The organism is Ruminococcus sp. AF31-8BH, from assembly GCF_003460605.1.
Lineage (GTDB): Bacteria > Bacillota > Clostridia > Lachnospirales > Lachnospiraceae > Blautia_A > Blautia_A acetigignens.
The window spans coordinates 1-115343 of sequence record NZ_QTVN01000001.1; the positions used below are offsets into that span (position 1 = coordinate 1).

Sequence of the window (115343 nt, forward strand, 5' to 3'; positions counted from 1 at the left end):
CCACTGCCGCAAGGAGAAGTCAAGCACTTTTTACAAATAATTACATATTTTTTTGTGCAGGTTATAGATATGGCAGGCGCGTCACCACGCCTGCCATATCTTCTTTTCTTTATTCTAATTCTTTATGCTGGTGCAAATACTTTTCCCTGGTCGCAAGCCCGCCACGAATATGCCGCTCCGACTTATTCACATCCAACACCTCCCGTGCCTGCCTGGCAAGCGCTGGATTCAGGCTCACAAGCCTGCTTGTTACGTCTTTATGTTTGGTTGTCACTAATTAGAACGGTTTCATCTAAGCCTAAATCACCGAAGATTCGTAAGTAAATATCTACGTTACCATCCTTGTCTACTTCAATTTTCTGGATAATCCGTTTAAGCTGTGCATTGGTCATCTGGTGAACATCGGAAATATCTTCAATCTCTTTAAACGTGCGATTCAAGATTGTTTCCAGTTGTTCACCTTTTGTCAGGTGATAAGCAACCATTTTCAACTCATTCTCCAGACGCTCGATTTCCTGTTTTGTGCCGCCGATTTTTTCATTCAGTTCCTCACGTGTAATGAGGTCATCGGTGTACATATCCATGTATTTCTGACGCATTTTTTGAAGCTTGTGAAGCTGTGCGTTCAATTCCTTTTCGTAATTCAGGTTCTCATCCTTGGCTTTGTAAACCCTCTGGAATTCGCCTGTTACGTGACGAATTACATTTTTCTTTGCTTTCAGCAGCTCGGAAAAGTATTCGGACAGAACTTCAATCAACTCTTCCTCGTCCACTGTCTGAGCATTCGGGCAGCTATCCGCCCCACGTCCATTATGACCGGAACATACCCAGCGAATATAAGTATTCTTATAAGTACGAACAGTTCGTCGAAATGACCAGCCACATTCCTTACATTTAATCAGAGTAGAAAACAAATACTTATTGCTCTGCCGTTCCTTTGTTAATTTAAAAGTCTTGCTTCTGCACTCCAAAATCTCCTGTGCCTTTTCATACATTTCCGGCTCAATAATCCGCAGTTCCGGACGTTCTGTTACCATCCACTCCGTTTCATCTTTTTCCGTTCTCTGTCCGGTCAGGAAGTCAGTTACTTCCTGCTTTCCATTGATAATTTTTCCGGTATAAAGTTCATTCGTTAAAATCCGGCACGTCGCATTCTGGCTCCACTGACAATTACGCTTTGTTCGGATGCCTTTCGCATTCAGCATGTTTGCAATCTTGGCGGCACCATATCCTTCTTCGATATACCATTTATAAATCTGCCTGATAACAGCTGCTTCTTCCTCGTTGATTGCCAAATTAAAGTAATCTCCAATGGTTTTATCATATCCGTACACAATATTCGGAACTCGTCCTTTTTCAGCATTCATTTTCTTGCCGAATTTCACACGCTTTGAAGTATTGGCACTTTCTTCCTGCGCCAATGCACCGAAGATTGTCAGAACAAATTCACTGTTTCCCATGCTGGTCATGTTGGCCGTCAAAAACTGTGTCTCGATTCCTAATGCTTTCAGTTTGCGGACATTCTGCAGAAGGTCTACAGTATTTCTGGCAAAGCGAGAGATGTCCTTTACTACTACCATATCAAATAGTCCATGTTCAGCATCAGCCATCATGCGTAAAAATTCTTTTCGATTTTTTATTTTCGTGCCTGAAATACCCTCATCTGCATATAATCTAACTAAGTTGTCACCAGTACGCTGGGTGTACTCAGAGAAAAATTGCTTTTGAGCTTCCAGACTGTTGAGCTGATCAGCTTTATCAGTGGAGACACGACAATAAGCAGCTATATTCATATCTAATACCTTTCTGTTATATTTAAGTCGTTCTGTTACAACTTTATTGTACCATCTAAAATATAATTGTAAATAGCAAAATAAGGAATACCCTTTCTTCAGAATATTCCTTATATGCATTACTCTTCGATAAAAAAATTTTCTAACAATAGCATAATGGATTGTTCATCAACATTACCTGGTTCTTTTAAATTTTTTTTCTTTTTATTCAATAACAAATATGTATCTGTAAAAACATCTTGTATCGTCCCAAGGCATTTATCTTTTGCTAATTTAACCATCAACTCAAGAATTACACGATCCACATAGATATGCAAATGTTTTCCTAACATTTGTATTCGTTTATGGCTTTCCCCTGCATGAACAATAGCATTTCTAAGCCTATATAAGCGATAAAGATGCCATTCAATTCTTTGACAATACTTTTCGGAAAGATGCCATAATTTTTCGCGATTTTCTCTTTGCTCATATAAGTTATATATTTTATAACGTATATTGGGATAATACTTAAGCTCATTCGCAAAATAATCTTCTCGATATTTCTCATATTTTTCAAGAAATATAAAGCCTGCGATTTTACAAATCTCTTTATCGAATTCTGTTATATCTTTAAGCAACAAACTTACTTTTCGATTACCTAAATTATTTTTCAAATCGTCAAGTATATTAGAAAATATGCATTCGAAATAGTCATTTTGTAGAATGGAAACTATATTATCAGTAACGCTTTCAATTTTGGATTTTGAACTATCTGTAACACTTGCAACCTCCAACGCTGACCACAAATTAAGAAATGCATCATTTAAGTCTTGTTGATTTAATGCCGCATTATGCAAATCAACAATCTTATTAAGCTGAGAATAAGTTTCCTTTCCTTTTTCTTGGCATCCCAAAACAATTGTATCTATTTCAGTTTTAAAATTTTCTCGTGGCTCAGGCTTGATACTTTTATACCCAAACGCTTTTACGGGAAGAATTATTCCCTCTTGGGTATCTTGTCGAATTACCAATCCGTTTTTACCTATTACACTGATATTATCATTCAAAAAAACTTCTAAATATCTCAAAAAAATTTCTAATGCAGAATACGCTCGTTTCATTGCTGAATAATTATCATATGCCTTTGTTTCCATAACCCCTATAAAGGACTTTTGCTTTCTTTTAATCTGTTTAAAGCAACCATCATCTTCAAACGAAATATGCAATCTTTCATTTAACAACTTTTGATATGGCTTTAATTTTTCATAAAAAACAAAGTACACTTTGTATTTACCAATTTCAAAATCAAACCTATTCAAAAAAATCTGTGCTTTTTTTTCTGGATCATTTATACTTTCCTCAAATATATTTCTCAGGAATCTATATATATATTCCGATGAATATCCATGCCATAGCAAAAAAGCAAGCCAAGCACGAAGTCCTTTTTCAATTTCTGTTTTACGGTTTGATTCCGACAAATTTTCTTTCAAGTATTTACAACATATTTCATAGTACTTTTTCTTTGGTATCTTATTGAATATATAATGTACCGCTGTTCTTTGATCTTTATCTAAAAATTTTGCCATCTCTTCAATAACTTCATATTTATACAACTCTCGAACAATAACGTCTGTCATTAAACTCGACTTAATCTCTTTTGCAATTATATCTAATTGATATTGCTTAATACTCCCTTTCACCACATCTTTTTCAGTATCAACATATTCTTCTAATAATGTTTGTGTATTATGAACAGGCGCTTTAACAATATCATCTGAATAATGAAACAACATTTCTTGTAGTCTTTGAACAAAAAATAAATATCCATCCTTAGTAGATGTCCAATCTTGTGTAATATATTTCATTTTTCATCCCCCTCGCATTTTTGTAAATCAATCATTTTTTATCAAGTACCACTTTGCATACCTATTAGTTCCTGTTGTAACAACAATTCCATCCTTTTTCATTGCCTGTAACAAATTAGAAACCTTCTTCGATTTCTGTTCATCGCTAAGTACTTCTGGCAATGCTTTTTCCAGTACTTCCATTAAATCTCTTTTGCTGGCTTCTCCCATTGACTGAAGTGCTTTTATAATTAACTGCTTGCAAATATCATCATCTAACCCTTTATTTCGAACATAAGCAGCTTTCTGTCCGACAATATCTGCCACCTTGAAAGATACAAAAACATTAGGATAACGTCCTTCCACAAGACCTTTTTTCTTCAAATCCTTAAAGCTTTCTTTAGAAACTACTTCCTGTTTCTGAACTTTATCCAACAAAAATACAGTTCTCATATCTAAATCTTCATTGGAATATAAAAGCTGAGTATAATTCTTATCCAATATCTTTCCGTACACAGTCACTGTAACTCTATTAATTGTGTTCAAATCATATGTCGGCAATGGGAAGCATTTATCACGCTGTATCTGATACATCATTGGTATTCCCATTGAATTTGTATCAATCATATACAGATTTACCATTGCGTTACACAAAAACACATTTCGATAATACGGTGGTTTATATCCCGGTTCCAGTGCTTGTTCAATAGTTTCTGGTATAAAAGCCCCCTCATTGATAAATACCAGTCTGTCCTCAAATTCCTCTACGTTGATTTTTCCACGCAAGCGATAGTCCTGATGAGCAATACAGTTATTAATAATCTCTTTGATCAGCTCTGGTTCATATTGATCTACTTCATCCGGAAACAAAGTCTGCTGTCCGGCAATATAACGATACTTTACATTTCTGATCCTGGAATATACCTTATCCACTGCCATTAACATCGGTATATCAAAATGTTCATAAGCTTTTACCGAATTATCTGCATTATAAAGTGTCCAGGTAATTCTAGGAATAAAGCCATCAAAGAAATATTTAGCCTCACTTTTTCCTAATAACAATAATGCCGTTCTGGTGATTTTTCCTTTTATTGTAATACCAGCTTTATTTAAAACCTCAATATCAGACAGTTTCTTTAAAACTTCCTGTGCTTTTTTTCGATCACTCTGACGTTTTGAGAAAAGTTCTCTTGCTCTTTTAATCGCTTCTTCATCCAAGTCTTCTATCGTTGCATCTTCTACAATTTCTTTTGACCAATCCATTCCTATTTGACTTCTAAGTAGATCTACTTTATTCATCGGAAGCGGTGATATAGATTCATGTTCTCTGGCATACGCTGCCCCTTGCCATGTTGTCGGAATCCCCCTAATAGCTGGAGGAATTTGAAATGCTATCACTCGACATTTTTCCATTGTCAGTTCGTATATCTCCAGAAATGTCAATCGTTCATTGGTTCCATTTACGATTTCCTTTTTCAAACTTTGCAGACTTCCCTGTTTCCGAAATTCCGTTCCTACATATCGTTTATCATCCGAAATTCCGAAAATCAGCCACGCCTCCTGTAATCCCCGAAGATTTGCTTCATTGCTAAGTGCAGAAAAATATTTACCAATGTCATTAAACGAATAATTTGTGCGTGCTTCTTTAAATTCTACAACTTCATTTTCAAAAGATTCTATCATGCGAACAATCTTTTCTTTTAATTGGCTATCCGTATATATCATATTCTTCCGCCTTTCAAAATTTTCTATGACTAAATTCTATGACTAATCTATGACTTTCTAGAACTAATTTTAACTGATTTTCAGACAGAACACAAGCAATAGCAAAAAAATAAAAGGCATCCCACGCGCTACGCAGGACACCCTCCATCATGTTTTGGTTCATTGGGAAGCTCATCCGCTGCTTCTTGTATTGCCTGTTCCACCTTACTTGCATTTGCTTCAATCAATATCTTTAACAGATAGTCGGCGGTTACTTCCGCAGTGTTTGGATTATGGAATCGATAATTAAGTTTTCTCTTTTTCATAGCGGAATTTCCACCTCCTCCCGTATGTCTTTGTCCATAACTATGAAAATGTTTTTTGAAATAGTCCTGCCAAATGCCATTCCTGTTCAACTTAAATAGATGCCGGTCAAAGGGGCATCCCTGTTGTAAACCACCGCTGTAAACAAACTCCAAAAAATCTAATTCTTTTTGTTTTTTCAGTTTTCTTTCCTCAATACCAAATTACTCTTATATATCTGTTTACTGTTTACAAATTCTACAAGTCAAAGCAATATCCATAGAAAAAAGTGTAAACAACACGCCAACTACCGTAAACCTGACTGGCATTTTACTGGAAAGGTAACTCCACCTGCCGGGCTTCCTTCTCAGTAATCGGATGCCAGTCATTTTCATTTTTTAAGTCTTTTGCGTCTCGTTTACAGTTTTCGTTTACACATACCCACGAACGCTGTGTACCGTAATCCTTGAATCTTGTCATCGTCCCCTGTTTCCAACCCACAATGCTTGTATTCATGATTTCACAGATGCGGTCTGTCTCCGCCTTCTTCGGCTTTACATAAGGATTGTCCAGTGCCTCTTTAAAAAGCATCAATGAACAGACTTTTCTGTCTTCATGTTCATCCAGCCATGCCTGTATCATTCCGGCTTCCGTATCATCCGCCATGAACTCCTGCCGCAGTTTATCAAGCTGTGTTTCTGTTTCCTTTGAAAACGCCAGTTTAAAATTTCCATTACGGTACAACATCATTGCTTCCGCCCACACCTGATCAATATACTGTCTGGATTCCTTCTCATTTTCGAGGATATGAACCTCCATCTCTGCCCGGTTCGTCTGAACCGGAACGAATCTTCGATTTCCGGTACGGTCAAACGGCAGGAATCGCTTAATATTGGATGTTCCTCCAAATACACATTGCCTCGGACGATCAAGAGCATATACTGCATAAGAATCCCGATAAGTCTCTTTCTGCCTGCTCAGAAAGCTCTTTGTTTCCTCAATACTCTTAGAGCGTGCCGTTGCGACCATTTCAGACATTTCAATCATCCAATGACCACGAAGCTGACAATAAACTTTTTCCGAATCCAGTTTGCCGATGTCATCAGTGAACCAGTCATCCTTTACTGCCATGAAACGAAAAAATGTAGATTTTCCCACGCCCTGACCCCCGACCAGACAGAGCATATATTCAAACTTAATTCCGGGGCGGAACGCACGGGCAATAGCTCCCAGCAAAAACATTTTCATACTTTCATAGGTCAACTCATCCACAGGTGCACCAAGAAAATGATGCAGCACATAGCGGATACGTTCCTGCCCATCCCATTGCAGACTGTTCAAATAATCCCGGACAGGGTGATATTTGTTCCGATCTGCCTGATGGACAATACTTTTCTGCACAATCTTATCCATCGTCAGACCGTAAGTCTCTTCCAAATAAAGCATAATATAGTTCAAATCCATATCTGTGAATGCCGGGCTTATCCGTTCCCACCACACGGGTTTTACAATGTCTGTCTGCTCAGTCAAAATATTGTGCCGGAATACATCTTTTAACAGAGGATCATGTTCTAAAATTAGCTTACAGTTATGCCGATTGTTTTTCACAGCACCCTTCTGTGTCATTTCCAGTTGTTCTCTGATTTCCTCTACTGTCAACTCCGTTTCCATTATATCCATTACTTCGCACAATTCCTGTCGTGTCTGTGGTGATAAAGTCTGAAATTCTCTGTTCAATCGCTGTCACCTCCTTCCCATGAGCCACCACTACGGCAACTCGTTCTTCTAATGTGCCTGATAATAATGTATCCAACAGGTACTCTGTTTCTGATATTTTTTCCAATGCCTCCATAAACAGCGGATGCCAGACATCTTCCACCTGTTTCGGAGCACACTCTTCTTTCCACTGTTTCAACAAATGCAGGTAATCTGCCAGTGCACGGAAATATCTATTTTCTGCCTGCAGATACCTCTGTTCCTGTGTTAGCTGTCGTTTGATTTGTTTTCTCTGTGGCGGGCTGTGCCCCATGTTCTCATAATGTATAGAAAAATCTCTTGCCAATTTCTCTGCCGCCTCTTTTGGTTTTAAATTGTACAAGTGTGCCGTAAAATCAATCACATCCCCATCTGCCTGACATCCGAAACAATGAAAACGCCTGTCCACTTTCATGCTTGGATTCTTGTCACGGTGAAATGGACAGACCGCCATTCCATTCTTGTTTACCCGTATTCCATAGCTTTCTGCAGCCTGCCGGGTAGTCACAGACTGTTTAACTGCTTCAAATATATTCATCCTTTTCCTCTTTTCTTTACATCACAACTCCATATCGTTCCTTCCCAATTTAGTTCTTCCTTCGTGTTCCCATCGCTCTCGGTTCTCCTGTTCCGCAGTAATTTTTGCTTTTGCCAGCCTATCCAGAATGGAACTTCTGGCTTTTTTCTTAATCTGTTCGGTATTCACCTTTTTGACTTCCGGTTTTATCAGCGTGGTCTGGATTGTTTTAACTGCTGTCTGCATAGCTTTTGTAATTTTGGTAATTACTCCGTCCAATCGACTTACAGCATAAGTTCTTTCTTTTTGGGAAGCCTTGCGCTCAGGGGAAAGCACCCACGCCTTTGACTGTTCTACCAGACGAATGTCTTCTTTATGGGTTTCCACTCTGACCTCATCCGTCACAACCTCCACAGCTTTGTCGTAAGCAATATCTGAAACTTCATCGATCAAAGCTTCTACTTCTTCAATTTTCAAAGTAAGTGTATCCAGTATTTCTGTCTGGTTTTTCATCTGTTCCTTTTGCTTAAACAGGATATAATCCTGCTTTTCAAGATAATCTCGCCCTCCATAAGACGGTTCTTCTTCCAGATGCAACCCGTATTTTCGAGTTATATCAAAAAGCATTGTCCGGCAAATAGCATCAAAAGTCTGCTTTCGATTATTATTGCGGCCTTTAGGTTTATCCGGTTTTGGAAGTGCAATCCCTAATTCTTCCAGTGCTTTTTCCTGCTGGGGACAGATTTCCCCGTACTTATTCTCACAATCAAAAACATGACGTTCATGAATGTGCGGCGTTCCTTCGTCCAAATGCAGTGCCCAGTCCAGAATATGGACATGAGAACCGAACCGATTTGTGAACTGCTTTGTAAAGTCCTGTACGACCGCAAGTAATATTTCATAGGAAACAGATTCTTCTACTGTTCCTATTTGAAAAATAGTTTCCTCTGGACAGGTTTTATTGTTCTTTAGTAAATCTTCCACAGATCGGTTACGCTCTGTATGACGGGTTCTTGCATTTCTTTCATTCTGCGCTTCTATATATTTTCCATAATGTTCCTGATAAAAAGTACATTCAATTTTCTCAAAACTGATATCCTGAGAATCTTCTTCCCTGTTCTGCATTGTGGTATAGCCACGGTAACAGTCCCAGTAAATATTTTCTCTGACTCTTCCAGCATCAATATGTTCACTGTTTTCCAAGTCGAAACGGCGATCATTATGCCTGGGATTATAAGTGCCATTTTTCCCGGAGCGTCCATTGTGTCTTGTTGCTTTCAATAATTTTCTTGCCCTCCTTTTTCACGTTTTTCCAAATTAAATAAGGCAGCGAAGCTGCAAACCTGCGTGAATTTGCGTCAGGTAATACCCAGTATGAGTAGACGCACGCATCAACTCACTGGGCAATGGCTGCCGCCCTTAACCTGCACAAAAGACTTCGCTCTCCGCTCTGCTCCAGATTTAGTTACTATTCTCCGGCACCCTTCCATTCCCCTTTGCCATCCATTCGAAAAAAGCAATTTTACTAACCTTAATTAATCTGCCGCTTCGAAATGCCGGAAAACCGGGTGTATGAACCAGTTCATAAGCCGTTACTCTGGAAATCCCCATAATCCGCTGAATATCAGCCACATCCAGTACAAGAGGCAGTTCATCATAATTGTTTAATCTCTTATTTTCACTCATGTTGTTCCTCCATTTTTGATCTCATTTTTTTAGCTTCTCATTGCCGTTTTCTCTTTCCTGTTTCCTGAGTCATACTGCTGTCAAGGCATACAACACGTCATCCATTCGGATGCGCTCACTTCTTTTATCGAAGGTCATGGCGGTTTATCTCAGGTTAGACGGTCATAAAGTTGTCAAAGTACACTGCATAGTACGAAATTACCATTCAATCGTATCTTATCAATCTCATCTTGACTTTTCAATACTTTCGCGATACCATAAATGTAACTAATATTATATTTTTTAAAATTACCATACAAAACAGGAGCAAATAGAAATGGCTTATCAATTTATAAGGCAAGAACCTTGCTACGACCACATCCTCTTCGTTCTGGCATTGGATAGAGACAAAATGAAGGAGCGAATTTTAATCGGAACGGAACAGCAAATCCGTTTTCGACTGGACGGAAATAAAGATAACGATGTCATATATGATATAACACGTCCTCTAGGACGTTTTCTGATAGATTTTGAATATGATAAAGAAAAGAACTGGAATATATATGGACTTGCTCCCCTACGTGATGCATTGCACACTAACCGTTGGAAACAGCCTGCACTGGAACAGACTGCTGGTGATTTTCTGGCAAAAAAATATCTCACCGGTGATCCGGTGAGAATGTATGCTACATTCCGTATTTGGAATGAATATCTTGTTACAAGGGAATATCGTGACCGTAATACTGCCTGTGATCGTTTTATAGAAAAAATCCAAATTTTGACTCAGGCATTCCAAACAGAAAATGTCATGAATTTTAATTCTGATACCGGAAAACCAGAACGTTTTCATACTGGCAGTCTTTATTTCCGCAACACTCCTGCTGAAATCACTCGACTTGAACTTTGGTTTCCGGATAATAGGCGCAGAACAGAATGCGTAGCTGCCTATAGCTCTTTTTATCCGCTTATCACTTATTACTTGAATCGACTGAATGACTGGGGCCTTTGTTTCCGTCAGTGCAAAGTCTGTGGAAAATATTTTCTGGCAAAAAGCCAGCGTTATGAACTGTGCAGTGATAAGTGCCGTAAAGCACAGGCACTTCAAAACAAAAGGGAGTTTGATGAACGAGCCAGAGAAAATAACTATGATCTGCTTTATAAAAATGAATGCCAGAATTGGCGTAATAAAATCAATAAGTCCCAAAAAACTGCTAATTTTCCGATTGAACGCCTGGAAGAAATGAAAAATGCGTTTGACCTTTTTAAGAAAGAAGCTCTGCAGCGTAAGAAAGCTGTAAAGGCAGGAGCAACCAGTCCGACAGAATTCACAGACTGGTTGTATCAGCAGAGCAATATTATCTTAAAACTCAGCAAAATCTGAATCCATCCCTGTAAAGGAAAGGCAGCGAATTTACTCGCTGCCTGCCTTCTCATTGAACTTGTATCCTACACCCCAGACGGTTTGAATATATACCGGGTTACCCGGATCATCTTCTATTTTCTCACGAATATGACTGATATGGCTCATTACTATATTGTAATCGCCAAAATAGGATTCTTTCCAGACTATATCATAAATCTGTTCTTTACTAAATACTCTTCCTGGATTTTGTGCTAATAACTGCAGGATTTCAAACTCGGTGTAAGTTAATTCTATTTTTCTATTATCACGAACGACTTCTCTCCGTTTCAAATCAATCGCTATACCCTTATGCCATATTTTCGATTGAAATTGTATTTCCTGAAAAAGAAATTTCTCTCTGCCGGAATCTAACACAGAAATAACAGAATTTACCAAATCTTCCTCAGCTCCCTCGAATGATACCAGCAATATTTTTCCCACCTAATCGTCCTCGTTTCATTTAATACTAACTTAATGTTTCGCCTCTGAAGTATATCCATCAAATGTTTCCGCTTCCGGATTAAATTCAGTAAATAATTCCTGCATTCTATTTTTGCTTACTTTTTGAAAGCTGCTGATCTTTCCACTTTTGTCTCTCGTTACTTCAATGTACATAGTTCCGTTGCTGTTAGAAAAGATTCCCCTTCCCTCATCATATAAATCTGCTATAATCTTACCATTATAAACCCAGTTTCCTTGAGCATCACAAGATACTCCATAATCAGCATACTCCTGTGGAACAGCAATATTAAGACCTTTTCCCTCTTCACTGCTATATTCGCCCATGTCATCAGCCGCTATGTTCTCACTTCCTCCTTCTTCAAAAACAGATCCTTTCATTTCATCTGCAGTTACAGCTTCTCCGCCGGAACTTTCAACCAATACTGCCGGTTCTGACCAAAAATCATCTGATAACGGTTCTGCCTTTACGTCTGTGATGGTGCCATAGTTTTCCCTTTGCACTTCAACTCGAAGCGTACCTCCACGTTTGGAACTTATTGTATAAGTACCCGGCTTAAACTCATCCCGGAAATATCCAATGGTCTTTCCATCATACATCAGAAATCCTGTTTCTTTCTGGTAAGTTATTCCCGCTTTTGCATATTCAGAAAGCTGTTCTTCGCTGAATACATTTTCATTACTGTCTTTATTTTCGGTGACCGTTTCTGCTTCCTGCTTCGCATATTCTATATTTTCCGGAGAATATGCCATTGTAATTCCCACTGCATCATCAGATGATTTCGACAACTTCATCCCATCTTTTATTTTTTGAAGATTATCCTCATAAAGTGCAATCGTCTCATCTACCTTTTCCTGTGTCCATACAAACCATCCGTCGCCGCCTGTATAAGCTTTTTCACCAATCATAGACTGCAGAACTTCTTTTTCCTCGTCCAGCCATTTCGCATACTCTTCTGCTGTCCACCATTCCACATCCGAACTTGAAAGTGATTCATCTTCCCGGATATTCACTTCGTTTAAAGCAACTGTTGTTTCACCGTTTTCTTGCGCTGTCTCTGTCTTTTTCTCCAAGGATGATGCGGAAGTTGCAAATCCACCTGTCACGCAAATTACCAATACTGCACTTATAATTACTGCAAACTTAGATGTCTTCTTTATCTTCATAATTGCTCTTATCCTCTCTTCAATCGCATTTTTACTGAAACTGTTACATAATGGTGTCAGTCCGCTCTTTTTTTCTTCCATAGATATTAAAGCAGTTGCATATACCGACTTTATATCCATTCCAAATCTACGGACTACGGTTTCGTCACAGGATAATTCCAAATCTCTGTTAAAAAGAATATACATTACCCACACAAGAGGATTAAACCAATGAATGCATACTGCAGCAATCATTATCAGCTTTGTAAGCATATCAAGCCGTCTGATATGCACATATTCATGTTCCAACACATAACGAAGCTGATAAATATTTTTCCATTCTGTATTTTTCGGCATTAAAATAACTGGGCGAATCACACCATAAGAAAGTGGTGCAGCTATGGTTTCTGTCTGCCGGATGGATAGACTCCTTTTTAGTGGATGTTTTTCCTTCCATGCTTCCAAAATATCATTTTCAACAGGCAGCGAAAATCGAAATTCCCGATAACATTTTATATAGGAAACCGCAAAAAATCCAAAACAAAGTAACAGACCTGCCAGCCATATTACACTCAAAATCGAAATGGATTCTGTTCTCTGTACCATAGCCTCTGATAATCCATTTGCTATCTCAGGCATATTCCCATGAATGGGTAAAAATGTTGTCGTTTGCGCCGTTCTCACTGGGTTTATATCAGAATAAATACTCTGCAACAGAGAATAAATACTTGTGACTGATTTTATGGAAAATGGAACTAATAACCGTATTAATGCAATCCACCATAAAATCAAAAATGTTTTCTTCGGTAATCTGTTGATAAGCACAGCCCTTAATACCACAATAAGTAAAATAATAACCGTTCCCAGAAAACTCATTTGCAGCAGGCTCATATACATCACCTCATTCCAATTCACTGACGATCTGCTTCAGGTTCTTAATCTGCTCCATAGAAAGTTTTTTTCTGCCAAGAAGTGCCGCAAACAACTTGTCAACAGATCCATCATATATCTTATCAATAAGTTCATCTGTTTCCAGATCCTGTACCTGTTCTTTTGCTATAAGCGCATGGCACATAAATCCCGGTTCCGTTCGTTCAATCGCGCCTTTATTGATACACCGCTTAATCAATGTATACGTTGTGTTTTTATTCCAGCCGACTTCTCTGTTTAAAGTATCTGCAACATATTTCGCTGGCACGTCACCATCCTTCCACAGAACATCCATTACCTTTAATTCCGAATCAAAAAGTTTGATATTTTCCTCTGTCACTTGTTTCGCCTCCTATAAGACTACAGTAGTCTGTTCTTGTTTTCAGACTACCACAGTCTTATAACATTGTCAATCATTTTCTGTCGCTAGGAAAAGAAAAACAGCCAGCCTTTCGGCTGACTGCTCCATACTAAATATAAACCATTTCGTTCAGTACAATTTCTTCTGCTCTGTTTCTAATATTATTACACCGTTGTACCCAAAGCATAGCATCTTTCCGCTTCAATTCCTCCGTCACTCCCTCAGCCGCTTTCATCTGATCAACAATACACGTAAACCGTTCCTCCGCTTGTTCGTCCAAATCCTCCAGATAGCTCCAAAGTTTTCCGGTCAGCAGTAAACTGGAATATCTACCGTAGCACTGCTTTTTCAGATACTCCCTGTGCATTCGTCCCCACTTACCGATAGATCGCTTTTCCTCCGGCAGCTTCAAGTCTGGGATATAATAATCCCCGACAAGTACATAATCAATGCCATTCTCCGTAATTCTTGTTTTCAAATCCTTCATGGTTCGTTCCTCCTTGGTTTTTCTTATTCTATTACCCAAACGAACCGTTCTATATTGTTACTTCCATATGTACCGTGCTCTTACTAACCCCAAACTTTTTCGCTGTTTGTCTCACTGTTGCCTTCGTCTCAATAATATAGTTCCCAATTTCCACTGCCCGTTCTTCAATATATTCTTTCAAAAGAAACGCCTCCGAAGACGTTGTTTTTACAGTGTATGCAGAGGTGTTTCTATAATATGAAAGCAAATGAGCTGCGTTAACGTAATTTAGTGAATCAAGGCGGACGCCTCTGAACACCTGTTATTCCACGCAGGTCGGTGCAACGCTCCGGTGAACTAACTGCTAACTACGGCTTAATCGTGAAGGCTCTCCTGAGATGTTTAGTCGCAGTTGACAGTTAGCTCGGCGAAGTGTTGCGACGACCTGCGATGAATATAGCTTCCAACAGTCATTATTCTCGCCGAAACCAATCATATTGTTGTAGCATTCTTCTGTCAGCAGCTGAAATTTTTTCCATTTTTTATTTTTCATAGCATTCTGTCCCCTTCGTAATCGTCTATTATTTCCCGCAACATTTCTTATACTTCTTTCCAGAGCCGCAAGGGCAAGGATCATTTCTTCCTATTTTGGGACTTTCACGGATGAATGGAACCTGAGGTTTTGCGTTTATCCAAGGGAACATATTTTTCTCGTCAAACTCGTCATCATATTCCTCATCGAATGCGTCATACCGTCCCTGTAATCGATCTCTGAGTTTATCTGCCGCTGTTCTTCCAAAACTTGAACTGTTTTCCAGTTCTTTCAGCAAAGCTTCTGCTTCTGCCTCTTTTCCAAATGTAATACATGTATCGCAAAGCAAATATATGAATTCTTCTGAGCATACATTTTCCTGTTTTTTTAAGTTGAAAAGCCTTTGTATCTCATGGGATTCTCCAAATTCACAGGCATTATACATCCATTCCTGAACACTTTTTGGGAATTCATACATGTGCAGTTTTTTATCGGAAAATACTGCCGCATGATTTGATACCATATCCACGCTCCAGGGCGACATATTTTTTTCTCTTGCATATTCTGTCCGGCTTCTTCCTTTTAGCATAGGCAATTCCAGTTCCAGCATAATTCCAGAAATTGCCATCCAGACTTCTGCATTTGCCGCAATGTCAGATTTCCCATTGCTCCATTCTGATATAGCCTCAAAAGCTTCCTCTAAAGTAGTTCCGTTCATTATACCGATTACAGTAGATATCAGACATCTCTCGGCTGCTTCCAGAGGTATGTTTATCTGATAACGCAGCTTTGAAAACAAAATATCAATCCATTCCGTTCTATTTGCCAGGTTTTCTGAAAGTAAACGAATATCTTCTATGGAAAATGAAGCATAGTCCATATCTGCTGCATATTTTTCCTGCATGGCAATTACTTTCTGCGAATCAATATCTTCTATAAAAGAAAAACATCTTCCATCACCTGTATAAGCAGTTTTAAAAATACAGTTAAAGCTGCCATACCAGTAAACATATCTGTAGAACTCTGTTTTGTCCTGATTTTTGTCATACAATGTACAGTAAATTTTGTATGCATCCTCTAATTCCAGCATACCGTATACCCGCAGCATTGCCTCCATATTCTCGGAGAATTTCTTAATTCTACGATAGATATCTTTTTGCATTTTAGAGGTTATTTTTTTAATAGCGGCTTATTTTCTTTGTAACCTCCATAATTCCAGAAGTTATCCTCTCCAGTGTCCTGCTCAATCAAAATATCATCACTTGGAATTCGAAAATCATGCATGTGGTATCCATCCCAGTCAAACAGGATCTGAATAATTTCATGCAAATCATCAATCCAAATACTATATGGATATCAAAGTTATTCTTGCAAAAACAACACTATCGTCATATTTTTATATAGAATAAATTCCCAAAATCTGCTATGATAAAAGACATTGAACGTACAAATTTATTTAAACGACAGAGGTGTTAGACATGAGTTGGTATAACGAAGCAGTTTTTTATCACATTTATCCATTGGGTTTGACAGGTGCGCCGAAGCAGAATGCGTATGAGGAGCCGGTTCACAGGCTGAATACGCTTCTTCCCTGGATCGACCATATTAAGGAAATCGGATGCACCGCTTTATATATAGGTCCTTTATTTGAAAGTGTGGGACATGGTTACGAGACAACAGATTATAAGAAACTGGACTCCCGTCTGGGTGACAATGAGGATCTGAAGAATTTCGTAGCAGCATGTCATGAAAAAGGAATTAAAGTTATCTTCGACGGTGTATTTAACCACACCGGACGTGATTTTTTCGCATTTAAAGATATTCAGGAAAAGCACCAGAACTCACCTTATGTAAACTGGTACTGCAACGTGAATTTCTCCGGAAATACCGAGTATAACGATGGATTTTCCTATGAGAACTGGGGCGGATACAACCTTCTGGTAAAATTAAACCAGCGCAATCCGGATGTACAGAACTATATCTGCGATGTGATCCGTTTCTGGGTTTCTGAGTTCGATGTGGATGGAATTCGTCTCGATGCTGCTGATGTTCTGGATTTTGATTTCATGAAACAGCTTCGCCGCACTGCTGAAGAAGTGAAACCGGATTTCTGGCTGATGGGCGAGGTAATCCACGGCGATTACAGCCGCTGGGTAAATGGAAGCACCCTGCACAGCGTTACCAACTATGCCCTGCACAAGGCACTTTACAGCGGCCACAACGACCACAACTATTTCGAGATCGCACATACTGTGAAATATCTGCAGAACATGGGCGACCTGGATCTTTACAATTTCGTGGACAACCATGATGTGGAGCGTATTTACACCAAGCTTTCCAACAAAGCGCATTTTGCTCCGGTTCACGTACTGCTCTATACGCTTCCAGGCGTTCCAAGCATTTACTATGGTTCTGAATTTGGAATCGAAGGCCGCAAGGAAAGAACCTCCGATGACAGCTTAAGGCCTGCATTGAATCTTGCGGACTACGCAGATGCCACTGAGAAAAATCCTTGCACCGCGCTTATTGCCGCTCTTGGAAAGGTTCGCCAGAATACGCCGGCACTTAACTATGGAAGCTATGCGGAGCTGATGCTGACCAACCGCCAGTATGCTTTCGCCCGTGACCTTGATGGAGTTCGCGTGATCGTAACTGTAAACAACGATGATAATGCCGCTTCCATGAATTTGCCAGCTGGAAATGCTGCTGAATATGTAGGCACACTTACCGGGGAAAAGGTTTCCGTGGAAAATGGCAGCATTAATGTAACCGTTGCTGGAAACAGCGGAAATATCTGGGTTGCGGCCGGGGACATGCCGGAGTATAAGCCAGTTGACATGGCTGCGAAAAAACCAGAGACAGCTTCCGAGAACAGTTCAGCGAATACAGCAAAAACAGAAGCCGCTTCTACAACTGAAGCAAAGGCTTCCAACTATAAATCAGATGCTGAGCCAGCTGCTGAAAACACAGCTGCCTCTGAATCCGCTGTAAATCCCGCAGCTTCAGAAGTCGCAGCTTCCAACGATGTTTCTGCAGACAAAGAAGCCGCTGCCGACAATGAAGCTACTTCCCAGACAGCTTCCGAGAAATCCGAAGTAACCGTAGACTGGACCAAGTCACCGGAAGACATGACTGTGGAAGAACTCCAGGCTGGCATCCTTGCCAAAATGGCAAACAACGGCCCGGTAACCGACCAGATGAAGAAAACCGTTTACGACAACATCTGGCATGATTCCTTGGTAAACTGGCTCAAGAGCTTCCGTTAATGAACGTACCGCGCATAAATACGGCGAATGACTTCATGTAAGATCTGCTGCTGTCAATCCGCACCGCAGCATTTTATTCCATAAGCATGTATTTCATTCCCTGAAAATCAAAAACTGCTTTTTCTCATGCTATACTTACTCCAACATAACATTTAACTGATAAAGGAGTATGAGCCTATGAAGAAAAAGCAGTTTTTTAATACATTTGCAGCGGGAATTTTTGCAGCAGCGATATTGGCAGGCGGACTTGTTTCCAGCACGGTTCTGGTAAGCGCAAACGAAGAATCGACCACTGAAGCCCCAGAAAATTCTGACACCGCACAAGACAACAATGCCAGCCAGCTTCAGACCCTTCTGGAAAACGAAGGCTTCTATGTTCAGCAGGGTTCCTTCTATGAACTGGACACATTAAAGGAGGCTTCCGCTGGCCGTCTTCTCAGCTGTTTCGGCAATAATGCAGGTTCCTCCTACATGGTCTTCAATCTTCCTGCCGCCCCGGAACAGGACAATGCCAAGGGAAATCCAGACTACAACTGGCCGGACGAGACAGCCACTCTCTATGATGACCCAAATGTAGAAAATGCTCCGGCGAATCCATATTTTGCCCCGGGCGGCTGGCAGTATAAGCTTGGACAGGACGAAGCTATCGTTCTGATCACGCAGCTTTCCCCCGAATGCAAGTACTATTCCTTCATCAATTACGTAATGTTTACCCAGCAAAAAGAGGGAAAGGATTACACCAACGAAAAGGCATTTTTCAGCGCAGGAAATGAGGAAACCGGTCTGTATCACCCTATTTTCGGTTCCATCGGGGACTCTGTAAATATGGTAAATATCAAGCATGATGGAGACAGCGCATACGGTTCTCAGGCGGTTATTGTAATCAGCGCCAACCAGACTGTAACCGAAAAAGTAACTGCACAGCTGACCGCTGCCGGCTACGATGAAAGCATGATCAATGTGATGCCGATTCCTGCAGACACCTATAATATGGGGCTGCAAAAAGGAGCCGACACCTTTAGTTTCCTCGGCCGCATTTCCCAGCCGACAGATCAGGACGCTTATGACAGCTACATAGAAAATCTTTCGGCAAACTCCGTTGTTTATCGTGTTTCTCCGCAAAAAGAGCTGGATGCAGATCCTTACGAAAACGCAGTTCTCACAGCCCGCGGAACTGGCGAACATGAAATTTCCAAATTGAAAAATGGCAGCCGGCATCTGGATGAAATTCGGGAAGCAATCATCTCCCAGTACGCAAATGAGTATGATTATGAAGAGCTCAGCACAGATATTGCGGTTCCGGAGGGACTTACTGCTTACCTGAATGACCGCAATGCACAGGGTGACAACCGGGATACCGCCTATGTGATGACAAAAGATTTTACCTTAAATTCCGATGAGGATTTCGTTGTTGTTTACGGAGTCAATCACACACAGACCGGAAAGGCCCTATACTCCAACGCGGTTCTCTATGCCCGCCCTATGCTCAACGGCGTATGCAGCGTGTACGATTCCCTTTTCCCAGGCAGCGCGGCTTCCTATCTTGAGGAAGACTGCGACAATGCAGACGATTATTATGTGTACAAAATGGCCCGTACCCAGATGGATGATTACACCTCCATCATCGAATATTCTACTGGAAATGAGAAGGGAAAATTCTATGGCGTAGACAATGGCGATACCCTTCTTCTGGCCTTCCGTGCATATATGGATGAGAACAATGTAGGAGCTTCCTATTATGAAATCGTGTATGACCGGGCAATTGTGTTCCATAAAAAGTAATAAATTCGCTGCCAATAGTTCTGTTAGCATTATCATATAAAAAATATGCCAGAGAAAAAGCACTCTGCATCTATATGCAAATGTTTTTATCTCTGGCATTTGTGATTTTTTCTATCGAAATCCTTTCAGATATTCCTTCTGCTCCGGTGTGATCCGGTAGCTCTCCACAGCTTTTTGAATGGTCTTTCTGTGTACCCAGTCTGGTAATTTATGGTGTTCAATATAAGGGACTGTGGCGTCCCACTGCTTGGCAAGAGCAGTGGCAAAATACCAGGCAATCATCATATTTACATAATACTCCTGGGATTGAACCGCTGCTGCCATTTCAAGATATTCCGAGGAAAAATCTTCGTCCAGGAAAAGGCGCATCAGCATACCGATTCCATAACGAATGACATAGGTTTCTCCTGAAGAAATCCATCTCTTTGCTTCCTCCAGCACCTGATCTTTATGCCTGGCAAAACACTTCGGTGCCGGGTAATCACAGGTTGCCCAGTTGTCAATACAGGGAAGAAATCTCTGAATCTCTTCCATACATTTCTCATAGTCCTTTATCCCCGTGATCAGCATCATGTGAAGATTATTTTCTTCATAATATCGGTGAGGAAGTTGCCGCAAAAACGCCTCTGCCTCCGAAGTCCCGGCGAATTCCTTTGCAAATTTCCGAAGGACTGGCGTACGGATTCCAATGACCGTTTCCTTGTCTGTTTCGGGCATTAATTTGCTGTGAAAATCACGGTATTTCAAATCCTGCAATTCAAATAACTGCTTCTGCAGTTTGGTCAACTCAGCCATATTTTTCTATTCTTCCATTTCTTTACTCCGCTTTCTCCGCTGCCTCCAGGCTTGCCATCAGCAGCTCGTAGAAATCATCTTCCCCTTCCAGCTTCGGAGAATTCTCCCCTCCGCCGTTGGTACTGCGGCGCATGGTGGCGTAGAAATCCTCTCCTGCAGACACCAGATCCATCTCATACAATTCATAGCCAAGACTTCTGCACAGCCTGCAGAAAACAGTGAGAGGATCCTTCTCCAAACGGGTTGCCAGAAGCTTTTTGCGAAGTTCTCCATCTTTCAGTGCATCGCCCTGCAGACGGTCCAGAATTTCCAGTGTAGTCATATGCGGTACCTCCTCTGCGTTATTTTCATCTATTTTAACGCGTAATCTGTCACTGTGCAACTGTGAATTGTGAATGTTTTTTTACACCGCGTTATGGTATTCCTCCACATAACTCCGCTTCTGATCTGTCATAACCAGCATGATCTCATCCATAGCCGGACCGATATACTGAATCTTATCCGGCGGAGCCGCGATGATCAGCTGCAATGGCAGGCGGCGAAGGAATTCCAGTACGCCGCCAATTCTCTCATCATCCATGTTGTTGAACGCCTCATCAAACAGCACCAGTCCAGCCGCCTCTCCTCCAATATTGTTGCTGTAAAGCTGTACGAAAGAAGCTGCCACGGTCACATAGAACGGGGTCTGTGTCTCACCGCCGCTCTTTTCCTCGCATACCTTGGAATAGTAAGAATAGGTGCCGTCATCATGTATGATCTTAATATCATAATCCATATAAGTACGGTAATCCGTAAACTCCTCCAGAGTCTGCGTGCTGTTTTCACCGCCTACAGAAAGCCGTTCAAACAGCTCCTCAATCACATCCTTATGAGCCTCATGGAACATTCCGGAAAACAGGGATTCCCCTTGAATTACATTGAAATCGTCCATGATCATTTCATAATAGCTGCGGTATTTCTTGCTTGGCATAAACTGGAATTCATAGCGCTCACTGCTGAAGTCAATCCCCTTTAAAGCCTTGTTCAGCTCCTTAAATTCCCCTTGCGCCAGCTTCATATTCTCCTGAAGCTTTGCAAGAAACTGCTCCTGGAACTCTGTTTCCGCAGCATGTCGGGCAGACTGTACTTTCTCCTCATAATCCAAAAGCTCGGAATTTTTCAGTCTGTCATATACAGCTTGAAACTCAGAAAAACCTTCCAGGCTGGCAGCTGCACCGAAATCATGCTCTGTCTTGTATTCCACCATGGCATTTATCATCTGGTCTTTGATTTTTTCCCACCTGTCACTGTTGTTTCTTCGTTTGCCAAGATACTCATTCTGGAACTGCTCCACCGGACGTTTTCCAAGCGCTTCCTCGTACTCCTGATTCCAGGAATTTAAGACATCCCCAGCTGCCTCTCCCAGGGAAAAGACCTTCCCCTTCTCTGTCATCTCGTTCTCCAGAAAGGCCTGTTTTCTGGTAATCAGATCCTGAATTCTAGTTCGTATTCCGCCGATTTTCTCCGTATCAGAATTCACAGAAGCATCCAGCCCACGCAGCACTTTTTCCAGTTCTTCCAGCTGAATCTGCTTCTCAATCAATGTAGAATTTTCCTTCAGCTTCTGGATGTTTTCCTGGCATTTGGCAATGGCCCTGTCCACGGTTCCAAGAGTATGAAGCACATCCAGGCGGTACTTGATATCCACATCACTGTCTGTGGAAAGAAGACCCAGAATTTCATTCATCCCGGCCAGTTGCTTCTCCTGATTTTCCAGAAGCTCATTCATCTTCTGGTACTCCTCCTCTGCCTGAACCAGCTGAACGGTAAAGGCATTTTTGCCGATAAACGGCACTCGGAATACCTCTGGCTTGATGGCGCTTGCCACCCGGTTCTGGTAGCGCATACAGCCCTTTGTAATGGAAATGGGGTACTTTTTCAGGTCCTCGTAACGCTCGCACATCTGCACTTTTCCCAGGATCATGTTGCTGTACTGGCGGGCATATTGATTCTGGGAAGTTACAACGGAAGCCAAAGTTCCTGCAGGAGCAGTATCATAATTTCCCAAATCTCTGGTATTGATCAGACCCACGCCGTAGACCTTTTTCTCCTTGCGAAGGCGGTCATAGATTCCAAGTGCAATGTCGAAATTCTCCGGCTCCACAAGCACATAAAAACGCTGTGTATTCAGATATCCTTCTACTGCATTTCGCCATTCTTCATCCTGGATTTCCAGCATTTCGCAGAGAACTCCCGGCTGGATTTCCCGTCCCAGGCTGGCAAATTCCTCCTGTATAGTTTCTGTAAGGAGTTCTACTCCTGATGGATAGGTAAGCTTTTTACGCTTCAGTTTGCTGATCTTTTTGTTCAGCTTTTCCCGTTCTGCGTGATTCTGTTTCAGCTGGATCTGCAGCTTGGCAAGCTCTCCCTGAAGTCCTGCAAAATACTTCTGCTTGCAGTGGATCACATCGTCTGTCAGGCTTTTCAGTGCTGCTACATTGGCCTCAGAATCCAGTTTCTGCAGCTGTGTGCGGTATTCCCGGACGCAGGATATCAGTTTCTGGGAATCACCGCCTGCATCCTTAACGCCCATGAGAAGCCGCTCGCTGTCTTTCGCCGCCTTTGCAACACTTTTCTTCAGTTCCGATTCATCCTGCAGTGCATTTCTACGCTTTTCCAGCTGTCTTTCCAGCTCTTTTTTCTCTTCCTCAAGAGCTACAAATTCCTGATTATGGCGCAGTTCTACCCGTAGATTGGTGGCAATTTCCTGCTTCTCGGCACGTTCCTTCTGCAGCATTTCCAGCTGGACTTTGGTCTGTTCCAGACGGACTTCCTCGTTCTTTTTGGCTGCATCTATGCTTCTTATTTTGCCTTCCACAAGGTCCAGGTCACTGCGTTTCAGGAAATATTCATACATCTGATCCCGTTCCATCCGCTCCTGCAGGCGCTGATGCAGTTCCTGAATCTTTTCCAGCTTTTTCATCCGCTTTTTCACATTATCCAGGGTGCGCTCCATATCCTGATAGGTGCGCACATTTTCCCGGAGAACCTCAATATTAACCTCTTTTTCATCCAGCACATAGGAGTAAACAAAGTCCTTGATATCATCAATAGGCTTAAATGCAAGAGCTTTCGGAATCAGACGGAAGAACTTGTCTTCGATTCTTCCAAGCCTTGCTGTGACCATTTTTCGCGCTTCCACATTGGTCTTGCACCACTGGCGAATATCAATGTTGGAGCCTCGGAATTCTGCAATGGATTTCACCTGATTTCCGTAAAGAAACAGGTCATCGGAAAGTCTGGTGTTCTCCATCAGATAACGGACGGTCGTTTCCTGCCCCTCAGAAGCAGAGTCTACCACCGCGCCGATAATGAAATACTTATCCTTGCTTTCCTCATAAAATTCCAGCGCAACATGGGCACTGATCTCCCCGGTGCGCTCATAAGGCTGATTCTCTTTTCCGGTTTTGCAGCGGATATAGCCGGTCAGCTTTCGCTTGCCGTTTTCGTGGGCGGCCTTGTTGAAATACCCGGTGGAACAGATGATCACGAACTGGATTGCATCCAGAAGAGTGGATTTTCCAGCGCCGTTTTCACCGGACAAAAGAGTGGAATCTCCAAAATCTATGGTACAGTTGTTGAACCTGTGCCAGTTAATCAGCTTCATCCTCGTCAGTTTCTTCATTGCTTATGTTCTTTCCCTTTCTGTATGTTTCCAGTTTCTCAAATGCAGCTTTAATGTCTTCCACGCGTACAGCCATCAGGATGGAATCATAGATCAGAACCCTTGATTCCTCATCCCCCAGGTCCCGGTCCAGAAGTTCTACGATCTGGTATCTGCGGAACAGGCTCAACGCATTTCGCATGGTTGTTTTGTCGATTATTTTGTCACGGATATTTAAGCTGAGGAAGCGGTCCTGAATTTCCCCAAGGGTGACGATCACCTCTTCCACTGCCGAAAGCTGCCGTTTCTTTTCATCATAAAGGATCCGAAGAATCAAAAGCACAATGGAATCGTAAAGCTTCAGATTCATGCGGTTGATTCCCCGGGGGCTGGTCAGCTGAACCACGCCATATTCCTCGTTAATCTCCAGGCGGTAGCCCAGTACCCCTAAGTATTCCTTAAATTCCTTGCGGTATTTCAGCACGAAATAATAGTCCGGTCTGGTATTCTGGTTTCCTTTGCACAAAAAGCAGGTTCCCAGAAGACGGTTGCAGACTCTGCCGAAATTATCCTTCTCTTTTTGAAGCAATCCCTCCAGATATTCCATTCTCTCTCCTCCGTATCCGAAAATCTTTGAAACGGTAGCCGTTCGCTTCCCGTTCTTCCATTGTCTCAATTGTATATCCCATATTTTTCCGCTGTCCGTAAAGCCTGGTGTAGATCAGCTTAATAAAATCATCTTCATTGGCAAGGGGCAGCTGGCTGGCGTTCATCTCATCCACATTTCCAAGCTGCTGATCCACATAGTCCTGGATTTTTTCCACGCTGACCACCTTCTGGATCTTCTCAGCCATCCTCCGCATTTTTTCCCGGCGCAGTTCTTCGTCCGGCTCTTTCTCATCCAGGCTTGCAGGAGTAAATTCCCGCTTGCCTTCCACTGCAAGATACAGGGAACTTTGTTCCAGGATGGAGCACTGGTAGATCTGCACCAGGTCATCCAGGAAATCAATGCGGTAGATGCCGCCTAGGTCCATGTTCTCCCGGTTGATCTCTTCGTTGATTCCCATAAGGATCTCTTTTAGCTGACCTCGCACATCCTCGTTTCCTGCAAGAAGAAACTTGGCGCGCCCTATGGCAGCTCTCTGGTACTGGGTGTTTTTCTGATTGATCTCCTGGAGAATATCGTCCATGCCGCGGAAAGCTTCTATAATCTCATGTAGATAGCGGTAAATCAGCTCCCTTCCCTCTTCCACAGAAACTTCCCGAATAGATGCGATCTCCCTTGCCGCCTCTTCCAGAAACGCCTCCTCATGACTTTTCTCTTCCAGTCGGGAGATGATCTCCGGCCGGAATTTGGACACGTTGTCAGAAGTAAGAAGGCGGTGGTAGGCCTTATCTACAATGTTGGTAATATAATCATTAAACAGGGCATCCATAATCTCTGCCACTGTGCTGTGTTTGGTCAGTTCGTCAATGTAATGCTTGATGTTGGAATTCAGATTCTTCAGGCCGGTGATCAGAAGATCCGTGTTTTCCCAGATCTGCATCAGCACGATTCCCGGCTTGTCCATGGTTCCAGTCACAAGGCTGTATATGGTATAAATGTAGCCCTGGTACTCGATCTGTTTGCCGTCTGCAATGTCCAGCAGCGTCTTAATCACCTTCACTGCATACTCTTTGAAATTCACTCTCTGCACATAGCTTTTGTCTGTCTCCACTTCGATCCAGCCGTAATATTCCAGACGGCGCAGGATTCCGTTGGCGCGGCTCCGGCTGTCATATGCCTGGAATTCCTCTTCCACCAGCTGGGCTGCGTTTTCCTGGTTAAAATAAAATTCCAGTTCATCTGCCAGCACCTCTCTTTCCACTCCAAAGGAAAGCTGATGTTCCATGATGGAAAAAAGCCGGCTGATACATTCCCAGTATACAATTCGGTTGGGTGAGGACAATGGGACGAAAAAATTTCCCGGAATTACATGAAACATAGAATATGTCCTTTCTCTAAAAGTTAAAATGAGGGGCAAATTCCTTTGCCCCTCGAATCTTGTTTTATTTTAGCATATTCTATTTTATTGCGCAAGCCGCAGCAGTCCCAGAATCAGCAGATGTGCCGGGTAAAAAATGTAGAAAAACCATTTGGAAAAGGTTCTGTACTTTTTCCCCTGCTGTCCGTTGTACAGATAAATAATGCAGACTGCGGAAAGGAAAATTCCAGCCACAGCGCCAAGAGAACGCAAGATGCTCATTCCTGGCGACATGGTCTCTATGTTTTCTGCCAGATTGACCAGCCCGAAAAGCAACATGGCGTTTCCAAACACCTTCCACAGCTTCTTTCGCCGCTGCGCAGTGAAATCCTCTGCTATTTTGCCTTGTGCATCCGTCAGTCCGCAGGTGGCAAACCACAGCGTAAACAAAGGAGCCAGCAGCGCCCAGTCGCTATATATGGAAAGAACCACAAGCACGATTATGCAGGCATTCCGCCTCCAGTCTGCCTGGACCTTTTCCCGGACCACAAGGATCAGGAAGCACAGGAAAAGGGTAAACATCATATTCATATTTACGAAGCTGATGGTTCCCTCCTCTGTAAATGCCAGGCAGAAGGGGATTTCGGAAATCGCCGCAAACAGAAGCAGACGCTTTCCATATTTCTCTTTGGACCTGGTGTAGCCATAGCCCTCTACCAGGAAGTAGCACATAGTAATGGCTGTGAAATATCCCACATCTACAAAAATCTCAAACAGAAGGGTTCCCGGCTCTAAGAAAATATTTGCGATATGATTCAGCAGCATGGTAAACATGGCGATGTATTTTATTTCGTCTCGATTCATCTTCGTCCTCTCCCGCCTTCCCGACAACTTACGTGCGCATCATATCCTGCCTGCACAATGGAATCACACATGGAAAATCCGCAGCAGCATATCCGCCATACCAACAGAATATCCCACAGACGCAAACATTCCCTGGCACGCTCCATCCGTCACAACCATCAGCGGCAGCTTTTCAGAATCCACGTACATGCGGCGCGCTGTCATCTCTTTATCTTTGCCGAAGTCATGGAAAAATACCTGAATCTTTGGCAGCATCTCCAGACATCTGCAAAGAGTCGCGTTCTTCAGTGCATCCTCATTTCTTAAAATAAACACAAGGTTCTGCTGGATTTTTTCATATTTTTCCTTCAAATCCATAATCTCGTTGAGGATATGCTCCGTAGGCTCACGGCCTTCCTCCAGCCAGAAGAAAATCTTACGCTGGACGCCATCGCCGTGTTCCAGATTTTCATCCGCGCACGGTGTACCTGTCACCTGCGAAATCAACACTACCTCACCATCTTTATTTCTAAGCCTGGAATCCGGAATAGAATGCCGATTCAGCATTTCCTCCAGGCTGTACTCCCGAAGCTCCAGCTCCACCTTCTTGGTCTCGTCTTTTTCAATATGGAAGTCATACCGCTTGCCAAGAATATTTCCGTTTGGCAGACGATTTCCTGTCAGAATCCGGTAATCCCCAGGCATAATATCCAGCTCAAGCTTTCCGTTTTCCCATTTGCTTCCGCTGAAATCAAGAGTCAGATAGCCCTTTCCATCTGTCACAGAAATGGTCCAGTTCTGGTAGTAATTCCAGTTCTCATTCTCCCCGGCCAGAACAGTAAGGTGAGCTTCCTTGCGGCTCTCTTCCAGCACCGGAACGAACTTTATGCCATCCCAGTACTCAATGGCACCATCTGTAGGATTCAGCCTGGACGGAATTCCAAGGGTTCTTGCAATGGCAACAAACAATACTTTATGGGATTTCTCCCCTGCAATCTTAAGATCCAGCGCTGCACCAGGAGTGGTGTAAGCCGTCAGACGCTCCCTGTCATTGCGAACAGAAATATTTTCCTTGATCCAGGTCCAGATCCGCTTAGGATCAGACTCGAAGGCATCCCTCTGTTTCTTATCGAAATAACCCAGAATCTTCTTTCTCCATTTCGTGAGAACCTCGTTCTCTACTCTTGGATTCCACACATAAGGAATATAGATCTCGTCCGGATTAAATTCCCGGTAAACAGAAGCCTCCTGATAGTGGCCTTCCAGCACCTCCGGAAAAGCATCCCTTCTGTCCTTCTCAGACAGAACTGCCATCATCGGCTCCACCTCTTCCATGGTGTGTCCATACAGGCAGCGCTTCCACAGAGGCTGGAATTTGGCAATCTTGCGGCGGCAGTGCTCGCCTTCCTCTGCAATTCTTCTGTTATTTTCCTCTTCCTGTTCTTTGGAAATATTCCACTTGGTCCGGCCTGTATCTTCTGGGGCGATCATATCGAAATCCACCCACAGCTCGTCCTCATATTCCTCTCCCAGGGTGCAGACAAATTCATCTCCATCTCTGGTGTCGATCACCCGCTCGCCGTAAGTGCCCTCATAAACTGCACAGATCAGCAAACTTCCAAGGCCTGTGACAAAAGAAATGCATCCGTTTTCATCAGCGCTTATCTTCGCCACTGGGGAAAACTCCCCGTAATTCATAACCTCGGCCTGCACCCTTGCGCCGCCAGCCGGGGTTCCTTCCAGATCTTCTACCCGGATGGTGATCCGCTTGGTCTTTGCATATTTGCCAAGAAGATTGATGATCCTGTTCATTCCGTCTTTTCCAATGACATCTTCGTCCGGCATGGCACGGTCGTACCATCTGGAACCGATCATCATTGCTCTGGATGCAGCGTTGGTAAACCAGCCCTTATCCAGAACTGCTTCCGGCTCACAGGCTCCCAGGTAATGCCAGTCGCCGTCGCACCAGACCTCCACCCAGGCGTGGTTGTCGTCACAGTGGGACCATCTTGGCACATATACTGGTCTCGCAGGGATTCCTGCACTTCGCAGCACATTTACCACAAAAACCGCTTCCTCACCGCAGCGTCCCACACCGCTTCTGTAGATTTCCAGAGCAGAGCCGGTACGCATATCCGTTCCCTGATACATCACTTCGCCAGCGCACCAGTGGTTGATCTCCAGCACAGCTTCCATCATGCTCATGCCCTGGATCCGGTCCTTTATTTTTTCCCAGAAATAAGTACGGCAGGGTTTAATTTCTTCATCATTAGTTCGATGAAAAAGCACATAGTTCAGAAAATAAAGCTCCGGGTATTTCTTCACATAAGGGGAATTTTCCCAAAGCCAGATTCCCTGCTGGACATAATCCAGATAGGTGTCAAATGTGTAATTTCCCACATCGCTGTAAGGCATGTTGCTGTACAGATACTTCATTCCAATCACAATATCTGCATTTAAGGTTTCCATTCTTTTCTCGATTTCTTCTGCTTTTCCTGGAAGTTCCCTGGAAAAATCCTCAAAGTCTTTCTCTATCCGGTCCCTGTTTTTTTCAAGAAACATCTTTAATCTCCTTCTTATCCAATGTCTAACATATTCATAATGTTGCCATAGCCAGCGTCCTGGGCCAGCTGCTGCAGGCCATCCTTAATCTCTTCCAAAGAGTAGTTGTGGGCTTCCAGGAATTCATCCCCTTTGGATGCTGCATACTCGTAGAAAAACATGGCTTCTGCCAGGTCTTCCTTGTCAGAATAATCGATTCTGTCCAGAAGCTCGTTCTCCGCCTCGTTGATTTCCCCATTGTCCACCATTGTTTTCAGATGGTGAAGCTTATCACCGGAAATCTGGTATTTGGATTCTACCGGGAGCTCTACCTGCACATATTTTTTTCCAAGCATTACGCTTGCCAGCACACGAGCTACTTCTTTAATGATACGCATAAGGTAATCTTTTTCGTCATCTGTAAACATGTTTTCCTCCTGTAGACAAAAAGGTCCTGTCATGACAGCTGTGTGCGTCTTGACAGAACCTCTGACCATTTATTTCATTCTCGCTGTTCGTTTGTCAATATATTCAGACAGGAAATCAACGCTTCCTTCAATACCAAGTGTACTGCTGTTCAGGCTCAGATCATAGGTATGAGTCTCAGACCATTTGGTCTTGCAGTGACTGTCATGATATTTCTTTCTCTTTCTGTCTTTCTCTTTGATAAAACGTTCTGCTTCTTTTTCTGTTTTTCCATAAAGACGGGAAATACGGGCGATTTTGTCTTCCATATTTCCAAGAACGAAAATGGAAATCAGTCCCGGATAGTCCTTCAGGATGGTCTCAGAGCAGCGTCCTACTACTACGAAGGATTCGCCTTTCTCTGCTTTTTCCCGAAGGAAATTGAACTGCATGAGGGCAACGTTGTCTGCTGGAGAACTGCTCATTCCCTTAACGGTACGGTAAAGGAATTTGTTGTGCTTCATCTCGTCGAAGATCTCAAGCTCCTCGCTGCTTACGTTGTGGCTGTCTGCCACCTCTCTCAAAAGGTTGTGATCATATAAGGAAAGTCCATAGCGCTTGGCGATTCGCTCTGCGATCTCATGTCCCGCACTTCCGAACTCTCGTCCGATGGAAATGATCACCTGTTTCTGTGTTTTCATGGTATCCCCTCCTTTTCCATAGTTTCATGCCGCGGATTGCGGACCAGCTGAGCTGCTTCCGCAATCCAATCTGGCATTATAAATATCTTGCATAGATCATAAACATTGATACAAAGATTACGATGATCGTAGCCGGTGCCATAGTTTTGCAGTATCTGCCCCACTTAATCATGTGGCCGCTCTTGGCTGCGGTAGCGATTCCTACTACGTTTGCAGAAGCTCCGATTGGGGTTGCGCTTCCGCCGATATCAGTACCCATTGCAAGAGCCCATGCAAGAATGGAAATATCGATTCCCTGTGCTGCTGCCAGGCTGTCGATAACCGGAATCATGGTAGCTGCAAACGGAATGTTGTCAATAAATGCACTTGCAACTGCAGATACCCAGATGATGATTGCGATCATTACCTTCAGGTTTCCGCCGCTTACCTTGCCGATAAATCCAGCCAGGATAGTAAGGATGCCAGTCTGCTCAAGACCGCCTACTACTACGAAAAGTCCGACAAAGAACAACAGGGTCTTATAGTCAACCTTTTTCAGAAGCTCCAGTGCATCCTTGCCGGCTGTGATCAGTGTCACTGCTGCAATAAATACACCGATGCAGGATACGGTAAGTCCTGTCTGTGAATGGCTTACCAGCAGAACAACTGCGCAGAGGAAGATGATCCAGCTGATGATAAAACCTCTCTTGTCTGTAATTGCTTCAGAAGGATCCGGCAGAGTAGACGGATCGATCTTGCCTGCATTCTCTGTAAGCTCCTTGCGGAAAACAAAGTAGAAATAAATTACTACCAGAACCAGTGCGATAAATGCGATCAAACCGGTGTTTGTTACAAAGTCTGCAAAGGAAAATCCAAGGGATGTTCCAATGATAATGTTCGGCGGGTCTCCGCACATAGTTGCGGATCCACCAAGGTTTGCGCAGAAAATTTCTGCCAGGATCATCGGTACCGGATTGAATTTCAACAGCTGTGAAAGCTCTACGGTAACTGCTGCCAGAAACAGGATAACGGTAATACTGTCAATAAACATTGCCAGTACAAAGGACAGGAGCATAAATGTGATAAAGATCGGGATGATCTGGTATTTTACCAGTTTCGCGATCTTCATGCATAACCAGCGGAAAAATCCGGATTTTGCCATACCTTCTACCATGATCATCATACCAGCGATGAACACGATAGTCTCCCAGTTGATTCCGGCGGAAGCTTCGCTTGCTTCCCCTGCGGTGTGCCAGAATCCCGACGAGAAAATACTATGTATGTTCAGTGTTTCAATAATTGCTGAGGGACTGTGCATACAAAGGCCAAATACAAGAACCAGTGTAAGGAGCGCACATCCCAGAGTAACAATGTGTCTTTCCCAGATTTCTGTGATGATCAGAATGAACATCGCCAGGAAAATAATTACTGCTAAAATCTGTGCCATTATTTCTTTCCTCCATGACTGTCGAACCATGCCATCCAGAGTCCCACTCCAATGGCTGCCACAATCATTATTCCTATAAATATATTAAGTAACATATAGTTTTACCTCCGATCATATCTGTGTTTACATGGAAAATGATCACTGCGAGTCCTGCAGCAATCAAACAACAGAATATGGTCTTCAGTGTTTCTGCCCGTCCTGGTGGTGGATGTAACAGATAATAAATCTTCTTCCATCCGCGTCATTTATGGTAAGCAGACGTTTCTTTTCTTTATAAAATACGGTATTCGCCAGCAGAACTGCAAGCATGATGATCACCAGCTCTGTTCCTGTCATCCCCTTCTGCCGAAGGCGCTGGTCCGCCTCCAGTCTCACAGACACCTGCCTGATTCCTGTCAGTTCTTCGGCACTGGTGTGGGTACTTCTGGAAAACTCCGGTGATATCAAAGAAGCGGAGGCCGGGATCAGATCAGAAACATGCAGAATGCTCTTCGCCTCCATGCTGGCGAAAAAGATACATAAAACCGCCAGTATCATGCCAAGAAAAAGGCAGATATAGCGATTTTTCCATTCATTTTTCTTCAATAGGCCTCACCTCGATACCTGAAAAAATTCGTCTCTATAATAGCAGATTTTCAGCGCTTTTTCAACTGTTTTTACACGGGGAAAAACAGACTGGAATACACCTGTTTTACAGGGATTCCAGTCTGCCTGCGCTTCATTTCTTATTATGGAAAATACTCTGTAACGGAAGCGGATTATTCAGCGTCTGTTGCTTCTGCATCAGCTTCTGCATCAGCCTCTGCGTCATCTCCGTCAGCCTCCGCATCTGTGCTTTCCTCTGCGTCAGCTTCATCTGCTGCGTCCTCGCTGTCATCAAATGGGATAACTGCGCCGTCATATTTCTCGTTGATGAAGTCTTTGATCTCGTCAGATTTTAATACGTCTACAAGAGCTTTGATCTTGTCGCTGTTCTCATTTCCTTCTTTTACTGCGATTACGTTTACATAGGTTTTTGCTGCTTCGGAATCAGAGGTCTCGTATGCAAGTGCATCTTTGGATACAGAGTAGCCAGCCTGAAGAGCATAGTTTCCGTTCAGGACAATGTAAGCAGTCTCTTCTGCAACACGTGCTACCTGCTCTGCTGCAAGCTCAACGATCTCTACGTTGTATGGGTTCTCCTCAATGTCGTTTACAGTTGCCTCAAGACCAACGCCATCTTTCAGAGTGATGATTCCGTTGTCCTGAAGAAGGAGAAGCGCTCTTGCCTCGTTTGTGGTGTCGTTCGGTACTGCGATTGTGTCGCCGTCTGCGATATCATCAAGGCTGGATTTTGTTCCCGGGTAAATTCCGAATGGCTCATAGTGGATTCCGCCTGCGTTTACAAGGTGGGTTCCTTTCTCCTCATTGAAGCTGTTCAGATATGGAATGTGCTGGAAGTAGTTTGCATCGAAATCTCCGCTCTCTACAACTTCGTTTGGCTGTACATAATCATCAAATACAGTTACCTCAAGGTCATATCCCTCTTCCTCAAGAATTGGCTTTGCTGCCTCAAGAATCTCAGAATGAGGTGTCTCGGAAGCTGCTACTGTGATGGTTTTGTCGTCATCTGCTGCGAATACAACGGATGTTCCAACGGTTCCAAGTACAAGTGCTCCTGTGAGTGCTGCTGCGATTAATTTTTTCATAATAAACTTCCTCCTTGTTTTTTGAAAAATATATTTAGTTTCTACATTACAATCATTTTTTATAATAAACAGGGGCTACTAAAAACTCCTGTCAATTATCGATTTTGGTTACTGCTCACAGATACCATTTCTTATAAAATAATCTGTGGCTTATTTTCTTTTATCCAGCTTGTTGGCTATGAACATACCAATTGTCTGGAAAATCTGTACCAGTACTACCAGAAGGATAACGGTCACCAGCATGATGTCCGTCTGCCAGCGGTTGTATCCGTAACGTACTGCAATGTCTCCAAGTCCGCCTCCTCCTACGGTTCCTGCCATTGCGGAGTAACCAAGGATAGTTCCTGTTACAATGGTAGCTCCTGAGATCAGGGATGTTCTTGCTTCTACCAGCATTACCCTAAATACGATCTGAAGATTGCTTGCTCCCATGGATCTTGCAGCCTCGATAACTCCCGGGTCTACCTCATTTAAGGAAGACTCTACCATTCGTCCGATAAAAGGGATTGCCGCAATGGTAAGGGGTACGATGGTGGCTGTGGTTCCATAGCTTTTTCCTACCAGAAATCTGGTGAATGGAATAAGCAGGATCAACAGGATCAGGAATGGGATGCTTCGGAAAATGTTTGCTATCACATCCAGAATCTTATATAGTACTGCGTTTGGCCGCAGACCCTCTTTGTCGGATACTTTCAGCAGGATTCCAAGAGGCATTCCAAATACATATCCGAAGAAGGTGGAAAACAGGGTCATATATAATGTTTCCCCTACACCTGCGATTATCATATCGGTTACTTGTTTCGTCCACATAATCAGTTCGCCTCCCCTATCTCAAGTCCACGTTCTGTAAGGAATTTCTTCATCTCCGGTACATTGGTACTGTCACTCATGAACTGGAGGATCATTTCTCCTTTGGCTACACCGCCTACGTTTTTGGTGTTTGCCTTCAGAATGTTTACAGGTTCGTGGAAGGTTAATATAAGGTTTGCGATTACTGGTTCGAATGCGGAGTTCTCAGAGAATACGATTCGAACGATTTCGCCGTCCTGGATTTCTGACTGGGTAAGCTTTTTGCTTTCTACATCGTTTCCAGAATCCTTGCTGATCAGTTCTTTGGCTACCTGTGATTTCGGGTGGCTGAAGATTTCTTCTACAAGGCCTTGTTCTTTTACTTCACCGTCTTTCATAATTGCCACATGAGTACAAATCTCACGGACAACTGACATCTGGTGGGTAATGATCACAATGGTGATTCCGAATTTCTGATTGATGTCCTGCAAAAGTTCAAGTATGGAGGATGTGGTCTGGGGATCCAGGGCGCTTGTGGCTTCGTCACAGAGCAGGATCTGTGGATCGGAGGCCAGGGCTCTGGCGATTGCCACTCTTTGTTTCTGTCCACCGGAGAGCTGTGCGGGATATGCTTTCGCTCTGTCTGCCAGTCCTACGATTTCCAGAAGCTCCAGGGCTTTTGCTCTTGCTTCGGCTTTTTTCTTCCCCTGGATGTACAGTGGGAAGCAGACGTTTTCCAGTACGTTTTTCTGCATAAGCAGGTTAAAATGCTGGAAAATCATTCCTATTTTCTCTCGCTCTTTGCGGAGTTCTTTTGGGGAAAATTCGCTGAGGGATTTTCCGTCTATTAATACTTTTCCTTCGGATGGTACTTCCAGAAAGTTCATACAGCGTACCAGGGTACTTTTTCCTGCACCGGACATTCCGATGATTCCGTAGATGTCTCCGGTTTCAATGGAGAGGCTTACGTGGTTCAGGGCTTGTACGGAACCGTCTTTGGTTTCGAAGGTTTTGCTCACATCTTGGATTAATATTGAAGACATGTCTTTCCTCTTTCCTTTAAGTGGTGTTTCATCGTCGATATGGTTACTATAACACAATTGGAGTAAAAGTGTTAATTCTTAAAAGTTAGGGCTAGTTATAGGATAAAACTATAGCTAAGGTGGACGCCAGCGGGGGGTGTAGTGGGTGGGTGGTTAGGTTCAGCTTTAGTTGCAAATGGAAGTTTGCGTAAGTGAGTGGATTATCGTAATGCTTTGTCTTTGTATTTGGCAATTTCCTCCAGATATTTCTGCCCTAATTTACTAATCGTGGTGCCCTTCCTAGCGAGGTAGCCGATGGTCATGACCTCGTCGGAGTCTAGCTTCACGGCGCAGTAGTCGGAGCCGTTTAGTTCTTCGCAGATGATTCCGGAGCAGAGGGTGTAGCCGTTGAGGCCTACCATTAGGTTCAGGAGGGTGGCACGGTCGTTGGCTTTGATGAGGCGTTTGTATTCGTAGGTGCTCAGAACTTCTTCGGCGAAGTAGAAGGAGTTGTAGGTGCCCTGCTCGAAGGAGAGGCAGGGGTACTCGCGCAGGTCCTCCAGGGTGATCAGATCGCGGTCGGCCAGGGGATGCCCTTTCCACATGTAGACGTAGATGCTGCATTCCAGGATGGGATGGAATTCCAGGTTGGACTCGTGGAAAATCTTCTCCAGGACTTTGCGGTTGAAATCATTGAGGTACAGGATTCCAATCTCACTTTTGAAATCCTTTACATCGGTAATAATGTCATAGGTCCTGGTTTCGTGGACCGCGAACTCATACTCATCCATTCCGAACTGCTTGACCATTTCCACGAAGGCATTGACCGCGAAGGTATAATGCTGCATGGAAACACTGAATTTCTTCTTGGTTTGTTCCTTGGAAATATATTTGGATTCGATCAGGGCGTACTGTTCTACCACCTGACGGGCGTAGCCTAAAAATTCCTCCCCCTCAGGAGTTACCGAAATTCCACGGTTGGTCCTTCGAAAAAGCTCCACCCCAATTTCCTCCTCCAACTCCCGTATCGCCGACGAAAGACTTGGCTGTGAAATAAAAAGTGTACGCGCTGCCTCATTCATAGAATTTGAATTCGCTACGGTAATCGCATAGCGAAGCTGTGCCAGGGTCATACGGATTCCTCTTTTCTATACTGTACTTGACAAATGTCGTTTATACACGTCGTATCAATTAACAGAGATTACTCCAACGCTTGCTCATAGTCATCATAGTCATCATGTTCACTGCTCTCACCGCCCATTCTCACGCGAATGCCGTTGATCTCCACATCTTCCATGGGGATTACCAGGCATTTGCGGCCGTCGATGATGCGGGTTTCGACCAGTTCTACTTTCTCAGGCTCAACGTGGATGACAACGTCCGGGGTTTTGATCTCGAACTTGCGGGTGTTGGTGATGTTGGAGGCAACCATGGTGGCTTTTTCTCCGGCTGCCACGTCATACTGGTCATCGAAGGTTTCCAGCTTTTCCTCTTCTACGCCGCAGTCCTCAAAAAGGCGCTTCACCTCGGATTTGGTAAGTACCACCGGATCCGGAGAATCCTTCTGGGCTTCGATGATCTCGTTCAGCTTCTCATGAATGTTCACAACTGTATCGTACTGGCAGTCCTCGCCAAGAGTTTCCTCCACAAGCAGGTTAAAGGAATCTCTCTGTCCGCCAGCTGACAGCGGCGCTGTGCATCCGAACATCTCGTCCACAAAAACATCATGGAGCTGCTCTGCATTCTTGGCGTAATAGAGCATTCCGTGAATGTCTGTGCTTCTGTCATTAAACACCGGGAAAAGAAATCCATTTTCCGGCATTTCCACGATCCAGTCGCGGATACGGTCCTGGATCAGGTTTGCTTCCGCATTATAGCAAAGTCCCGCCTTGGACAGCTTCACCGGGCAGATGCTGCAAAGAATGTGCTCGTAGATTTCCTCGGAAGCGTCGTCCATCTCAATGCCGTCAGAGGTTTTTCCCGGAATATCGTATACGGCATGGACAAGGATTATGTAATAATTCTCCGGGTAGTCATAGTTCTCGATAATTTTGTCGTAAAAGCTTTCGATCAGCTGGTCATCCTTTAACTTGCTTTTGCGAAGCTTCATGAGGAATTCGTGCTTGCCGCCCTCTTTTTCCTCCTCTAATGGAAACTCCATATTCATCAGGTTCTTTCCCAGTGTACCGGAAAGTGTTTTCTTGAAAATCTCAAAATATTTGAACATCTCTTCCTCGGAAAGGGAAAGAAATGCTTCTTTCAGCTCTGTCTTTTTATTTTTCTCAGCATCTACATAGCAGCCGCAAATGCGGGTAATGTCGCAGTTGGCTGGTGTAAACTGCTTCTTGATTTCGGAAATCTCTTTTTTGTTCATGTGTATAAGCTCCTTCTATAAAAATAGCAGATCATGATTAATCGTCGTATAAAACAGTTCCTTAAATTTCTCCATATCCCGTGTCTGCCCAAGCGCCCACATCATCTTCGTCACAGACGCCTCCAGAGTCATGTCATAGGACTCCAGCACCGGGAAACGCTCCTTGATGATTTTTCCCACCTGGTAAACTTCCATATCACTGCCCTCATGGGTAACCTGGGTCGCCATGCACACCGGCTTCCCAGCCTCGATCCAGTGCCCGATTGCCTCCATGAAATCGTCATTTTCATAATGAGGCAGCCCGCCCACACCGAAGGACTCAATGATCAGCCCGTCATAAGCCGGGAAAAGGGCATCCAGCACCTTCCCGTCAATTCCAGGTATCAGCTTCAGAAGAAAAATCTTCTGGTTCATCTCATGGTAAAACACCAGTGGTTTGGTAGACTGGTCCTTGTCATCAATGTAGAAAATAATTTTCTGATCATGGATGGACGCAATATCCGGATAATTAATGCTGTAAAAAGCATTATAGCTTTTGGAAAATTCCTTCTTCGCCCGGGTACCTGCGATCACCTTGCCTCCAAACACAATGGAAATTCCATGGGCCCGGTCATGGGAAGCAAACCGCAGACTGTCCATCAGATTAGACCTTGCATCTGTAATTGCCAGATCAATAGGCTTCTGCGCTCCGGTAATTACAATGGGCCTGCGGTTATTCTGAATAAGATAAGACAAAGCCGCAGCTGTATATGCCATGGTATCGGTTCCATGGCATAGCACAAACCCGTCATAAAATTCATATTTCGACTCAATCAGTCTCGCCAGCTTCAGCCAGTGATCTGCACACACATTGGTGCTGTCCAGGGCAAAGGGCTGCACCGTATCAATGGTACAGAATTCTTTCGCCTCCGGAATATATTCCAGCAATTCCTCCGCCGAAATCTGCGGTGCCAGTCCATCTGCTGTATATTTAGATGCAATGGTACCTCCGGTAGCAATGAGAAGTATTTTTTTCATGCGTTTCTCCTTCATTTGATATTTGAACATCAACTCTTGGCAACTCGTCTGGCGCTGCACCATCTGCCAAAAAAGCCCGCCCGAATCTTCCCCAGGCAGGCTCTTTTATCATGTTATCCAACTTATGCAGTTCTCATTCGTTTACCTAAGAACTTCAATTATCGTTTAGCGATTCTTAGTTTTCCTCAGTTGTTTCCTCGGCAGTATCAGCAGAATCTGTACTTGCAGTCTCGCTGTCGGCACTCTCGTCTGCAGCAGTCTCATCGGTGCTGTCTGTACTCTCCGCTGCATCTGTCTCTTCTGTATCATCAGCTGCAGTCGTGTCCTCGCTGCTGTCAGCTGCCTCGCTGTCCTCAGAATCAGCTGCTTCACTGGTATCTGCTGCAGTATCTGTGCCTGCATCCTCGCTTGTATCAGCGGTGGTATCCTTGATTGTGAAGCTGTGGTCATCTGTAATTGTCAAAGTAGCAAGCACCTTATCATTCACAGTGATCTCTGCATCATCCAGCCACTGCTGGGTTGTCTCAGAATAATAGTTGCTGCGCTTGGTATTCTCAAGGGATTCCTTCTTGGAAGCAGTTGCATCCTCATCATTTACCTTGTCCATACGAAGAACATATACGTTGGTATCTGTCTCAACCAGCTCATCATAAACCTCTCCGTCCTTCAGAGTTCTAAGAGCCTCAACAACTGCATCATCATAGGAATTGGAAATATCCTCGTCATCACTGTCATTTGTGAAAATAGTTCCGGTCAGTCCGCTGTAAGTATCATCAACAGCCTTGGCTGTCTCGCCCATATCTGCTGTCGGATCCTCTTTCATCTTATCCAGGATCTCCTGTGCCTGCTCCTTGCGGGTAGCAATATCATCATCGGTAAGGTCATCTCCACTGATGGAAATACTTACATAGCTGAAAGAAGACTGCTGTGCCTCCTCATCCGTTATGTTAACCTCAGCCTCGTTGCGGATCGGATCGTAAATTCTCTGTCGGTAAGTCTCAAGCTCCAGAAGAGTCTTAACCTGATCTTCGGAAACAGCAAGCTCCTTCATAGTGTCCTCGTCATTGTCCTGCATAAACTGTGCTGCTGCATCTGCAATAGCAGTCTCATCATCAGAAGTAACCTCAACGCCATAGTCTGCAGCCTTCTCCTTCATGATGTACATCAGCTCAACCTGCCCCAGGAACTGTCCTACAGCCTGCTCGCCGTATGTAGTGCCAGCATCTTCGTCTACAACCTGGCTCCAGATATTTCCAGCACTTCCCATAAAGCTCTTATACATGGCAACCGTCTGTGCCTGTGACTCACGTGCGTACAGACTTACAACCCCCATAGGAATGTCTGTGCCATCCACAGTTGCAACGGTCTTCTCTCCATCTATAGACTTACTTCCACATCCGGAAAGCATTCCAATTGCCATTACGCCACTTAATGCCACTACGGTTGTGTTCTTCACGATTTTCTTCATATTGATCACCAATTACCCTTTCACTGATGTGCCACTGAGTCACCACGCACAGCCGGCATGATCCCCCAATGCGGACACGCTAATAAGAGTATAAAACTTTTTTCCCATGAGGGCAAGTAGAAAGGGGAAAATCTGATAGAATTCACACAATTTTCGCGAATTTCCATCGGATTTTCCCCACCCAAAGCCTACTTTAAATCAAAATATCCGAAAGCATTCAACAGCCCAGCCGTCTACTGCTTTTCGCTCTTTCCTTCCTCTTCCACCAGTTCCATCAGTTCCTTCGCAAACACCGTCAGTGCCTGCACAATATCCCCCACCGGCGCAAACAGGAATTTCGGCTCTTTGTCCGGCTTGAACTGCAGCTGTCTGCGGTATTTGGCAACCAGCGGCGGAATTCCCTCCGGGTTCAGCTTTGCACTTTCATAAAGGGTAATGCGGATTTCCTTTTGCAGCTGCTTGATTTCTGTAATATATCCCTGATGAGCCACAGCCTTCAGTCTTGCAATGGCAAGCAGATTCAAAACAGCTTTCGGCGGCTCACCAAAACGATCGATCAGCTCCTCCAGCATATCATCATACTCCTGCTGGGACTCAATTCCCGCAATACGCTTGTAAATGTCCAGCTTCTGGAACTCATTGCTGATATAAGTATCCGGGATAAACGCATCCATATTCAGATCAATGGTGGTCTCGAAATCCTCCATTGTGTGAATGCCCTTCGCCTCTTTGACCGCCTCGCTGAGCATTTTGCAGTACAGGTCATAACCCACTGCATTCATGTGTCCATGCTGCTGCGCTCCCAGCAGATTTCCTGCGCCGCGAAGCTCCAGGTCACGCATTGCGATCTTAAACCCGCTTCCAAGATCTGTAAATTCCCGGATCGCAGAAAGACGTTTCTCCGCCACTTCCCGCAGCATGGTATTTCTCCTGTACATAAGGAAGGCATAGGCCGTCCTGTTGGAGCGCCCGATTCGTCCTCTTAACTGGTAAAGCTGGGAAAGTCCGTATTTGTCAGAATCATGGATGATCATGGTATTTACATTGGAAATATCCAGCCCAGTCTCAATAATCGTGGTAGAAACCAGCACATCAATATCCCCATTGATAAAGTCATACATTACCCGTTCCAGTTCCCGCTCGCTCATCTGTCCATGAGCAAAATCCACCCTGGCTTCCGGAACCAGCTTGCTGATCCGAAGGGCAACCTCGTCAATATCTGTCACCCGGTTATAAACGTAATAAACCTGTCCTCCTCGCCGAAGCTCTCTTCCGATTGCCTCGCGAACGGTCTCCTCGTCATACTCCATAACATAAGTCTGAATAGGCATACGGTCCATAGGCGGCTCCTCCAGCACGCTCATGTCACGGATTCCGATCATGCTCATATGGAGGGTTCTGGGAATCGGCGTTGCAGTCAGGGTAAGCACATCAATATCCTTTTTCAGCTGCTTGATCTTCTCCTTATGGGTAACGCCGAAACGCTGCTCCTCATCAATGATCAAAAGCCCCAGATTCCGGTACTCCACATCCTTGGAAAGCACTCTGTGGGTACCGATCACAATGTCCACCTGGCCCTTTTTCAGATCCTGGATGGTCTTTTTCTGCTGGGCAGAAGTTCGGAAACGGCAGAGAAGATCCACTCGCACCGGGAACTCCTTCATTCTCTGGATAAATGTGTTGTAAACCTGCTGGGCCAAAATGGTGGTAGGCACAAGATACACAACCTGTCTGCTCTCCTGCACTTCCTTAAAGGCAGCGCGAAGGGCAACCTCCGTTTTGCCATAGCCAACGTCACCGCAAACCAGACGGTCCATGATCTTGGTGCTCTCCATATCCCGCTTGGTATCCTCAATGGCATTCAGCTGATCCTCGGTTTCCTCATAAGGGAACATTTCCTCAAACTCACGCTGCCATACGGTATCTGGTCCGCATACATATCCCTCTTTTTCCTGGCGCACCGCATAAAGCTTCACCAGCTCTTTGGCGATATTTTTGACCGCGCCCTTTACCTTTGACTTGGTGCGGTTCCACTCCTGGTTTCCAAGCTTATTCAGCTTCGGCGTCTTGGCAGTGTCCGCGCCAGAATATTTCTGCAGGGCATCCAGCTGGGTTGCCAGAATATACAGATTGCTTCCGTCCCGGTACTCGATCTTGATGTAGTCCTTGACAACTTTGTCCACTTCCACCTTCTCGATTCCCCGGTAAATTCCAAGTCCATGCTTCTCATGAACCACATAATCCCCGATGGAAAGCTCTGCAAAATCCTGGATTCGCTTTCCATTGTAGGTTTTCTTCTTTTTCTTTTTTTTCTGCTCCTGACCGAAAATATCTGTTTCCGTGATCACCGCAAACTTGATCAGCGGATACTCAAAGCCTTTCCGGGCATGACCGTACATTACCATAATCTCGCCTGGATGAATCTGGCGGTCATAGTCCTGTCCGTAAAAAGCATTCAGGTCATTTTCCCGAAGGTCCTTCGCCAGTCGTTCCGCCCTGGTACGAGAACCAGAAAGCAGGGCAATCTGGTAACCCTGTTTCTTATATTTCTTCAGATCCTCCACAAGAAGCTCGAAGCTGCTGTTGTAGGAGGTCACGCTCTGCACGGTCAGATTAAATTTCTCCGGAGCAAAATTCCACTCCACAGCCCGCGGTTCCAGTGCAGACAAAGAAACTGCCCTGCACTTATTCAATTCTTTTTGCACTTTGGAAAATTCACACAGCCACTGTACCGGAAGATCCTGCTCCCCCTTTTCCTCCCTGTGCATACGGCTCTGGCGGTACTCTTCCTCTACGCCAAGTCCGTTTTCCAGAATACGGTTGGGCTCATCCAGAAACAGCAGTGTTTTTTCCCTGGGAAAATAATCCGGGAAGGATACCAGCCTTTTGCCGCTGGTCCATTCCACTGCCGGATAGATGGCGATCTCGTCCAGGTTTTCCAGGGACCTCTGGCTCTCCGCGTCAAAGCTTCGAATGGAATCTACTTCGTCTCCCCACAGCTCGATTCGCCAGGGATTCTCTTCTGTCAGGCAGTAAATATCCACAATTCCGCCCCGCACGGAAAACTGTCCCGGCATTTCCACCTGGCCTACCCGCTCGTAGCCCAGATCCACCAGCGCCTTTTTCAAAAGATCCATATTGATAACGCTGTCCCCGTAAAAATGCAGTACTTTTTTGCCGATTTCTTCCAGGGGCATCAGGTAGTCCATACAGCCGTCAATGCTTGTGACAACAGTCAGGTCCTCCTGCTCCAGAAGCGCCTTTACCACACACATTCTCTGGCGAATCAGCAGATTTCCCTGAATATCTGCCTGGAAAAACAAAAGATCCTTCGCCGGATAAAACAGGGTATCCTTATTATAAAAGCGCAGGTCCTCGAAGGTTTCCTTCGCCTGGCGCTCATCTCCTGCGATTACAAGGCGCAAGGGTGCTTTGCCGGAAAGTCCATGGATCAGGTGCGCCTTCTGGGACTCCAGACAGCCTGTGATCTGAACAATTCCCTGGTTCTTCTCAAGGCTTTTTTCTATTTCTTCAAATTCTGCCATCCCCTTCAGGGGCTGGGTAAATGAAAGCATGGCTTTCCTCCTTTATCGATTTTTGCCGCCCCAGGAGCATATTGAAAAAAAGTTCCAGGGGCAAAAGAAGCCCAGCTTACTGACTGGACTTCCTTCATTACTGTTTTCTATGCATCACGAAGTATATTGCTGAGCTAACTACTCAGTAACCCTCTTTCGATTATATTCATTCATGGCCGCATCCGGACCATCTGTGATGATTTTTTCTACTGCATCTGCGGCAAGCTCAATGGCCTCATCCACAAGCTTGCGGTCATCTGCTGAAAAACGTCCAAGCACATGATCAGCAAGATCCCATCCCTTTGGCTTAGCGCCTACGCCGACCTTCACACGCATAAACTTCTGTGTGCACAGTCTGCCGATGATATCCTTCAGGCCATTGTGGCCTCCTGCGCTGCCCTGCTTGCGGATGCGAAGCTGTCCTGGCTCCAGGTCAATGTCATCCTGGATGATGATCAGCTCGCTCTCCGGATCAATCTTGAAATATGCTGCCATCTCCTGCACCGGACCGCCGCTGAGATTCATGAAAGACAAAGGCTTCATGAAAATCACCTTCTCGCCGCCGATAAAGCCGGAGCCATACATGGCATTAAATTTTACGCCGCCCTGTGGAATCTTATGACGCTCCACAAGCACGTCAATTGTATCAAAACCCATATTGTGGCGGGTCGCCTCATACTGCTTCCCGGGGTTTCCCAGTCCAACAACTAAATACATAATCTACAATCCTTATATTCATCAGTTAAAGTAAACCATTTCATCTGCCAGCGGCTCGCATGGAGTTACATTCTCTGCATAGAGCACGATTCCCTCGCCCTGGTATTCTGAACGGTTCTCAAACGCAACCTTGGCAGTTACCTCTACCCATTCGCCTGGCTTCAGCTTCGGCGCATAAGCACTCTTGCAGATATAGCCAAGGAAAGAAGTGTCATCTGCACAGCAGGTCATAGCAGTACGTCCTGGAATAAAGAACTTGCTTCCCATTCCTCTCGGGCGTCTTGCACGGGCCTTGAAGCGCAGTGTTTTACCAACGTAACGATCTGGATGATCCATGGCATCCACAAACCAGATACCGTAATCTTCCGGCGGAATATCCACGATATCTGCATCCAGGTCAAATGGCATCTGATCTGCGAAGATATCTGTCATCTCCCCTTCTTCATCCTCAAAAATAACCTCGGCACTTGGGTTTACCACTTTAATGCTTCTGCGGAAATTGGAAAGAGGATATTCCATCTTGCTGCGGTTGAACACTACCATATCCGCATTGCGGACCATATCCATGAAAAGGGATTTCATGTTCTGCATGTAAACCTGAAATGTGCTTGCATCCACACAGGTGATGTGCTGCTCAATGCCCCAGCCCTGGGGAAGGCGCATTTCCTCAAATTTGCTTACCAGCCACATTCCATTGTATTCCATAACCACACGCTCCGGCTGGTGGATAATATCAAGAGCCTGGAGACGCTCCGGTGTAAACTCTTCTTCCTTCTCAATAACCTCTATGACAACATTGTCCTTTGCAAGGGCATCCTCATCATATTCTTCCTCACCCTCTTCGCAGAGAATAAGAAGTGTTTTGCCCTCTGTGCGAAAATAATCCTGCTGCAGGGTAAAGCTGAGGAAAGAGGTCTTGCCGCTTTCCAGGAATCCGGTTATGAGATAAATCGGTACTGTAATTTCATCCATGTTACAGAAACCTCCCTGTATTTTTTACTGTCATTATGCTACGCCGAAAAGTTCAGCCAGCTTGTCTTCCTTCAGTTTGGAACCGATCACGCAGAGACGTCCTGTGTACTCCGGTGATCCCTCACGGATCTCAGTTTCTTCCGGAACCATATCAAAGTAGATCCAGGTTCCATCCTCTGCCGGAAGCATTCCCTTTGCACGGAGAATTACGCCATATTCCTCTGAAGTGGAAAGGCTTTCAAGCATCTTCTCAAGACCTTCTCGTGTGAATTTCTTGATTGTCTCACGTCCCCAGCTTGTGAATACTTCGTCTGCGTGATGATGGTGATGATCATGATGATGTCCGCAGCCGCACTCCTCATCGTGATCGTGGTGATGATGCTCGTGATCATGGTCATGTCCACAGCCGCACTCCTCATCATGGTCGTGGTGATGATGCTCGTGATCGTGGTCATGTCCGCAGCCGCACTCTTCATCATGGTCGTGGTGATGATGTTCGTGATCGTGGTCATGTCCGCAGCCGCACTCCTCGTCATGGTCGTGATGATGATGCTCATGATCGTGGTCGCACTCTTCATCATGGTCATGGTGATGCTCGTGATCATGGTCATGTCCGCAGCCGCACTCCTCATCGTGATCGTGGTGATGATGGTGCTCATGCTCTTCCTTCAGAAGTTCATCTGCCAGGGAAACCGGATGCTCCATAACCTCAAGGATCTTCTTGCCGTCCAGCTTCTCAATTGGAGTAGTGATGATAGCAGCCTTCTCATTGATGGAACGAAGAAGCTCCATAGACTCCATAGCTTTCTTCTCATCTACAATATCGGTACGGCTCATGATAATAGCGCCGGCATACTGTACCTGGTTGTCAAAGAACTCGCCGAAGTTTCTCATATACATCTTGCATTTCTTTGCATCCACTACTGTGGTGTAGCTGTTCAGCTGGATGTCTACATCTTCCTCAACACCCTGTACAGCCTTGATCACGTCGGAAAGCTTACCTACGCCTGATGGCTCGATCAGGATACGGTCCGGATGATATTTCTCTACAACTTCCTTCAGAGAAGCACCGAAATCACCTACCAGAGAGCAGCAGATACATCCGGAATTCATCTCACGAATCTCAATACCTGCATCCTTCAGGAAACCGCCGTCAATACCAATCTCACCAAACTCATTCTCGATCAGTACTACCTGCTCGCCTTCAAAAGCCTCTTTCAGAAGCTTCTTGATCAGTGTTGTTTTACCGGCTCCAAGGAAACCGGAGATAATGTCAATCTTTACCATTTTGTATTTCCCCTTTCTATTCTACGGGGCACCAGATTCGCATCTTCAGAATTTTTTTTCAAAAAATTCCAAGAATGCTTTATTCGGCACCGGGATTTTCGCATAACATGTTTTGACCAGGAAGCATAAATACCCCCTGGTTCTTTGCCTCTTGGCAGGGCTAGAGCATGTTTGAAAAAGGCCCTAGTTTGCCCTACCTGTCAGAAAAGGGGACATGACAATGTCACATCCCCCCTGATATATTATCCCAAATTCACAGATTTATGCAGATCAGCCGTTGATCATGAAGTGCATAAGCTTATCAATGTCTTCTTTCTCATATGCAACAATCTCAAGCTCCGGAATCTCACCGTTGGAGAAGATGTTTGCAAGAGATACATACTGTGATAATTTAGATTTCAGGTTCAGTCTGTCTCCTTCGCCAGTTACCAGCTCTACTTTACCTGCACAGCTGTCTACTACACTAAAAAATTTCTCAATGTCTTTAATATTAGATACCTTCATGTCAATATTCTCCTTTCAACATGTAACACTTTTTTCCATTTCTTTTCGTCGGGCTCATTATAGCGCAACTTTTCCCAAATTTCAACAGATTTTTGGGCTTGTGAGAAAAATCCCCAACAGTCACAAACAAAGCCTGATTTTGCCCGGTTCTTTAGGCATTTTTATTACGGATTCTCTGATTACAGAATGTTTTAATACTGGAAGATCGCCACTCCGTAAGCTGGAAGGGGATATGCAAAGGAAAACGGACGGTTGTCGCATTCCTGTTTCTCTGCCTTAAATACCTTCTTCGCTGTCATGCCGTTCTCATCCAGAAGCTGCGTGTACTGTTTCTTCTTGGGAACGCCAACCCGGTAGTCCGGACGGTCCATAGGGGTGAAGTTGCAGATCACCAGAAGATTATTTCTTCCTGTAGGAGACTTCCTTACAAAGCTGTAGATGCTTCTGTCCCCGTCATCTGCATTGATCCACTCGAATCCGGAAGGATCTGTATCCATTCCGTAAAGTGCCGGATACTTGCGGTACATCTTCAGAAGAGCCTTCACGAAATCCTTCAGGTCGCGATGCTTCTCTTCTCCCAGAAGGAACCAGTCAAGTTCTCTCTCCTCGCTCCACTCACGAAGCTGACCGAATTCCTGTCCCATGAACAGAAGCTTCTTGCCAGGGTGGCAGAACATAAAGGTATAAGCAGCCTTCAGGTTCTTAAACTTGTCATCCGGCTCTCCCGGCATTTTCTCCAGCATGGATTTCTTCAGATGCACAACCTCATCATGGGAAATGACCAGAACATATTTCTCACTGTATGCGTAGGTCATGGAGAATGTCATCTTATTATGATTAAACTTACGGAAATAAGGATCCAGCTTCATGTATTCCAGGAAATCATTCATCCAGCCCATGTTCCATTTCAGGGAAAATCCAAGTCCGTCATCCTCAGCCTTACCTGTAACCTTCGGCCATGCAGTAGACTCTTCTGCGATCATGACCGTTCCATGATTTCTTCCCAGGACAACCGTATTCAGGTGCTTGAAAAACTCGATTGCTTCCAGGTTCTGGTTTCCACCATATTTATTTGCTACCCACTGGCCGTCATTTTTGCCATAGTCCAGATACAGCATGGACGCAACTGCATCCACACGCAGTCCGTCTACATGGCATTCCTCGATCCAGAACAGGGCATTGGCAATGAGGAAGTTCTTAACTTCCGGTCTGCCATAGTTGTATATCTTGGTTCCCCAGTCCGGGTGCTCGCCCTGTCTCGGGTCTGCATGCTCATAAACCGCTGTGCCGTCAAAATTAGCAAGACCGTGTGCATCCTTGGGGAAATGGGCAGGTACCCAGTCCAGGATAACACCAATCTTCTGTCTGTGAAGATAATCTACCAGATATTTAAAATCCTGTGGAGTACCATAGCGGGATGTAGGCGCATAATATCCAGTTACCTGGTAGCCCCAGGAGCCGTCAAATGGATGCTCTGCAATTCCCATCAGTTCCACATGTGTGTAGCCCATATCCTTTACATACTGAGCCAGCTTCACTGCCAGTTCTCTGTAATTGTAAAAGCCCTTCTCGTCCTCTTCGGTAGCCGGATGCTTCATCCAGGAGCCTGGATGCACTTCATAAATGGACATGGCATTCTTGGTCTCATCGAACTTCTGGCGGTTCTTCATCCAGGTTCCGTCTTTCCACTTAAAGTCGCGGATGTCTGTAATTCTGGATGCAGTTCCCGGTCTTAATTCTGCCTCATTGGCATAAGGGTCTGCTTTGTAAATGTGCTCCCCGTTCATTCCAATAATAAAGAACTTATACAGCTGGCCAATCTTCGCGCCTGGAACAAATGTTTCAAATACACCGATCGGGCCTGCCTTCGTCATGGGGTTCGCCTGTTCATCCCATTCATTAAATTCTCCAATTACCGAGACCCCCTGTGCATTGGGTGCCCATACTGCAAAATAGACGCCCTCTTCATCACCATCCTTCACAGGATGTGCTCCAAGCTTTCTGTAAATATCATAATGGGTTCCCTGTCCAAACAGGTACTGATCGAGTTCTGTAAACTGTAATTTCTCTCCCATCAGAAAGTTACCTCCCTAAACTTTCATTCATGAATATTTCTGTACAAACAGTCATATTCTTTTCGTAAAAATCCTTACGCACATTATAACATACTCTTTTCCTCCACGCCACAATTAAATTGTCTATTATTCCCAAAAACATCATACCAAAATCGAGCTTTCCTGTAAAAAAATACGCCTGTACTTTCGAAATTCCTTCTAAAGTACAAGCGTTATTTTCGTTAAATATTATTCGCTGGAATTGCTTCCATCTTCACTGCCGTCGGAATAGTCTTCACTGCCGTCGCTGCCGCTTCCATCCTCAGAACCATCGCTGGAATCTTCTGTACCGTCAGAAGTATCTGCATCAGAGGTACTATTTCCTGCATAACCAGGTACCAGCCCCTGATCCAGGATATCCTGCCAGAAGTTGTTGTAAGAAGCATTCTGAAGAGTAACATTCTTGGCCTCTGCCATCTCGCTTACGGTAACAAGCTTGAAGCCCATATTAATCAGCTCCGGAATAATCCTCTCTGCAGCTTTCACAGAAGGCTCATGAATATCATGCATCAGAATAATGGTACCGTCTTTGATCACACTGCTGTTATCCTGCATAATGGATTTGTAGTCAAGATCCACATCCTTATACTTCCAGTCAAGGGAATCCAGAGACCACATGAAGAACGGTTTCCCCACCGCATTCATAATGTCCTCGTTGGCATTTCCGTAAGGAGCTCTCACTACAGTAGAAGCCTGACCGCAGGCATCGATCAACGCCTGGTCTGCATCATTAAACTCCTTCACTACACTGTCCAGGCTCAATTCATACATATTGGCATGATCCCAGGAATGGTTGCCGATCTCGCAGCCAAGCTCCAGCATTCTCTTCACGTCATCCTGATAGTTCTGAACATTCTGGCCAAGCATGAAGAAGGTTGCGTGTGCATTATTTTCTTCCAGGCAGTCCAGAAGCTCAGAGGTATACTCTCCCGGGCCATCATCAAATGTCAGTGCAATCATCGGACGCTTCTCAGAAGCATTATAGGAACCATCGTCGTTAAAGTAATAATCCTGTGATCCCTTTGTCACCCACCCGGTCTGCATATAGCCATTGTCATCAAAGGCATATGTCACACCGTCAATTTCTGCAAAACCACCTGTATAATATGTACCGTCTGCATTCTGATACCAGCGGCCGTTGTCATCCTCATGCCATCCCGGTGTAAGGGTGGAAACCTTAGTCAGATCGCTCTGCCCTTTCAGAGGCTGCCGCTGTGCAGCTGTAGGATCCGCGGTCTGCTCCGCATCTGCCTGCACCTGCTGGGACTCCCCGGTACTCTTCCCTCCAATGCGGCTCACAATAGGAAAAATCACCCCGCGTATTACAAATATGACGGCAAGTACCATAGCCACCACATAAGTAATCAGCTTAATGATCTTCCTTCGTCGTATCTGGCGCTGCTTTTTACGCATTCTTTCGCGTATAACACTTCTATCCATCTATACTTCCCTCTTTATCCGTTGTTGCAAAAAATCCCTTATAATACTTTTTTCAGCTCCAGATCATCTGTTACCAGCAGAATGTCAGCCTCTTTTCCCACAGAAAGAGAACCAACCTCATCGTAAATGCCAATGCTCTTAGCCGGGTTTCTTGTAGCCGAAAAAACAGCTTCCTCCACAGGCACACCGAAAGAAACTACCTTGCGCATGCAGTCATACAGGTTAGTAGCGGAGCCTGCAATGGTACCGTCCTTTAGGGTAGCCTTGCAGTCCTTCATGGTTACTTCCTGTCCGCCCAGCTGGTAGGTTCCATTCTCCATACCAGTGGCCATCATGGAATCACTGATCAGTACAATTCTCTCCGGTCCGAACATTCTAAAGGTTCCACGGATTACAGAAGGATGGATATGAATTCCGTCACAGATCATTTCCACCATGCACTGCTCATCATCAGAGGCTGCACCGATCAGTCCCGGTGCTCTGTGAGCCAGCGGCTGCATGGCATTATAAAGATGGGTCACATGATGCGCGCCTCTTCTCATTGCCTCAGATGCCGTCTCATAGTCTGCACCTGTATGTCCAAGGGAAATACAAACCTCGTTATGTACTTCGTCAATAAACTCCATAGCCCCTTCTACATTCGGAGCCAGAGTCACAAGCTTCACCATATTGCCGGAATAAGCATTCAGCTCACGGAAAAATTCTGCGTCCGGTTTGCGGATATAGCCTTCTACATGGGCACCTTTTTTCTTCGGGTCCAGGAACGGTCCCTCCATATTAATGCCTCTTACTGTAGCACCTTCCGGGAAATCTCCTACTGTCTTTATGGTTGCGAAGATTTCCTTCAGTTCCTCTGCCGGAAGTGTCATGGAGGTCGGACAATAGGAAGTCACTCCATGGCTCTTCTCATATTTCAGAATAATCTTAAGCCCCTCCGGGTCTGCATCGGAAAAGTCGTGGCCAAATGCACCGTGGCTGTGTACATCCACCAGTCCTGGAAGCACCTTCAGTCCTTTGGCATCTATTACAGTCTTGTCTGTAACCTCTGCCTCAGTGGCTACGATCTTATGATTCTCTACATATAAATCCTGTATCTGAAAACTTCCATCTTCCTGAAATACTTCTCCATTTTTAATGATCATGATTATTCTGCCCCCTCCTGGGATGAATCTTCTGTATTGGTATCCTGTGCATCTGCATTACTGTCAGCTTTCTCGCTGTCTGCACCGTCATTTGCAGTATCCTGTTTCTCTTCCTCTGTTTCACCAGCGGCTGTCTGCTCTTCACCAGCCTCATCTGTGGTCTGTCCCTCTTCGGTATCTGCTGCCTCTGCATCTTCTCCTGCAGTCTGGTCATAGTTTGCATTTGCAATAATAAAATCTTCAACTCGCATCAGGCCAATCGTCTCATCTACTGCAACCTGACCATAAGTGTCAATCAGTGCAGCAAGATCACCGGATGCATACTGCTCAACCAGCTGGTCCTGAATAGCAAGGCACTCCTCATCATCCAAAGTCATGCCCTCTGCATCCATAATTCCCTGAATGATCAGATTCTGTTTTACCTTCGCCTGTGCATACTGCTGGCACTGCGCTTCGAAATCATCCATAGACACTCCCTGGGACTCTACAAAGTCTTCCAGTTCCATATCTGCCTGCTTCGCATATGCCTCCGCCTGCTTTTTAAAGGTCTCCACAGCATCATTTACATCCTCCTCCGGGTATTCCACAACCTCAGAATTGGTATATACGGTATTCCATGCAGTGCTTCTAAGGCTGTTCTCCGCCTGCTCCTGGTTCTCCTGCTCAAGCTCACTGCGCACAGATTCTTTGTACTCATCAGTATTCTGATAATCTGTATTGGCAGTTACCCAGCCGTCGGTCAGTTCCGGCGGACGCTTAAAGCTCTGCACCGTAATCTGGAATACGGCTTCCTGTCCTGCCAGGTCTGAATTTCTGTAGCTCTCTGGGAAAGTGACGGTGACATCCTTGGTCTCGCCCTTCTTCATTCCCACGATTCCTTCCTCAAATCCCGGGATCATGGTGCCGCTTCCGATCACAAGATCGTAATTATTGGCAGTTCCGCCCTCAAATGCCTCGCCGTCCTTAGTTCCTACAAAATTAATGGTAGCGGTATCGCCGTTCTGAATAACTGCATCTGCATCATTCACTGTTTCTGATTTATTCTGGAGGTTCTCGGCAACACGATTGTCTATATCTGTGTCTGTAACCTCCTGTACGGTATTGTCCAGGGTGATTCCCTTATAATCTGCAATCGTGACGTACTTCTCAACACTGTCAACGGAAACCAGGCGGGTGTTGCCCTCAGAATCCGTCTTGGATGATAAGGTATCTGCCTCCTGCTCAGTAGCCTGTGCGTCACTTGAGTCTGCCTCGCTTTTATTATTTCCACAGCCATTCACGGCAAGTGCCATGCACATCACCAGCGCTGCAAGATATGCTTTTCTTTTCATACTAAATAAACTCCCTTCAGTTTCTCTTCTATTAAAACTAACATATTTTCTTCCAAAAAGAAAGCCTGCCAGCACATTTCATTTTTTCTTAAGAATTAGAGGCTTTCTGATCAGCCGCCGTTCATAGGCGGTACCGGAGTCGGTCTGGAAGAATCAAATACTTCACTTGCGTCAAACAGATCCGCCAGCAGATCCGGATTGTAATACATTCGGTATCCGTCCACATTTCTTCTTCCCATGCGGAAATATTCGTCTGTGATCTGTACAAAATATTTATTGGAATCCACATTGCAGTAATAATCATAGCCCTGTGACTTCAGATAATTAAACTTCTCATCTCCTGTGTAAGCGCCTCCATTATTAATGTCCGCGCCAAATGCAAAGATGATAATGTCTGTTCCTCCAATAAGCGGATCCACATTTTCCTTGAAATTGGTAGTATCGGTCTGGAGACGTTCCATGGAAACCGTGGACATATTCTTGTGCCCCCATGTGTGGCTGGCAAAAGTCCAGCCCTCTTTTTTCATGGCATCTGCAACCTTCTTGGCTCCTGCCCGCTCTGTTTCCAGGTCAAAATCCGGGTGCGCATTCAGCCATGCAAGCTTGTCATCATTCAGATCATCCGGTCTTGTCTGGTAGCTGATATCCGTGCGATAGCCCAGAATACCGTTATATCCGGTCAGTGCCACAATTCCCTTATGTCCGTGATATGCAAAATCCGGATGCGCTTCCACAAAGCGGTCGATCAGCGGCACAACATCATAGTCGCCCACCACAGTGCTTCCATCATCCTGCACATACTCATTGCGCACCTTGCCGTCCTCATCTACGACAAGCTTAGTGGCAATTCCGTCTCCGTCCTGGGAATGATAGTAGCACACATCATCCTGTGATAATACAAAGGGTGTCTTGCCCTCAGGCAGATAAACGGTCTTGGCTTTCATATTGCCGTCATCATCAAGTCTTGCCAGGTCATAGAGATTCACCATAACATACCCTTCCTCATACATGGTCTGGGTAATCTTGTTAAACTCATCCAGCGTGGTCATTACCTGATTATAGCCATCCTGCTTGTAGTCCCCGTCAAATGCCTTGGAGGTGTCTACAATAAGAGAATGGTAAAAAATATGTGTCACCTGCTCCGGGGACCAGGCTACGCAATTGTCTTTTTCTTTTTTGTATTTCTTCGCTGCATTCTGAAAATGCACATTATATTGATATGCATTGTCATTTTTCAAAAGCTTGATGGCTCCGTCATAATCGTACTGGGCTGCCTTATTCTTGGCAGTGGTCAGAACCTTCTTCTCATGGCGAACCTGTCTGTGGATAAAACCTGCTCCTGCTGCGGCTGCCTGGGGCATGAAATCTGCCTCTGCTTTCACCGGAGCCTGTGTCACAGTAGGATCTGCTGTTTTATTTTCCTCAGAATCTGCTTCTTCGTCATCCGCATTTTCTGAATCATCTGGATTCTCTGCTTCCTTTGAGTCTTCGGATTCAGCTGAATCCGCCGGATCTGTCGTCTCTTTGGAATCTTCCGTCTCATTCTGCTCTTCCGATTCTTTCTCCGGAACAGGCGTTGCCGTAGCTTCCGCTGTTTCTGTATCTTCTTTCTTCTCAGGAATCAAAGCTTTCGCACGGGTTACAAGGGTCTCCACACCATCCTTCAGTCCGATCTGATCACCCCAGAAATATCCTGCTCCTCCAAGGAGTATCAAAACAGTAACAATAAGAGCCAGATTACGATTCCGCATCTGCCTCTTCTTTCTCTGAAGATTACGCTGGTGTCTCTCTTTCCGCCGCTCTTCATAATACGCTTCTTCCTGCTTACTCTCCTTGTCTAATTCCTGTAATTCTTTATCAAGCGTCCCTTCCGTATTGCTGTCGGGGGCTTGTTTTTCTTCCAGAACAGAAGTCTCCTGCTGTTCTGTATCCGTTTTCTTCATATTGTGTATAACTCCTTATTTGTCCTGTCAGCTCCCCCCGTTGATCTGTTATGGGAAACAGCATGGAACATATCTGTCTTGCTCATAACAGGCTGTCACAAACTGATTCGACAGCGATTCTGACATTAACATTTTAACCATATCAGATAAAACTATCCATTTTGTAACCGCTGTTTTCCATTATACATGATATTTATATGAATTACCACCTATTTTACCACAATTCTTCCCTGCCATATCTTGTCAGGATGCCGATTTTTTAATTGCCTTTTCTATAAAACAATGGTAAAATAGAGTTTATGTAAGCAATAAGAAACTTTTTATGGTAGGAGGATAAGTATGCATCCAGTAACAATTGTCCTTCTGGTGATTCTCGTAATCCTCATCGGATTACTGATTGGTTTGTATTTCTTTGGCAAGAAGACCCAGAAGAAACAGGAAGAACAGCAGGCACAGATCGAAGCAAGCAAACAGACCGTTTCCATGCTCGTTATTGATAAGAAGAGAATGCCACTTAAGGAATCCGGTCTCCCACAGATGGTCATTGACCAGACTCCCAAGCTTCTTCGCCGTTCCAAGCTTCCCATCGTTAAGGCTAAGGTTGGTCCGAAGATTTCCATTCTTATCGCAGATGAGAAGGTATTCGACCTGATCCCGGTGAAGAAAGAGATCAAGGCAGAGGTCAGCGGACTTTACATAGTCGGTGTCAAAGGCATCCGCGGCAATCTGGAAGCCCCGGCCAAGAAGAAAAAAGGCTTCTTCGCCCGCTTTAAGAAATCTGCAGAGGAAGCTCAGGCAGCCCAGACCGAGACCAAGAAATCCAAGAAGAAAAAATAATTCAAAAATGCCCTGCATCGCTGCGGGGTGTTTTTTTATCGTTTCATAGGAATCAAAATCTTCAGTTCAAACCAGTTATCCGTCTTGCCGGCAACCACAGAGCCGCCGTATTTTTCCACAATCTTCTTCATGCTCTTCATTCCATAACCATGGAAACGTTTATCTGCCTTGGTTGTGATCGGAAGTCCGTCCTGAAACTGAATGTCCTCCTCGCAGTAATTCTCTGTACGGATACGGATAAACTGTCTGTCCTGAATTACGTGAAGGGCAATCAGCCGCTTCTCCCGCTCTTTGATCTTCACCACGCTCTCAATGGCATTGTCCAGCATGTTTCCAAAAAGTGCACTGATATCCATATCCTCCATAAAATTCAGGAGCTGGCCTTCACCTATGAATTTCAGCTCAATGCCATGCCTCTGGCAATGCATGCTCTTGCTTGTAAGAATGGTATCCAGAACCTTATTGCCTGTCTTGTTCTGTGTCTCATAAATCTTGATCTCGCGCTCCATCTGCGCCAGATATTCCCCGGATTTCTCAGAATCCGCGCCGCTTTTCAGCAGATTGATCTGGTGCTTCAGATCGTGATATTTCTGATTTACAATGTCAATGCTCTCCTTGGAAAGCTTATAATTGCTGTACTGCATGTTCATAATATTCCGAAGGGTATCCTTCTCGAATCTTAGCTGAATCTCCTTCACCTGGATATGATATGCATAAAGCACCGCCATACCGCTTAAGTCTGCCAGGGTACGGATAATGAAAATATCCATAGCAGTTCCGCCGCTGAAAAGACTGTTTGCATCTACATAGCTGAGATTGCTGATGCCGTATACAATTGCGGTCACAATGCAGGCAACGATCATCTCCCGTCTGGTAATCTGCAGTTCCTCAATATCTTTTTTCAGATAGCGCTCAATAAAATAAATGATTGCGTAAATTACCGCATAAATCAATACCATGTGAACACAGCTCCAGATCAGCTGCTTCATATTTCCACTTTCAACAGCAGGGAAATCGCCTGTATAAAAATAAATAATCTGCCAGCAAAGAGAAGCCGCAAATTCTGCGCTGATAAACGCCTTTGCACAGAAGAACCCGGTCTCCCGCCAGGACAGTTCCCCTGCCATTTTAATATACAGAAGCATCAGGCCAAACACACAAAGCATAAGAGGGATAAAGAAAATCTGCTTAATCCCGTCCGTGAAAAACATTACCAGGAAAATACTGATAAAGCTGAGCACGCTGTACAGATATTTCCACCAGTCCTTTTTTCCACGACCTTCTACAATTACCATTACAAAAGCAGAGAGCCAGTAAGAAATGGCATAATAATAACCGGGTGTATTCACTACTGTACTGCTCATTTTCCCACCTCATTCATATATTCATTCAGGGCATCCAGAAATGGCTTGCGCCTGCTGCGGCTTACCTGAATGGTATCGCCGTTTACCATAATGTCACTGCCCTGATAGGTCTCCACAAATTCCAGATTCACAAGATAACAGCGGTTGCACCGGAAATATCGCTTGGGGTTGAACTGATTGTCCGTATCCCGCATAGTTCCCTTTGTCTCAAAATCCCCGTCCAGGGTGTGGTAGATCAGCACATGATCCTGCACCTCTACATAGCAGATCCGTGCTACATCCAGCTTCTTCTTGCCGCCCTTTAAGACAATGGTAATGTATTCCTTCTCAGGAGCCTTCACCTTGGACAGCGCCCTTGCCATGCTCTCGGAAAAAGAGAAGTAGGAAATGGGCTTGAGAATATAGTCCAGCGCATTGACCTTGTACCCCTGAATGGCGTACTGGGGCATATTTGTGATAAAAATAATAATCACGTTGGTATCCAGCTCGCGTATTTTTTCCGCTGCCTTCATTCCGTTGAGAAAAGCCATCTCGATGTCAAGAATAATCAGATCGTAGCTGGCTGTATAGTCAGTCACAATGTCCTCTCCGTCCTGAAATTCCGTAAGAGAAAATTTCACCTGATTTTCTTTTTCGTATCTGCTCAGACATTTCTTCAAAGCTTCCCGGTCATGCCGGTCATCTTCCACAATCGCAATTCTTACCATAGTTGTTCCTCACCCGTTCCGTAATATCTCTCTAATATGAAAACCAGCTGCGTCCGCCTGCGTTTCACAGTATTTCCATTCCCCCTCTGAATTTCCATACTGCTGGTACTTTTCATAAAAAACGGCCCTCCGGTACAGTGATCACTGCGCCAGAGAGCCGAATCACTTATACTTGCTTAATAAGCATAGTATAACAGGAATCAGGTTCTGAAACAATTATATTTTATTTTTTAAGGGCTGCCTTTTTCTGGTTTTCCTTGATAGTCTTCTGATCCTCCTCGATGTGCTTCTCCACATCCAGGCGGCTCATAAGGATAATAACAACGGCATAAGTAATCACATCCGCAGCCAGGAACGCAAACGCAAGCACCTGCTCCACGCCGCCCATCTGGCGGTAAACCACCTGGCCGGTGTAATTTGCCACATTTTCAATGATCTCCAGTGTCTGCGGGTTGCATGCAATACCAGTGTTGCTGTAGCCTGCAAATGTGAGAAGGCTGTTCAGTACACCGATGCAAAGTCCGCTAAGACCAACCATAATGGAGCTGTAAACAGACATAGTAAATCCGTCGCTTCGGAAACCGTTTTTCGCTTCCAGGTGATCCAGTACATCAGAAAGAAGTGCCATAGTGACATACACTGCCGGAATACTTCCGATTCCCTTCAGTACCATACTGGTTGCAACCATTCCAAAGCTGTGTACATTTAAGAAGCAAACCAGTCCGCCTACAACGGAGAAGCACAGTCCTGAAACAACGGCTCTCTTTTTACCAAGCTTACGGGCAATGGGCCATGCCACTACCATACCAACCGCAGTTGGGATTCCGCCAACCAGACCAAGTGTTGACATCAGTACTCCGGAAGTCTGCTCCGGATTGGAAGAATTGATAACGCTATCAAACATCCATCTTACATAGAAACTCATGGAGCTGTTCTTGATCAGCTGACCAAACTGGAAGATCAGGAAGTAAAGAATGATGATCCACCAGTATTTATTGTGGATACAGCCTTCCAGCTGTTTCTTCAGCGGAAGCTTCTCTTCCTTTACATTCAGGTTTGCTGTCTCTTCTGTAATACGCTCTCTTGTAAAATAGTACTCCAGCATACAGCCAAATGCACTTACTAGGCAAAGCACGATGGAAATGATTCTCCAGTGCGCATAGCTGGCATCCACATCAATTCCGCCGTCCTTTGTCACAAACAGGAAGCTCTGCAGAAGGATCGGCACAAGAATGCTGGCTCCAACTCCTGCGGATGCAACCATTGCTGCATTTGACAGGGTTGCCAGAAGTCCGCGGCTCTCAGAATTTCTGGTGGAAAGAGAAACCATGGAGCTGTGTGCGCAGTAAAAGCACGGATATGCAAGCGCATAGTACAGATTGTAGGAAACTGCGATCCAGATCATCTGCATAGCATTGCTTCCCTTGTTTGGTGTCATAAACATAAGGATAATTGCCACGATCAGCATAGGAGCTGCAAGAATCAGGTACGGTCTTGCTTTTCCCTGTGTGGATCTGGTGTTGTCGATCCACTGTCCAATCATCAGGTTTCCGAGAACTACGAAGATCACGGATACGATTGGAAGAAGTGTAGCAAATGCTCCGAATTTTGTCCAGCCAAGTACATCCACATAATAACGGTTCAGATATGCACCAAAGATGGAGTTGGCAAACATGGCACAGAATGGAGCCAGAAAATAACCGATGATCATTTCCGGGATTTTCACCTCATCAGACTTGATCCTGGTTTTGAAAACCGGCTTTTCTGCAACTTTTTTTGCAAAATTAGTAATGTTCAAGTGTTTCGCCTCCTGGGTTTATTTGACTCTTAAGATAAACTCTTTTCCCTTTTATTTAAACTTTGTCTGCTATTAGCAGATAAAGTATTTCTTGCTTTTTAAGGCGTTTTTACTTCAGGTCAAAGGACATAAAGTCAAACGCACCAGTTCCCTTGTAGCTGAAATACAGTGCCTCTTTCTCGCCAAGTCCGCTTAAATCAGCCGCAAAGCCATGCTGCTCTTTGCAAGGTTTCACCTGGATCTTTGCCACTGGCTTGCCGCCTTCCTCTGTGGTCACATAAACAACTCCAGTTGCTTTTCCCTTAATGTTAATGCGAACCTTTGAGGTCTCACGCAGGTCAAAATATTTGAAACCTGCCACTGCTCCGTCGCACATATTTGCCACATACTGGTCAGAGCCCTGTTCACGGTCTTTTCCCTCCTGTGTCAGATATGGATGACCAGACTTGAAATGCTTGATCATGCTCAGGAAACGGGTTCCCTTTTTGCCATATACGTTGCAGGCGATGTAGGAAGGATAGTTTCCTTTTCCCTTAAGCGGTCCGTCATTCAGACCACAGGAGGTCATCTCTGCCTGATAGAATTTGCCATTCTCGAAGCGGATGCGCTCTGCACAAGCCTGACGGGAAGACTGCTTACGGTTACTGTGTCTGTGATAGAAAACATAATAGCTTCCATTAATCTCGATCAGGCTTCCGTGAGTGTTTCCGGTACAGTTTCTTGCATTTTTTACATCTGTGATTCCAGGAAGGCCGATGTCCCCGTTGCTGACCAGAACACCACCAAACTCAAAGCCCTCTGTAGGGTTATCGCTTGTTGCATAGCAAAGCTCATGGCTGTTCAGGGAGCTGTAGATGAAGTAATAGGTTCCATTGAATTTACGCATGGAGCTTGCCTCCAGGAAGGGATGCCCCTCATAAGAACTTCCTGGTGCTTCTTTCTCACTGGCAATTCCAATGTATTTCGGTCCCATTTTTACAGTAAGCATATCTGCGGGGTCCAGCTCGAAGCACATTGCACCGTGCTCAGTCGGCTTGGAGCCATCAAGCAGAAGGGGATTTCCTTGAAGGGCAAAGCCTGTGTAAAGATACAGCTTTCCATCGTCATCCATAAAAATGCCCGGGTCAAACTGCAGTGGCTCCTCTTTCTTTCCAATAGGAGTGCCGTCTGCATATTTTACATAACCATAGAATTCATATTTGCCTGCCGGCTTGTCACAGACAGCCACAGAGATCATCTTGGTGCCGCCCATGAAATAATAAAGATAAAATCTTCCGTCCGATCCCTGGATCATATCCGGTGCTGCCAGACCATTTGTAAGACGGATCTTCGGCGCTGCCGGATCCTGCTCTCTTTTGAAAATAACACCCTCATAACGCCAGTTGCCAAGATCGTCTACCGGTGCTGACCAGCATACATAGTCTCCAAGACAGAAATTCAAGCCGTTAAAAAGATCATGAGAACCATATATGTATACACGTCCGTCCACAATATGCGGCTCCGCATCCGGCACGTATTCCCAGCTTGGCAAATACGGATTTACAGCCTGCTTTGTTTTCATACTTCATCCTCCATTTACTATTTTTGCTTTGCTGCCCGCGCTTAAACATAAGCTTCCCAATCAGCAGACAGCATGTTTTATTTTATGCAAGTATTATAGCATCTGAATTTTCCCGTACCCGTTTTTAGCGCAAAGTGTATGAAATTTATCGCAAGTAGTACAAAACCGATGCGCAGCTTGCAGGACGGGCTGCTACTCCTTCACAGTTATGCACAAAAAAGGCACTGCGAAAATGTGCAATTCTCACAATGCCTTTCTTTATTCCTTAATTTCTCTCAAATCCAAACTGGTCAAAGCTGCAGATCATCTTGCCTTCCTCACCGTGGAAAACGAAGTATACTGCATGGACACCGGAGATTTCCTGCTGGCAGTCTGCCTTAAGCCAGCTCCAGGAGGTTTCGTTGGAGCCATCCTCTTTATTCTGGGCATTTTCTACTGCGTCAGCGGTCAGCTCCAGAGTTCCTGCAAGAGTTCCTCCCTGGTCTTCTGACGGTGCATCCAGATAAAGGTCAACAGAACCATCTGCACAGTCTGCAGTTTTGGAAACCAGCATTTTCAGAGTATCTGTTCCGGCATCACCGAAATCAAGATATTTGTAGCCTACAATATTACCGTCCTTCAGATTTGTTACACAGGTAGTGTGAACGGCATCCTGGTCACGGTCTGCCACAACATATGGTCCGTTTACAAGGCAGTCACTGTGCACGTTGTCCCCTTCTGTGGATGGTGCCGGGTGATCCACTGCCTCAAGAAGATAGGTTGTGGTATTTGCATTCCATGTGGAAAATGCATCCATGCTGTCAGCTGCACCGCAGGAGGTAAGTTCCATTGGAGTGATTACCGGGCTGCCGTCTTCTGCAGGGCCAACGCCGATCTGACCGACAATTGCCTGTCTGGAAGCGTTGCTTGCATTTGTCTGGCGATGTCCGAAGAAATACCATTTTCCGTTTACCTTTGCCATTCCGCCGTGGTTGTTTCCACTGATATAAGTTGCAAAATCCGTAAACTCCATCTCGCCTGTTTCCTGATTTTTCACATAGCGTCCGCTGGTATCGGAGATTACATTTCCGTGATCGCCGCTGACAAGAACGCTGGTGTCATAGCCTACAACATCATTGTCAATTCCGTTGGAACCATAGTGCCAGGTGCCGTTCATCAGGTCATCGGTCCATACGTAAGAGATTGCAGAATTGTAGAACGCTCCGTCTGCGCCAACCTCGTAGCTTACATAGAGAAGCACATAAGCGCCAAGCTCATCCACATAACCAGTCAGGGACGGTCCTTCAAAAATCGGAAGGAAACCACGCTCATCGGTTGGGCACCAGGTGGTTTCTGCAATTTCATATCCGTCATCTGCATTTCCGTCCAGCTTGTAGATAGAAGCCACATGCTTCATGCCGGTTGTGTAATTGTCTTCTTCTACCATTTTGCTGATTTCTTCGTTATCCGCATAACCGGAGGTCATGTTGGAAACTGCCATGTAAATGGTTCCGTCTTCAATGTAAAGGCTTGGGTCATAGCTGTTCTTAATCGGAATGGTGAGAAGTGCCTGATCCGGATCCCATGGGCCTGCCGGGCTTGTGGAAGAACGAAGGACAGAGTTCTCAAATACCTGACTGGATACCATATAATAAGTATCTGTGGTCACATCATACTCTGCATCCGGAGCAAACAGCATGTTTCCGCCGTAAGTATTTCCCTCGGAAATATCCAGGATCACGCCCTCATATCTCCAGTCGCTTAAATCATAGACAGGCGCAGACCACAGAACCTGCTCGGCACTGCACATGCTTTTCCCCTCTTTGTCGTGGGAACCGTAGAGATATACTCGCCACTCTTCATCATCTCTGGACCAGAATACGTGGGGTTCTCCATCCGGCACATACTCCCAGGATGGAAGCAGCGGATTGCTGGAACCAGACTGGTCTGCCGGCTCTCCGGTTTTCGGGTTTGTTTCATATACAAGGGGATCTGTCTGGTAAGAATACTCTGCGCCGCACTCGCTGCACACATAATGACGAAGACCTCCTTCCGTATCTGTGGCCTCATGGCTGTCCTCTGCCAGCTTGTAGCTGTTGGTGTGCTCGCAGGCACGGTATGGGGAAATCTCGTCATCGGATACAGCATCACCCTGTGCACTGTTTTCCTCTGTCTCGTCAGATTCAGCCTCTGTTGAGGCATCATCTGCATTTTTTGCTTCAGCCTCTGTTGGTGCTTCTTCGCTGACAGCCTCATCCGTAGTCTCTTCGCTGATGGTTTCTTCCGCCAGTACAGCAACTGCGTTTCCTGTCAGCAGCAGGGAACCTGTCATTGCCAGTACCATTAACTTTTTCATTTGCTTCGCTCTCCTTTTTCATATTTTGACAATATCTGCACATTCCGCGTTCATTGCCCGGAATGCTTCTGTTTTTATATTATCAGCAAACCACCCCGGCTATAATGTCCGTAAATGACACAAACCTTTCCTATTATGACTTTCTATTGACGGATTTCATGGTTTTGCTATACTTTTATTAGGATGTTAGGGGCAAAAGGGCTTTTGACCCTAACTCGATATCCACGAATTGCTCCGCTGCAAAGCAGCTCCCGCAATTCTCAATTTCACAAACCACACAGAAGCACTGCGAGGATTTCTCTATGAAACACTTTATCCAGACCCTTACAGGCAAGATCACCATTGTCATTCTGCTGATTGTTTTTCCTGTTATTTTCATGGTATACCAAAACGGCCGCAGCACACGGCAGAACTGGCAGGAGCAGCAGATCACCAAAGCGGAAGATGACCTTGCTTTATATGTCTCCTCCATGGATCACATTTTTGACATTCTGGAGGAAACCCTTTTATATCTTCCAATCAACAACAACAGCTTCAACCAGCTGGTCACCTTTCCCCAGTCTGATACCCAGAGGCACTGGAGCCTGCTGATCAGCATAAAAGAACAGATTTCTTCCATAAAAGAGATCTACCCTTTCATGGAAAATATTTTCGTGTACTACCCGGAGCAAAATCTGTTTCTCAATGAAAAAGTAAATCTGGAAATGACTGCCGTGATTCGAAAACAGGCGGAAAATTTCTCAGGTTCTGCTGCCTCTTCCAAGCTTTGGAACACCGTTTCCACCGCCAACGGCTATTATCTGTACTGGCTTTATAAAAGAGACGGCTACTGTCTTGGTTCCTGGATTTCCTATGATGCGCTCCTTTCCTATATCTGTCAGAATGAAAGTACAGCAGCGGCAGATACCCCCACTTATCTTCTCACAGACTTTGCCGGAAACGTGCTCACTACCCAGGATGGCATAACCGTCATCCCCAGGGAATATCTTGGCGCTACTGTGGAAAAGGATGGGCAGTTTTTTATCACCTGCCAGGCGCTTCATCCAGGCGTGTACATTGCCAGAATCCTTGGGACAGCTGAACTTGGGCTTTCCCCCCACTGGTATTCCAGCAGCTTTGCCGCAGTTACCGTCCTGGCCCTGCTTCTGGTAATCTGCGTAGTCCTCTGTATTTCCCACTGGGTACTCACCCCTGTAAAAGAACTGACCCAGGGAATTGAGGAAATCGCCTCTGGAAATATTGAGCACCGGCTTCAGAATCCGTCTGGCACCAGCCTGGAATTCGAGAAAATTGAGACAGAATTTAACCATATGATGGACCAGCTCAAAGATATGCAGATCCAGATTTACCAACAGGAGCTGGAACAAAATGAAACAAAGCTGCGCTATCTCAGCCAGCAGATCCAGCCTCATTTTATCCTGAATTCCCTGAACACCCTGTACACCTACAGCAACCGTGATGTGGAAGCCACCCGGAAAATCATTCGTCTTCTTTCCCAGTATTACCGCTACGTGGTCAACATCGAATCCCGTTATGTAAACCTTGGTCAGGAGCTGGACCATATTGAAAATTTTCTCAAGCTTCAAAAAATCCGTTTTCCCAGAAAGCTGGACTACGAAATCCTCTGCGAAGACGGAATTGACATTGTCCCTATCCCGCCTTTTCTCCTGGAAAGCTTCATCGGAAACAGTCTGAAATACGGCCAGGATGAGCAGGAAAAAATTATGATCCGGATCCAGGCTGTACAGGTGGAGCCTTTTGTAATCCGTATCAGCGTGCAGGATCAGGGCGAAGGCTTTTCCCCGGAAATCCTTGAGGCCATCGAGGAGTACCACAAAACTCATGTGAAAAATGAACTGCTTGGCACCGGTATCTACAACTGCATCGAAAGGCTTAACCTGATCTATCAGGACCGCGCCCAGATTCGCTGCTATAATGCACTTCCCCACGGCGCAGTTGTGGAAATCACCATTCACCTGAATCAATGTGAAAATTAGGAGGTCGGTTATGAATACTTATTCGGTTCTTATTCTGGATGATGAAGAATTTTCAGTAGATGTGCTGATGGAAGATATCCACTGGGAAAAATGCGGCATTTCCCAGGTACATGGCGTGTATTCCGTCCGCCAGGCAAAGGAATTCCTGAAAAAGAATGCGGTCAATATTCTGATCTGCGACATTGAAATGCCAGGGGAAAACGGCCTTGACCTGGTGGAATGGGCCATGGAATATGCACGTTTCAGCAAGGATCCCATGATCTGCATTATGCTTACCTGCCACCCGGAATACAGCTTTCTTCGCAAAGCCATGCAGCTTGGCTGCCAGGATTATCTGCTGAAGCCAGTGGATGAGGAAGACCTGGAAGCCAGCCTGAAAAAAGCGGTGGAGGCTTTGAATCTCCGAAGCAAAGCCTACCGGCAGGAACCGGAAAAGGAGCCGGAATCCGGCCGGGACATTATCCGCCAAAAAGTGCTACCTTACATTCACCAGAATCTCACGGAGTCTTTTACCGTGTCGGAGCTTGCACAGAATGTTTCCCTGAATCCTCAATACATGATGCGTCTTTTCAAAAAAGAGACCAACATGTCTGTGCTGGAATATGTAACCGAACAGCGAATTCTACGGGCAAAGGAGCTTCTGCTGTCCACAGATTCTTCCATCGAAAATATTGCGGTGCAGCTTGGCTATTATAATTACACTTATTTTATGAAGGTATTTAAGCGCAATATGGGAATGAGCCCGGGGCAATACCGCAAGCAGTATGGGAAATAGAGCGCAATTCTCACTGTGCACCAAATGTATCTGACAAAATTCCATTCGTGAATAATCACAAATCCATAACCAACAGGGGGAGCAACATTGAAGCATCATAAATTATGTTTACAGAATTTATTTGAAAAAACCTTTTCCAGAAAAACTTCCCGGACATCGGAATGCTTAGCTAAAAAAGAGCATTTTCTCTGTGGAATCACCTTAGCTGCTGGAGGTACACTTTGCATGCTTCTTTTGGGATGCTCTGGAATTCCAGCTGGGGATTCTGCCCAAACAGTCGTCGCAGAGGATGCCCCCTGCCAGATCGTGATCGAGCATCTTACCCTTGGCGATACCCCTATGCCTGACCTTCAGAAAGTAGCGGATGCCGTCAGCGCCATCACCCTTCCGGAAATCAACTGCACCGTAAAAATTGAAAACATCCCCATCTCCGACCATGCCACACGCATCAGCCTGATGTCTGCCCAGAATGACCAGCTTGATATTATCAATACCGGACGTACCGTTTCCCTTTCTGAGATGGTGGCGGATGGAACCCTGCTGCCTCTCGATGACCTTCTCACCAGCCATGGCTCTGCGCTTCTGGAAAAAGCAGGCGACCTGATCAAAGCAGACATGATTGACGACCACATTTACTCCGTCCCTGCAAATCTTTACTGCGGGGGAAATTCCGGTTTTCTTTACAACAAGGATATGGCAGACAGATATAACATCCACCTCTCAGAAACCATGTCTGTGGAAGAAATCGAAGCTATTGCCGAAGCGCTCCACCAGCACGGGAAATACCTGCTTTCACAGGGGGACGGCAGTGATAACCCGATTTTGCTTGGAACCTTTTTCCCGTCAGTTGTTCCAGTTGGGAGCAGTATGTATGCCAATGGAGTCTCTGTGTTCGGTGATTCCGGAACTGATATCATAAATGTTTTTGAAACAGAGGAATATCTTGCATACTGTCAGCTTCTCAGGCGGTGGCAGCAAAACGGATGGCTTCCGGCAGATTCTCTTACCTCCGGCCTTCTGGTAAATCAACTTTTCCAGAATGAGGAAATTTTTATGACATGGCTCACTTCCAATCCCGTGGAGGAAGCTCTGCAGGCAAAAAATTATGGTTTTCAGGTAGATATGTTCGCCACCACTTCCCAGACGCCCCTTCGGACCAATCAGGTGCAGGAAGATGGATGGGGAATCAGTTCCACTTCCAAAAATCCAGAAAAAGCCATGGAATTTCTCAATCTGATGTATTCTAATCCCGAGATTTCCAACCTGCTGATGAATGGAATTGAAGGCCAGGAATATCAGAAGGTAAGCGACCGCATTATCACTTACCCAGACAACGTTTCTGCTGATAATATTGGATACAGCCGCTATTTCTCTGTTTTTGGAGATTTTATGGACATTTACCAGTGGCAGCCCGTTACAGAAGATTTCTACCAGGATTTAAAAGATTTCCGAGACAATATCACGGTCAGCCCGCTTCTTGGCTACACCTTTGACGTATCACCGGTTGCCTCTGAGTATGCCGCCGTTATGCGGGTGCTTTCCGAATATCTGCCGCCTTTGGAATGCGGGATGATTGCAGATGTGGAAGGAGCTGTGAAAAATATGAATGTACTGCTAAGTGATGCCGGGATCAACCAGATAATTGAGGAAAATCAACGGCAGTTGGATTTGTGGCTTGCTGACAGATAACATGTCCGTTTTGTGCAAAAGCAACGATAGCTTTTTATTTTTCATACAAAAATTTTTAATTGCAATTCTCCGATTATCTGGTATAATAATCACTCGGTAAACAACTTCATAACAAATTAGCTCTGGTATAAAATTGGAAACGACACAAGTGTACGCTTGATAACGAACAACACATGTGTCTTTTTTGTACTCAAAATTCAAAAAAGGAGAAAAATTTTATGCCAAAAACAAAGTTTCAAAATGTAATCTTTACCCTGATGATGTCCTTTCTCATGGTTTACGCCATGATCTGCTACAACATTTCCCTGAACATCGGCGGAATGAGCAACCAGGTATTCCTGATGGCCTTCGGTGAAATGAAAATCATGTGGCCGGTTGCATTTGTGCTGGAATTCTTTATTGTGGACAACCTTGCTCATAAACTTGCCTTCCGCATCGTCACACCAAAGGACAGACCATTTGCAATCACAGCAGCAATTTCCATTATGATCATCTGCATCATGTGCCCGGTCATGAGCCTGATTGCCACAATCTTATTCAAAAACGCAGGTTCCCAGTTCGTTGCCGTATGGTTCCAGACAACCTTCATGAACTTCCCAGTTGCTTTCTTCTGGCAGCTCATGTACTGCGGTCCCCTTATCCGCTTCCTCTTCGGCAAAATGTTCCCGGAGAAATAATCAGTATTTGAAAAGGCATTGCAGGATTTTCGCTTCCTGTAATGCCTTTTGACTTATATCTTCTATATAGATTTTATTTTGTATACACAAGTTTCGTTTCCCCAGTCATTCCATAATCATCTGGGTCTGGGGTGCCGAAGATCCAGCCGTCGTAGCCCTGGGTGATCATAATGTTGCGAAGGGAGCTGGTCACGCGCACGGTAATGGTATTTTCACCGGGCTGTATGTAGGCAGTGAGGTCAGCGGTGCGGCGGTCCATGTTGACCGGGACTTTGGTGTCGTTGATCCAGATAGCGGCGGTTCCGCCCTGGAAGCTGTCGGCCTGGAATTCAATTTTGCCTGAGTTCGTTTTGGCAGCTTCTGAAGAAGCTGATTCTGTGTCGCCTTCGCTGGCTTCAGTATTTTCTGCAATCTGCCATTCATCTGGAAGTTCAAATGTAGTGGTGTAGGTTCCAATACCAGACACAGTTTCACCAACAGACTCTATATCTTTCCATGAAACCAGCTCAGCCAAGGTTCCGACGTCTATTTCTACGTGATTGGTTGTGTAAGCAGCTTCTGTTGTGGTAACTCCGGTATCCTCGTTTTCCTCGGTGCGGGTTACTTTCTCGCCAGGCTCGTAAGAATCTATGGTAAGGTTCCAGTTACTCAGTGTAAGTACATTATTGATAGAACTTTTTTCCTGCAGTTCATCTACTGCTTCATTGCCTTCTTTCTCTTTTGCACCAGCTGCATTTTTCGAAACATTCTTCTCAACTTCTGATTTCGTATCTGCAATGTCTTTTGCTTCATTTCTTGTTCCTTCTCCAGAATTCTCTGCCTCAATCTGCTCCACAGAGTTTTCTCCGTCATCCCCATGCTTCAGCGCAAACACCATCGTCTCTCCAGGTGCCGCCTCCACATGCAGCACAGTTCTGCCATCTTCATAGCTGACGCCCTGAACCTTTTCCACGTTTCCGCTCCAGGTGTCGATCACATAAGGCTCATAAATTCCATCCAGTGAAATTTCGCCCTCGTAGTTTTCCTCATCCTCATACATGTAGTGATAAAGATAGAGATAATCTGCATCCTCTGCACTTCTCATAACCGGAAGAAGCTTTGTATTTGCCTCCTTGTACTCCACTCTTGGAGATACCCCAAGCTCCTGAGATGCCGCTTCCTCATCCGGTGTAATGGAAATCAGGTTGGCTGTGGACCAGTGGGTTCCGCTTGTCATGCTTACGCTCATCCCAAGACGGTTGCATTCCTCAATAATCACTTTCGTGTCATGAATCCACTCTGGAGAACCCCACGCGTAGGTTTCCTTGTCCAAATACTGGGACTCATCCAGAGTTACAAACTCAATTCCGCCATAACCATCGTCATAAAGTTCCTGCACAGATTCCCGCAAAGTCTCATCTGTATGAGAACCTTCTGCCAGCCACCAGCGGGCATAAGGTTTATATTTCATTTCCGGCTGGGAAAATTCCGCTGCAATCTGATTGGCAAAGTCGTCCTCACTTCCGTTATTTTCTGCTGCACTTACGTGTATCAGTGATCCATTCAAAGACATGGCAGCCAGAATTGCTGCCATAGCTGCGGCCTCAAATTTTTTCCTTTTCACTTTTCTCCTCCTTTTAAAAAATGGGCACTCGATAAGAGCACCCCATATTTTATTTCCAGCAATTCAATCTGAGATTATTTTTCCTCTAAGTGAGCATCCAGGAATTCCAAGCCTACCGTTTCCGCATAATCCCTTCCCTCTTCGAAGTTCATCTCAAATCCATGAGTAGAACGCTTTCCATATATCGGAACCAGAACAGAGCCTTCACTTGTATAAGACTCTTCCAGTGCTTTTTCAGAATAGCTATATGGAACCAGGCTGTCATTAATTCCGTGAATTAGCATAACATCTCCGTCATACGCACTGATGGTTCCATAAACATCTAAATCATAAACTGCCTTCACATATTCAGAGCCAACCGTTCCAACTGGCATCTCCGCCTCGCCTTCTGGAATATCTTCTGCAGATGCATAGGTCTCCTTTGCATTGTCCGCAATGCAAAGTGCCGGATAAACTAGGATCATAGCCGCCACATCATCCGCACGGTCTGCCGCTGTCAGCGCACTGACAAGTCCGCCCTGGCTCTGTCCAAGAAGGAACAGATGATCCTGATCCACATAATCCTTTGATTTCACAAAATCCATAACTGCGCTTAAATCAGACTTCTCTGTCATAACCGTCATGTCCATAAAATCCATATCGCTGTTTCCATTCTGGGAACCGCCGCAGAAATCAAAGGTATAAACCACATAGCCGTCCTGTGCTGCTTTTTCCGGCCATTTCGCACGCTCCATCATTTGGGAAGTGGAGCCGATTCCGTGACTCATAATGACCACCGGATAAGTCTGGTTTTCGTCAAAATCAGCTGGATAATAAAACTGTCCGTAAATATTGTTGTCTCCATTTTTACACCAGGAAACCACTTTTGTGCAGCCATCCAGTTCGGTGGTGTAGCCTTCCTCTATTTCTTGATTTGCTTCCTCTGCTTCGCCTTCTGCTTCAGAATTTTCTTCTGTATCTGTACTTTCCGTCTCTGCCTGCACATCTGCATTCTCTTCTGCCCAAACAGATGTTGCTGCACAGCCTGTGCTTAATACTGCTGCCATACCAAGTGCCAATAATACTTTCTTCTTAAACATCTCTCATTCCTCCAAATTCGTTGACTTATTATGAAAAAGTTTATCATCCTTACTGGCAGTTTGCTACCATACTTGCATAACCTTGCATTTTTCCGTCATAATCTTCATTCATGCAAGTGCCTTTCATCCGACCAGTAAAAATATAGCGTGCATAAACATTTACGCACGCCACGCTGCTCATTTTTCCATGCTTGGCAGGGGAATCAAAATATTAATATTGAACACTCCGTCCTCCGCTGTCACGGACATATTTCCGTGATGATTTTCCGTAATCATCTTAATGCTCTTCAGACCAAAACCGTGATGCTCTTTATCTTTCTTGGTTGTCTCAAAACCATCGCCAGATTTTTTCAATTCTCCCTCATAATAATTTTCCTCATGAATGGACAGGAAATTTCCCCGGGTACGCACCAGAATATTGATTGTCCGTTTCTCTTCCTCTTCCAGATGGGAAACAGCAGTCACCGCATTGTCCACAATATTTCCAAACAGGGAACAAAGCTCACTTTCTGATAAAAAATCCAGTTTTTCTCCCTCTGCGATACAGGTCATGTTAATTTTGTTATATTCACAGTAGAGTTTCTTTTCTGTAAGAATGGTATCCAGAATCTTGTTTCCCGTCTGAAACATAGAATCATAAATTGCCAGTGCTTTCTGGATTTCCTTCGCCTCTTTTTCGTAGGCACTTCCAGACAGACTTTGCAGACGCTTGAACCAATGCTTCAGATCATGGCATTTGATATTGATCAGTTCCATATTTTTTCTGGAAAGCTCATATTGCTGCTGTTTCTGATAGAGCAGATCTTCCAGCTGCTGCTTCTGGGCAGAAATGGAATTGCGCTTCAAAGTACCAAACTGTACCATCAGAAGCAGCAGACAGGCAACCATGGAAAAAATTTTCCACGCAGCGAAAATCTCTTTTGTCTCCACGCCAAGCATATGGTCTACCATATAAAACTTAAACACCGTATCAATCAGCCCTGCTGTTACCAAAAGCAGCAAGAGGAAACCCGGGTGAACGGTTACATGCTCCGTTTCATCGATTCTCTTTTCCATAAAATGCAGTACCATATATACGGCCACTGCCAGCAACACTACATAAAGCAGAATAAATGCAATCCCATCGTTTATGTTCAGAAAAGTCTGTAACAGAATAAACACGCTGTACAAAATAATCTGGGTACTGTACGCCGCCACACTGACGAAAAAGATTTCCCTCACAGAATTTTCATAGCAAAATACCATGGTCAGCATGCTCAGAAGAAACATGATTATGATTCCCGGGATACTTTCCCACATGGTTTTGGTATTGCTTACAAAGAGCAGCGTTCCAAACAGACAGATTCCGCTTCCGGCAGCCGCTCTTATCCAGAACAGCGGTTTTCTGGCAAAATTACGGCACATCAGGAAACTGAACAGCAGTAATTCAAAGGTAAGTTCACATTTCCAGACAATCTCCCATATGTTCATGCGCTGCATCCTCCTACATAATCATTCAGGGCTTTCATAAAGCTTTTCTTCCTGGGATGGCTGATCTGCAGCTGGATTTCCCCAATGCTTACCAGATAACCTTCCACAGAAGTCACGTAATATAGGTTTACATAATAGCAGTTGTTGCATAATGCAAATGTGTTGTTTGGAAGTTCTTCCATTACCTTTTTCATGCTGCCATAGGCTTCCACATCCTTTTCCTCAAGATGATAGATTACTTTGTGGCCCAGTACTTCCACGTATTTGATTTCGTCTATAGAGGTTTTCACAAGGCCGTTTCTGGTGTTGATGATGAACTGCTGTTTTTCACGGGAATAGATTTGCTTTACCGCCCGTTTCATTTTCAAGCTGAAGCTGAAATAGTTAAGGGGCTTTACAATGTAATCCATAGCATCCACCTCATAGCCGTGAACCGCATACTGTGCCATGCTTGTCACAAAAACCAGCACTGCCTCTGTGTTTCTCTCCCGGAATTTCCGCGCCGCCTCAAGCCCGTCCATGTACGGCATCTGAATGTCCATAAATACCATCTGGAAGTCCATTTTCCGCTGTTCCAGAAAATCCATGGCATCATGAAACTCCGTTATACTAAAATGCTCATTCTCCTCTGTCTCAAACCGTCCCAAAGCATCTGTTATTATTTCTCTGTCTGTATCGTTATCTTCTACAATCGCAATGCGAAGCATTTTTCCTCCTCCAATCCCCAAATATTCCCACACTTCTTCCATAATATCTTATCGAAAATAATAACATTTTTCCACGCTTCTGCATCTTTTTAACGCAATATGCTGTTTTTTTATCGTGTATGGATAGTTTACATGGACATATTGCATAATTACGGTGATTATTTCCCACGTTCCGTTTCAAGAAATAAAGAAAAGTCCCTTTACAGCTATCTTTCAAACTGTAAAGAGACTCACCCAATGTTTATGCCATTTCTACTGCAGCGTCTTTACTGAAATTTTTGCACCATTTCTTCACCTTTGAAAATGGCAGATTCAAAACCTCGGATATTTCTTCCTGCGGATAACCCTTCGCGAACATGTTATAAACAACTTTTTTATTTCTTTCTTTTTCTTTTCTTTTTAAACGTTGCTTATGCTCTTTGAGACGCTTTTCAACTATTTCTTCCGCCATTTCTCCAGCCATCTCTTCTGCCATTTTCGGAGCCATATCAGCCGCCATATCTTTCGCTATTTTAGCCGCCATCTCTTCCGCCATTTTAGCCGCCATCTCTTCCGCCATTTTAGGCGCCAGTTCCTGAGCAATCACCCTACCCTCTATCTGCGCCTGCAATTTTACCGCACCGTCCCATGCTTCACACATGTCCTTCACCTCCATAACTCTTTCATCCACAATCGTATACTGCTCCAACAAAATCCCCAGAAACCACCTGGTTTCCACGCTTAACTTTTGTATTTCTTCTTTATGATCTTCTATGTACTTTCTCAGTTCTTCCTTCTTCCGGCTATGGTTCATAATCTTAAAGATTTCTTTCCATTCCGTATGGAACAAATCTGGATTCTGCTCATGAATGTCAACTAAGCCAATATCATATTCAGGAAGCTGTCCTGAAAATTTCTTCACTTCTTCAGGAATTTTCATCATTTCCTGTAAATGCTGTTTGCTGATCCAACGTTTCTCGCCCAGATAAACTACCAGATGAAAAACTGGAATCAATGGTTGACGTTCATGATTTTTTTCAGAATCATCTTTTTGCTTGCGTGCTTTTAACTGATTCGTATATTCGACTCCATCATAAGTAAGACAGCGTACCGGCATTTCATAATCAGCACTGGATTCCACTTCACATGCAATCAGGAATCTACAGCCAGGCTTATCATAAAGCCGTAAAAAATCACGCTCCCTTTCCAGATAAATTCTCTTCGTTCCATTTTGAGAAGAACTGTTTTTCTTTTGTAAATTTACCAGATCAGCAGTATCCGCTACTGATACCCGTTTTTTCCTCTGTACTTCTTTCAGATACTGAGCCTCAATAATCTGCTTCCCTGCAAATACAGTTCCATTAATCAGATCCGCAAATCGCTCATGGTCTGCCAGATATTCTTGCATTCCCTGGTCTTTAGCCCCAAAGGCCTTCACCTTCTTTCACTTTATACTACTTACAGGAATTTGCTGCCGAACGGCATAAGAAAAATACAGAGTTCCTGAAATGTAGTACCAGAGTATCACAAAACCAAGGCCAGTTCAATGACTTTAGAAAGTTTTAAGAATATCTATTTTATTGTTTGCATTTATATAATATCATTTTTGTTTTAGGAACGCAATGCTCTATGAGATGATTTGTAATCAAATTAAAAATATATAGCCAGCTACCAGCTATTTTTCACTGATGGCTGTCTTCTATTCCTATTAGTCTACTCTTGCAAATCTATCATAAACCCATCTCCAACCGGAACTGCTCTATCCTCCGGATTTTCATTTTCTCCATACTCACTGGAAGATTCTTCTACATAAAATTCATCATCCCCATCCTGATATACAAATTGGTTTCCAGCATCGTCTGCATAATAATATAACTGCAAAGTTATCTGTTTCGCATTTGGAGAAATTCCGGAATCTGTCAGATCAAATACAAGATCTGGATTTCGATATGAATTCAGTTCAAAAACCAGTTCATTTCCAAGATCATCTTCTCCGCGGATCAAGAATTCATCATTTTCTGCCATATCTGGCAATTCACCATAAATTGTTCCGCCAAAAATATTATATTTAATTTTTGAAATAGCAATGTTTTTCCCATTTTGCAGCTGCATGGATTCCTTAATGGGTATTTCCTTCGTATCTACGGCTAAGGTTTCCAGCGTAGCAGTAAAGGAAAAAATGTATTCATCCTTCTTCTCAATCTGATCATCTTCCGTTTTAAATGTACCAATCGTTATATCAATTTTCTGTGAACCAGACAAATCATTTCGGTAAAATTTTGCCACATAACTTTTAGAGACTGCATCATCAGCTTTCGAATTAGTATTAAACGAATACTGCCCCTCCAGTGCTAAATTTTTCCCATCGATTACGGCCTCGGCACTGTTCATGGATATATCATTATCACCGCTCTCATTGCTCAAAGAATAAGCAATCCACAAATTCTCATGATCCATCGCCACTTCCTCTAAAGATACTGCAATCCCGTTCTTTCGAATCGTTTTCTGAATTTGTTTTACATAATCATCCGCATCTTCTGTACTGCCTAATATCCTGCTAATTAAAGAAGTCATTTTATTCCAGGCAGCTTTGACCTCATTCTTATGTGTTGCTCCTATTGCCACTGCAATTATTATCACAACACGGGCAACCGCAAACCTCATATATTTTCTGAACACTATGGTTTTATTTTCTCTCCAGGGTTTTGAAGCCTGATAGATGTAATTTTCATTAACATCCGCAAATACCTCCAGAAAATCCCAACCCTTGTTATCCTGCATAGCCAGCCTCCTTCAACAAAGCGTAAAGTTTTTTCCTGCTGCGTGCCAAAACTGATTTTATTTTGCTTTCCCCACATCTGTGTCTGTTTGCGATTTTCTTTATAGAATCCATGTACCAGTAACGTCGTATAAAAATATCCCTGTCACGTTCAGAGAGCCCCTGCAAAAAGTCATTGAAAATTTCTACAATTTCTTTCCTTCGCAAATACGCATCAATTTCTGAAGAAATTACACTTCCTAACTTCTCTACCTCTCCTGCAATATTTTCCATGTGAGAATTCATTCGCTTTTGTGCATTTCTTTTGCGATATCGGTCAATTGCGGTATTTCTCGTAATCTTTGAAACAAAAGGAGCTAATATAGAAGGCCTTTTCGGAGGAATACTATTCCATGTAAAAAGCCACGTATCATTCACACATTCTTCTGAATCTTCCCGGTTATATAAAATGTTATGCGCAATCAAGAAGCACATATTTTGATACTTGTTTTTTGTCTCTGTAATCGCACTTTCATCTCTGGCAAAATATAAATCTACAATCTGTGCATCATCCATTCCGTGATTTTCTTTCCAATGCTCCTGTATATTTTGTTTTTCATCATATATCACGCAAAATTTTATCATCCGTCGCATAGAATGCAGTATTTCTTAAAAAAAATCCTCTCTGCAATTTACCCACAACTGCAAAGAGGATTTTCGCTTTCCTTATCTTTTAATCTATCACATCATTCTGAAACCTTGACAAATGCTCATAGGGCAAGATCAACCTGCCGCGGAACAGTCCGCAGCCGTCGTTGATGAGACTGTTGTTGACGGCGGAGAACATGTTTACGTCCAGGTCGGCAAGTTCCAGCTGGAGAAGGCGCATGCCGCGTTCGTAGGCTTCATCGAAATAGACGCATTCCCCTTCCGGGATTACATCTCTTCGGGCGCGTTCATCTTGCTGGCGTTTCTCGTAACCTAAATGGTTCGCCGGACCGATTTCCGCAATATCATCCATTTTCTGGGTACGCAACTGCACTTCCATATAGGACCTCGAGCTGTTATCGTAGAAAGTAATATGTAAGGACTGATAACCGTATTCACTGGTACCACAGATATAATCTCTGTAGTATGGCTTCACCTCTTCATCCAGCAAAGGTGATGTACTCAGCTTCACTCCCTGGGCAGACTCCGCAGTAAACCCTCTCTCTTCCAGGAATCCCGGAAGCACGTTTGCAATCTTATAAAGATAGCGGATAGAAGCCTGCTCCTGGTCTTCTCCCGGTTTCAGATGACATCTTGGCAGACAGACTACAATCCTGTATGCAATAAAGTCACGGAAACAGCTCAGCTTGTTTTTCAGCTCAGACACAGGCGGATAGGTTCCATTTTCCCGGTAATAATTATAAATATATTCCACAATATACCCGTTAAATTTCTCTTCCGCCCGAATCAGGGATTTAATTCTTCCCTTAAAAGTAAACGCCAGAAACGGATATTCATGTGCCATATATTTATAAAATTCACGTATCTTCTGAGACTGAGCAGTCAGGAAATCATTATGCTCCAGAAGTTCTGTAATCTGAAGCAGAAAGTTACTGTGTACCAGATCAATTTCATTATGGTTCTCCTTGGCCTCCCTGCGCAGATCCTCCGTATATTTCTGCAGAATCTTTAAAACCGTATCACCGGAATATAAATAATCGTTTAATGTAACCATACTTGTCACCTCGCTCCAAAGAGCATACTTTCTCGTAAATTGTAATTACGCAAATTATTTTATACATATTCTAACAAACTTTCACAATTTAGCAAGAGAAAGTTTTCAATAGAATGCAACAAAAAAGGCCAGTACTGGATCAGAATAATCTCCGTACTGGCCTTTTCGCATACGGAATCTGGCAGCATTTTAAGATTCCGCATGTTCCGTATCATAATAAAATTGGAGGACTTTATCTATGATAACAGTTATTGCATATATTTTATAAAACGCTTCAGTAAAAAGCATTTCATAACAATGATGATTGATTATGCAGCAGTTACCGTTACATTGCCGTCTGCCACTTCAAAGTGGTAGGTTCCGGCAACTAATTCCATCTGCTGTGTTTCGATTGAATTGTGCTGTGCAGCACCCATTATGGTTACGCCGTCGCAGGCTGTTACGTCACCGGATACTGGCAGGTATAAGGTTGCGGAGGTGTTTGCAGGAACGGTTACATCGTAAGATGTCATCACACCGTCAGCTGCGGTCCAGCCGCTCTTGATGGTTCCATATACGGAATCATAGCTTCCCTTTGCCTCTGTGAAATCACCGCCAACAGTAGGCTGCAGGATAAAGTGCTGATATCCTGGCTGTAACTCATCAGCTTTGATTCCAAGCTGGTAAGCAACCATCCACTCATAAACTGCACCAAGTGAATAGTGGTTGAAGGAGTTCATGCTGTTGTTTCCGTTGAAGCCAAGCTCGTTGGTATATCCGTTCCAACGCTCCCAGATGCTGGTTGCGCCCTGAGTTACCGGATACAGCCAGGAAGCATAATCAGTAGACTCAAACAGCTTGTAAGCAGTGTCGTTCAAACCGTAATCGGAAAGTGCATTCAGCAGGTTTCCGGTTGCATTAAATCCAGTTGTCAGAGTATAAGGAACAATCGGCATTCCGTCACTGTCCTCACCAGATGCTTCTGCAATGGAAGCATTATAATTTTCCAGAACTTTTTCCAGATTCTCATCGCTTACTACATGGAAACGAAGAGGTGTTGCATAGGAAGCCTGGGTATCCTGGATCTCACCCTTGGTGTTCTTTGTTTTTCCGGTATCCGGGTCAATGAAGAATTCATTCCATGCTTCTCTTGCAGTTGCAGCTGCCTCACGATAGCTCTGTGCTTTTTCTGTATCACCCATAGCATCGGCAAGTACTGCTGCCTGATCCAGACAGTTAATATAAAGAACATTTCCAAGCATTACGCCGTCAGTGGGAATTCTGGAAAGGTGATCACAAAGTGTACCAGTCTCACCAGTCAGTCTTGCATCTTCCTGCTTATCACCGTTCTCATCCTTGTAGGTCATTGGAGTAGAAGCAAGGTGATCTACGTATGCATAAATGTTATCAATGTTGTCTTTTACAATGTCAAGTTTTCCTGTCTGCATATACAGGTTGTAAGGAATAGTTACAACCAGGCAGTTCCAGGTAATACCAAAGCTCTGTCCGTTGTGCGGGATCTTGTCATCTGCTTCCAGATCATAAGTTACAAATGCCGGGCAATACTGGGAAGACATTCCGGTCTCACCGCAGTCCGCGCGAACAGTATCCATCCACTGGCGCATGAAGTTGTAAGTATCGGCTACATAGGAACCAGACAGTGCATAAATCTGCGCATCTCCGGTCCATCCCATACGCTCGTCACGCTGCGGGCAGTCTGTTGGAATGGAAATGTAGTTGCTGGTTGTGGAGTTTGTGATGTTTGTAAACAGCTGGTTGGTCAGCTCATTGGAGGACTCATACTCAGCGCTTGCATCCAGCGAGGAAAGTACCTGCATCTTGATGCAGTCTGCCGGAAGCTCCTCATCAAGGCCTGTGATCTCAATGTAACGATATCCGTGGAAGGTAAGATCCGGTGAAAATACGTTCTCGCCCTCTTTCATAGTATAGAAATCGGTTACCATCGCGGTACGGTAGTTCTCAACCATCAGCATTCCGTCAACGCCTTCGCTGGTGTACTCATCCAGCTCCGGATAAAGAATCTCAGCAAAACGAACGGTTAAGGTCTCGCCTGGTTTTGCATACTCTTCAGGAATTGTGATAACCGGAACACCGGAAACATTTTCGCCCATGTCGTAGATATAGGAATCGGAGCCTTCTTTGGTTTCGCCAAGAGCTTCTTTTACATCATTGGTACGGATTACGTGAACCGGATCGTCATAGCGGGAAACCAGCTGATAATCTGCAAACTGTTTTCTTGTCTCGATTTCAGAGGAAGCTGTCCATGCAGAGTCATCATATCCAGCCTCTGTCCAGCCTTCTACTGCTGCCTCTTTGGTAGCGTCGTATCTTTCTCCCTGGAAAAGAGATGCCAGACGTACCGGGCCATCGTTGTAGTAGGTCCAGCTGCCGTCATCGGTTACAACGACGTCACTGGAGCCGTCTGTATAGTTGACAACCAGTTTTGCCATAAGGGCTGGCTGATCGCCATAATAGTTATTATTCAGGCATTCAAATGTGGTCATTCCTGTCCACCAGCCCTCGCCAAGGATTGCACCCATTGCGTTTTCCCCGGTCTGAAGGTAATCGGTAACGTCATAAGAGTTGTATGCCAGAATGGAATCGTACTCTGTGGAGCCTGGATTGAACCATTCATCTGGTGCCACTTCCTGTCCGTTAATATAGAAATCATAGATACCCTGTGCGGTCAGGTAAAGTCTTGCAGACTCGATCTCGGATTTTGCTTCGAAATCGGTACGCACCATAGGTGCTGCCGCATAGGAGGGATCTGCATATCCAAGAACACCTGCGTCACCGCCATTTACAGTAATTGTATTTCCATCTACAGTTACGCCGTCCATTCCGTCAAAAATAGAATAGGTTGCACCGGTTTCTGCGTCCAGAAGGGTTCCGGTTGCATATCTTCCGCCGTTTTCAATTTTGTAATTTGTAAATGTGGCAGTGTCGCCTGCATTTGCTGCAAAACCTACGGAATTCAGGTTCGGGAATGTATTTCCATTTTCCATGGTATTAACCAGGATATCATCGCCCACTTTTGTACCGTCTACGGTAATAGTCAGTGTACTTGCGGTACAGAAGATGTTGATGGTGTGCGCTTCGTTTTTGTTCTTATCTGTAATCAGGGTATTCAGATCTTCGTCATCCTCAATGGTGAAAAATGGAGTGGACGGATCGTCATCTTTTGCATAGCCCATGCGGTAAGCATTGATCTTAGCTCCGCCGTTTGCATCAACACCGGACAGATCAAGCTCTACGCGAACGTAGTTCTCGCCTTCCTGCATTTCACTGTTGAATACCTTGTTTTCCAGACGGAAATCGTCTGCGCCAAGAATAAAGGAAGCTGCGTTGCTGCCTTCTGCTACCTGTACATCTGCGGTAATATTGAATACTGCCTTGGATGCGGCATCAAGCTGAAGTTCGCCTGCACCGATCCACTTCGCTCCATCCCAGGAAGCTGTGGAAGTATCCAACAGACCTGTTTCAAAGGTTGCATTCTCAGACTGGATGGTGTTGTCATTGTTGTCGGTTACGGTTACCGTCCAGCTGTATTTTGTTGCCGGAGTCAGCCCGCTTCCTTCGTATTCAATCTCGTTGGATTTACTGCTTTCCACTACACCGGAATCCCATACTACATTTCCTTCCGGATCCTGTACTACGATCTGGTAAGATTTCTGGGCTGCGCCAATCTCTCCCGACTGCATCTGCCAGGAAAAAGCAGGCTGCTGGGCATCCACGCCAATTGGGTTGGTGCGTCCCTGGGTTTCCAGATTTACAATTGCGGTTTCTGCGAATGATTCGGCTGCCACATCTGCTGCCATCACACTCACCGGACCGTTTCCCACCATAAGGGTAACGCCCATGAATGCAGCGAGCACTCGTTTCATACTCATGAATTTTCCTCCTCGTTTTTGTGATACTTTGTTGCATACATTTTGCCTGCGCAGCCTTTTGGGAACTGCGCTTACATGTTCTTTTAGATGAGAGGGCACCCGTTATTTGGCTGTCTTTCTCATCTTATTTAGTTCGTATTGTAGCATTTTCACAGTGAAATGCTTATTTTATACGCAAAGTGCGCATATTTGTACGCAAACTGAAATTTGACAGGAATTTTATATGTAAAATTTCACTATATTGTGTATTCAAAATATATCTAGTACATCGAAAATTAAGTATCTGCTATATTGACGCAGAATGATTTTCTCATATGCAAGGCGGAGGAATGAGGCGTAGCGGCGGCTACGGTGATTGACGACAACGCGGCATATGAAAAATCAGACCCTTTCAACCGATATCGCATAACCTTGCAGTTTTCTGACATAACCTTAAGCAAAAAAGGTACCTTTCTTTTTACAGAAAAGTACCTTTCCCACTCTATCAATTACCACGCAGTTTTACCTGTAGCAATCAGGCTATCGATGTCCATATATGCATTTTCAATTGCTTCTGTATGATATATTTCATACATATTATACACAAAATCCGTAAGCTTCTTCTCATCCAGTATCCGCAGTACTTCAGCCGCAGTTGTTCCTTTATACTGTGCATAACTTTCCAGCAGATATGTGAAAAATCTAAATTCCTTACTCAAATTTCATCCCCCCTCAAATAAAGAGAATTTCCAGGATCTCCAGTTGCTTCCTCCGCTTCCCAAATGTCATATACCGCCAGAGGACTGAAATACCATAGTTTCATATCATCATCTTCCAACATTTCATGAGTTTTAGAATTAAGGAATCTTCTAAGCGCTTCTGTCTGAGAAATTCCTCTGTTTTGAGCTATTAAAGCGGTTACTTCACAGTCAAAATTTTGAAGAATTGATGGCTTAGTTCTTTTTTCCATATTCATTTCCCTCCAGGTATTTTAATGCCGAAAGACCCTTCCAGGTCAAAAAAGCAAACTGATCTGCCAGTTTCTGCGGTTTCAGCAGGATTAATGCAGTTTCTTCATTTATAGTTCCTGCCATATAATCATTTATTACTGGCATTGTGTTATCATTTGCCACTGGCCCAATAACAATATCATATTTCGGTCCACTATAAATAGCTTTTCTATTATCAGTTACATATCTCAGCCATTCAATATCTGGTGACTCAAATTTTAAAACTGACAAATTTTTAATTTTATCCTCATTAAATTCATAGCATGAAACAATAGGGGTTCCTTTTCTACGTCTAAGTGTTTGTGTCTTCGACCATTTTTCGGCCTGTTCTTTATTCGATGTTGTATAAAATCCAGCACCAAAATCGAGTGTTCTGTTGGAAACAATAATCTTCGGTTCTCTTACTTCAACATTACTGCCGTGATACAATATCATGCTAAGGCTCCCTTCCTACACAACTTTTTTCAAGTATAACATATCTGCCCAAACAGTACAATTCCATCCATTTCTTCATTTTTTTCATTAAAAACACAATAAAAATCTGATTATCCGCTAAAACACAGTATCTATCAGCATTTTCAAGGAAACAAACACATCAATTTACTACTTATTTACTACCATTGAATGAGCCTTGATACGCAAGTTTTCCTAGATATGCAAAGATATGGTACAGCACATCAGTATTGAAACAAGAAAAATTGAATAACTCATAGACTATGGAACGCCTAAAATGACGTTCCTTTTCTATTTTCAGCCGTTCATTATGGACGGTTATTTTATTACCAAAAATGAAAGGAGCATTAGATTTATGAAAAAGATGTTAAAACGATTGTGTACGGGCTTCTTAGCTCTTGCAACTGTCGTTACTGCTTTGCCGACTACACCCGTTCATGCAGAAAGTAAGCAATACTGGACGGAGTCAAAAGAGCGTGTCGGTATCGTTGAAAAAGTAATGAATGACGGTTCGATTGGTTCTACCTTTAATGAGGGACATTTGACCGTTGAGGGCGAGGACGCTTACTGTATCGACATTAACACAGACTTTAAGAATGGCTACAAGACCAGAGCTGACGCAAGCACCCGTATGAGTGCCGACCAGATAAGCGACGTTGCCTTATCTATCGAATATGTAAAACAGTACACAGACAGCCACAACGGAATAAGCAAAAACCACGCCTACCTTTTAAGACAGCTTGTTGTCTGGCAGAGATTAAGCGTACATCTTGGCTGGCAATGCGATAACGTGCGAGCTTCTTATGATGAAATTCCAAAGGCAACGCAGGACGAAGTTTTCGCTGGTGCAAAAGCCTTTGTCAAAGAGAATAAAGGACGCTATGAATGTGGCGGTTATATCTACTCTGGCGAGGGGCAGGAATTGGGACAATTCTGGGCGAAACTCAATGTTGGAAATGCGAAACTTCAAAAGACTTCCAGTAATACCAGCATTACAGACGGTAACGGGAATTACTCTATCGCTGGTGCGACATACGGTGTCTTTGCTGATAAGGACTGCACGAAACAGCTTGCCACCCTTACGACTGATGAAAACGGAAATACAGATGTCGTAGAGGTAACGGCTGACACAGTCTATATCAAGGAATTATCCGCACCAGCAGGATATAAGGTTGATACAAATATATATTCCTTAAAGGTTGAAGCTGGAAAGACAGCGACCTTGAACGTATCAGATACACCAAAGGTAACAGACACTTTGATTGAACTCTTCAAGATTGATATGGAAACACAGAAAGACAATCCGCAGGGGAACGCTTCTTTAGCAGGTGCGGAATTTACATGGAAGTATTATACTGGCTTCTACAATAAAGACAATCTCCCTGCCGAAGCTACAAGAACATGGGTTACAAAGACAATCGCCGAAACAGACAGCGACGGTACAATCCACTATGTTACAAAATTAGCGGACGCATACAAGGTATCTGGCGACAGTTTCTATATGCAGGACGGCAAAGCCGTTCTTCCACTTGGAACACTAACCGTAGAAGAAACAAAAGCTCCAAACGGTTACTTGCTGGACGGTGCATATATGCAGGCTGGCGATAAGTCCGAACAGATTAAGGGCTTATATGTAACACAGATTACCGAGGACGGCGACCTTGCCGTATTGACTGGAAGTAACCAGTTTTCTGTATCAGACAAGGTTATCCGTGGCGGTGTGAAAATTCAGAAACGAGATTTAGAAACGGGCGATACAAAACCACAAGGAAGTGCCACTTTGAAAGATACTGCCTTTGACATCATTTCCTTAAATGATAATGCGGTACTGGTTGAGGGCAAGCTATACAAGAAAAATGAAGTGGTAAAGACAATCCATACAGACATTGAGGGTGTCGCTTCTACGTCTGCTGACCTTTTACCTTATGGAAAATTCCGTATCGTTGAGAGTGAAGCTCCAAACGGATATTTGACAGACGGTGCAAAACCGATTGATTTTGCAATCACAGAGAATGGAAAAATCGTTGATTTAACCGACGAAGCCCATTCTATCTACAATCAGATTAAGCGTGGAGATATTGAGGGCGTAAAAATCGGAGCAGGCACACACAAGCGTCTTGCTGATGTTCCCTTTAGGATCACAAGCAAGACAACGGGCGAAAGTCATGTTGTGGTAACTGATGATAACGGGCAATTCTCCACTTCTTCTGACTGGGCTTCTCATAAGCATAATACCAACGCAGGAAAGACCAGCGAGGACGGTGTATGGTTTGGAACTTCTAAACCAGACGACAGCAAAGGGGCGTTGCCTTATGATACCTACATCATTGAAGAAATGCGTTGCGATAGTAACAAAGGCTTTGAGCTTATCCCACCTTTTGAAATCGTGGTATCAAGAAATAACCTTGTGATTGATTTAGGTACTTTGACTGATGAATACGAAAAAGAAATCTCTATCCATACCACAGCGACCAGTAAGGACGGCGAAAAGACAATCCTTGCAGGAAAAGAGGTAACAATCGTTGATACCGTCAAATTAGACGGACTTACAAAAGGCACAAAATATCAGCTCAAAGGCTGGCAGATGTTAAAGGAAGAAAACACCGAGCTTCTTATCAATGGAAAGCGTGTAGAAAATGACTATACCTTTATCGCTGATGATGAAGCTATGAAAGTGGAAATTACTTATACATTCAATGCGTCCGAGCTTGGCGGTAAAAATCTGGTAACATTCGAGGAATTATACGATTTGAGCAATCCAGAAGAACCCGTAAAAGTTGCGGAACATAAAGACATTGAGGACGACGGACAGACGGTACTTATCACAGAGCGTATCATCAAAATTCATACGACTGCTACCGATAAGGACGGCAACAAAGAGCTTGAAGCTGGAAAAGAGGTAACAATCATTGATACCATAACCTTAGAGGGCTTAGAAGTCGGCACACAGTACAAACTTGTAGGCTGGCAGATGTTGAAAGAAGAAAATGCAGAGCTTCTTATCAATGGAAAACGTGTGGAAAGTGATTACACCTTTACCGCAGACAGCGAAACTATGAAAGCGGAAGTTGCCTTTACCTTTGACGCTACTTCTCTTGACGGCAAACAGCTTGTAACTTTTGAAGAATTGTACGATTTAAGCAATCCAGACGAGCCGAAGAAAGTTACCGAGCATAAAGACATTGACAACGAGGGACAGACGATTACCTTTAAGGAAAAACCCGAAGTCCCAGAAGAACCAGAGAAACCCAAAACACCACAGACACCAGATACACCGCATAAAACAGACAGTCCAAAAACGGGCGATAACACGAACCTTTACGGACTGCTTGCATTATTACTAACTTCTGGTGCTGGACTGGCAGGTATCTTCTTCTGCAAACGCCGTAAAATGAAGAAATCATAAGGCGGTAACGATATGAGAAAAGAAAAATCACGTTCTCCGCCGATACCGTGTCGGCAGACTTCCGCTTATTCTGGCTTGTCTGCTACTTACCTGCAAGAACACGGATAGTCAAGGGTGCGTAAGCATTTATTTTACCCTTTACTATCTGGGGACTTGCTGGTACTTCCCTAACCGCCAGAATAAGAAATCACTATCAAAAACTTATCAAATATAGAAAGAAACGAGGTAAAACAATATGGAAATGAAATATGTCGTGCCAGATATGGCACAGTCTTTTGGAACACTTGAATTTGCAGGCGAAAGCGAGCCTATCTTTGAAAGAGATAAAAATAACCGCAGGGTCTTAGCCAGACGAAGCTACAACCTTTATTCTGATGTGCAGAAAGGCGAAAATGTTGTCGTGGAAATTCCCGTGCAGGCTGGCGAAAAGCATTTCAAGTATGAACAGAAAGTAAAACTTGTCAATCCGAAATTATACGGCAGAGGTTACGCAATTGGGGATATGGGACATACCGATTATGTGTTACTTGCTGATGATATTGTAGCAGTTGAAGAAAAGTAAAGGAGTGAAAATATTATGAGATTATCAAACGGTTTTGTTATTGACAAAGAGAAAACATTTGGAGAATTAAAATTTACAGCAGTGCGTGATGTATTCTTGCAGAATGAGGACGGGACACCGAGTACCCAGCTTAAAAAGCGTATCTATGATTTGAAGTGCAGTCTGCATGGTGGAATTATCCCCGTGTCTGTACCGCCAGAAGTACCAGTAAGGGAATTTCCGTACAATGCAGTTGTGGAGCTTGTCAATCCAGTAGCCGATACGGTATCACGAAAAACCTATACGGGTGCAGATGTGGACTGGTATGTAAAGGCAGAGGATATTGTGTTGAAGAATAAAGGCAATCAGAACGCAGGCAATCCACAGAACCATGTACCGCAAGGACAGATGAAAAAATAAATGTGAGCCCATATTTTTCTTGTAACTTATATATAGAACCGATATAATTAGTTGAAAAGTTCTGTTTTAAGCCATGTAAAACTATTTTGACAAGGGAAAATGGCAATGTCAAAGGCTTTTGACAGACAAAATAGCTATATTCATATACAATAAAGGAGAAGATTCAAGATGGATATTGGATTACAAATCAAAAAATTTAGGGAACAACAAAAAATTTCTCAAGAAGAACTGGCTCTTAAAATATTTGTTTCAAGACAAACAATTTCTAACTGGGAAACAAATAAAAGTTGTCCAGATGTTAAAAGTTTAATTACTTTATCTAATATCTTCAATGTGTCTTTAGATAATTTTATAAAAGAAGATATAAAGGAGATGAGGGAGATTGTAGAAAAAGCAACTATTAAAAAGTTTAATGTGATAAGTGTAGTTTTCCTAATTGAATTGATAGTCGTAGCCATAAGTGCCTATCCTTTATTTAGTATTAAGGGAAATATAGGAATTATTATTTGGTTATGCTTGTTTGCAATAACGCTCTATACGGCAAGTAAGATTGAAAAATTCAAAAAGAGCCATGACATTCAAACCTATAAAGAAATTTTGGCATTTATTGACGGAAAGCAATTAACGCATGATGAAACACAACAAGAAATAGGAAAAAGAAATTATCAAAAAATCATATTTGCATTCATTGCAGGTGTAATCGCACTTATTATATGTTTTGTTGTAATTTTTATTTGCCAGCATTTAACAAATTAAAAGGGAGGAGAAATCATGGAATTTTGGCTTATTATGATTGGCTTTATAGTTATGGGCGGAAGTTGTTCATTAGCAGGTACTTGGTGGGATAGAAAAAATAAAAAAGATAAAAAAGAAGAAAAGAAACAATAAAATTTACACTTTATTGTTGATTAAGCAGTTAGTCTTAGGATTGACTGCTTTTTTCATACCTAGAAAGGATTGATTTATGCGTATGATTTGGAACAAAGGACACCGTATCAGAGCCAGCGACAAGCACCTTGTCTACCACTTTTCCATAGGGACGCTTCTGTTTGTATTCATGGCGGTTCTTCTGCTACTGAACATCAAACAGCTCATGCGTACCGACTGGGAACATTTCAGCTTGTTAGAAAACGGCTTGACGCTTTCCCCTTACAACTTCATAACTGTGCTGATAGCGACTGGTGTTTGTGCATTGGTCGCTTTTCTGTATTACCGCTTCTGTTACGACAGTTTCAAGAAGCTATTGCACCGTCAAAAGCTGGCACGAATGATACTGGAAAATAAGTGGTATGAAGCCGATACCGTACAAGACAGCGGTTTTTTTACTGACCTGCAAAGCAGATCAAGGGAAAAAATCGTCTGGTTTCCAAAGATTTATTATCAAATGGAAAAGGGATTGCTCCATATCCGCTGTGAAATCACGTTAGGAAAATATCAAGACCAGCTTTTACGGTTAGAGGATAAATTGGAAAGTGGCTTGTATTGCGAGCTGACCGACAAGACCTTACATGACGGCTATATTGAATACACCCTGCTTTATGACATGATAGCAAACCGCATTACCATTGATGAAGTATGGGCAGAAAACGGCTGTCTTAGGCTGATGAAAAATCTTGTGTGGGAATATGACGCACTCCCTCACGCTTTGATTGCTGGTGGGACTGGTGGCGGTAAAACTTATTTTCTGCTGACGCTCATTGAAGCCTTACTGCATACCAACGCTGTCCTTTATATCTTAGACCCAAAGAACAGCGACCTTGCAGACTTGGGAACAGTCATGCCTAATGTCTATCACACCAAAGAAGAAATGATTGATTGCGTCAATGCCTTTTATGAGGGCATGGTACGGCGAAGTGAGGAAATGAAGCAACACCCGAACTATAAGACGGGCGAAAACTACGCCTATCTGGGACTTCCACCCTGCTTTCTTATCTTTGATGAATATGTAGCGTTTTTTGAAATGTTGGGGACAAAAGAAAGCGTGAGCTTACTTAGCCAGTTAAAGAAAATCGTTATGTTAGGGCGACAAGCAGGTTATTTCCTTATTGTTGCCTGCCAGCGTCCAGACGCAAAGTATTTTTCAGATGGTATCAGAGATAACTTCAATTTCCGTGTGGGACTTGGGCGTATCAGCGAATTAGGTTACGGTATGCTGTTTGGTTCAGATGTGAAAAAGCAGTTTTTCCAGAAGCGTATCAAGGGGCGTGGCTATTGTGATGTGGGAACAAGCGTCATAAGTGAGTTTTACACGCCTTTAGTCCCAAAAGGACATGATTTTTTACAGACTATCAGCTCTCTTGCACAAGCAAGGCAGGACGGGACGGCGACGTGCGAAGCGAAAGGCGACGGCACGGACTAGCCGTTGCTGGTGTGGCGTCAGCCACGCCAGCAGGTAAAACCCCTCGGTATCTAACAGAGGGGTACGTTTGCAAATAGACAATAGACAAAAAACATAGGAAACATAAGGCTTCTGGCATGGTTTTCTAGCAAAAATCGGCTGTGAAGTCGCCTTAAAAAACTTCACACTTTACAGATTGGGGGTATGGTTCTGAATGAAGAACAACGGATAAAAGAATTACGGGAGAAACGGATTGCTTACGGTATCTCACAAGGCAGGCTGGCGGTGGCTTCTGGTATCACAAGGGAATATTTCAACAAGATAGAAAGTGGAAAAATGAAGCCGTCAAAGGAACTTCTGGAAACTCTGCATAAGGAACTGGCAAGGTTCAATCCAGAAGTACCGCTTACCATGCTGTTTGATTATGTGAAAATTCGTTTTCCCACGCTGGATATACAGCACATCATCAAAGATATATTAAAACTGAATATCAATTATATGCTCCATGAAGATTACGGACATTACAGTTATACGGAGCATTATTCTTTAGGGGACATCTTTATCTATACGTCGGCTGACGAAGAAAAAGGTGTCCTTTTAGAGTTAAAGGGGCGTGGTTGCCGACAGTTTGAAAGTTACCTGCTGGCACAACAAAGAAGTTGGTATGACTTTCTCATGGACGCACTCATAGACGGTGGCGTGATGAAGCGTATCGACCTTGCTATCAACGACCATACGGGTATTTTGGATATTCCAGAGCTTGCGGAAAAATGCAGGAAACGGGAATATATCGGAAAGTCCAGAAGTTATAAGTTTTATCAGTCGGGCGAGCTTATCAAGCATAGAGAGGACGACAGAGAATATATGGGACGCACCCTTTATCTTGGTTCGCTAAAATCAGATGTGTATTTCTGTATCTATGAAAAGGACTATGAGCAGTACGTCAAGTTAGGGACACCGCTGGAAGAAGCCGACATTATCAACCGTTTTGAGATACGGCTTAGAAATGAACGTGCCTATTATGCAGTACGAGATTTGCTGACCTATTATGACGCAGAGCAGACTGCCTTTTCTATCATCAACCAGTATGTGCGGTTTGTTGATGAAGAAGCAGACAAGCGAAAAAATGACTGGAAACTCAATGACCGCTGGGCGTGGTTTATCGGCGATAACAGACAGAGCTTGAAGCTGACGACAAAGCCAGAGCCTTACACCTTAGACCGTACATTGCGGTGGGTACAACGGCAGGTAGCACCGACCTTGAAAATGCTGAAAAGGATTGATAAGGGAAACGGAACAGACTACATGAAAACTATCGAACAGCAGGCAAAGCTCACAGAAAAGCATGAAATGATAATCAAACAGCAGACGACCCCTGCAAAAGATTTAGTAGAAAGTTAGGAGTGATGAAAAAATGTGGGAATTATTGAAAGACTTCCTGCTGGTATCTGTTGGAACGGGTATCGGCGTAGCCTTGATGTGTATTTTAAGTGTTGGCAAAGGAGCTGACTATGAAATGAAGAAATTAAAAGAAAGCGAGGACAAATAACATGAATTTCGGGCAAAATTTGTATCAATGGTTTTTAAGCAACGCACAGAGCTTAGTGCTTATGTCGATTGTGGTTATCGGTATCTACTTAGGGTTCAAGCGTGAGTTTTCAAAACTTATCGGTTTCTTGGTAGTTGCCTTGATTGCTGTCGGCTTGGTATTCAATGCTGGCGGTGTGAAAGATGTACTGTTAGAGCTGTTCAATAAGATTATCGGTGCATAAAATTTTATTGTGGGGCTGATGTATGGGTGCTATAATGTGAAAAAAGAAGTAATCGAGGTGTTCTATTTTGAATGAGAGAGAAAAAATTATTCGTTTATGGTTTGATATGTGGTTGAAACAGCAAGACTTAGGAATAGATAAAATTTTTACAGAAGATGTTGTTTATACGGAAAGCTGGTGTCCTAAATATGAAAATCTTAAAACAGTAAAACATTGGTTTAATGAATGGAATACTCGTGGTAAAGTCATTATTTGGGATATTAAACAGTTCTTTCATAAAGAAAATCAAACTGTCGTAGAATGGTATTTTAAAAATGAAATGAATACGGGAAGCGTTGAAGAATTTGACGGTATTTCCTTAATTGAATGGACAGAAGATAACAAAATCAAATCATTAAAAGAATATGGTTGCAATCTGAATAACTATAATCCATATCAACACAGCGATAACCCTCAATTTAGAGATGAAAAAACAAACTGGTTTTAAAACTTAATCAAATTATATCCATATACATAAAGCAGTTAGTCTTAGGATTGACTGCTTTTTTCTTACCTAAAATCAGATTGGAGTGATGAAATGAGCGATATTTTTAAGGATATGCAGGCAAACGTCGGCTGTGATTATATTTCTAACCTGCCCTCTTACAAGCGTAAAGTGTGGCATGAAATGAAGCGATTACCGCTTACGAATTATGATATAAAACAGTTAGAAGATTTTTCAAAGTATGTGTTTGGTATGTCGTACCAGAGCTTAAAAGATGTGATGAAGCAACAGAAAGGACGTGAGGAACAATGCAGGAAACAAGGGTGCTGGTGGAAACGAGAGGAACAACTGGCGAAGAAACAATATCATACTGGTTCGACCTGCCGATAGATGTTGCCGAGTTTGAAGAAAAGTTAGGTATCGGTGCAGAAAGTGGGGATTATCGTATTATCGAAAAGGTGTTGCCTTATGCTGATGAAGTCCACGAACACACCAGCGTGTACCAGCTCAACGAATTAGATTTTATGTACCGCCAGCTTTCAAGTGATATGCAGGAAGAATATGTATCACTACTTACGGTGTTTGAAAATTTAGAAGCACTTTATATTTGCAGGAACGTGATTATTGTTTATCCCGACTGTAAAAGCATGATAGATGTTGCAAGGCAAAAGCTGATGAACGACCCGATGTTCAAGCATTTATCCGAGGACTGTCAAGAATACTACTTTGACTTTGAAGCCTACGCTTCTCACTTGCAGGAACACGGGAAATTTTTAGTAACAGAACACGGTATCTTTGAACTGCCAGAGTAGGAAATGAGGTGGTGCTTATGATTGATGATATGGCGGTTTATATTGCTAATCTTGGCAAATACAATGAGGGCTATTTAGTCGGTGCTTGGTTCACGTTCCCCATTGACGAGGAAGATGTGAAAGAAAAAATCGGCTTGAATGAACAGTATGAGGAATACGCTATCCATGATACCGACAACTTTCCCATTGCGATTGGCGAGTATGTTTCCATTGAAGAACTCAATGAGATGTATGAAATGATAGAGGAACTTCCCGACTATATTGTAGAGTGTCTGGACGAATTTATCAGCCACTATGGGACGCTGGAAGAAGTCGTGGAACATAAGGACGATATTTACTATTATCCCGACTGTGAAACCATGACAGATGTTGCCTACTACTACATAGACGAATTGCAGGCACTTGGGGACATTCCACCCAGCTTACAGAATTACATTGACTATGAAGCCTACGGGCGAGATTTGGATATGGGCGGTTGCTTTATTGAAACAAGCCGAGGTATGTGCGAGATACCATATTAACGCTGGAAGATCAGCGACAAGCATTGTTGCTACTGACAGCGTATTTCTCTTTAAGGGACAGTCTGAAAATGGCTGTCCTTTTCTATTTTGAAAGGAGCTGAAAGAACTTGAAAAAGATTAAAAGCTACACGGGTATCTGGAACGTGGAAAAAGTCTTGTATGCAATCAATGACTTTAACTTACCCTTTCCCGTTACTTTTACACAGATTACATGGTTTGTGATTACGGAATTTATCATCATTCTGTTTGGGGATATTCCCCCACTTTCCATGATTGAGGGAGCATTTCTCAAATACTTTGGTATTCCCGTTGCTCTCACTTGGTTCATGTCGCAGAAAACCTTTGACGGAAAGAAGCCGTACAGCTTTTTGAAATCACAGATAACCTATGCCCTGCGACCAAAAATCACTTATGCAGGAAAAGCCGTAAAACTGCATAAGCAGATATTGAATGAAACAATCACGGCAGTAAGGAGTGTGAACTATGTTCCCGATAAAATATATTGACAATAACCTTGTCTGGAACAAGGACAATGAGGTGTTCGCCTACTATGAGCTGATACCATACAACTATTCTTTTCTATCCGCAGAGCAGAAATTTATCGTGCATGACAGTTTCCGACAGCTTATCGCACAGTCCCGTGAGGGTAAAATTCATGCGTTGCAGATTGCCACAGAAAGCTCAATCCGCAGTATGCAGGAACAGTCAAAGAAGCTGGTAACTGGAAAATTAAAGGAAGTTGCCTGCCAGAAGATAGACGAACAGACCGAAGCGTTAGTATCTATGATTGGGGACAATCAAGTGGACTACCGCTTTTTTCTTGGCTTTAAGCTCATGGTTACGGAAGAACAGCTCAATCTGAAGAACATCAAAAAATCGGTGTGGCTGACGTTCACAGAATTTCTCCATGAAGTGAACCACACGCTGATGAATGATTTTGTTTCCATGCCGAATGATGAAATCAACCGTTACATAAAAATGGAAAAGTTACTGGAAAATAAAATCTCCCGTCGCTTTAAGGTGCGTCGCTTGGAAATCCATGATTTTGGGTATCTCATGGAACATCTTTACGGCAGGGACGGTATCGCTTATGAAGATTATGAGTACCAGCTACCAAAGAAAAAATTGAACAAAGAGACGCTGATAAAATACTACGACCTTATCCGTCCGACAAGGTGTGTGATTGAGGAAAGCCAGCGGTATTTACGATTGGAACATGAGGACAAGGAAAGCTATGTGTCCTATTTTACCGTCAATGCGATTGTAGGAGAGCTTGATTTTCCGTCGTCTGAAATCTTCTATTTCCAGCAACAGCAATTCACATTCCCCGTTGATACGAGCATGAATGTAGAAATCGTGGAAAATCGGAAAGCATTAACGACCGTCCGCAACAAGAAAAAGGAACTGAAAGACCTTGATAATCACGCCTATCAAGCAGGAAGTGAAACCAGCTCAAATGTGGTGGACGCTTTAGACAGCGTGGACGAGCTGGAAACTGATTTAGACCAGACAAAAGAAAGTATGTATAAGTTAAGCTACGTCATACGGGTGTCTGCACCCGATCTTGACGAGCTGAAACGCCGTTGTGATGAAGTCAAGGACTTTTACGACGACCTCAATGTAAAGCTGGTGCGTCCTGCTGGGGATATGCTGGGGCTTCATTCTGAATTTTTACCAGCCAGCAAGCGATATATCAATGACTATGTGCAGTATGTAAAATCAGATTTTTTAGCTGGGCTTGGCTTTGGTGCGACACAGCAGTTAGGAGAAACTACGGGTATCTATATGGGCTATTCTGTTGATACGGGAAGAAATGTGTACCTGCAACCGTCCCTTGCCAGTCAAGGTGTAAAAGGTACAGTTACCAACGCTTTAGCGTCTGCTTTTGTCGGTTCGCTTGGCGGTGGGAAATCGTTCTGTAACAATCTTCTGGTATATTATGCGGTGCTGTTTGGCGGTCAAGCACTTCTGTTAGACCCTAAAAGTGAGCGTGGTAACTGGAAAGAAACGCTCCCAGAGATTGCACATGAAATCAATATCGTAAATCTTACCAGCGATAAGGACAATGCAGGGCTTCTTGACCCGTTTGTGATTATGAAGAATGTAAAAGACGCTGAAAGTCTGGCAATCGACATCTTAACATTCCTTACGGGTATTTCTTCAAGGGACGGCGAAAAATTCCCCGTACTTCGTAAGGCAGTACGCTCCGTTACCCAGAGCGACAGTCGGGGCTTGCTCCATGTGATAGACGAGCTACGCCGTGAAGATACGCCCATATCAAGAAATATCGCAGACCATATCGACAGCTTCACGGACTACGACTTTGCACACCTGCTGTTTTCAGACGGTACGGTAGAAAATGCTATCAGTCTGGATAATCAGCTCAATATCATTCAAGTAGCCGACCTTGTACTGCCAGATAAAGATACCACTTTTGAAGAATACACGACCATTGAATTGTTGTCTGTGTCTATGCTGATTGTGATTAGTACCTTTGCCCTTGATTTTATCCATTCGGACAGAAGCATTTTTAAGATTGTCGATTTAGACGAAGCGTGGGCGTTCTTAAATGTGGCACAAGGAGAAACCTTATCAAATAAGCTGGTTCGTGCTGGGCGAGCTATGCAGGCAGGCGTTTATTTCGTTACCCAGTCTGCCTATGACGTGTCAAAGGAAAGTCTGAAAAACAATATCGGCTTAAAGTTTGCATTTAGAAGCACGGATATAAACGAGATAAAGCAGACCTTAGAGTTTTTCGGTATCGACAAGGACGATGAGAACAACCAGAAACGCTTGCGTGATTTGGAGAACGGACAATGCTTATTGCAGGACTTATACGGGCGTGTCGGTGTGGTGCAGATACACCCAGTCTTTGAAGAACTGCTACACGCCTTTGATACCAGACCGCCCGTACAGAGAAATGAGGTGGAGTGATGAAAGAAAGGATAAAAGGTGTGTTCACAAAAAAGAAGATTTTCCACTTTCTCAAAATGGCTCTGTTCGTGGTGGCACTCTCCCTTATCCTGCTTTCACTTTTGGGGACGGTGGCTCATGCGACGGGGCTTGTAGACGATACCATAAACGCAGAAAATCTTTATTCAAAATATCCCCTTTCCAACTACCAGCTTGATTTTTTCGTCGATAATAGCTGGTCGTGGCTTCCGTGGAACTGGCTCGACGGTATCGGAAAATCGGTACAATACGGGCTGTACTGCATTACCAACTTTGTCTGGACTATCAGTTTGTATTTGAGTAATGCAACGGGCTATGTGGTGCAGGAAGCCTATAAGCTGGACTTCATCAATGATATGGCAGACAGTATCGGAAAGAGCATACAGACCCTTGCAGGCGTTACCGAGAACGGCTTTTCTTCTACGGGCTTCTATGTTGGTTTCCTGCTTCTCATTATCTTAGTGGTGGGAATGTACGTTGCTTATACGGGACTGATAAAACGGGAAACCAGCAAAGCACTTCACGCTGTTATCAACTTTGTGGTGGTGTTCGTGCTGTCCGCTTCATTTATTGCTTATGCTCCCGACTATATCAAGAAGATAAATGAATTTTCATCAGACATCAGTACCGCTTCTTTGGATTTGGGAACAAAAATCATGCTCCCTAACTCCGACAGCGAGGGTAAGGACAGCGTGGACTTGATACGGGACAGCCTATTTTCTATTCAAGTGGAACAGCCGTGGCTCTTGCTTCAATTCGGGAACAGCAACGCAGAAGAAATCGGGACAGACCGTGTAGAAGCTCTCGTATCGGCAAGTCCAGAGGACGAGGACGGGAAAACCAGAGAGGAAGTCGTGAAAACAGAAATCGAGGACAACGACAATAACAATCTGACAATACCGCAGGTCGTGAACCGTTTGGGTATGGTGTTCTTCCTCTTGTTCTTTAACTTGGGTATCACGATATTTGTATTCTTGCTTACGGGCATGATGTTGTTCAGCCAGATACTTTTTATTATCTTTGCAATGTTTTTACCTATCAGTTTTTTACTTTCCATGATACCGAGCTATGAAAGCATGGCAAAGCAGGCAATCGTGAGAGTATTTAATACCATAATGACACGGGCAGGAATAACGCTCATTGTAACGGTGGCATTTAGTATTTCCAGTATGTTTTACAACATTTCCACAGACTACCCATTCTTTATGGTGGCGTTCTTGCAGATAGTATGTTTCGCTGGTATCTACATGAAGCTGGGCGACTTAATGAGTATGTTCTCACTTAATGCTGGCGACAGTCAAAGCATGGGACGACGCATATTCCGCAGACCGTATCTGTTTATGCGACATCGGGCTAGGCGTATGGAACACCGTATTGCAAGGGCGGTAAGTGCTGGCGGTATTTCGGGCGGTGTAGCTGGTGCGGTGGCTGGAAGTGCCGTTGCTGGCAAGAGAGCCGAAAGAAAAAATACGGCTTCTAAAGAAAATCGGGGCAATACCACTTCCAGCATGGGACAGCGTGCAGGTTCAAAAGTCGGTGCTGTTTTAGATACGAAAAATAAAGTGAAAGACAAGGCAAACGCTGTCAAAGAGAATATCAAGGATATGCCGACACAGACCGCTTATGCGGTGTATTCCGCAAAGGAAAAGGCAAAGTCCAGCGTGTCCGACTTCAAGCGTGGCATGGTGCAGGAACAGCAGTCCAGACAGACGGGACGCTTGGAAAAGCAGGAACAGCGTAAGAAAAATATCGCTGACAAACGTATGGAGCTTCAAAAGGCACAAGAAGCAAGGCAGGTACAGCGAAAGGCTGACGGATCAGCGACAACGGGAGCTACCCGTCCCCATGAGCGACCAGTCACAGCTTCAACCATTCCAAAGCCGAGTGTTGAAAAAATGCAGGAAGTCAAACGCCCAGCCACAGCTCCAACTCCGAAAGCAAGTGAGCCAGTCAAGACAAATGTTATCAAAGAGCGTCCGTTATCTTCTGGTGCTTCTGATAAGAAAGCACCCCAGCCTACACAGACAGTACATAGGCAGAATGTAGAAAAAGTGGTATCGCAGGAAACACGCCAGAATGACACCAAAGACCGCAGGATAAAGGTTCAGCAGACCCAGAGCGTCCAGAAGAACCAGCAGACCATAGAGAAAACCCGTAACCTTGTAACGAAGAAAGGACAGAAGAAAAAATGAAACTGAAACATATCGCTATCATTGGCAGTCTGTTTCCTATCCTCTTTTCTCTGGTGCTTTTCTTTGGCGTCCTCATTAGTGCGGACAGCGACGACGAGAACAGCAATTTTTCTTCTGGCATTACGGGTATGAACCTATCCGCAGAAGTCTTGAAACATCAGCCTATGGTAGAAAAATACGCCAGAGAAAACGGTATCTCCGAGTATGTCAATGTGTTACTTGCTATCATTCAAGTAGAAAGTGGCGGTACGGCAGAAGATGTTATGCAGAGTTCGGAAAGTCTTGGTTTACCGCCTAATTCCTTAGATACGGAAAGCTCAATCAAGCAGGGGTGTAAGTATTTTGCGTCCCTGCTTTCTTCCTGCAAAAATCAAGGTATCGACGACTTGAATGTAGCGATACAGTCTTATAACTATGGCGGTGGCTATGTGGGATATGTGGCAGGAAAAGGAAAAAAACACACTTTTAATCTTGCAGAGAGCTTCGCCCGTGAGAAATCGGGTGGAAAGAAAGTAACCTACACCAACCCGATAGCCGTTGCTAAGAATGGGGGCTGGCGGTATGGCTATGGAAATATGTTCTATGTGGAAGTAGTCAATCAGTATTTAGCAGTTCCGCAGGTATCGGGAGAACTGGCACAAAAGGTAATGAATGAAGCGTTGAAATATCAAGGCTGGAAGTATGTGTATGGTGGCAGTAACCCGAATACTTCCTTTGATTGTTCGGGATTGACGCAATGGTGCTATGGAAAAGCTGGTATCTCCTTACCGAGAACAGCACAAGCACAGTATGACGCAACCCAACATCTGCCACTCTCGCAGGCAAAAGCAGGCGATTTGGTGTTTTTCCATTCCACCTATAACGCTGGTTCGTATGTAACACACGTCGGTATTCTTGTTTCGCCGACACAGATGTACCACGCAGGCGACCCGATAGGATATGCAGACCTAAGTAGTAGTTACTGGCAACAGCACTTAATCGGTGCAGGACGAGTAAAACAATAGAAAGGACTTGAAAAATATGTTTAAGAAGAATAAGAAACAGACAGAAACTATCAAAGAACCAAAAGAAAAAAAGGTGCGTACTGTCAAGGTAGGCACACATAAGAAAACCGTGATTGCGTTGTGGGTGGTGCTTGTCGCAAGCGTGAGCTTTGGGGTGTATAAGAATTTTACGGCTATCGACCAGCACACCACCCATGAAAAAGAAATCATTGAACTTTGCTTGCAGGACACCAACGGGATAGAAAATTTCGTGAAAAACTTTGCGAAGTCCTATTACACATGGGATAACAGCAAAGAAGCTATCGAAGCAAGGACGCAGGCAATCAGCGGTTATCTGACAAAGGAATTGCAGGACTTAAATGTAGACACCATTAGAACCGATATACCGACCAGCTCCACGGTTACAGATGTGATTGTATGGCATATCGAGCAATCGGGAGCGGACACTTTTTCTGCTACCTACGAAGTAGATCAGCAGATAAAAGAGGGAGAACAGACAAGCAATGTGAAAGCAACCTATACTGTAAAAGTCTATGTGGACGCAGACGGGGATATGGTAATCGTTCAAAACCCTACCCTTGCACCAGCAGTTGAAAAATCAGACTATGAGCCTAAGACACCAGAAGCAGACGCAAGCGTGGACGCTGATACGGTAAATGACGCTACCGCTTTTCTGGAAACATTCTTTAAGCTGTACCCAACAGCGACGGAAAAAGAGCTTGCTTACTATGTATTGGGAAATGTGATTGAACCTATCGGCAGGGACTACCTTTATTCTGAACTGGTAAACCCTATCTTTATAAAGGACGGCGACAATGTGAAAGTCAAGGTTGCGGTAAAATTCATTGATAATCAGACAAAAGCGACGCAGGTATCGCAGTATGAGCTTGTGCTACATAAGGATAGTAACTGGAAGATTGTAGGATAAATGATATAGCGTGCATTTCCTATCAGATTTGCACGCTTTTACAAAACGACAAGAAAACTGTGCAAAAATATTGACTTGTAATGACCGAATGCTATAATATAAATGACAAGTGTACTTGGTATTATTTGAAGGGAGCGTTATATAATGGATAAAGAAAAAATACTATCACAAAACAAAAAAGAGAATCTATATCTTGATGAATACGAAAAACATATTAAACTTCAAGGGAAATCTTTTGGCTTAATGTTTGTTTTATTTATCTGCATTTTAATTCTTTTCATTAAAGCAGTTTGTAAAGAACCTTACTATGACATAATGACAATTATTGGGTCTGTGGCATTTGGCTCTATGGGTTATGAAGCACATATTTCAAAAAATAAATCCAAATTTGTTATTGCTTTATTCTTTTTTCTATTTATGGGGTATTACTTTTATAAATTTTTAATGGTAGGTTTATAGAATGGACGAACATTTAATTTTGCGAAACAGATTAAAAACTGTACGAAAAGAAAAAAAATTATCACAAACAGAATTAGCTGAACTAGTCGGGGTTTCTCGGAATACAGTTAGTTCTATTGAAACTGGACAATTTAATCCAACAGCAAAATTGGCATTAGTGCTTTGTATAGCTTTAGATAAAAAATTTGAAGAATTATTTTATTTTGATTAAAGGAGAGAACGATTATGGAATTAGAGGAATTGATTGTTGAAATAGTTATAGGATTGTTTTTACTTTTTACATCTTATCAAATAGGTATAAAAGAGAATATTACTTTATTACATGGTTATCATTATACACAACTTGACCCTAAAGATAAAAAGGTGTTTACAAAAAAAATAGGAATAGGCACTTTACTGGTTAGTATTGGTATTCTTGTTATGCCGATTATCAATTTAATCTCTCATTCTGAATTAGGCTATTACATAGGTCTTATTTTGATTGTTGTAGGAGTGTTTTATATCATATTCATCATTGTAAAATACAATGGAAAACTTATTAGCTTTAAAAAGTAGAATTGAGGTATGAATATGATAGGACTGAACAAAAGAGATATAAAAAAGGCATTGAAAGCTGGTGCAAAAGCTGGCGGTGTATCATTGGCTGATGTTCGGGCGGATATTGAAGCTACGATTGATGAAGCTATGAATAGCACCGACCCAGAGGTGCAGGCAAATTTCAAAAAGTATTTTGGGAATAAACGCCCTACACCAGAAGAATATATTTATATCATTACGAAAAAGACAAAGGCAAAATTATAATAAAAGGGTCGTGGAAATGCTTCACAAAATTGTGATCTGCATTATCACGGCTCTTTTACTCTCTGTTTACTTTCAAAACTGTAAGTGTAATTGAATACTGCCCTTGCTATAATTTAATTGTATTCCAAAACAAATAAATGTGGCAGGAAGAAAGGAGCGATTTTTAATGGAACACATTTTAAATTTAGAGCAAGTAAAAAAATACTACGGGGGTAACTCTGGAAATATCACAAAGGCAGTAGACGGTATTTCTATGTATGTAGATAAGGGCGAATTTGTCGCAATCATGGGAGCTAGTGGTTCTGGAAAGACTACCCTATTAAACTGTATCTCTACGATTGATACTGTAACCAGCGGACACATTACAGTCAATAATCAAGATATTACCAAAATCAAGGATAAAGATTTTGCTGATTTCAGACGTGAAAATTTAGGGTTCATTTTTCAAGATTTCAACCTTTTAGATACTTTAACGATTGGAGAAAACATTTCTTTATCATTGGTTATCAACAAACAGAACCCTACTGATATTGAGAAAAGAGTTCATGCTATCGCCGATAAATTGGGTATTCGTGATATTTTATCGAAATTTCCTTATGAAGTTTCTGGCGGACAAAAACAGCGTTGTGCTTGTGCTAGAGCCTTAATCAATGAACCGAAACTGATTTTAGCTGATGAACCGACGGGAGCTTTGGACTCAAAAGCTTCCAGATTATTACTGGAAACAATGTCTGAAATCAACAAGAAAATGCAGGCTACTATTTTAATGGTAACACATGACCCGTTTAGTGCGTCTTTCTGTGAACGTATTTTGTTCTTGAAAGACGGTAAAATATTCAATGAAATTTTCAGAGGGGAAAAAAGCAGAAAAGATTTCTTCAATGAAATACTGGATATATTAACCTTGCTCGGAGGTGAAGTGGGAAATGTTAGGTAAGTTAGCGTATAGAAATACAAAAAGAAATATTAAAGATTATTTGATTTATCTGATAACCGTTACTGCATCCTTTTCTCTTATATTTGCTTTTAATTTGGTGGCAAATTCTGATGAAATTGTAAAGTTATGTTCCAGTATGGATGCATTTAAGAATTCATTGTTCGCTGTAAATATTCTTATTATTTTTGTGATATGCTTTTTGATCAACTATACAACGAAATTTATGTTTGAAAAAAGAAGTAAAGAATTAGGAACATATATGCTTCTTGGCATTAAGAAAAAAGAAATTGCCCACTTAGTTGTAATTGAAAATATACTGTTGGGAATTTTAGCATTTGTATTAGCTATTCCTATTGGCTTTTTATTCAGCCAGTTTGTGTCGTTAGTAATTGTAAACTTACTGGGTATTCCAAAAACTCTCTTTATTTCTTTGAATTTCGTTTCTATTGGACTATTGATAATTTATTTTTTAACTATTTATGTTTTGGTTTTGCTTAATCTATTAAGAAGAATAAGTAAAATGACGATACGTGATTTTCTTTATTTTGACAAACAAAATGAAAAGAAAATGTTCCGTGACAGTAAAAAAAGAAATGTCATTTTTGTTTTAAGTATTATTCTTGGTGCGATTTCTCTTTTTCTCTGGAATTCACGTTGTACTATGGATAATTTTAATAAGCAAGAAACACTTACTTATTTGATGGTAAGCGTAATCATGTTGATTATCAGCATTTATGGTATATCTACAACTTGTGCAGATATGTTCTTGACTGTTATCTTAAAATTTTGTATAATAGGAATTGAAGTTAAATTAGATGCTAAAAATTTGTAATTAAGAAGGAGGGATTCGTCATGTTGGTATTCCAAATGCGTAATGTAGATAAAACATCTACTGTTTTGAAACAGACTAAAAACAGTGATTACGCAGATAAATAAATACGTTAGATTAATTCCTACCAGTGACTAATCTTATGACTTTTTAAACAGATAACTAAAATTACAAACAAATCGTTTAACTTCTGTATTTATTTACAGATGTAATCACTTCAGGAGTGATTACATGAACAAAAATATAAAATATTCTCAAAACTTTTTAACGAGTGAAAAAGTACTCAACCAAATAATAAAACAATTGAATTTAAAAGAAACCGATACCGTTTACGAAATTGGAACAGGTAAAGGGCATTTAACGACGAAACTGGCTAAAATAAGTAAACAGGTAACGTCTATTGAATTAGACAGTCATCTATTCAACTTATCGTCAGAAAAATTAAAACTGAATACTCGTGTCACTTTAATTCACCAAGATATTCTACAGTTTCAATTCCCTAACAAACAGAGGTATAAAATTGTTGGGAATATTCCTTACCATTTAAGCACACAAATTATTAAAAAAGTGGTTTTTGAAAGCCGTGCGTCTGACATCTATCTGATTGTTGAAGAAGGATTCTACAAGCGTACCTTGGATATTCACCGAACACTAGGGTTGCTCTTGCACACTCAAGTCTCGATTCAGCAATTGCTTAAGCTGCCAGCGGAATGCTTTCATCCTAAACCAAAAGTAAACAGTGTCTTAATAAAACTTACCCGCCATACCACAGATGTTCCAGATAAATATTGGAAGCTATATACGTACTTTGTTTCAAAATGGGTCAATCGAGAATATCGTCAACTGTTTACTGAAAATCAGTTTCATCAAGCAATGAAACACGCCAAAGTAAACAATTTAAGTACCATTACTTATGAGCAAGTATTGTCTATTTTTAATAGTTATCTATTATTTAACGGGAGGAAATAATTCTATGAGTCGCTTTTTTAAATTTGGAAAGTTACACGTTACTAAAGGGAATGGAGATAAATTATTAGATATACTACTGACAGCTTCCAAGAAGCTAAAGAGGTCCCTAGCGCCTACGGGGAATTTGTATCGATAAGGGGTACAAATTCCCACTAAGCGCTCGGGACCCCTTGTAGGAAAATGTCCTAAGTGTGGCAACAATATTGTATTAAAAAAATCGTTTTATGGTTGTTCAAATTATCCTGAATGTAAGTTTACTTTAGCTGAACATTTTAGAAAGAAAAAACTAACCAAAACGAATGTAAAAGAATTACTGGAGGGAAAAGAAACCCTGGTAAAAGGAATCAAAAACAAAGAGAAAAAGCCCTACAATGCCGTTGTAAAAATTGGGGAAAAGGGATATATTGATTTTATCTCTTTTTCAAATCAAAACCACCGGCTTAGCCGGTGGTTTGTACTAGCCCTATAAGGGCTTATTACCGACGCTAAGTCTAAAGACTCATCGAATTTGGTTCGCCAACTGTACCGTCATTTACTTATTAAGCCCTATGGGGCTTATTTTATTTATTTTGGTTTACTGGCTCACCCGTAAACGGGTCAATATATTCTTTTAGTGTCATCTGATCATACTCTAAATCATTTTGTAATTGATTTTGAATATATTCTTGTATCTTCTTTGCATTTTTCCCTACAGTATCTACGTAATATCCTCTGCACCAGAAATGGCGATTTCCATATTTGTATTTTAAATTTGCATGGCGTTCGAAGATCATAAGTGTACTTTTTCCTTTCAAATACCCTACAAAACTTGAAACACTTAAACTTGGTGGTATCTTTACAAGCATATGCACATGGTCTGGGCATATCTCTGCCTCTACTATTTCTACACCTTTTCTTTTGCATAGCATACTTAAAATATTCGCAATATCCTGTTTCATCTTCCCATACGCTACTTTTCTTCTATATTTTGGTGCAAAAACAATATGATACTTACAATTCCATTTCGTATGTGCTAAACTGTTTATATCCATTTGGATAACCTCCTTTGATTTTATGTGGTTGGCGAACCAACATAATTATATCACTGGAGGTTTTTTACTGTAAGCTTAAGCAATGCTGACTCACCGGCCTAGCCGGTGGTTTATTTGTTCATCAAAGTTCCGTTTCTCTTCTGAGAAACTCCACTATGCTGAACAGGCTTAAAGCCTAACAAATAAACATAAAAGCCCTTTAAAGAGGGCTTTTATATATTAATCACAAATCACTTATCACAAATCACAAGTGATTAATCACAAATCACTTGTGATTTGTGATTCTTAATGATACAATATTACTATGTTTTAGCTTTAAAGGCTCGTACAGACTATATGTTTTGTGCGGGCTTTTTTCATACCCGAAAAAATTTAAAAAATTTTTCAAAAGAGGTCATTAAATCACACCTAGCTGTCCTTATATGGTGCGGAAAGAGGGATAAACACTTTTCAAATCATAAAGGAAAGGAGGTGAGATTGATGAAACCGTCTGACTTCCAGAAAACAGTTCAATGTCGTTTTGAAAGTTGTTTAAAGAAAGTTGTCCGTAGTGTCGTGAAAGATTATTACAAGGAATTAAACCGTCGTAAGAATAAAGAAATATCTTTCAGCGAATTGCCAGATGTCCTTGTTGATAAAATGGCTGTTTGGGACGACTACGAAACAGATTATACAATCTTTTCAGTATGTGGCATTGATATTCGTGTCCTTGATGATGAATTGGCAGAAGCCTTGAAGAAACTTCCAGAAAGAAAACGCAATACTCTGTTGATGTATTACTTCTTGGAAATGACAGAAAGTGAAATTGCCAACTTGCAGAAAATCACGCAAAGCGGTGTATTTAGAAACCGACATCACGCTTTGGAAACTATGAAAAAAATACTCAAGGAGGAACATTAGAAAATGAAACAGTTATTTAAGAAACCGTCTTATTACTTGATTTCATCAGCTATGGACGGAAACGAAAAAGCGATTGAAAAATTACTGGCATTTTATGACCCTTACATATCAAAGTGCTGTTTGCGTTCACTTTATGATGAATACGGCAATGTTTATATCGTTGTAGATATGGAATTAAAAGGACGTATCAGAGAAGCACTTATCAAAATGATTTTAGGTTTTGATATTGAAGATATGGACTTAGAACCAGAAGAATAAGCAGTTTTTAGCGGAGCATGATTTAATATCCCCCTCTTTCCTGCTCTGCCACCTGCTTTTATATGAAAGCAACACGCTTTCACCACAGCTCTTTGACAACTGAATAAAGCAGACAGATACGTTTGTGAGATGGCGAGCCACGGGGACTGTACGCCACGACCTTTTCAAAAGAAAGCGAGCGACCCACGCAGTGATCCGAGAGCGACTGTTGGAAAAGTTGTTTTGCCACGACCTATCCTCACAGAATAATGATACGTCCGCATGGTGCGGTTCTGCCCACAAGAATGGGAATAGTTGAGATACTAATGGAGCTTTCCAAAGCCGTCTGCCTGCTTGTAAAAAACGACACACAGTAAAGGGGGGTGCATAGATTATGAACAATACTGATGTGCCTATTTGGGAAAAATATACGCTGACGGTTGAAGAAGCGTCCAAATACTTCCGCATTGGCGAAAAGAAATTGCGTAAATTAGCCGAAGAAAATCTTGACGCTGGCTGGGTTATCGTGAACGGCAACCGTATTCAGATTAAGCGAAAACAATTTGAAAAAATCATAGATACATTGGACGAAATCTAATGTCATTGAGCCGTAGATATGGTATAATAAATATAGCGTATCACGGCTCGTTCCATGACGGAAAGGAGCTTTACACTATGTCTAATGTAAAACGAAAAGACAGTAAAAATCGCAATTTGCGTAATGGAGAGAGCCAGCGAAAAGACGGAAGATACGTTTATAAATATACCGATATATACGGAAAGCCACAATTTATCTATTCTTGGAAACTTGTACCGACAGACAAGACACCTGCTGGAAAGCGTGATGATATATCGTTGAGGGAAAAAGAAACACAGATTAAAAAAGACCTTAACGACGGTATCGATACAGCAGGCGGTAAAATGACAGTCTGCCAGCTCTACGACAAGAAGAACAGCCAAAGAAAGAACATCAAGAGGGCTACTGAAAAAGGACGACAGTATCTTATGAACGCTCTGAAAAATGACCCATTGGGTATGAGGGCGATTGATACTGTTAAGCAGTCGGACGCTAAAGAATGGGCTATCAGAATGAGCGAAAAAGGATACGCCTATAAAACGATTGATAACTACAAGCGTTCCTTGAAAGCGTCATTTTACATGGCGATACAAGACGACTGTATCAGAAAGAACCCGTTTGAATTTAAGCTAAGTGATGTTCTGGAAGATGATACGGAGCAGAAAGTTATCCTTACACCAGAGCAGGAAGAACGCCTGCTTGCCTTTATGGAAAAGGATAAGATTTACAGCAAGTATTATGATGAGGTTGTGCTTCTGCTGGAAACGGGACTTCGTATTTCTGAATTTTGCGGACTAACGACGCATATTGATATGCAGAACAGAATACTCAATATAGACCACCAGTTATTGAAAGACAGCGAAATCGGCTACTATATTGAAACGCCAAAGACCAAAAACGGAAAACGAGAACTTCCATTGACAGAACGGGCTTATCAAGCAATCCAAAGAATACTAAAGAACAGAGGAAAGGCACAACCGTTGATTGTAGGTGGTTATAGCAATTTCCTATTCTTGAACCGTGAGGGCTTACCTAAAGTTGCAGGAAACTATGAGGGCATGGTGCGAGGACTAATTAAGAAGTATAACAAGTATCACACGGACAAGTTACCGAACATCACACCACATTCATTCCGACATACTTACTGTACGAATATGGCAAACAGAGGAATGAACCCAAACACCCTGCAATATCTTATGGGACACGCTAACATAACCATGACACTTGGCTATTATGCACACGGTACATTTCAATCTGCAAAAGCAGAACTGGAAAGACTGGCTTGTTAATATCGGAGCTTATATTTACTACTCATTTACTACTTTTGGTTGCATTTTCATGCTGGTAAATGCCAGCTTATGCAAGGTATCTTCCAAAAAGAAAATACCGATAAAGCCCTAAAATACGGGATATATCGGCATTTACCAACTTATGAAAAGATAATCAGAAATTTAGTAAGTTTTTTAATAAAAAACACCCATCCGCAATATTTCAGCGGATCTAAACCTAATAGCAGTTTTTATTTCCCCAATCATCAAAAATGAAAGTGTAGTCCAAACGCATAATAAAAATCAATAGTTTTTGCATTGCAATGTAAAAACTATTGATTTTTAATAAGTTATTGCATTGTTATGTTTTTATGTATTAAAAGGCGCCTCCCCATTCCCCGGGGAAGCGCCTTTTGCGTCTAATCCGTCTTATTTCTTTTCTTCAACCACAATCTCAATCTTATTGTTTTTTCTGCATCTTCTGACGATCAAAATCACGCCGCCGATGATGATTACGGCCATTGCGATATCGAATGCGATCAGCCAGTACTGCCACAGCGGAAGTACTTTCTTAACTACTACATTTTCGTCGATTCCGTTCATTGCAGAGCTGGTTACAACGGTGTAGAGGATGTCGTGGGAAGCGTTTCTGAGGGCTGTGACTAAGGTTGCATTGTCAGATACATCACCCATTTTGTAAACCTCAGAGTCAGTGTTCAGCCACAGGTCAGTTCCTGCCTGAAGACCTGCATCGATGAACATGTAGCCGTCATTTGCAGATGCATAGTCGGTTACGATAATGCCGTGGAAGCCCCACTCATTGCCAAGAACGTTGGTGATCAGTTCTTTGCTTGCACCGCACCAGATACCGCCGATTCCGTTGAATGCAGCCATCATTCCGTGGCAGTCTGCATCCTTTACAGCCATTTCAAATGGAGTCAGATACAGCTCACGAAGGGCCTGCTCAGTGGTAAATGTGGAAATACCATAACGTCTCTGCTCCTGGTCATTCAGTACCAGATGCTTCAGATAGCAGTACATCCCCTTGCTCTGTGCACCAGCTACCTCATTTGCGCACATGGAACCTGCAAGGTAGGTATCCTCAGAATAGTACTCAAAGTTACGTCCGCCAAGGGGTGTTCTGTGGGTTCCTGCACCAGGTGCATACCAGCCCTGTACGTTTACAGAAAGTCCGTCCTCACCAATGCATTTACCAAACTCAAGTGCCAGATCCTTGTTCCATGTAGCTGCCAAAAGCTCCTGGTTCGGATATCCCATGCAGTCTACATCACTCATGATCAGCTCGCCGGAGATACCTGCAGGGCCGTCCTGGTCACTGGACATTGGCTTGCTGATGCTGTCAATTGCCATAGTCTGCCATCCGCCAAGACGAACCATTTCAACCATCTCGTCTACTGTCAGACAGTCAAGAACTGCATCCCATTCCTCGTCATCATAATCCTTTCCACGCATGGTGATCAGGTTGATGTTATCGCCGGAATTTGTAGTTGGCATCTCTTCGTTCGGGTCATCCTGATAAATATTATTCTGACTTAACTGTACAAATTCCTCTGTTGCTTCTGCATTGTATCTGCCTTTTTCGTTTGGCTCACCATAGATGGTCGGCCATGTTCCGGTCCAGTCATTTCTTGTCAGATATACATAGGAATCATCATAAGTCTGGATGTTTCCATAGTCAAACTGGTTTGTAATTTCATTGCCTGTTGCAGCATCTTTTGCGTAAGTTGTATTGTCAAATTCCTTCTGCTCGTAGGTTCCAACCAGAGAATCATCTCCGTCTGCATCCATGCCGTCTGCTGTTGTGTAACCCTTTGCAGCAAGAATATTGTTCAGTGCCTGATGGCAGTCATCGCCGATTGCAAAGTAATAAGTACCGTCATCTACAATGTAAGTTTTTGCATTTGTGTAATCATATGCACGAAGAGTTTCCTTCGGAATATCAATGCTTACAGTCTCGCTTTCACCAGGTGCAAGCTCTCCTGTTTTCTCAAATCCGCAAAGCTCAACTGCTGATTTTTCTACCAGATTTTCTCTGTCATAGTCTGTGTATGGAGACTGGAAATAAACCTCTACAACATCTTTTCCAGCCACATCGCCGCTGTTTGTAACCGTTACCTGTGCTGTAAAATTATCTCCGTTTTCTGTCAGAGAGAAGTCGCTGTAATCAAACTGTGTGTAGGAAATTCCATATCCAAATGGGTACTGAACCTGCTTGTTGTAATCGTATTCGCTGTCTGCTGTGGAGGCATTTCCCTGTCCAAGAACCGTGTCCTCATAGCGTGTTTCATAATAGCGATAGCCGATGTAAATGCTCTCACCGTAAACAGTGTAAGCGTTTTTCGGTCCGTTCTCCTCGTTGTTTGTGTTGGTCCACTCGCCATACTCAAAGATCTGAGTTGCTGGTGCACTCATGGAATCATAAGCATATGTATCCACAAGACGGCCGGACGGATTTACCTCTCCTGTCAGTGCTTTCGCAATGGAAGTGATACCTTCCTGTCCTGGATATCCTACCCACATGCAGGCCTTGATGTTCGGGAAAAATCTGGAATCAGACCAGCCCATTTCAATGGCATTTGCTGTGTTCAGCATAACGATTACATCATCGAAATTGTCGTTTGCATATTTTACAAGTGACATTTCTGCATCAGAAAGAGAGAGCTGATCTTCGGTAAGATCCTGTGCCTCTGCTCCATTTCTGGAGATGACTACGATTGCTGCATCGCTGTATTCTTTTACAGAATCTGCTACAGAATCCAGGTATGTGGATGGATCCTCTTCTTTTCCAACACGGGCTTCAGACTTCTCATAAACAGAGTAAAGATCCGGGTTTACCTGGAAGCCTTCTGCCTCAAGTGCATCCTTTAAGCTGGTTGTTTTGGAGGTGTCGATTGCTCCGGAACCCAGTCCGCTGTATACAAATTTTGCGGAACCAATTCCGAAAAGACTGATCTTTTTGCCGCTTTCAAGAGGAAGCACGTTGTCCTGATTTCTCATAAGAACAATTCCCTCTGCTACCAGCTGTTTGCTGAATTCAGTCTCGTGATCTACCAGCTCTTCGTGGCTGCTGTAGTCACTTTTGAAGTACTCATTGTCACTGCTTCCATCACCTGTAGTGGTAACCTTTGTTGTTGTGTGTCCAAGTGATCGGGTGATGATGGTGGTATATTTCATTGCGAAATAATTGCCTACCAGAACCACGATCAGAAGGATTGCAAGAACGGTTCCCCAGATTCCTGCAAATGCTTTGTTGCTCATTCGCTTTTTGGCTTTCTTCTCCATAATTGTCTTCTCCTAAAATTATTTCTATTGGCAAAATACAGAAATCCCAGCGTGCTGGCACCAGCTATTTCCTGCCCTTCCCAATTGCTTATGAGGCAATTATAACAAAAGAAAAAGCCCTCGCAAGGGCTTTGGAATGAACCGTCATTTTCATGACATGATTGGTAATAAAATGGTAAGAACGAAGTTTCCGTCCTGCACACGAACGCTGACAGTTCCCTGGTATTTCTCCACAATGGACTTGATGCTGCGGATACCGATTCCGTGATTTTCTTTGTCTGCTTTGCTGGTAAGGGGCAGGCCGTCCTTCATTTTCAGCTCTCCTTCAAAGGTGTTTTCCACCTGGATCACTGCAAAAAGATCTTTTTTCCACACTCGTACACCGATGCTTTTGAACTCATCTTTGCCTCGTTTTTCCACGCTTTCCACTGCGTTATCCAGAGCATTTCCCATAATGGTAAAAAGGTCTACCACATCCATAAATTCCAGCAGTTTTCCGTCTGCCACGCAGGTCCAGTCGATGTGATGGACCTTGCAGTAAAGGCCTTTTTCCATGAGGATGGTGTCCAGTGCTTCATTCCCTGTATGTACGTCACTGTCGTAAACCTGGATCATATCCTGCACATCTTCGATGAAGGATTTCCGCCTTTCAGAATGGCTTTCTGTCTGGATCAGGGCTTCAATCTGGTGCTTCATATCGTGGCATTTCCGGGTAATCATGGCAATATTTTCACGGGACATTTCGTACTGCAGCTGCCGCTGGTTCCACAGGTTTTTGTTCTCGGAAAGTGCTCTCTGGGCGCGAAGCTCGCTTTGCAGAATGGTTTCCAGCGCCAGCACCAGCACGCATGCTCCAAGGGCATAAATCTGATTTAAACGAAACAGCTTTATGTATTCCTTATTCGCTGTTCCAACTCCGATCACATCAATAGTTGTACTTTTTACCAGAGCACTTAAAACCAGCACGATTGTAAGAACTGTGACTGCCATAATTGCTGCGTTGGCGCGGCTTACGTGATAGTGCCCTTCATCCGGCAGCTTTCGTGCGATCAGAATAGTACCGATAAGATAAACACATACGTATAATCCCCAGTAGCGGATTCCTGAAAATTCAGGAATAACTCCCTGATAAAAAATGACAATAAATAGAGATGATGCCGTATGTTGAAGCAATGCACCGCAGGAAGCTGCCAAAATTGCATCTTTCCATGTAATGTCACAGCAAAAATAGCAAATCACTATAGTCAGTGCAAAAATAAAAATAAACCATATCCAGTTATAAATATTCGTTATATCAACAAAATAAGGATAAATTAATAAACTGGCCAAAAACAGCATAATCGCACTGGCTCCTACCCGCAGCCAGAAGCCTTTTCTCTTTTTTAGAAAAATAAAGAAACATAATGCTGCTGCCAGCATTTCCATGCAATAAGAAAATCCGTCCATTCCCTGTAACCATGTTTCCATCTTTCTCTCCCATAAATCCTGCATAAATTTAAACGTTTAATATTTTCATAGGCGCTGGAGCGTACAAATTGTGGGAATGATTTCTCAAACACGCTCTAATCTCACCTTGGAAAAGTTTCAGTAAAGATCCACTAAGCAACCCAGACTCAAATACTTTGCATATTCCCAATATAATCCGCTACCGCCTCTGCAAAGGCTTTCTTCCTCGCCCGGCTCACCTGCAGCTGGTCATTGCCCACAAGAACCATTCCGTCATGGACGCTTCGCACATGGCGAAGATTTACCAGATAGCACTTGTTGCATTTGTAAAAACCGTTCTCCTCCAGCACAGCCTCCACATCCTTCAGAACACCTCTTGTGGAAAAATCCCCGTCCTCTGTGTGGAATATCAAGAGATGCTGTACCACCTCCACATACTGGATATGGGACAGCAGCAGACGGTGGGTTGCCGTACCGGTCTTTATACTGATGCTTTTGTCTTTTTTCTTCTCTGCAAGCCTTTTTACCTTGTCCATTTTCACGGTAAAGGCTTCGTATTTCACTGGCTTGAGAACATAGTCAAGGGCCTGCACCTCGTAGCCTCTGATGGCATATTTCGCCATATTTGTGATAAAGATCAGAATCACTTCTTCGTCTGTTTCCCGGATTTTTTCCGCCGCTTTCATTCCATCCATCTGAGGCATTTCCACATCCAGGAAAATCACATCATAGCAGGGACGGTACTGATCCAGAAGCTCACTTCCGTCTGTATATTCCGCCACTTCGATCTGCACATCCTTCTCTTCCCCATACTTTTTCAAAAAACTTAAAAGCCGTTCCCTGTCTTTCGGATTGTCCTCTGCAACTGCCACTCTAAGCATAGTAAATCCCCCATAAATCATCTCTTGTAACCACTTTATATTTTAGCATTTTTACTGCCAAAGCACCAGAATCAAGACAAAAATTTAGTCTTTTTATCCTGGCACCTTACGCTGCCTTCAGCTTATTGTTCATACATTTTTCCAGCAAAAAGGGTGCCTCATGGCAAAGGCACCCTTTTCGCTGCAGCACCTCAGTTACCGAAATGCTGTATATTATTTTTTAAGTGTAAGCTTATCTTTTCGCTGAAAATTAATCAATTATTTCAACACATTTTACCAATCACACGGTAAAAATTATTTCTCGATGGTCACCCAGATGTTCTGCTCAATTGCTTTGTC

101 protein-coding genes and 3 pseudogenes (1 of these 104 running past the window's edge) are annotated in these 115343 nt (G+C 43.3%); 38 read left to right on the plus strand and 66 right to left on the minus strand.

Annotation, left to right across the window (positions count from 1 at the left end; genetic code table 11):
• Positions 1-109: 109 nt before the first annotated feature.
• The 9 genes and pseudogenes from DWZ38_RS00005 to DWZ38_RS00040 form a co-directional block, all read right to left on the minus strand.
• Positions 110-271, minus strand: a pseudogene (locus DWZ38_RS00005) (sporulation transcriptional regulator SpoIIID); the annotation flags it as partial.
• Positions 258-1793, minus strand: a complete 1536-nt coding sequence (locus DWZ38_RS00010) for a recombinase family protein (protein ID WP_117593509.1) — start codon at positions 1791-1793, stop codon at positions 258-260. The pseudogene DWZ38_RS00005 and the gene DWZ38_RS00010, both read right to left, overlap by 14 nt.
• A 119-nt stretch (positions 1794-1912) precedes the next feature.
• Positions 1913-3637 carry a hypothetical protein gene (locus tag DWZ38_RS00015; RefSeq protein WP_117849350.1) on the minus strand — a complete coding sequence of 575 codons (1725 nt, stop codon included), beginning with the start codon at positions 3635-3637 and terminating at the stop codon, positions 1913-1915.
• Positions 3638-3664: 27 nt separating this feature from the next.
• The gene (locus DWZ38_RS00020; RefSeq protein ID WP_117593511.1) at positions 3665-5341 is read right to left on the minus strand and encodes an RNA-binding domain-containing protein; all 1677 of its coding nucleotides are present in this window, start codon (positions 5339-5341) and stop codon (positions 3665-3667) included.
• Positions 5342-5469: 128 nt separating this feature from the next.
• Complete coding sequence (locus DWZ38_RS22000; protein WP_171030313.1) at positions 5470-5646, minus strand: hypothetical protein; 177 nt, start codon at positions 5644-5646, stop codon at positions 5470-5472.
• Positions 5647-5953: 307 nt separating this feature from the next.
• Positions 5954-7303 carry a virulence-associated E family protein gene (locus tag DWZ38_RS00025; protein ID WP_008707132.1) on the minus strand — a complete coding sequence of 450 codons (1350 nt, stop codon included), beginning with the start codon at positions 7301-7303 and terminating at the stop codon, positions 5954-5956.
• Positions 7212-7916: a CHC2 zinc finger domain-containing protein gene (locus DWZ38_RS00030; RefSeq protein ID WP_008707134.1), complete on the minus strand. Its 705-nt coding sequence runs from the start codon at positions 7914-7916 to the stop codon at positions 7212-7214. The genes DWZ38_RS00025 and DWZ38_RS00030 overlap by 92 nt, the downstream gene beginning before the upstream one ends.
• A 21-nt stretch (positions 7917-7937) precedes the next feature.
• Positions 7938-9176: a hypothetical protein gene (locus DWZ38_RS00035; RefSeq protein WP_008707136.1), complete on the minus strand. Its 1239-nt coding sequence runs from the start codon at positions 9174-9176 to the stop codon at positions 7938-7940.
• Positions 9177-9356: 180 nt separating this feature from the next.
• A complete protein-coding gene (locus DWZ38_RS00040; protein WP_008707138.1) occupies positions 9357-9581 on the minus strand; it encodes a helix-turn-helix domain-containing protein in 225 nt (74 codons plus the stop codon).
• A gap of 316 nt (positions 9582-9897) precedes the next feature.
• Here DWZ38_RS00040 and DWZ38_RS00045 point away from each other — a divergent pair, with 316 nt between their 5' ends.
• Positions 9898-10941 (plus strand): DUF6076 domain-containing protein, encoded by a 1044-nt coding sequence (locus DWZ38_RS00045; RefSeq protein WP_025577902.1) that lies wholly within the window; start codon positions 9898-9900, stop codon positions 10939-10941.
• 30 nt (positions 10942-10971) lie between these two features.
• On the opposite strand, the gene DWZ38_RS00050 is transcribed toward DWZ38_RS00045, so the two are convergent.
• From DWZ38_RS00050 to DWZ38_RS00080, 7 genes and pseudogenes are all read right to left on the minus strand, one after another.
• Positions 10972-11403: a winged helix-turn-helix domain-containing protein gene (locus DWZ38_RS00050; protein WP_020993285.1), complete on the minus strand. Its 432-nt coding sequence runs from the start codon at positions 11401-11403 to the stop codon at positions 10972-10974.
• A gap of 30 nt (positions 11404-11433) precedes the next feature.
• Complete coding sequence (locus DWZ38_RS00055) at positions 11434-13464, minus strand: M56 family metallopeptidase (protein WP_244092593.1); 2031 nt, start codon at positions 13462-13464, stop codon at positions 11434-11436.
• Positions 13465-13468: 4 nt separating this feature from the next.
• Positions 13469-13837: a BlaI/MecI/CopY family transcriptional regulator gene (locus DWZ38_RS00060; protein ID WP_008707144.1), complete on the minus strand. Its 369-nt coding sequence runs from the start codon at positions 13835-13837 to the stop codon at positions 13469-13471.
• Positions 13838-13967: 130 nt separating this feature from the next.
• Positions 13968-14345, minus strand: a complete 378-nt coding sequence (locus DWZ38_RS00065) for a TnpV protein (protein WP_008707145.1) — start codon at positions 14343-14345, stop codon at positions 13968-13970.
• 55 nt (positions 14346-14400) lie between these two features.
• A pseudogene (locus DWZ38_RS00070) lies at positions 14401-14526 on the minus strand (sporulation transcriptional regulator SpoIIID); the annotation flags it as partial.
• Between the two features lie 379 nt (positions 14527-14905).
• A complete protein-coding gene (locus DWZ38_RS22575; protein WP_243000097.1) occupies positions 14906-16018 on the minus strand; it encodes an SEC-C metal-binding domain-containing protein in 1113 nt (370 codons plus the stop codon).
• 8 nt (positions 16019-16026) lie between these two features.
• A complete protein-coding gene (locus DWZ38_RS00080; protein WP_117849352.1) occupies positions 16027-16200 on the minus strand; it encodes a hypothetical protein in 174 nt (57 codons plus the stop codon).
• 134 nt (positions 16201-16334) lie between these two features.
• On the opposite strand from DWZ38_RS00080, the gene DWZ38_RS00085 reads away from it, so the two are divergent.
• Both DWZ38_RS00085 and DWZ38_RS00090 read left to right on the plus strand, forming a co-directional pair.
• Positions 16335-18122 carry an alpha-amylase family glycosyl hydrolase gene (locus DWZ38_RS00085; protein ID WP_117849353.1) on the plus strand — a complete coding sequence of 596 codons (1788 nt, stop codon included), beginning with the start codon at positions 16335-16337 and terminating at the stop codon, positions 18120-18122.
• A 177-nt stretch (positions 18123-18299) separates the two neighbouring features.
• Positions 18300-19904 carry a hypothetical protein gene (locus tag DWZ38_RS00090; protein ID WP_117849354.1) on the plus strand — a complete coding sequence of 535 codons (1605 nt, stop codon included), beginning with the start codon at positions 18300-18302 and terminating at the stop codon, positions 19902-19904.
• Between the two features lie 111 nt (positions 19905-20015).
• Here DWZ38_RS00090 and DWZ38_RS00095 read toward each other — a convergent pair whose 3' ends face one another.
• From DWZ38_RS00095 to DWZ38_RS00230, 28 genes are all read right to left on the minus strand, one after another.
• A complete protein-coding gene (locus DWZ38_RS00095) occupies positions 20016-20699 on the minus strand; it encodes a DNA alkylation repair protein (RefSeq protein ID WP_178105232.1) in 684 nt (227 codons plus the stop codon).
• Positions 20700-20721: 22 nt separating this feature from the next.
• A complete protein-coding gene (locus tag DWZ38_RS00100) occupies positions 20722-21021 on the minus strand; it encodes a hypothetical protein (protein WP_021925238.1) in 300 nt (99 codons plus the stop codon).
• 81 nt (positions 21022-21102) lie between these two features.
• The gene (locus tag DWZ38_RS00105) at positions 21103-24363 is read right to left on the minus strand and encodes an SbcC/MukB-like Walker B domain-containing protein (RefSeq protein WP_117849355.1); all 3261 of its coding nucleotides are present in this window, start codon (positions 24361-24363) and stop codon (positions 21103-21105) included.
• Positions 24332-24949, minus strand: coding sequence for a DUF4194 domain-containing protein (locus DWZ38_RS00110; protein ID WP_117849356.1), 618 nt, complete (start codon positions 24947-24949; stop codon positions 24332-24334). Before DWZ38_RS00110 ends, DWZ38_RS00105 begins: the two co-directional genes overlap by 32 nt.
• Complete coding sequence (locus DWZ38_RS00115; RefSeq protein WP_178105233.1) at positions 24909-26234, minus strand: Wadjet anti-phage system protein JetA family protein; 1326 nt, start codon at positions 26232-26234, stop codon at positions 24909-24911. The genes DWZ38_RS00110 and DWZ38_RS00115 overlap by 41 nt, the downstream gene beginning before the upstream one ends.
• A 177-nt stretch (positions 26235-26411) precedes the next feature.
• Complete coding sequence (locus DWZ38_RS00120) at positions 26412-27170, minus strand: TraX family protein (protein ID WP_117849358.1); 759 nt, start codon at positions 27168-27170, stop codon at positions 26412-26414.
• A 63-nt stretch (positions 27171-27233) separates the two neighbouring features.
• Complete coding sequence (locus tag DWZ38_RS00125; protein ID WP_117849359.1) at positions 27234-29711, minus strand: transglutaminase domain-containing protein; 2478 nt, start codon at positions 29709-29711, stop codon at positions 27234-27236.
• A gap of 14 nt (positions 29712-29725) precedes the next feature.
• On the minus strand, positions 29726-30118 hold the full coding sequence (locus tag DWZ38_RS00130) for a DUF6483 family protein (RefSeq protein WP_021925244.1): 393 nt from the start codon (positions 30116-30118) through the stop codon (positions 29726-29728).
• A 69-nt stretch (positions 30119-30187) separates the two neighbouring features.
• Positions 30188-30796, minus strand: coding sequence for a cytidylate kinase-like family protein (locus DWZ38_RS00135; RefSeq protein WP_021925245.1), 609 nt, complete (start codon positions 30794-30796; stop codon positions 30188-30190).
• A 76-nt stretch (positions 30797-30872) separates the two neighbouring features.
• Positions 30873-32222, minus strand: a complete 1350-nt coding sequence (locus DWZ38_RS00140) for an SLC13 family permease (RefSeq protein WP_243000098.1) — start codon at positions 32220-32222, stop codon at positions 30873-30875.
• A gap of 180 nt (positions 32223-32402) precedes the next feature.
• Positions 32403-32807, minus strand: a complete 405-nt coding sequence (locus DWZ38_RS00145; protein WP_117849361.1) for a hypothetical protein — start codon at positions 32805-32807, stop codon at positions 32403-32405.
• Positions 32808-32980: 173 nt separating this feature from the next.
• Positions 32981-33910 (minus strand): MetQ/NlpA family ABC transporter substrate-binding protein, encoded by a 930-nt coding sequence (locus DWZ38_RS00150; protein ID WP_117849362.1) that lies wholly within the window; start codon positions 33908-33910, stop codon positions 32981-32983.
• Between the two features lie 150 nt (positions 33911-34060).
• The gene (locus DWZ38_RS00155; RefSeq protein ID WP_117849363.1) at positions 34061-34720 is read right to left on the minus strand and encodes a methionine ABC transporter permease; all 660 of its coding nucleotides are present in this window, start codon (positions 34718-34720) and stop codon (positions 34061-34063) included.
• Positions 34721-34722: 2 nt separating this feature from the next.
• Complete coding sequence (locus tag DWZ38_RS00160) at positions 34723-35742, minus strand: methionine ABC transporter ATP-binding protein (protein WP_117849364.1); 1020 nt, start codon at positions 35740-35742, stop codon at positions 34723-34725.
• A gap of 200 nt (positions 35743-35942) precedes the next feature.
• Positions 35943-36854, minus strand: coding sequence for a LysR family transcriptional regulator (locus tag DWZ38_RS00165; protein WP_021924379.1), 912 nt, complete (start codon positions 36852-36854; stop codon positions 35943-35945).
• 68 nt (positions 36855-36922) lie between these two features.
• Positions 36923-38095, minus strand: coding sequence for a DUF4317 domain-containing protein (locus DWZ38_RS00170; RefSeq protein WP_021924378.1), 1173 nt, complete (start codon positions 38093-38095; stop codon positions 36923-36925).
• A gap of 15 nt (positions 38096-38110) precedes the next feature.
• A complete protein-coding gene (locus DWZ38_RS00175) occupies positions 38111-39112 on the minus strand; it encodes an asparaginase (protein WP_117849365.1) in 1002 nt (333 codons plus the stop codon).
• Between the two features lie 175 nt (positions 39113-39287).
• Positions 39288-40580, minus strand: a complete 1293-nt coding sequence (locus tag DWZ38_RS00180; protein ID WP_117849366.1) for an FKBP-type peptidylprolyl isomerase — start codon at positions 40578-40580, stop codon at positions 39288-39290.
• Positions 40581-40813: 233 nt separating this feature from the next.
• A complete protein-coding gene (gene mfd / locus DWZ38_RS00185; protein ID WP_117849367.1) occupies positions 40814-44155 on the minus strand; it encodes a transcription-repair coupling factor in 3342 nt (1113 codons plus the stop codon).
• Between the two features lie 138 nt (positions 44156-44293).
• A complete protein-coding gene (pth, locus tag DWZ38_RS00190; protein WP_117849368.1) occupies positions 44294-44872 on the minus strand; it encodes an aminoacyl-tRNA hydrolase in 579 nt (192 codons plus the stop codon).
• 21 nt (positions 44873-44893) lie between these two features.
• A complete protein-coding gene (locus DWZ38_RS00195) occupies positions 44894-45844 on the minus strand; it encodes a GTP-binding protein (protein ID WP_021926477.1) in 951 nt (316 codons plus the stop codon).
• Between the two features lie 33 nt (positions 45845-45877).
• Entirely contained in the window at positions 45878-47131 is a 1254-nt protein-coding gene (locus tag DWZ38_RS00200; RefSeq protein ID WP_117849369.1) for a CobW family GTP-binding protein, read from the minus strand.
• Positions 47132-47401: 270 nt separating this feature from the next.
• Positions 47402-47635 (minus strand): hypothetical protein, encoded by a 234-nt coding sequence (locus tag DWZ38_RS00205; protein WP_021926479.1) that lies wholly within the window; start codon positions 47633-47635, stop codon positions 47402-47404.
• A 191-nt stretch (positions 47636-47826) separates the two neighbouring features.
• A complete protein-coding gene (glgB, locus tag DWZ38_RS00210; RefSeq protein WP_021926480.1) occupies positions 47827-49710 on the minus strand; it encodes a 1,4-alpha-glucan branching protein GlgB in 1884 nt (627 codons plus the stop codon).
• Positions 49711-49938: 228 nt separating this feature from the next.
• Entirely contained in the window at positions 49939-51162 is a 1224-nt protein-coding gene (locus DWZ38_RS00215; protein ID WP_243000099.1) for a polysaccharide deacetylase family protein, read from the minus strand.
• Between the two features lie 65 nt (positions 51163-51227).
• A complete protein-coding gene (gene nagA, locus DWZ38_RS00220) occupies positions 51228-52331 on the minus strand; it encodes an N-acetylglucosamine-6-phosphate deacetylase (RefSeq protein WP_117849371.1) in 1104 nt (367 codons plus the stop codon).
• Positions 52332-52333: 2 nt separating this feature from the next.
• A complete protein-coding gene (gene tig, locus DWZ38_RS00225; RefSeq protein ID WP_117849372.1) occupies positions 52334-53662 on the minus strand; it encodes a trigger factor in 1329 nt (442 codons plus the stop codon).
• 110 nt (positions 53663-53772) lie between these two features.
• A complete protein-coding gene (locus tag DWZ38_RS00230) occupies positions 53773-55605 on the minus strand; it encodes a polysaccharide deacetylase family protein (RefSeq protein WP_243000100.1) in 1833 nt (610 codons plus the stop codon).
• A 339-nt stretch (positions 55606-55944) separates the two neighbouring features.
• On the opposite strand from DWZ38_RS00230, the gene DWZ38_RS00235 reads away from it, so the two are divergent.
• Positions 55945-56442: a hypothetical protein gene (locus DWZ38_RS00235; protein WP_021926485.1), complete on the plus strand. Its 498-nt coding sequence runs from the start codon at positions 55945-55947 to the stop codon at positions 56440-56442.
• Positions 56443-56477: 35 nt separating this feature from the next.
• On the opposite strand, the gene DWZ38_RS00240 is transcribed toward DWZ38_RS00235, so the two are convergent.
• From DWZ38_RS00240 to DWZ38_RS00260, 5 genes are all read right to left on the minus strand, one after another.
• Entirely contained in the window at positions 56478-57806 is a 1329-nt protein-coding gene (locus DWZ38_RS00240) for an ATP-binding protein (RefSeq protein ID WP_021926486.1), read from the minus strand.
• The gene (locus DWZ38_RS00245) at positions 57803-58513 is read right to left on the minus strand and encodes a LytTR family DNA-binding domain-containing protein (RefSeq protein ID WP_117849373.1); all 711 of its coding nucleotides are present in this window, start codon (positions 58511-58513) and stop codon (positions 57803-57805) included. The genes DWZ38_RS00240 and DWZ38_RS00245 overlap by 4 nt, the downstream gene beginning before the upstream one ends.
• A gap of 223 nt (positions 58514-58736) precedes the next feature.
• Positions 58737-60311, minus strand: coding sequence for an MFS transporter (locus DWZ38_RS00250; RefSeq protein ID WP_243000101.1), 1575 nt, complete (start codon positions 60309-60311; stop codon positions 58737-58739).
• Between the two features lie 109 nt (positions 60312-60420).
• Positions 60421-61872, minus strand: coding sequence for a family 43 glycosylhydrolase (locus DWZ38_RS00255; protein WP_117849374.1), 1452 nt, complete (start codon positions 61870-61872; stop codon positions 60421-60423).
• A 265-nt stretch (positions 61873-62137) separates the two neighbouring features.
• Positions 62138-64207 carry a carbohydrate-binding protein gene (locus DWZ38_RS00260; protein ID WP_117849375.1) on the minus strand — a complete coding sequence of 690 codons (2070 nt, stop codon included), beginning with the start codon at positions 64205-64207 and terminating at the stop codon, positions 62138-62140.
• Positions 64208-64509: 302 nt separating this feature from the next.
• On the opposite strand from DWZ38_RS00260, the gene DWZ38_RS00265 reads away from it, so the two are divergent.
• From DWZ38_RS00265 to DWZ38_RS00280, 4 genes are all read left to right on the plus strand, one after another.
• The gene (locus DWZ38_RS00265) at positions 64510-66204 is read left to right on the plus strand and encodes a histidine kinase (RefSeq protein WP_117849376.1); all 1695 of its coding nucleotides are present in this window, start codon (positions 64510-64512) and stop codon (positions 66202-66204) included.
• A gap of 10 nt (positions 66205-66214) precedes the next feature.
• A complete protein-coding gene (locus DWZ38_RS00270) occupies positions 66215-66979 on the plus strand; it encodes an AraC family transcriptional regulator (RefSeq protein ID WP_117849377.1) in 765 nt (254 codons plus the stop codon).
• A gap of 225 nt (positions 66980-67204) precedes the next feature.
• Complete coding sequence (locus DWZ38_RS00275) at positions 67205-68668, plus strand: ABC transporter substrate-binding protein (protein ID WP_147342956.1); 1464 nt, start codon at positions 67205-67207, stop codon at positions 68666-68668.
• A 218-nt stretch (positions 68669-68886) separates the two neighbouring features.
• Entirely contained in the window at positions 68887-69345 is a 459-nt protein-coding gene (locus DWZ38_RS00280) for a DUF2798 domain-containing protein (RefSeq protein WP_021924850.1), read from the plus strand.
• A gap of 73 nt (positions 69346-69418) precedes the next feature.
• Here the strand turns inward: DWZ38_RS00280 and DWZ38_RS00285 are convergent, their stop codons facing one another.
• The 12 genes from DWZ38_RS00285 to DWZ38_RS00340 all read right to left on the minus strand — a co-directional run bounded on the left by DWZ38_RS00285 (position 69419) and on the right by DWZ38_RS00340 (position 83978).
• Positions 69419-70948, minus strand: coding sequence for a hypothetical protein (locus DWZ38_RS00285; RefSeq protein ID WP_117849379.1), 1530 nt, complete (start codon positions 70946-70948; stop codon positions 69419-69421).
• A 74-nt stretch (positions 70949-71022) separates the two neighbouring features.
• A complete protein-coding gene (locus DWZ38_RS00290) occupies positions 71023-72027 on the minus strand; it encodes an alpha/beta fold hydrolase (protein WP_117849380.1) in 1005 nt (334 codons plus the stop codon).
• A gap of 177 nt (positions 72028-72204) precedes the next feature.
• Positions 72205-73497 (minus strand): ATP-binding protein, encoded by a 1293-nt coding sequence (locus tag DWZ38_RS00295; RefSeq protein ID WP_021924846.1) that lies wholly within the window; start codon positions 73495-73497, stop codon positions 72205-72207.
• Entirely contained in the window at positions 73494-74246 is a 753-nt protein-coding gene (locus DWZ38_RS00300) for a LytTR family DNA-binding domain-containing protein (RefSeq protein ID WP_117849382.1), read from the minus strand. Before DWZ38_RS00300 ends, DWZ38_RS00295 begins: the two co-directional genes overlap by 4 nt.
• Positions 74247-74445: 199 nt before the next feature.
• Complete coding sequence (locus DWZ38_RS00305) at positions 74446-75591, minus strand: Rpn family recombination-promoting nuclease/putative transposase (RefSeq protein WP_178105234.1); 1146 nt, start codon at positions 75589-75591, stop codon at positions 74446-74448.
• A gap of 305 nt (positions 75592-75896) precedes the next feature.
• Positions 75897-76964: a DUF4179 domain-containing protein gene (locus DWZ38_RS00310; RefSeq protein WP_117849384.1), complete on the minus strand. Its 1068-nt coding sequence runs from the start codon at positions 76962-76964 to the stop codon at positions 75897-75899.
• Positions 76954-77571 carry an RNA polymerase sigma factor gene (locus DWZ38_RS00315; RefSeq protein ID WP_317259467.1) on the minus strand — a complete coding sequence of 206 codons (618 nt, stop codon included), beginning with the start codon at positions 77569-77571 and terminating at the stop codon, positions 76954-76956. Before DWZ38_RS00315 ends, DWZ38_RS00310 begins: the two co-directional genes overlap by 11 nt.
• Positions 77572-77674: 103 nt before the next feature.
• Positions 77675-78664, minus strand: coding sequence for a guanosine polyphosphate pyrophosphohydrolase (locus DWZ38_RS00320; protein ID WP_117849385.1), 990 nt, complete (start codon positions 78662-78664; stop codon positions 77675-77677).
• Positions 78665-78972: 308 nt separating this feature from the next.
• Entirely contained in the window at positions 78973-82554 is a 3582-nt protein-coding gene (locus tag DWZ38_RS00325) for a family 78 glycoside hydrolase catalytic domain (protein ID WP_117849386.1), read from the minus strand.
• A 488-nt stretch (positions 82555-83042) separates the two neighbouring features.
• The gene (locus tag DWZ38_RS00330; protein WP_021924838.1) at positions 83043-83252 is read right to left on the minus strand and encodes a DUF3791 domain-containing protein; all 210 of its coding nucleotides are present in this window, start codon (positions 83250-83252) and stop codon (positions 83043-83045) included.
• A complete protein-coding gene (locus DWZ38_RS00335) occupies positions 83249-83503 on the minus strand; it encodes a hypothetical protein (RefSeq protein WP_021924837.1) in 255 nt (84 codons plus the stop codon). The genes DWZ38_RS00330 and DWZ38_RS00335 overlap by 4 nt, the downstream gene beginning before the upstream one ends.
• Positions 83487-83978: a DUF3990 domain-containing protein gene (locus tag DWZ38_RS00340; protein WP_021924836.1), complete on the minus strand. Its 492-nt coding sequence runs from the start codon at positions 83976-83978 to the stop codon at positions 83487-83489. The genes DWZ38_RS00335 and DWZ38_RS00340 overlap by 17 nt, the downstream gene beginning before the upstream one ends.
• A gap of 373 nt (positions 83979-84351) precedes the next feature.
• Here DWZ38_RS00340 and DWZ38_RS00345 point away from each other — a divergent pair, with 373 nt between their 5' ends.
• The 26 genes and pseudogenes from DWZ38_RS00345 to DWZ38_RS00490 all read left to right on the plus strand — a co-directional run.
• The gene (locus DWZ38_RS00345) at positions 84352-87402 is read left to right on the plus strand and encodes an SrtB-anchored collagen-binding adhesin (protein ID WP_003060618.1); all 3051 of its coding nucleotides are present in this window, start codon (positions 84352-84354) and stop codon (positions 87400-87402) included.
• A 235-nt stretch (positions 87403-87637) separates the two neighbouring features.
• On the plus strand, positions 87638-87964 hold the full coding sequence (locus DWZ38_RS00355) for a YdcP family protein (protein WP_003059926.1): 327 nt from the start codon (positions 87638-87640) through the stop codon (positions 87962-87964).
• A 15-nt stretch (positions 87965-87979) separates the two neighbouring features.
• Positions 87980-88363 carry a YdcP family protein gene (locus DWZ38_RS00360; RefSeq protein WP_003062614.1) on the plus strand — a complete coding sequence of 128 codons (384 nt, stop codon included), beginning with the start codon at positions 87980-87982 and terminating at the stop codon, positions 88361-88363.
• 168 nt (positions 88364-88531) lie between these two features.
• The gene (locus tag DWZ38_RS00365; RefSeq protein WP_003061262.1) at positions 88532-89119 is read left to right on the plus strand and encodes a helix-turn-helix transcriptional regulator; all 588 of its coding nucleotides are present in this window, start codon (positions 88532-88534) and stop codon (positions 89117-89119) included.
• A gap of 208 nt (positions 89120-89327) precedes the next feature.
• Entirely contained in the window at positions 89328-90722 is a 1395-nt protein-coding gene (locus DWZ38_RS00370; RefSeq protein WP_003062524.1) for an FtsK/SpoIIIE domain-containing protein, read from the plus strand.
• A gap of 183 nt (positions 90723-90905) precedes the next feature.
• The gene (gene mobT, locus DWZ38_RS00380; protein ID WP_003062030.1) at positions 90906-92102 is read left to right on the plus strand and encodes a MobT family relaxase; all 1197 of its coding nucleotides are present in this window, start codon (positions 90906-90908) and stop codon (positions 92100-92102) included.
• Between the two features lie 13 nt (positions 92103-92115).
• Positions 92116-92250 carry a DUF3789 domain-containing protein gene (locus DWZ38_RS00385; RefSeq protein WP_003061156.1) on the plus strand — a complete coding sequence of 45 codons (135 nt, stop codon included), beginning with the start codon at positions 92116-92118 and terminating at the stop codon, positions 92248-92250.
• A gap of 1 nt (position 92251) precedes the next feature.
• Positions 92252-92473, plus strand: a complete 222-nt coding sequence (locus tag DWZ38_RS00390) for a hypothetical protein (RefSeq protein ID WP_003060793.1) — start codon at positions 92252-92254, stop codon at positions 92471-92473.
• Between the two features lie 67 nt (positions 92474-92540).
• On the plus strand, positions 92541-92960 hold the full coding sequence (locus DWZ38_RS00395) for a nuclear transport factor 2 family protein (RefSeq protein WP_003060053.1): 420 nt from the start codon (positions 92541-92543) through the stop codon (positions 92958-92960).
• Between the two features lie 90 nt (positions 92961-93050).
• Complete coding sequence (locus DWZ38_RS00400; RefSeq protein WP_008687105.1) at positions 93051-93347, plus strand: hypothetical protein; 297 nt, start codon at positions 93051-93053, stop codon at positions 93345-93347.
• Positions 93266-93769 (plus strand): antirestriction protein ArdA, encoded by a 504-nt coding sequence (locus DWZ38_RS00405; protein WP_003062492.1) that lies wholly within the window; start codon positions 93266-93268, stop codon positions 93767-93769. The genes DWZ38_RS00400 and DWZ38_RS00405 overlap by 82 nt, the downstream gene beginning before the upstream one ends.
• Positions 93770-93786: 17 nt before the next feature.
• Positions 93787-94290 carry an antirestriction protein ArdA gene (locus DWZ38_RS00410; protein ID WP_002323345.1) on the plus strand — a complete coding sequence of 168 codons (504 nt, stop codon included), beginning with the start codon at positions 93787-93789 and terminating at the stop codon, positions 94288-94290.
• Positions 94291-94397: 107 nt separating this feature from the next.
• Positions 94398-94796, plus strand: coding sequence for a conjugal transfer protein (locus tag DWZ38_RS00415; RefSeq protein WP_003061368.1), 399 nt, complete (start codon positions 94398-94400; stop codon positions 94794-94796).
• The gene (locus tag DWZ38_RS00420) at positions 94774-97224 is read left to right on the plus strand and encodes an ATP-binding protein (protein WP_003060327.1); all 2451 of its coding nucleotides are present in this window, start codon (positions 94774-94776) and stop codon (positions 97222-97224) included. The genes DWZ38_RS00415 and DWZ38_RS00420 overlap by 23 nt, the downstream gene beginning before the upstream one ends.
• Positions 97224-99434 carry an MFS transporter gene (locus DWZ38_RS00425; protein WP_003060083.1) on the plus strand — a complete coding sequence of 737 codons (2211 nt, stop codon included), beginning with the start codon at positions 97224-97226 and terminating at the stop codon, positions 99432-99434. The genes DWZ38_RS00420 and DWZ38_RS00425 overlap by 1 nt, the downstream gene beginning before the upstream one ends.
• Positions 99431-100438, plus strand: coding sequence for a bifunctional lysozyme/C40 family peptidase (locus tag DWZ38_RS00430; protein WP_003059774.1), 1008 nt, complete (start codon positions 99431-99433; stop codon positions 100436-100438). Before DWZ38_RS00425 ends, DWZ38_RS00430 begins: the two co-directional genes overlap by 4 nt.
• Positions 100439-100454: 16 nt before the next feature.
• Positions 100455-101366: a conjugal transfer protein gene (locus DWZ38_RS00435; protein ID WP_003062215.1), complete on the plus strand. Its 912-nt coding sequence runs from the start codon at positions 100455-100457 to the stop codon at positions 101364-101366.
• Between the two features lie 144 nt (positions 101367-101510).
• A complete protein-coding gene (locus tag DWZ38_RS00440; RefSeq protein WP_003061887.1) occupies positions 101511-101825 on the plus strand; it encodes a DUF6442 family protein in 315 nt (104 codons plus the stop codon).
• Position 101826: 1 nt separating this feature from the next.
• A complete protein-coding gene (locus DWZ38_RS00445; protein ID WP_007286202.1) occupies positions 101827-102036 on the plus strand; it encodes a helix-turn-helix transcriptional regulator in 210 nt (69 codons plus the stop codon).
• Positions 102037-102050: 14 nt separating this feature from the next.
• Positions 102051-102380, plus strand: coding sequence for a DUF3784 domain-containing protein (locus DWZ38_RS00450; RefSeq protein WP_003061243.1), 330 nt, complete (start codon positions 102051-102053; stop codon positions 102378-102380).
• Positions 102381-102395: 15 nt separating this feature from the next.
• On the plus strand, positions 102396-102626 hold the full coding sequence (locus tag DWZ38_RS00455; protein ID WP_003060191.1) for a hypothetical protein: 231 nt from the start codon (positions 102396-102398) through the stop codon (positions 102624-102626).
• A 166-nt stretch (positions 102627-102792) separates the two neighbouring features.
• Positions 102793-103563 carry an ABC transporter ATP-binding protein gene (locus DWZ38_RS00465; RefSeq protein ID WP_003061398.1) on the plus strand — a complete coding sequence of 257 codons (771 nt, stop codon included), beginning with the start codon at positions 102793-102795 and terminating at the stop codon, positions 103561-103563.
• Positions 103553-104395, plus strand: coding sequence for an ABC transporter permease (locus DWZ38_RS00470; protein ID WP_003060411.1), 843 nt, complete (start codon positions 103553-103555; stop codon positions 104393-104395). The genes DWZ38_RS00465 and DWZ38_RS00470 overlap by 11 nt, the downstream gene beginning before the upstream one ends.
• 20 nt (positions 104396-104415) lie before the next feature.
• Positions 104416-104499 (plus strand): 23S rRNA methyltransferase attenuation leader peptide, encoded by an 84-nt coding sequence (locus DWZ38_RS00475; RefSeq protein WP_001814874.1) that lies wholly within the window; start codon positions 104416-104418, stop codon positions 104497-104499.
• A gap of 124 nt (positions 104500-104623) precedes the next feature.
• Positions 104624-105361: a 23S rRNA (adenine(2058)-N(6))-methyltransferase Erm(B) gene (gene erm(B), locus DWZ38_RS00480; protein WP_117479738.1), complete on the plus strand. Its 738-nt coding sequence runs from the start codon at positions 104624-104626 to the stop codon at positions 105359-105361.
• Between the two features lie 169 nt (positions 105362-105530).
• Positions 105531-105830 (plus strand): annotated as a pseudogene (locus DWZ38_RS00490) (topoisomerase C-terminal repeat-containing protein); the annotation flags it as partial.
• Positions 105831-105921: 91 nt separating this feature from the next.
• On the opposite strand, the gene tnpA reads toward DWZ38_RS00490, so the two are convergent.
• The gene (tnpA, locus tag DWZ38_RS00495) at positions 105922-106392 is read right to left on the minus strand and encodes an IS200/IS605 family transposase (RefSeq protein WP_009264818.1); all 471 of its coding nucleotides are present in this window, start codon (positions 106390-106392) and stop codon (positions 105922-105924) included.
• A gap of 480 nt (positions 106393-106872) precedes the next feature.
• Between tnpA and DWZ38_RS00500 the strand changes: the two genes are divergently transcribed.
• The 4 genes from DWZ38_RS00500 (at position 106873) to DWZ38_RS00520 (ending at position 109395) form a co-directional block, all read left to right on the plus strand.
• Entirely contained in the window at positions 106873-107292 is a 420-nt protein-coding gene (locus DWZ38_RS00500; RefSeq protein WP_003061815.1) for a sigma-70 family RNA polymerase sigma factor, read from the plus strand.
• A 3-nt stretch (positions 107293-107295) separates the two neighbouring features.
• Entirely contained in the window at positions 107296-107550 is a 255-nt protein-coding gene (locus DWZ38_RS00505) for a helix-turn-helix domain-containing protein (RefSeq protein WP_002322727.1), read from the plus strand.
• A gap of 373 nt (positions 107551-107923) precedes the next feature.
• Complete coding sequence (locus DWZ38_RS00515) at positions 107924-108127, plus strand: excisionase (RefSeq protein ID WP_002322728.1); 204 nt, start codon at positions 107924-107926, stop codon at positions 108125-108127.
• Positions 108128-108204: 77 nt separating this feature from the next.
• Positions 108205-109395 (plus strand): site-specific integrase, encoded by a 1191-nt coding sequence (locus tag DWZ38_RS00520; RefSeq protein WP_003062094.1) that lies wholly within the window; start codon positions 108205-108207, stop codon positions 109393-109395.
• 408 nt (positions 109396-109803) lie between these two features.
• Here the strand turns inward: DWZ38_RS00520 and DWZ38_RS00530 are convergent, their stop codons facing one another.
• The 4 genes from DWZ38_RS00530 to DWZ38_RS00545 all read right to left on the minus strand — a co-directional run.
• Positions 109804-112677 carry a glycoside hydrolase family 3 protein gene (locus DWZ38_RS00530; protein ID WP_117849388.1) on the minus strand — a complete coding sequence of 958 codons (2874 nt, stop codon included), beginning with the start codon at positions 112675-112677 and terminating at the stop codon, positions 109804-109806.
• Between the two features lie 150 nt (positions 112678-112827).
• Entirely contained in the window at positions 112828-114144 is a 1317-nt protein-coding gene (locus DWZ38_RS00535) for a sensor histidine kinase (RefSeq protein ID WP_178105235.1), read from the minus strand.
• Positions 114145-114290: 146 nt separating this feature from the next.
• Positions 114291-115004, minus strand: a complete 714-nt coding sequence (locus DWZ38_RS00540; RefSeq protein ID WP_178105236.1) for a LytTR family DNA-binding domain-containing protein — start codon at positions 115002-115004, stop codon at positions 114291-114293.
• A 294-nt stretch (positions 115005-115298) separates the two neighbouring features.
• On the minus strand, positions 115299-115343 hold the 3' portion of the coding sequence (locus DWZ38_RS00545) for a hypothetical protein (protein ID WP_117849391.1). The gene runs 1068 nt beyond the window's last position; 45 of the gene's 1113 nt are visible here — the last part of the coding sequence; its start codon lies beyond the right edge, outside the window; it ends in the stop codon at positions 115299-115301.

Bases quoted from the DNA above. Each gene is read 5' to 3' on its own strand.
- DWZ38_RS00010 (WP_117593509.1), bottom strand. From the start codon at position 1,793: ATGAATATAGCTGCTTATTGTCGTGTCTCCACTGATAAAGCTGATCAG.
- DWZ38_RS00015 (WP_117849350.1), bottom strand. From the start codon at position 3,637: ATGAAATATATTACACAAGATTGGACATCTACTAAGGATGGATATTTA.
- DWZ38_RS00020 (WP_117593511.1), bottom strand. From the start codon at position 5,341: ATGATATATACGGATAGCCAATTAAAAGAAAAGATTGTTCGCATGATA.
- DWZ38_RS22000 (WP_171030313.1), bottom strand. From the start codon at position 5,646: ATGAAAAAGAGAAAACTTAATTATCGATTCCATAATCCAAACACTGCG.
- DWZ38_RS00025 (WP_008707132.1), bottom strand. From the start codon at position 7,303: ATGGATATAATGGAAACGGAGTTGACAGTAGAGGAAATCAGAGAACAA.
- DWZ38_RS00030 (WP_008707134.1), bottom strand. From the start codon at position 7,916: ATGAATATATTTGAAGCAGTTAAACAGTCTGTGACTACCCGGCAGGCT.
- DWZ38_RS00040 (WP_008707138.1), bottom strand. From the start codon at position 9,581: ATGAGTGAAAATAAGAGATTAAACAATTATGATGAACTGCCTCTTGTA.
- DWZ38_RS00045 (WP_025577902.1), top strand. From the start codon at position 9,898: ATGGCTTATCAATTTATAAGGCAAGAACCTTGCTACGACCACATCCTC.
- DWZ38_RS00055 (WP_244092593.1), bottom strand. From the start codon at position 13,464: ATGTATATGAGCCTGCTGCAAATGAGTTTTCTGGGAACGGTTATTATT.
- DWZ38_RS00065 (WP_008707145.1), bottom strand. From the start codon at position 14,345: ATGAAGGATTTGAAAACAAGAATTACGGAGAATGGCATTGATTATGTA.
- DWZ38_RS22575 (WP_243000097.1), bottom strand. From the start codon at position 16,018: ATGCAAAAAGATATCTATCGTAGAATTAAGAAATTCTCCGAGAATATG.
- DWZ38_RS00085 (WP_117849353.1), top strand. From the start codon at position 16,335: ATGAGTTGGTATAACGAAGCAGTTTTTTATCACATTTATCCATTGGGT.
- DWZ38_RS00090 (WP_117849354.1), top strand. From the start codon at position 18,300: ATGAAGAAAAAGCAGTTTTTTAATACATTTGCAGCGGGAATTTTTGCA.
- DWZ38_RS00095 (WP_178105232.1), bottom strand. From the start codon at position 20,699: ATGGCTGAGTTGACCAAACTGCAGAAGCAGTTATTTGAATTGCAGGAT.
- DWZ38_RS00100 (WP_021925238.1), bottom strand. From the start codon at position 21,021: ATGACTACACTGGAAATTCTGGACCGTCTGCAGGGCGATGCACTGAAA.
- DWZ38_RS00105 (WP_117849355.1), bottom strand. From the start codon at position 24,363: ATGAAGAAACTGACGAGGATGAAGCTGATTAACTGGCACAGGTTCAAC.
- DWZ38_RS00110 (WP_117849356.1), bottom strand. From the start codon at position 24,949: ATGGAATATCTGGAGGGATTGCTTCAAAAAGAGAAGGATAATTTCGGC.
- DWZ38_RS00115 (WP_178105233.1), bottom strand. From the start codon at position 26,234: ATGGAACATCAGCTTTCCTTTGGAGTGGAAAGAGAGGTGCTGGCAGAT.
- DWZ38_RS00120 (WP_117849358.1), bottom strand. From the start codon at position 27,170: ATGAATCGAGACGAAATAAAATACATCGCCATGTTTACCATGCTGCTG.
- DWZ38_RS00125 (WP_117849359.1), bottom strand. From the start codon at position 29,711: ATGTTTCTTGAAAAAAACAGGGACCGGATAGAGAAAGACTTTGAGGAT.
- DWZ38_RS00130 (WP_021925244.1), bottom strand. From the start codon at position 30,118: ATGTTTACAGATGACGAAAAAGATTACCTTATGCGTATCATTAAAGAA.
- DWZ38_RS00135 (WP_021925245.1), bottom strand. From the start codon at position 30,796: ATGAAAACACAGAAACAGGTGATCATTTCCATCGGACGAGAGTTCGGA.
- DWZ38_RS00140 (WP_243000098.1), bottom strand. From the start codon at position 32,222: ATGGCACAGATTTTAGCAGTAATTATTTTCCTGGCGATGTTCATTCTG.
- DWZ38_RS00150 (WP_117849362.1), bottom strand. From the start codon at position 33,910: ATGAAAAAATTAATCGCAGCAGCACTCACAGGAGCACTTGTACTTGGA.
- DWZ38_RS00155 (WP_117849363.1), bottom strand. From the start codon at position 34,720: ATGTGGACGAAACAAGTAACCGATATGATAATCGCAGGTGTAGGGGAA.
- DWZ38_RS00160 (WP_117849364.1), bottom strand. From the start codon at position 35,742: ATGTCTTCAATATTAATCCAAGATGTGAGCAAAACCTTCGAAACCAAA.
- DWZ38_RS00165 (WP_021924379.1), bottom strand. From the start codon at position 36,854: ATGACCCTGGCACAGCTTCGCTATGCGATTACCGTAGCGAATTCAAAT.
- DWZ38_RS00170 (WP_021924378.1), bottom strand. From the start codon at position 38,095: ATGAACAAAAAAGAGATTTCCGAAATCAAGAAGCAGTTTACACCAGCC.
- DWZ38_RS00175 (WP_117849365.1), bottom strand. From the start codon at position 39,112: ATGAAAAAAATACTTCTCATTGCTACCGGAGGTACCATTGCATCTAAA.
- DWZ38_RS00180 (WP_117849366.1), bottom strand. From the start codon at position 40,580: ATGAAGAAAATCGTGAAGAACACAACCGTAGTGGCATTAAGTGGCGTA.
- mfd (WP_117849367.1), bottom strand. From the start codon at position 44,155: ATGCTTTCATTTACCCAGCCCCTGAAGGGGATGGCAGAATTTGAAGAA.
- pth (WP_117849368.1), bottom strand. From the start codon at position 44,872: ATGTATTTAGTTGTTGGACTGGGAAACCCCGGGAAGCAGTATGAGGCG.
- DWZ38_RS00195 (WP_021926477.1), bottom strand. From the start codon at position 45,844: ATGGATGAAATTACAGTACCGATTTATCTCATAACCGGATTCCTGGAA.
- DWZ38_RS00200 (WP_117849369.1), bottom strand. From the start codon at position 47,131: ATGGTAAAGATTGACATTATCTCCGGTTTCCTTGGAGCCGGTAAAACA.
- DWZ38_RS00205 (WP_021926479.1), bottom strand. From the start codon at position 47,635: ATGAAGGTATCTAATATTAAAGACATTGAGAAATTTTTTAGTGTAGTA.
- glgB (WP_021926480.1), bottom strand. From the start codon at position 49,710: ATGGGAGAGAAATTACAGTTTACAGAACTCGATCAGTACCTGTTTGGA.
- DWZ38_RS00215 (WP_243000099.1), bottom strand. From the start codon at position 51,162: ATGCGTAAAAAGCAGCGCCAGATACGACGAAGGAAGATCATTAAGCTG.
- nagA (WP_117849371.1), bottom strand. From the start codon at position 52,331: ATGATCATTAAAAATGGAGAAGTATTTCAGGAAGATGGAAGTTTTCAG.
- tig (WP_117849372.1), bottom strand. From the start codon at position 53,662: ATGAAAAGAAAAGCATATCTTGCAGCGCTGGTGATGTGCATGGCACTT.
- DWZ38_RS00230 (WP_243000100.1), bottom strand. From the start codon at position 55,605: ATGAAGAAAACGGATACAGAACAGCAGGAGACTTCTGTTCTGGAAGAA.
- DWZ38_RS00235 (WP_021926485.1), top strand. From the start codon at position 55,945: ATGCATCCAGTAACAATTGTCCTTCTGGTGATTCTCGTAATCCTCATC.
- DWZ38_RS00240 (WP_021926486.1), bottom strand. From the start codon at position 57,806: ATGAGCAGTACAGTAGTGAATACACCCGGTTATTATTATGCCATTTCT.
- DWZ38_RS00245 (WP_117849373.1), bottom strand. From the start codon at position 58,513: ATGGTAAGAATTGCGATTGTGGAAGATGACCGGCATGACCGGGAAGCT.
- DWZ38_RS00255 (WP_117849374.1), bottom strand. From the start codon at position 61,872: ATGAAAACAAAGCAGGCTGTAAATCCGTATTTGCCAAGCTGGGAATAC.
- DWZ38_RS00260 (WP_117849375.1), bottom strand. From the start codon at position 64,207: ATGAAAAAGTTAATGGTACTGGCAATGACAGGTTCCCTGCTGCTGACA.
- DWZ38_RS00265 (WP_117849376.1), top strand. From the start codon at position 64,510: ATGAAACACTTTATCCAGACCCTTACAGGCAAGATCACCATTGTCATT.
- DWZ38_RS00270 (WP_117849377.1), top strand. From the start codon at position 66,215: ATGAATACTTATTCGGTTCTTATTCTGGATGATGAAGAATTTTCAGTA.
- DWZ38_RS00275 (WP_147342956.1), top strand. From the start codon at position 67,205: ATGCTTCTTTTGGGATGCTCTGGAATTCCAGCTGGGGATTCTGCCCAA.
- DWZ38_RS00280 (WP_021924850.1), top strand. From the start codon at position 68,887: ATGCCAAAAACAAAGTTTCAAAATGTAATCTTTACCCTGATGATGTCC.
- DWZ38_RS00290 (WP_117849380.1), bottom strand. From the start codon at position 72,027: ATGTTTAAGAAGAAAGTATTATTGGCACTTGGTATGGCAGCAGTATTA.
- DWZ38_RS00295 (WP_021924846.1), bottom strand. From the start codon at position 73,497: ATGAACATATGGGAGATTGTCTGGAAATGTGAACTTACCTTTGAATTA.
- DWZ38_RS00300 (WP_117849382.1), bottom strand. From the start codon at position 74,246: ATGGAAGAAGTGTGGGAATATTTGGGGATTGGAGGAGGAAAAATGCTT.
- DWZ38_RS00305 (WP_178105234.1), bottom strand. From the start codon at position 75,591: ATGCAAGAATATCTGGCAGACCATGAGCGATTTGCGGATCTGATTAAT.
- DWZ38_RS00310 (WP_117849384.1), bottom strand. From the start codon at position 76,964: ATGCAGGATAACAAGGGTTGGGATTTTCTGGAGGTATTTGCGGATGTT.
- DWZ38_RS00320 (WP_117849385.1), bottom strand. From the start codon at position 78,664: ATGGTTACATTAAACGATTATTTATATTCCGGTGATACGGTTTTAAAG.
- DWZ38_RS00325 (WP_117849386.1), bottom strand. From the start codon at position 82,554: ATGAGTATGAAACGAGTGCTCGCTGCATTCATGGGCGTTACCCTTATG.
- DWZ38_RS00335 (WP_021924837.1), bottom strand. From the start codon at position 83,503: ATGGAAAAAAGAACTAAGCCATCAATTCTTCAAAATTTTGACTGTGAA.
- DWZ38_RS00340 (WP_021924836.1), bottom strand. From the start codon at position 83,978: ATGATATTGTATCACGGCAGTAATGTTGAAGTAAGAGAACCGAAGATT.
- DWZ38_RS00345 (WP_003060618.1), top strand. From the start codon at position 84,352: ATGAAAAAGATGTTAAAACGATTGTGTACGGGCTTCTTAGCTCTTGCA.
- DWZ38_RS00355 (WP_003059926.1), top strand. From the start codon at position 87,638: ATGGAAATGAAATATGTCGTGCCAGATATGGCACAGTCTTTTGGAACA.
- DWZ38_RS00360 (WP_003062614.1), top strand. From the start codon at position 87,980: ATGAGATTATCAAACGGTTTTGTTATTGACAAAGAGAAAACATTTGGA.
- DWZ38_RS00365 (WP_003061262.1), top strand. From the start codon at position 88,532: ATGGATATTGGATTACAAATCAAAAAATTTAGGGAACAACAAAAAATT.
- DWZ38_RS00370 (WP_003062524.1), top strand. From the start codon at position 89,328: ATGCGTATGATTTGGAACAAAGGACACCGTATCAGAGCCAGCGACAAG.
- mobT (WP_003062030.1), top strand. From the start codon at position 90,906: ATGGTTCTGAATGAAGAACAACGGATAAAAGAATTACGGGAGAAACGG.
- DWZ38_RS00385 (WP_003061156.1), top strand. From the start codon at position 92,116: ATGTGGGAATTATTGAAAGACTTCCTGCTGGTATCTGTTGGAACGGGT.
- DWZ38_RS00390 (WP_003060793.1), top strand. From the start codon at position 92,252: ATGAATTTCGGGCAAAATTTGTATCAATGGTTTTTAAGCAACGCACAG.
- DWZ38_RS00400 (WP_008687105.1), top strand. From the start codon at position 93,051: ATGAGCGATATTTTTAAGGATATGCAGGCAAACGTCGGCTGTGATTAT.
- DWZ38_RS00405 (WP_003062492.1), top strand. From the start codon at position 93,266: ATGCAGGAAACAAGGGTGCTGGTGGAAACGAGAGGAACAACTGGCGAA.
- DWZ38_RS00410 (WP_002323345.1), top strand. From the start codon at position 93,787: ATGATTGATGATATGGCGGTTTATATTGCTAATCTTGGCAAATACAAT.
- DWZ38_RS00420 (WP_003060327.1), top strand. From the start codon at position 94,774: ATGTTCCCGATAAAATATATTGACAATAACCTTGTCTGGAACAAGGAC.
- DWZ38_RS00425 (WP_003060083.1), top strand. From the start codon at position 97,224: ATGAAAGAAAGGATAAAAGGTGTGTTCACAAAAAAGAAGATTTTCCAC.
- DWZ38_RS00430 (WP_003059774.1), top strand. From the start codon at position 99,431: ATGAAACTGAAACATATCGCTATCATTGGCAGTCTGTTTCCTATCCTC.
- DWZ38_RS00435 (WP_003062215.1), top strand. From the start codon at position 100,455: ATGTTTAAGAAGAATAAGAAACAGACAGAAACTATCAAAGAACCAAAA.
- DWZ38_RS00440 (WP_003061887.1), top strand. From the start codon at position 101,511: ATGGATAAAGAAAAAATACTATCACAAAACAAAAAAGAGAATCTATAT.
- DWZ38_RS00445 (WP_007286202.1), top strand. From the start codon at position 101,827: ATGGACGAACATTTAATTTTGCGAAACAGATTAAAAACTGTACGAAAA.
- DWZ38_RS00450 (WP_003061243.1), top strand. From the start codon at position 102,051: ATGGAATTAGAGGAATTGATTGTTGAAATAGTTATAGGATTGTTTTTA.
- DWZ38_RS00455 (WP_003060191.1), top strand. From the start codon at position 102,396: ATGATAGGACTGAACAAAAGAGATATAAAAAAGGCATTGAAAGCTGGT.
- DWZ38_RS00465 (WP_003061398.1), top strand. From the start codon at position 102,793: ATGGAACACATTTTAAATTTAGAGCAAGTAAAAAAATACTACGGGGGT.
- DWZ38_RS00470 (WP_003060411.1), top strand. From the start codon at position 103,553: ATGTTAGGTAAGTTAGCGTATAGAAATACAAAAAGAAATATTAAAGAT.
- DWZ38_RS00475 (WP_001814874.1), top strand. From the start codon at position 104,416: ATGTTGGTATTCCAAATGCGTAATGTAGATAAAACATCTACTGTTTTG.
- tnpA (WP_009264818.1), bottom strand. From the start codon at position 106,392: ATGGATATAAACAGTTTAGCACATACGAAATGGAATTGTAAGTATCAT.
- DWZ38_RS00500 (WP_003061815.1), top strand. From the start codon at position 106,873: ATGAAACCGTCTGACTTCCAGAAAACAGTTCAATGTCGTTTTGAAAGT.
- DWZ38_RS00505 (WP_002322727.1), top strand. From the start codon at position 107,296: ATGAAACAGTTATTTAAGAAACCGTCTTATTACTTGATTTCATCAGCT.
- DWZ38_RS00515 (WP_002322728.1), top strand. From the start codon at position 107,924: ATGAACAATACTGATGTGCCTATTTGGGAAAAATATACGCTGACGGTT.
- DWZ38_RS00520 (WP_003062094.1), top strand. From the start codon at position 108,205: ATGTCTAATGTAAAACGAAAAGACAGTAAAAATCGCAATTTGCGTAAT.
- DWZ38_RS00530 (WP_117849388.1), bottom strand. From the start codon at position 112,677: ATGGAGAAGAAAGCCAAAAAGCGAATGAGCAACAAAGCATTTGCAGGA.
- DWZ38_RS00535 (WP_178105235.1), bottom strand. From the start codon at position 114,144: ATGGAAACATGGTTACAGGGAATGGACGGATTTTCTTATTGCATGGAA.
- DWZ38_RS00540 (WP_178105236.1), bottom strand. From the start codon at position 115,004: ATGCTTAGAGTGGCAGTTGCAGAGGACAATCCGAAAGACAGGGAACGG.